Origin of the sequence: Amylibacter sp. IMCC11727 (assembly GCF_029854195.1) — a bacterium.
In the GTDB taxonomy this organism is placed as follows: domain Bacteria; phylum Pseudomonadota; class Alphaproteobacteria; order Rhodobacterales; family Rhodobacteraceae; genus Amylibacter.
On record NZ_CP122960.1, the window covers coordinates 1,428,376 to 1,543,718 of the forward strand.

Here is a 115,343-nt window from a genome sequence, read left to right on the forward strand (position 1 = left end):
TCCCTTTCCCGAACAAGTGTTTAAACCCATTGCTTTGGCGCAAATTCTGAAAGGTGGATTGACCGAACTGATGGCAAAAGTAGACCGATCTGTTTCGGATTTGTCAGGGGTCGGTATCGGTATTTCGGGTATTGTTGACGTGCAGCGGGGGCTTGTCCATTGGTCGCCATCTTTGTCTGAGCGTAATGTTCATCTGCGCACTGTGGTCGAAGACACGCTGAATGTGCCTGTGTTTTTAGACAATGACGCGAACTTGGTGGCCATGGCGGAAAAGCAGTTTGGCGTTGGACGGCAGGCCAAGGATTTCATCGTGGTCACTGTTGAAAGCGGCGTTGGCATGGGCATCGTCATTGATCACAATATCTATCGAGGCACGCGGGGGTGTGGGGCGGAATTTGGCCATACCAAAGTGCATTTGGACGGGGCGCTGTGTCGCTGTGGTCAGCGCGGCTGTCTCGAAGCCTATGTGGCCGATTATGCGTTGCTGCGCGAAGCTCAGCTTTTGGGGAATGGCGGAGAAGCTGGAACGCCCGAGCAAACAATCGAAACCCTTTTAAAACGGGCGCAAGACGGCGATCCGATTGCCACCAATATTGTGAACCGCGCTGGGCGTATGTTTGCCCTTGGGCTGGCCAATATCGTTAACATCTTCGATCCTCAGTTGATCATCCTTGCCGGTGAGCGCATGCAGTTCGATCATCTTTATGCCGAAGAGGTGTTGGACAGCATCAAGTCTTCTATCGTGCAGGTGGATCAATCGCCACCTGATGTGGTGATCCACAAATGGGACGCGTTGATGTGGGCAAAGGGAGCTGCGGCCTATGCGCTGGAAGGGGTGGAGGAAGCCGCTGTGGCGCAACTGACGGCTCAAGATGTTTAGGGTCGTTGCTGTTACGAGCTTGCTAGCTGCCCCGATCCATGCGCAAACGCCGAAGTTCGTTCCAGTGGACGTGCCCGTGCATGAATACAATGGCGGTTGGGAACATTTTGTGGGCGGCGGTGTCGCGGTGTTTGATTGCAATGACGACGATCTGCCCGATCTTTACGCCGCTGGGGGCGCAAATGCCGCGATGTTGCTGCGGAACATTTCGACGCCACAGGGGGATGTGGCGTTTGTAGATGCCACGCCTGATCTGCTTGCGCTAACTTCGGTAATTGGGGCCTATCCGATCAATCTGAACAATGATGCGCATATGGATTTGATCATCCTGCGCGTTGGCCCGAATATCGTGCGGCTGGGGCAGGGTGATTGCCAATTCGCGGCGACAGATGCTTTTGATGAAATGGCAGGCAGCGGTTGGACCACGGCATTTTCGGCCAGTTGGGAGCAAGGGCAAAGCCTGCCCACGCTGGCTTTTGGCAATTACGTGGATCGCGATGACCCTGATGGCCCGTTCGGGGCGTGTGATAGCAGTTATTTGTATCGCCCGACTGAAGGCGGCTATGGCAAAGCTCTGCCACTGACCCCCAGCTTTTGCCCGTTGTCGATGCTGTTTAGCGATTGGGGCAGGACAGGGCGCAGGGATTTACGGATCAGCAACGACCGACACTATTACGTGCAAGGGGGACAGGAACAGCTGTGGGCCATGGAACCAATACCACGTCTTTATGGCCCATCGGACGGTTGGGCCGACCATCAGCTTTGGGGCATGGGCATTGCCAGCCGAGATATCACAGGTGATGGCCTGCCAGAGGTGATGATGACCTCTATGGGGGATCAACGGTTACAAATGCGCGACATGGCGCAAAGCGGGCCAGCGTTTCTGGATGCGCCTTATGATCTTGGGACGACGGCGCATCGGCCTTACACAGGTGGGGATGGACGGCCGTCAACGGGGTGGCATGTTGAATTTGGGGACGTGAACAACGACGGGCGTGATGATATTTTCATCGCAAAAGGCAATGTGGAACAAATGCCAGGCTTGGCGATGAAGGACCCGAATAATCTGTTGGTGCAGAACAGTGATGGAACCTTTGTTGAAGGCGGTACACAGGCCGGTTTGGCCAGCTTGCATCGCGGTCGGGGGGCGGCCTTGGCGGATTTAAACGGCGATGGCCTGTTGGAGGTGGTGATTGTGAACCGTCGCGCACCGATGGAGGTGTTTCAAAACACAACGTCGGAGGCGGGCAATTGGGTTTCGTTTGACTTGCATCAAGGTGGGGCCAACCAGAATGCCATTGGGGCATGGATCGAAGTTGATATTGGCGGGCGCATTATGGCCCGAGAGGTGACTGTGGGCGGGGGACATGCAGGGGGGCAGATCGGGCCGCAGCATTTCGGCCTGGGGCAAGTTGAAAAAGCACGGGTGCGGGTGATTTGGCCAGATCAAACCGTCAGCGATTGGCGCGATGTGTCAGCAGGGCACGTGTTTGACGTGATCCGCACCGGAAACTCCATCGATTTTCGCAATTAGCGTTGCACGGGCAATCCGCTTGGCACCGTTTCAGGGATCCCCAATCGTCCTTTTAGGGCGGTTTCATCATCCAATGTTCTCAAAAACGCGATAAGGGATGTGATGTCGTTTTGGCTTAATGGTGTGCGGGGCAGGGTAATGGCTGTGGCAATTTCTGACATATGGCGTGCATCTTCTAAAGCAGCGAAATCGTTCTTGGCTTTGAAGTCGGGAAAAACCACCTGCGTGCGGTCATAGGTTTTCAGCGTCTGTGTCGCATCTGCATGATGGGTGATGACAGCTTCTAGCGTTTTGTATGCCCCTGAATGGCCATAAGGTGCGGTATGGGTAACATTGCGCAGGCTCGGTGTGCGAAAGGCAAAGGCGTCTTTTGATTGCCCTGTCACCCGAAGGCGACCTTCGTCTTTGGTGTGGCGTTCAAATCGCGCTGCTTTGCCGGGGCCAATTTGGGGTATGCCAATGGCGTGAAACTTGTGGTCGGTTTGGAACTGGCCGCTGTGACACACAGAACAGCCGGCGGAGCCATAGAACAGGTTGAGGCCCGTTTCTTCGTGGATAGACAGCGTTTCCTTGCCACGCAAGAACTGATCAAAACGGCTGTTGTCCGCGCGCCATTCGAAGGCCATGAACGCGGCGATTGCGTTTGAGATATCTGCGAAATGAAGTGGTTTTTCAGCGGGCAAAAACGCGCCAAACCTTTGTTCATACTCAGGAATATCCGCGACGCGTTGGGCCAGAATATCCCATGCGCCGCCAGGACCAGTGAAAAAGCCTTGGCGAATGGCCTGTGCCACATCGTTTTCTGAATAATGCCCTGCCATTTCATCTGGGGACAAAACGGGGAACATGGTTTGTGCCGACAAAACCCCGTCAAATCCGCCTTCCATGTCCGCGCCAAGTGGGGTGCGAAACCCGCTGGGTTCAGCTGTGTCGGCTTCTAACCTGCCATCGTGGAACAAAACCGAAAACTCTGCCGCGCCAAGATTGAACAGGGCAGGTGAGTTGCGCGGAATGCGCTGTTCTGGTTGGTTGTTCTGGTCGATCCGACGATCAGGACCGAGGCCAATCCCCCCATCCCCAAGCCCCAAAGAAACCCCATCTGACGTCGCAAATCGCGGATGATGACAGGTGGCACAGGACACGGTTTTGTTGCCGCTGAGGATCGGATCATAGAACAGCAATTGGCCCAAGCGCACTTGGTCCATGTTGGGTTCAGGAAACAGGGCATCGGGTTTGGGCATTGTGTCCGCAACCGCGCCCTGTGCGATCAGCGTCAGGAGGACGAAGACAATGCGTTTCATGCGCGATCCTCATCGCGCAAGGTAAGCGTGATTGTGTTGCGATAGGGCGCATCTGGCGTCACCACGATGGGCGGAAAGTCAGGGCGGTTCACTGCGTTGGGATAACCTTGGGGTTCGATGCAGATACCTGAAAACATATCGTGGACCTGTGAGCCAAAGGGCGGCGCATTGGGAGTGAGTTTTCCTGCCGTGTAGATTTGAGCCCCCACTTGATCGGTGGTCATATCCAAATGCGTTACATTGTTGCGCAGTGAAATGGTGCTGGTAGGGGCATCAAAGCAATAATGTGCATCAAGGGTTTGGTGCTGCGCTTTCTCCAGCTTGCGCGGCTTTGTGAAATCCAAAGGACCACCTGAAACAGAGTGCGATGCGGTTGGTATCCCGTGGGTATCGGCGTCCAAAATTTGGCTGGAGGGGATATGCACGTGATGCCCTTCGACTGTACCAGACCCTTGCAGGTTGTAATAATTGTGCTGGGTCATATTGATCGGAGTTGGGGCATCCACCTGGGCCGTCATGTCATAGGTCAATGTGTTTTTGTGTAGTGAAACCATGACGGTGAACCACACATTTGCAGGGAAGCCTTGATCGCCATCTTTTGAGTGTAACGTGAATTGCACTGCATCCGCACCGTCTTTTTCCATTGCCCAAATCTGGTGTGATATTCCGTTTTGGCCGCCATGCAGAGTATTGCCACTTTCATTCGCGCTTACATGATGCACTTTGCCATTCAACGTGAACCTTGCACCGGCAATGCGGTTTGCCACCCGTCCGACGATGGCACCGAAGTAAGGCGGGTTGTTCAGATAAGATTGCGCATCGCGGTAGCCCAACACCGCAGATCGGTCAGGACGCCACGGCGCCAAACGCCAGCTTTGCGTGATACAGCCAAGGTTCAACAGCGCCACTTGGGCATAAGTGTTTTCCAAAAGGGCCGTTTCAATTTGGGGCATGCGTCACAACTAAACGAATTTGTTTACAAGGTTTTCAAGGATTTCTTGGCGTCCAGATTTTGGCTTTGGCCCAGCATCCTGTGCCACAACATCGGCGAAAATCGCGTCAAAGTCACTGTTCAACATGGCCTGTGCTGCTGGTGTGTCCCAACCTGCATAGCGTGCGGTCAACGCATCATCCAAACCGCCGTCTTCGATCAAGGCTACCGCTGCCTTTAGGCCGCGGGCGCAAACGTCCATTGCCCCCACATGAGCGGCGACCAAGTCCTGTGGATCGAGGGATTGCCGGCGCAGTTTGGCATCAAAGTTCGTGCCACCTGTGCCCAAACCACCCGCTTTGAGGATGTGATAATAGGCCAGCGCCACTTCTGGGACAGAGTTCGGGAATTGATCCGTATCCCAACCTGATTGATAATCGTTGCGGTTCATGTCGATGGACCCCAGCACGCCTAGGGCTGCTGCTGTTGCAATTTCATGTTCAAAGCTGTGCCCTGCAAGGATCGCATGGCCCTGTTCAAGGTTCAGCTTTACCTCTTTTTCCAGTCCATATTTTTGCAAAAACCCATAACAGGTAGCGGCATCGTAATCGTATTGGTGCTTTGAAGGCTCTTGTGGTTTGGGTTCGACCAAAATCGTGCCTTTGAAACCGATCTTGTGTTTGTATTCCACCACCATATTCAAGAACCGTCCCATGTGATCCAACTCCCGGCTCATGTCGGTGTTGAGCAATGTTTCATAGCCTTCGCGCCCGCCCCACAGCACATAGTTTTCACCGTTTAACCGATGTGTGGCGTCCATGCAGGTTTTCACTGTGGCTGCGGAATAGGCAAACACATCAGGGTCGGGATTGGTTGATGCGCCTGACATCCAGCGCCGATGGCTGAACATATTGGCCGTGCCCCATAACAGGCCTAAATTGCGGTGTTCGAGCTTTTCTTCGAAATAGTCGATAATCTCTTCAAAATTGCGCAGGCTTTGGGCAAAGCTGTCGCCTTCGGGGCGGATATCTGCATCGTGCCAGCAAAAATAGGGCTGACCCAGCAGATCAAACAATTCAAATGCCACATCCGCTTTGAGCTTGGCGCGCTCCATCGTGCCATGGGGAAACCACGGGCGATCAAAGGTTGGGCCGCCAAAGGGATCGCCCCCTTCCCACGCCAGCGAATGCCAATAGGCCAGTGCAAAGCGCAGATGATCCTTCATCGGTTTGCCCATGATCTGTTCGTCAGGATTGTAATGGGCGAAATCAAATGGGCCTGCCTCCGCACCTTTAAAAGTGGCAGGGGACATGTCGCCGAAGAAACCTGTGGTCATTGGGAAAGCCTTTTTAACGTGGGATACAAAGAAGTGTAGTTGGCATAAGCCGCATCAAAAGCGGGTTTTAGGGAGAGATCGGGTTCGATTGTTCGATCAATTTGTGGGGGTGTCATAATGCTGTGCGGAGATGCGCCTGTTGCACCGCAAAGTGCTAGGCGGGCCGCACCCATGGCTGCGCCAAACTCTTGGCCTTTGGGCACATTGAGGCGGGTGTCCAAAACTGTGGCGACCACGCGCAACCAGTATTCAGACTGCGCGCCGCCGCCAATGGCAAACACTTCTTCCAATATGGTGCCTGTTTCGCGCAACGCTTCTTGGCAATCGCGCAGCGCAAAGGCGACCCCTTCGAACACTGCTTGCACCATTTGGGCTGGTGTGGTCGACGTGCTGAGGCCTGTGAAAGACCCGCGCACGGCACTGTCATTGTGGGGTGTGCGTTCGCCAGACAGATATGGTGTGAACATCGCCGAGGACGGCGCTTGCAAAGTGTCAGGCAGCAGTTCTGACAACTCTTCTGGCGTTCGCCTGAGGAGCGTTGCCAGCCAATTCAGGCTGTTGGTGGCCGACAGGATGACGCCCATCTGATACCAAGTGTCTGGAACTGCGTGACAAAATGTGTGAACGGCTGATGCTGGCAGGGGCGTGCAAGTGGATTGCCCCGCCAGTAAAACGCCCGATGTGCCAAGGGATACAAACCCTTGTCCATCTGACAGCGCCCCGATCCCGCAGGCCGCGGCAGCATTGTCCGCCGCCCCAGCAATGACCTTCGTGTTCGGGTTTATGCCGAGGTCTTTGGCAACCACTTTGCGCAGGTTGCCAACCACATCTGTGCCTTCCAGAACCTTTGGCATTTGATCCATGCGCATTCCAGATTGCTCTACAAGCGGAGCCGACCAATTTCGGGACCGCAAATCAAGCCAGCTGGTTCCCGCAGCATCAGACATGTCAGAAACCAATTGCCCCGTGAGCCAGAAGCTCAAATAGTCTTTGGGCAACAACACGGTGGCGGTTTTGGCGAAAATATCAGGTTCATTGTCTTTGACCCATGCCAATTTGGGCGCAGTAAAACCTGGAAACACGATATTGCCAGAGATTTCACGAAAGTCAGGGTGGTCGTCCAAAACGGCGGCTTGTTCGTGGCTGCGTGTGTCATTCCACAAAATGCAGGGGCGCAAGACATTGCCCCGATCGTCAAGTAGGGTTGCCCCGTGCATGTGACCCGCCGTTGCAATACCTGCAAGAGCAGACATTTCGGTTTTGTGTGTTTGTATCAAGCGAGCAAACACATATTTGCAGGCTTTGATCCAAGCTTCGGGGTTTTGCTCTGACCAGCCATCATGAGGGTGATCTGAGCCATAGTGTGCCTCTGCGCTCGTGATCGGATTGCCTTGGCTATCCACCAGCAAGGCGCGCAAACCCGATGTGCCGAGATCAAGTCCCAGAAATGTTGCGTTGGAATCTGTCATAGGCGTAATTAGGCAGTATTTAATTTAGTTGTCAAATTAAAACAAAATGGCCGAATGCGTTTCCCTGCAAATAGGGGTCGTAACATGACAGTAGAGAAGGTAAGCCTGTACCATGTTTGATCCAACCATATTGCTGGTGGCCAGTCTGGCGTTTCTTTTGGCAGGGGCTATCAAAGGTGTGGCTGGGCTTGGGTTGCCGACTGCCGCCATTGCGGGGATGACCTTGGTGCTGGAGCCGCGTGTGGCCATTGCCATTGTTTTGTTTCCTATGTTGGTTCTGAATTGTTGGCAATGGATCAGCACTGGGCAATTGCTGCGATCTGCACGGCAATATGCGCCTTTTGCGATAGTCCTGTTTGTCTGCGTTGCGGCGACAACTTTTTCAACAAAAGACGTTCCAGAACAAATGCTTATGATCCTACTTGGGGTCGTTATTGCCCTATTTGTCTTTGTCAGTTGGAGTGGACGCTTGCCCGAGCTGCCCTTGAAATATGATTTGTGGGGGCAGGTGGGCTTTGCTGTTGTTGCAGGTGTTATCGGGGGGATGACGTCGGCTTGGGCCGCGCCGATGGGCATGTATCTGAATATGCGCGACACACAGAAACAAGAATTCATTCGCGCGAGCGGTTTCCTGATTACTGTGGGCAGCTTGCCGTTGATTTTCGCATACGCACGGCTTGGGTTTATGACGGGGCCATTGGCGTTAACGTCATTGGTCATGATTGTACCAGCGATGGTTGGATTTGGTCTGGGGGCTTTGGTTCGCAATCGGTTGTCACAGGAAATTTTCAGAAATGTCGTGCTGGTTGTGTTCCTTTTGCTGGCCCTGAACCTGATCCGCCGCGCGGTTTTTGTGGGATGATGTCCAGCAACATTTGTTTGCCATAGTTGGCTGTCGGCGCTTACACTGCGGCCAATCCTGAAAACTCAGACGGAGCCTGAAATGACCGTTTCTATCGCGCCAAACATGTCCCAATCGCCCGAGGTTGAGGCGTTTTTTGAGCCGCAGACCAACACGATTTCTTATATCGTTACAGATCCAGACACCAAAGCCTGTGCGATTATCGACAGTGTGATGGACATCGACTATGCGGCGGGACGTTTGACCAGTGATAGCGCAGATGCTCTGATTTCATTTATTGAAAACAATGAATTAACGTTAGATTGGATTATCGAAACGCACGTTCATGCAGATCATTTATCCGCCGCGCCTTACATCCAAGAGCGTTTGGGCGGCAAAACGGGCATCGGCGCGCGGATTATGGAAGTGCAGGAAACATTCGGCAAAATCTTTAACGAAGGGACAGAGTTTCAGCGCGATGGGTCCCAATTTGATGCTTTGTTCGAGGATGGTGACACCTATCAGATCGGGTCGCTCGACGCCTTTGTGATGGCAACGCCGGGCCATACACCCGCGTGTATGGCGCATATCGTTGGAGATGCGGCCTTTACGGGCGATACATTGTTTATGCCAGACGGTGGTTCGGCGCGGGCGGATTTTCCAGGTGGGGATGCAGGCCAGCTTTATGACAGCATCCAACGCCTTTTGACCCTTCCAGATGACATGCGATTGTTCATTTGCCACGACTATGGTCCGAATGGCCGCGCGATTGCATGGGAAACAACGGTGCGGGAAGAAAAGACCACCAACATCCACCTGAAAGATGGTCAAACCCGTGAAGACTTCGTTGCATTGCGCGAAACCCGTGATGCCACATTGGCCATGCCAAAGCTGATTATTCCATCTTTGCAGGTGAATATGCGGGCAGGCGAAATGCCCACAGATGACAAGGGCAATGCGCAGCTAAAGGTGCCGATTAACGGGCTTTAATCCTTGGTGTAATTCGCAGGTGCAGGGCCGCGGTATTTTTCGGTGTATTCTTCGGGCATTTCGGTTCCGTCATACATGAAAGGTAAGATGCCACGGCGCAGAGATTTGCCGCGCATGTTCAAAATGTCATCGTCCGATTTCGTCACGCGCTGGGACATCCGTAGGCCCCATTCGTGCAAATGAGCATAAAGCTTATCGCGAATTTCGCTGTGGTCCGCGCTATCGCCCAGATCGTAAAACTCTTCAGGATCGCTGTGCAGATCAAACAACATGGGCGTAAAGCCTGCCGCGCAGTGCATGAGTTTGTATCGCCCATCAAACACCATAAACAGGCGGGCGTCTTTTGGCTCGAGCCCCAGTTTGGCTGCTTGAGGAGTCGCGGAAAAATCGAACTCGGAAATGGCATATTCGCGCCAATCAGGTGTTTCTGCATGCAGCCAAGGGATCAAGGAACGTCCTTCGATAATGTGGCTTGGCACTTTTCCCCCTGCGGCTTCTACAAAGGTGGCCGCAAGATCGATACTTTCAACGAGTGCATCACAGGTGGTGCCACGCGTTGCATCCGCTGCGGATCGCGGATCATAGATGATCATGGGCACTTTGACGGATTGTTCGTGGAACAGGTCTTTTTCCCCCAACCAGTGATCGCCTAAATAATCGCCGTGATCTGACGTTAGAACGATCATGGTGTCGTCGATTTTGCCTGTAGTTTCCAAATGATCGAGCAGGCGACCCAACTGATCATCGCACTGTTTGATCAATCCCATATAGGCGGGGATCACTTTGGCACGGACCTCATCGCGCTTAAACGCGCTGGCGATTTTGTTTTCCATATATGCGCCGAAAACGGGATGGGGGTTGTGCTGCTCTGCTTCGTGCCGCAAGGGCGCTGGTACATGATTGGCCCCGTACATGTTGTGATAGGGCGCTGGAACAATATAAGGCCAGTGGGGTTTGATGTAAGATACATGAGCCATCCACGGGCCATCTGCTTGGTCCACAAATCGGATGGTTTCAGATGTCAGCCACGGTGTTTCACTGTCTTCTTCGCGGATGTTTGCGGCCTTGTCGGCGTTGCGAAACATCCAGCCGCTGGCGATTTGTTCATCGGTAATACCCGCATTGGCGAAATCGGCCCAAGGGTTTTCACTCGGGTAGCCCTTTGACTTTAGGTATTCGTTGTAAGGTGATCTTTTTTCGTCATAAAACCCGTCCGGACCTTGGGCCCATAGCCCATCGTCACGGCACCAATCATCAAAGCCGCATTCGGCCTGACGGGCGCCAATCTGGGTATCTGGTGACAAGCCAAGGCGTGCCATGCCTTCGGCGTCGGCTTTCATATGAGTTTTGCCAATGATCCAACTGTTCATGCCCAATTTACGCAGGTGATCGCCCATAGTTTGTTCACCCACACGCAGTGGATATCCATTCCACTGCGCCCCATGAGACGCGGCATAACGGCCTGTGTAAAACGACATGCGGCTGGCTCCGCAAATCGGCGATTGCACATAGGCATTGGTGAACCGAACGCCCATATCCGCCACCCGATCAAAGTTTGGCGTGTGCAAATGGGGGTGTCCTGCGCAGCTGAGGTAATCGAACCGCAACTGATCGTACATGATGAATAGAATGTTCATGGGGCACCTCCGCTGGCGCACATCTAAAAGAGAACTCCGATTAGGGGCAAGCTGTTAATCTGTTAACGACGTAACGTGTGTGTCATTAAAATTATCATTGTATACAATTCGTATTTTTTCTAAAGCAGTGGTAATGGAGGAATCACAAATCATATGACAGAAGTCGTGAAGTCGAAGAAATCCACGCTTTATGATGCCTTGAAAGCAGCCGTTTTAACGCTGGAATTGCGTCCAGGCGAGGATTTGGACGAGGCGCGACTATCCGACGAGTTTCATCTGTCTCGCACACCCTTGCGCGAGGTGTTTCGTCAATTGGCAGGGGAAGGTTATCTCGATCTACGCGAAAATCGGGGTGCGCGGGTGTCCGAGATGACCCATACCACGTTACGCGATTTCTTTCTAACGGCCCCGATGATTTACGGTGCGGTTCTGCGGTTGGCTGCCAAAAACGCTACGCCAACACAGATCACGGACTTGGAGAACGCACAGGTGGCGTTTAAAGCGGCGTTGCGCAGTGGCACATCCGCAGATCGCGCCATTGCCAACAATCGGTTTCATGAAATCACGGGGGACATGGCGGACAATGTCTATCTGTTGCCGAGTTTTCACCGATTGTTAATTGATCATTCGCGTATTTCCATGACGTTTTATCGCCCACAAGACGCATCAATGGCGGACAATGTGGCGGCAGCATCTGATCAGCATGATCAGATTATCACAGCCATTAAGCAAGCAGATGAAGCCGCAGCGGCGCAGTTGGCCATTGATCACTGGAACCTATCGCGCGACCAGATCGAATTTTTTGTAATGCCTGCGGGCCTTGATGTGCCACTGGGTGCAGCGCCCAAAACCGCCATAGTATGAGGATAACATGACCCCTATATTCAAATTCGAAGGGATCTATACCCCCGTTGTAACCCCGTTCCACGAAGATCGGAGCATCAACTTTGAGGCGTTGGCCGACGTGGTGGAAAACCTGATCGACAAGGGTGTTCATGGGCTGATTTCTGGTGGGTCTACAGGGGAAAACTATGCCATGACCGTTGCAGAACGGATCGAGGTGGCAAAGTTCACTTATGATCAAACCAAAAGACGTGTGCCGCTGATCATAGGCACAGGTGCAATGCTGACGGCTGACAGTATGGCCCTTGCGATGGCTGGCAAAGATATGGGAGCGGAGGCATTGTTGGTGGCCACACCGCCATATGCCGTGCCAACGGAACGGGAAAACGCACTAAACGCGCTGGCGATTGATAAGGCGGCGGATTTGCCGATCATGCTTTACAACTATCCGGGCCGCATGGGCGTGAATATGGGCGAGGAATTCTTGGATCGCGTGGGACGATCCCGCAATTTTTGCGCCATCAAGGAAAGCTCGGGCGATATCAACCGTGTGCATCTGTTGGCACGGGATTACCCGCATATTCAGATGTCGTGCGGGATGGATGACCAAGCCTTGGAATTCTTTGCATGGGGCGCGCGCAGCTGGGTCTGTGGCGGGTCCAACTTTTTGCCCGAGGAGCATGTTGCGCTGTATAACGCCTGTGCCGTTGAAGGGGATTTTGACAAAGGGCGGCGCATTATGTCGGCCATGATGCCCCTGATGCGTGTGTTAGAGCAGGGGGGTAAGTTCGTTCAAACCATCAAATACGGCGTTACCCACGCAGGCATTAACACGGGCGCAATTCGCCCACCCCTGAAAGGGTTGAACAAAGACGACAAACGCGCGCTGGAACAGGTTGTTCGCGTTCTTAAATCCACAATCGCACAAATCCAAGCGGAGGGTTGATCCATGACCTTGCTCACCACCGAAGAATACACCGCCCTTGCCGCAGGCCTTGATCTGTCCACCAATGCCTATATCGACGGGGGATATCGTCCCGCAATTTCTGGTAAAACGTTTGAAACGGTAAACCCTGCCACGGGTGAAAAACTTGCGGATATTGCGGCTTGCGGGGTCGAAGACGTGGATTTCGCCGTGGCAAAGGCCCGCGAAGCATTTGATGATGGACGTTGGTCGCGGATGCACCCATCAGCACGCAAAGACATCTTGATCCGGTTTTGCAAATTGCTGACCCGCAATGCCCGTGAGCTTGCGGTAATGGAAAGCATCGACAGTGGCAAAACCATTCTGGATTGCGAAACCGTGGACATCCCTGAAACCATCCACTGTATCAAATGGCACGCAGAGGCGATTGACAAAATCTATGACCAAGTGGCCCCTGCGAGCGACGATCACATTGCGATGATTGTGCGCGAACCGATTGGGGTTGTGGGCCTTGTTCTGCCGTGGAATTTCCCGCTGTTGATGCTGGCGTGGAAGATTGGCCCTGCCTTGGCGGCGGGCTGTTCTGTGGTAGTGAAACCTGCGATGGAAACGTCGTTAACCGCCTTGCGCGTTGCTGAATTGGCGACGGAGGCTGGCCTCCCGCGCGGCGTTTTAAACGTGGTCCCAGGGGGCGGCGCAGACGTGGGCGAACCCATCGGGCGGCACATGGACATCGACATGGTGTCGTTCACGGGATCAACGGCAACGGGCAAGCGGTTCCTGACCTATGCCGCAGAAAGCAACGCCAAAGAAGTGGTGTTGGAAATGGGGGGCAAAAACCCTTGCGTCGTGTTGGATGATGCTGAAAACCTCGATCTGGTGGCGCAACATGTGGTGAATGGCGCGTTTTGGAATATGGGGGAAAATTGTTCCGCCGTGTCGCGATTGATTGTTCATAAAGATATCAAAGACGCGCTGTTGGATCGGATCAAAGATCACGCGAAACATTGGAATATTGGCAATCCGCTTGATCCTGAAATTCGTGTTGGCGCGTTGGTTTCGGCGGCACATTTTAACAAAGTTTGCGGATATTTAGACGGCGCGCCGACTCCCGTAATCGGCGGCAAATCCCATGACAGTGCGTTTGTGGAACCGACGATTTTTGAAGTGGACGCAACGGACAAACGCGCCACAGACGAAATCTTTGGTCCCGTGTTGTCTGTTATCACTGTGGACAGTTTTGATCAGGCCATCAGCATCGCCAATGACACGGATTATGGTCTGTGCGCGTCGATTTTCACCGCCAACACGAAACGCGCCATTCGTGGGGCGCGGATGTTGCGCGCGGGTACGGTAACAATCAACAGTTTTGGTGAAGGGGATATCGCCACGCCCTTTGGCGGGTACAAGCAATCGGGCTTTGGGGGGCGGGACAATTCCATCCACGCCCACGATCAATATACGCAGTTGAAAACCATCTGGATTGATCTGGCCGACGATATGGACGAGGCGGTGGATTGAGCGCGTATCAGGCCAAACGCACCCCACGTTTTAACAGCCCTGCCGCGTGGCGTGACATTCTGAACCCACCTGCGCCAAGCGAACCGTTGGCGGGTGATCATACCGCCGATTTTGTTGTTATCGGGGGCGGTTTTGCAGGATTGTCTGCAGCACGGCGGCTGCGCCAATTACAGCCGAGCAGCACGATTGTTGTGTTAGATGCGCTGGCGATTGCTGAAGGTAGCGCTGGGCGAAACTCTGGCTTTATGATTGATCTGCCCCATGATTTGGCGTCCGAAGATTACGCAGGGCAGGGCGCGGCGGCGGATCAGGTCTTAACTGGACTGAACCGCCACGCGATCCGTTTTGCACAGGATGCAGTTGCTGAGTTTGATATCAACCGTGCCTTTGCGGATCCCGTAGGCAAAGTGAATGGCGCAGCCAGCGAGGCAGGACATGCCCATAACGAAAGTTATGCCGCGCATCTGGCCAGTTTGGGCGAGGTGTTTGAAAAACTTGATGCCAAAGACATGCAGGCCATGACGGGCAGCGATTATTACACCTCTGGCCTCTACACCCCTGGCACACTGATGCTGCAACCTGCAGGTTATGTGCTTGGTGTGGCGGCTGGGTTGCGTGCGCAAGGGGTGCAGATTTGGGAAAACAGCGCCGTTGTGGGATTTCAAAAGCAAGGGCAGTCGTGGTGTGTTCAAACTGCGCACGGGCGTGTTTCAACACCGCAGATCATCCTTGCCAACAACGGGCATTTAGAAAGCTTCGGGGTGGCACGGGGCCATTTGATGCAGTTGTTTTTATACGCGTCCATGACGCCAGAATTATCTGCCGATGATCTGAAATCACTTGGCGGGCAGCCCCGTTGGGGGATCACGCCGTCTGATCCAATGGGCACTACGATGCGGCGCATTGATACCGCGCAAGGGGGCAATCGGATTGTCACCCGTACCTGCGCGACGGTACGTCAAACGATGGAGGTTTCGGCGAGCGATGTGCGCCGTGCGGCGCGCGTGCAACGCCGTAAATTTGATGCGCGATTCCCAAAACTGGCGGGCGTGCAAATGCAATACGAATGGGCGGGGCATTTATGTCTGTCTCTGAACGGCGTGTCTGTGACAGGTGTTATCGAAGACGGGGTGATTTCTGCTTGCGTCCAAAACGGCCTTGGCACTGCACGGGGCACATTAACAGGGATCGCAGCGGCAGAACTGGCCTGTGGGCAAAACAGCGACAGTACACGGTATTTCACTGAGGAAGATAAGCCAAAGAAACTGCCACCCCAACCCTTTGCGCAATTCGGCGCGAACGCCTATCTGCGCTGGAAAGAGCATCAGGCGCGCGCTGAATAGGCGTTTAGTAACCCTGATTTAACGCATCCGCTGCAGGAATTTCCCGCTCACGCCGCGCGATATAGTCTAGCAGTTCTTCGTTTTTGGCAGGGTCAAGCGTTGGTTCTTCATACTCTTTCAACAGCTTTTTGGCGTGGTTCAAGGCGCGTTCAGTGATTTCAACGCTGCCCTCGGCGGCCCATTGTTCGATTGAATTGTTGTCAAACATGTCAGGCATGAAAAACGCGTCTCGGAAATTGTCTTGCGTGTGCTGGTGTCCCAGATAATGCCCGCCCGGTCCGATGTCAGAAACGGCGGACAGCGCCGTGTCAAAGTCATCCCATTTCGGCCCTTCGGCCATGCGATAGGCCATGGCGCATTGTTCCGCATCGACAATAAATTTTGCAACAGAACAGTGCATTCCTGCTTCGTTCCAGCCCGCCGAATGCCAAATGTAATTTGCGCCCGCGTGCATGACCGCAGATAGGGTTGTCGCGCTTTCATATCCCGCCTGCGCGTCAAAGGTTTTTGCCCCGCCAAGCGTGTTTGAGGTGCGCCACGGCACGCCATAAAACCGCGCCATTTGGCCAATCATAAAGTTCATCAGCGAAATTTCGGGTGTGCCCGCCATAGGGGCCCCTGATTTCATTGAAACGGTAGACAGGTAATGCCCATAAATCGCGGGTGCGCCACGGCGGATCACTTGGGTATAGGCCAGCGCGGACAGGGCTTCGGCGTTTAATTGTGCCACTGTCGCGGGGACAGAAGCAGGGGTATTGGCCCCGCCCAAAACGAACGGCGAACACAAAACGGGTTGATTGCGTTTGCAAAACGCCCGCATGGCCCCCAGCATGGTTTCATCCCAGACCAGCGGTGAATTTCCGTTGCAATTGCCCGTTACAACGGGGTGCGTATCGATGAAATCATCCCCAAATAGGATACCGCACATGTCCATCACGTCTTCGGCGTTTTTTGGGCTGGTGGTCATACCCATGAATGTTTTGTCGGAATGTTTCATCGACGAATACGTGATGCGCAAATGCCGTTGACTGATCGGGTGATCGTAAGGTTCAACGATGTGATGGGCCGAAGAATGCAGGGATGGCATCATGTGGCTAAGTTTGTGGAACATCGACAGATCTTCCATCAATGGATTGCGCCGCACGTCATCCAAATCGCGCAGGTAAGGGGCGCCTGTCATAGGCACAAAAATTGCATTACGACCGCCAAGGGCCACATTCTTTTTGGGGTCCCTTGCATGATAGGTGAAGGTTTCGGGAATTGTTGAAATCAGATCGCGGACCAAGGCGCGATCAAGGTACACGGTGTCCTCAACGACTTTGGCCCCCGCTTTGCGCCAATCCTCAAGCGCGATATCATCGCGAAACACCACACCCACGTTTTCAAGGATATCCATCGACGCCGCGTCGATCTGTTCTACCTGTGCGCCGTCCATCACTTCGCACAAGGGTAAGGCGTTTCGAAGACCCTTGAGCATTTCGAAATCAGGTGCCGTGCGCAGGGCACGCCGCGCACTGCGGCCACCTGAACGGGTTCTTGGCGAGGCGTCGGACATGATGAAACTCCCGTGTATTTCCATCATCTTATGCGATTCTATCCCTGTCCGTTTTCCTAAAACCGAAGTACGGATGGAAACCCTTGTCGTTTACAGGCAAAGGTTGGCTTTTGGGCGCGGTGTTGTTACCAAACTGCATGATAAAAACCGCAAATATCGCTGGCGCTGGGCTTGGAGGATTAACCGCTGCCATTGCATTGGCACGGCGCGGTGTTCGCGTGCAAATCTATGAACAAAGCCCTGTTTTGGACGCGGTGGGTGCGGGCATTCAACTGAGCCCCAATGCAGTGAAAGTGTTGCGCGCGCTTGAGATCGAGCCATCTCTGCGCCCTTTCGCGTTCGAGCCTGAAAACGCGGTTATTCGCAACGGGGGCACAGGGGCGAAATATGTTTCACTCCCCTTAAAGGGCGCGGCAGAGCAAAAGTATGGTGCGCCCTATTTGCATATTCATCGCGCAGATTTGCATCGTGTTTTGGTGGAACATGCTGAAGATCTGGGTGTGAGTATCGCATTGAACCAGCGTATGACGGGATACAATGAAGCAGGTTTTCACGGTGTAGCAACGGCGGATATTTCCATTGCGGCGGATGGGGTGAAATCCCCACATGCAACGCAAATGAACGAGAACCAACCTGCCAGATTTACGGGCCAAGTGGCGTGGCGTGGTGTGATTGATGCCGCACAACTGCCCCCAAATACCATTCCACCAGACGCGACAGTTTGGACGGGATCGGGCCAGCATATTGTCACCTATTACCTGCGCGCTGGGTCTTTGGTGAATTTTGTCGCCGTTGAAGAACGCACGGACTGGCAAGACGCCAGTTGGACCACAGCGGGCGATGTCACCGAACTGCGCCGTGTGTTTTCAGGGTGGCATCCGCGTATTGAAACGCTGTTGAGGGCGGTGTCGGACGTGAATATTTGGGCGCTTTATGACAAACCCGAATTAACGCGTTGGTCCGATGGTCCCGTTGTTTTGCTGGGGGATTCCTGCCACCCAACACTGCCGTTTTTGGCACAAGGGGCCGCAATGGCGATGGAGGATGCGTTTGTTTTGTCAGACTGCCTTGCGCAGGCTTCTGATCCCCAAGCGGCCTTTCGAAGCTATGAAGCAGCACGCAAACCCCGCACAACGCTGTTGCAGCAAAAGGCGCGGGCCAATGCGGATTTGTTTCACAGAGGAGGGCCGTTTGGGGGGCAGTTGTCGCTGGCAAAACTGAACGTGGCTCGAATGTTGCCTGCGGGTTTGGCAGCACGGCCATTTGATGGGATTTACGCCTACGACGTGACGCAGATCAAAACCTAGGGTGTTTCAAACAGCTGAAACATTGCTTCGGCTGTTTTGTCAAAATCGTATTCAACCACCCAATCCCAATCCCGCGCAGCGCCATCACTGACAAGTGCGGACGGCCAACTGCCAATCAATGCGACCATTTTTTCATCGGGGGCAAAACTGCAATCAAAGGTTTGATAACGTTGGCGTAATTTTTCGACAATATCTGTCGCGCGAACGGTGTAGCCATGTAAATTGTAAACAGGCTGGGCCAAACGTTCAGCATCGGCCTGTGCAATTTCAACGATGCTGCGCGTCACATCGTCTAGGAATAAAGCGGACATGGCGGTGTCTGGTTCGATGGGAAAGGTAAAAGGCGCACCAGTCGCCGCAGCCTTAAACGCGTTGGATGCAAATGCGGTTAGCGCGGCATCTGGGGCGAAGGGTGACAGCACGAAAGGAAACCGCAAACAGCGAAAATCAAGGCCCTGTTTCTGTTTTAGATACACTCCCATACGTTCGACGGCGACTTTAGTGGCACCATAAATATTTTCAGGCCATTGTTCGGCGGCTTCGGGCAAGGGATCGGGCAGGTTCGGCCCATAGGTTGCCACGGTGGAGGCAAAGAAAAACGGTCCAACGCCAAATTCCAGCGCCAACCGCATCAAAGTGACGGAGCCCGTGGCGTTCACATCCCATGCAGCAATCGGGTCCGCTTCGCTGCTGCCTGACAGCATCGAAGCCAAGTGGAACACTGCTTGTGGTTTATGTTCTTCGAAAATACGGCGCAAAAGATCGTGATCCCGCATGTCGCCGAGTATTTCGGCATGGCGTTTGGCCGTGGCCTCGCTTTGGGTGTGAGGCAAGTCAAAGCTGATCACTTTTACCCCTTGGGATTCTAGGCGGGCGGCAACCAATTGGCCAAGATTTCCGTTCCCGCCAGTGATCAAAGCTGTGTTAAACGTCATGCCTGCGGCCCCTCTATCCAGATTCGTTACTAGGACAGTGTCGTCGCATTGCATTGGGAATGGCAATCACTTCAATTGTTCGGCCACTGCTTTGCAAATTGCGCCGTGTTGTAAGCGAAAGAATTTCTTCGCGGATCGTTTGTTTGGATGAAACGGGTCTTTGACTTTGCCCGACTTATGGCGGCGAAAATGCTGGCGTACCCCTTGGTTCAGTTTAATTGTTTCAGGGGTAAACCCATCGACAAAACTGCACCGATTGCCCGTTTCTGCAAAGGCTGCTTTCAGGTTTTCTTGCGCTTTGTGACGTTGTTTTACTGTCTTTTTGTAATAGGTCGGCGCAGTGGTCATATACACACACGGAATATGCGGCGGTAAGTGCGCGATTGCGGCTTTCACATCGGCAAGGGCTGCTTCTTTGTTGTTGGCCCATGTGCGCGATGAATTGCCAAGAAAGGTTAAAAACAGCAATTTGGGATCGTAATAGTCGGGGCGAAACATGGTTTCAAACGCGGACTGTTTTGCTTTGCAAAACTGATAGTTTTTCCCCTGACCAATTTGCGCATAAATATTATCACTGCGATTTATGATGCCAAAGGTGCCTGCGTTCACTTTCCATTTTGGGTCGACTGTGCAAATTGGGCGCTTGCCTGATCTTGTGCGTTTGGTCCATGTGCCAAGCGAGGTGGAGCGCACACCGATAATGGCAACGGATTGCCCGCCTAATTTGTCGGTCGTCTTATCCTTGAACCCGCACAGATCGCTGAGGTTTTCAAAGAAGTCGAGAAAGCTTGGCCCCGATCCGAACGGAATTTGGCTATCGCCCAGCACCAAAATATCTGGGGATTTGAAGCTGTTGCCGATTTTGTCTTCTTTTGCCGACCCCGTGGATAGGCTGAGGAACAACGCTATCACGGTTAGGGCGGTTTTGGGGAACAGGGTCACAATATATCTCGGTCGTAGGATTCCTTGTGCTGTTACAACCAACCGCGATCCGAAGCAAAATGATTATTTTGTGATCATCCTTTGATGTCAGAACGCTCAATTTCATGTGAGGCGGTCTAGGCGGTGCGCTGTCTTTCTGTATGAATGGTGTCGAACTCAACAACAGGATGATCCCATGAAACGCCTTCTTCCCCTTGCTTTTGCTGCTCTGACCCTTCCAACATTGGCTTTTGCTGGTCCGCAATACGTGGATGAAACGGGTTTCGCAGTATCTGGCCATGATGTTGTGGCGTATTTTACTTTGGAACAAAACGCAGTGGGCCAAGCTCAGCCAGCACCCGTGAAAGGAAAGTCATCTATCACGGCAGAATACAATGGTGCCACCTGGGCGTTTTCATCCGAAGCCAATCGCGATGCGTTTGTGGCCAATCCCGAAGCGTATATTCCCCAGTATAATGGCCATTGTGCGTACGGCGTATCCAAAGGGGGCAAAGTCCCTGCGAACCCCGAGTTGTGGCGTATTGTGGATGGTAAATTGTATTTGAACGTGACCAAAGATGTGGTGGGTTTCTGGGAAGAAGATATTTCAGGCAATCTGAAAATCTCTGAAGCCAAATGGCCAAAATTGGAGCCGCGCGATGCGTCCACACGGACCATTCCGTTTTATTCCTCAAATGCGCCTATCACGAACTAAGGGTTGAAAACCTGTGCCTTTTCAAAAAGTAACACGCCGTGTCGTCGTTTTGTCGTTGGCGGGTTTTGCTGCGACGCCGCTTATGGCGGAAACCACAGCGGAGCTAATCGCGCAAAAGAAGTTGTCCGTAGAAGACGCCCATGACCTCGCGCTCGAAGGGGCGATCACGCTGGTAGATATCCGTCGACCAGATGAATGGGCCCTTACAGGTGTGGGGGTCGGTGCCAAGCCTCTTGATATGCGGCGCAAAGATTTTGTGGCGCAACTCGATGGTTTGGTTGGTGGTGACAGGTCGCAGCCCATTGCCGTGATGTGCGCGCGAGGTGTCCGATCGAAATGGCTATCTCGGCAATTGGAAATCGCAGGTTTTACCCAAATCATTGACGTGCCCGAAGGTATGCTTGGCTCACGTGCGGGGCCTGGTTGGCTGCGCACTGGTCTGCCCGTAGTGAAATAAATGAGCGTGCGCGGTATTTTTGCAGCCATGGTGGGCTGTCTTGCGTCGGTTGTTCCACACATTGCCGTGGCCGATTGCGCAGGGCAGGCGGGGTCTTGCACCGTTGCGATGGGCAGTTACGAAATCGCGTTGCCTGAAACCCCTGAAAACGCGCCCGTTTTTGTGTATTTGCATGGCTATGGCGGCACCGGTATGGGGGCGTTGCGCCAATCTCATATCACGCGCGTTCTTGTAGATCGTGGCTATGCGGTTTTGGCCCCGAACGCTCTGAAACGCGGTGGCACGGGTCCCACAAGCTGGAGCTTTCATCCCGAACGGCCCAAGGCACGGGATGAAGGCGCTTTTTTCGCCCAAGCCATTGATGATGCGGTTGCACGGTTCGGTTTGGATCGGGATCGCGCAGTTTTGGCAGGCTTTTCCATCGGCGGTTCGATGACCCACTATGTGGCCTGCGAAACCCCTGATTTATTTGCCGCCTACGCCCCTGTTGCTGGCAGCTTTTGGCGACCTCACCCGATTGAATGCGCGGGGTCTGTGCGTCTGTTGCACACCCATGGGTGGCGCGATGGCACGTTTCCTCTTGAGGGGCGGATCGTGGGCAGCGGTTTCACGCAAGGGGACGCATTCGTCACCAACAGCATTTGGCGCGCGGCGAATGACTGCCCTCAGCCCCGTGCGCGTAAATTTGAAAATACTGGGCCATTCATGCGCCGCAGTTGGACAGAATGTGCCGCTGGAACGGCGCTCGAATTCGCGTTGTTTGATGGGGGGCATGTTGTCCCAAACGGTTGGGCTGATTTGGCGGCTGATTGGTTCGAAGCCTTGCCACGGCGCTGAAACACCCGTCACCTGTTTGTGAGGGCTCCCAAACGCGCATTGCTTGATGGTGACTTGCATGGCAGGAACGGATCAAAACAAATCCAAGCGCGGAATATCCTATGCCCAGCACAAAACGCACCGTTGATTACCTTGCCGAGCGCCTGTTCGAAGCAGGCTGCCGCCGCGCCTATGGCATGCCTGGGGGTGAAGTTTTGACCCTTGTGAATGCCTTAGCCAAAGCGGGCATCGAATTTGTTCTGGTCAAACACGAAAACAGCGCCGCGTTTATGGCCGAAGGAGATTATCACCGCACAGGGGCACCTGGAATTTTGGTGGCAACCCTTGGGCCTGGTGCGATGAATGGGGTGAATGCCATTGCCAACGCTTTGCAAGACCGCGTGCCGATGATTGTGCTCACGGGCTGTGTGGATGCAGACGAGGCGCAAACATACACCCACCAAGTGATGGACCACAGCGCCGTGTTTTCGGCCATCACCAAGCAAAGCTTTCGTCTGACAGTGGACAGCTGTGACATCATCGCGGATCGTGCGGTTAATTTGGCAACCGATCCCCGTCTTGGCCCTGTGCATATTGATGTGCCGATTGCCGTGGCCAATGCCACTGTGTCTTTGCCCAAATTGCGCCGCCGCAGCCGATCAACCATTGTTGTCCCAACAGTGGGTCCTGATCTGGATCAAGCCCGTGATTGGGTTGCCACGGCGAAACGCCCTGTAATGATTGTGGGCGTTGATGCAATGAACGACGGCGCGGGTGCGGATATTAAAACGTTTTGTGAAACCCATTCTGTACCCTTTATTACAACGTACAAGGCCAAGGGGATTGTGAAAGAAACACATCCTTTGTGTTTGGGTGGGGCAGGGCTGTCGCCTTTGGCTGATCAGCAATTGTTGCCGTTTGTGCGTGCGGCGGATTTGATCCTCCTTGCGGGCTATGATCCGATTGAAATGCGGCCCGGTTGGCGCGAAGTATGGGACCCAAACCAGACCAATGTGATTGATATATCTTCGGTAGCGAACGACCATTACATGCACCAATCGAGCCTGAGTTTCGTGGCAGATACAGGGGCAACGCTGAGCGCTTTGTTAGGGAATGCGGGGCAATCCACGTGGCCAGACGGGGAAATAGCTGCGGTAAAAGCGGCGCTTGCTGGGGCTTTTCCTGAAGACGAGGCATGGGGTCCAGCTGCGATTATTGACGAGTGCCGACAGGTGATGCCAGAAAACACGTTGGCGACGGCTGACAGTGGGGCGCATCGGATTTTACTGTCGCAAATGTGGCCTTGTTATGAGCCGCGTGGATTGATGCAATCCTCTGCATTTTGCACCATGGGGTGTGCGGTTCCTTTGGCCATGGGCGCGAAAATCGCGTCACCTGATCGCCCCGTTGTGTCCTTTTCAGGGGATGCAGGTTTTTTGATGGTGGCGGGGGAATTGGCCACGGCCAAGGAACTGGAGATTAAGCCGATTTTTGTGGTGTTTGTGGACGCAAGCCTTGCACTGATTGAATTGAAGCAACGTCAAAATCAGATGCAGAATCAGGGTGTTGATTTTGGGCACCATGACTTTGCGGCCATTGGGCAAGCCTTTGGCGGCGTTGGTGTTTCCGTTTCTTCTCGGGCTGCCTTGCGGGACGCGTTAAAAGCTGCGCAATCCGCCGATACATTTACGGTTATTGCTGCGCAGATTGACCGTGGTGCGTATGACGGCCGTATCTAACACGAATTTGGCAGCGTTTTTCGCGATTTAGGCTGTTTTTGAGACCACTTGAAACACGGGCGATCAAATGCGCGTTATCTCGTGCAACTGTGCATTTGTTCTGCGTGCGATCCAGTCTAACCACAACTGGAACATGCGAGGACGCACCATGCAAACTGATATCTTTGGCAATACCCTTTCTTTGACGAATGCCGCAACGCGGGATGAGTGGGATAAGATGCAGTTGGGGTTTTTGGCACATGCTGCAATTACGCCCATGCATCTGGCCGCCGTTCTTGAGGCAGAGCCAAACTTTGCCATGGGCCACGCCACCAAAGGGTTGTTTTATTTGATGCTGGGGCGTCGTGAACTGATCCAGACGGCACGCGAAGCTTACGCGGCGGCGCAAGCGGCGCTAAAATCTGTGCCAGCCACCACGCGCGAGCATAAATTTGTGTTTGCGCTGGGTCATTGGTTGCAAAAACGCCCCAAAGCGGCGCAGCAGTGTATGGAAGAGGTTCTCTTGCTGGCGCCTCAAGACGCACTGGCCATGAAAATCAGCCACGCCATTTCCTTTATCCTTGGCGACAGCCAGGCCATGCGTACCTCGATCGAAGCGGTGATGCCATCTTATGATGAAAGCCACGCGGCTTATGGATACATTCACGGCTGTCATGCTTTTGCGCTGGAAGAAACGGGCGAATACGCTTTGGCCGAAGCCGCTGGCATCAAAGGAATGGAATACGCTCCAGATGATGCGTGGGGTTTGCATGCTGTGGCGCATGTTTATGACATGACGGCGAATGCGAAAAGCGGGCTGGAATGGTTGTCTGGGCGCGAAAACGCATGGGCCCATTGCAACAACTTTCGCTACCACGTGTGGTGGCACAAAGCGCTGATGCACTTGGACCAAGGGCAGGTGGATCAGGTGTTTGCCTTGTATGACAATGAAATTCGCAAGGACAAAACAGACGATTACCGCGATATTTCAAATGCCACATCTTTGCTGAGCCGTATGGAACTCGAAGGCATTGATGTTGGGGATCGCTGGGAAGAACTGGCGGATATTTCTGAAAACCGCACCAAAGACGGCTGTCTGATTTTTGCCGATCTACACTATATGCTCGCCCTTGTGGGGGGGGACCGCGACAGCGCTATTCAATCCATGATGCAACGGTTGAACACAGACGCAAATGATACTTCAAACGAGATCAACCAAGCCATGGCCGATCCAGGCTTGGCCGCTGCTGCGGGATTAGAGGCCTTTGGTGAAGCCAACTACGAAGCTGCGTTTCAAAACCTCGCCAAAGCGCGCACAAACCTGCAAATGGCTGGAGGCAGCCACGCCCAGCGGGATGTGTTTGAACGCTTGACCATTGATGCGGGTATTCGTGGCGGGTTCCTGCGCGAAGCAAAAGACATTTTAAACGAACGTAAATCCCGTCGTGGCGGAACCGAAGATCAATACGCCGCAGCGCGGTTTAAGTTGATTTCCGCCAGTTTAAATGGGGGCGGCACTGGACAACACGTCGCTGCTGAATAAAACCGCAGCCTGCCCTTTTGATTTCGGAAGTCCCATTATGCCCTCGTCCACAGCATCTATCGCCACACCGACACAGCGCGACCCACGGCTTGATTTTTATCGCGGCATTGCGATGTTCATCATTCTTGTGGCCCACACGCCCGGTAACTTTTTGACCTTGTGGATTCCTGCGCGTTTTGGATTTTCTGATGCGACCGAAATTTTTGTGTTTTGTTCTGGCATGGCATCGGCCATCGCGTTTGGCAAAGCGTTTGAGCATCGAGGCTGGTTCTTAGGTACGGCGCGCGTCGCATTTCGAGTGTGGCAAGTGTACTGGGCGCACATCGCGGTGTTCTTTGTAATCGCGGTTTTAATGGCCACGCTGAACAGCACAGAATTGTTCAAAAAGGATTACATTGGTTCGTTGAACCTGTGGCCGTTTTTCAAAGACCCCGTACCACAGTTAATGGGTTTGATGACCCTGACGTATGTGCCGAATTATTTCGACATTCTGCCTATGTACATCGCCATTTTGGCCATGATGCCCATCGTAGTGGGCCTTAAGAACATGCACGGCGCCTTGGCCGTTGTGTTTGTGCTGGTTGTATGGCTCGGCGCGAATATGGGATATTTGGCTATGCCTGCCGAACCATGGAGCGAGCGCACGTGGTTCTTTAATCCTTTCGGCTGGCAGTTGGTATTTTTCACAGGCTTTGCCCTAATGTCTGGCTGGCTGCCACAACCGCCTTTGAACAAATGGTTGGTGGCCTTGGCCATTCTGGTCGTGCTGGCCACGGTGCCTTTTGCCTATTTCCGCATTTTGCGGGCCGTGCCAGATCTGAAAGCCATTGCGGGGGATATTCGTTTTCTGACCACAAAAACCGAATTTGGACTGTTCCGTTACCTGCACTTTTTGGCATTGGCTTATCTTGGTTGGGCTGCCGCTGGTGAGGGGGGTAAACGTTTGATCGCCACTGGTCACAGCATTTTTGCGAAAATCTGGCGTGTGGTGTTGAAGATCATCATGAAGGTTGGACAACAATCGCTGGCTGTTTTCGTATTTTCCATGGTTTTGGCGCGGCTGATCGGTTTTGCCTTTGATCAAACATCTCGGGGCACGTGGACGGTTGTTTTTGGCAATTTGATCGGCTTTGCCTTGATCACCGGCGTGGCCTACCTTGCCGCATGGTTCAAATCGCAGCCGTGGCGCGCGCGGCCTGCAAAATGAACTCATTCTCGCCCATCATACAAAGCATCGCATCACAGCGGATTGGGGATGAAACCCTTGGCATTACTGGGCATATGTGGATGCCTGATACTGCACCGCTCCATATGCCGACACAGAATTTTGCGCAGCCGTTTGCCGGGCCACGTGTGACGCCACCGCGCACACCTAAATCTGTATGGGTGCGGCGCGCTGCAACGCTAATTCCCGCTGTTGCCGCCACTTTTGCGGTAACGGGCTATCTGGCCAGTGTGTTGTCTGTGGGCGGGCTGAGTGTGCTGGAAATAATCTGGCTTGCACTGATCTTTTCCACGTTTATTTGGATCGCCTTTACATTTGTGTCGGCTCTTGCTGGCATGGCAGTGGCCCTTAAAAAGCCACAGGCTCACGACCAATCCTCCGACATTGGGTCAGCATTGCGCGTTGCTGTTCTGTCCCCGATTTATAACGAAAGCCCATCTCACGTGTTTGGCAATGTGGCGGCAATGATGGCCCAGCTGCGCAATACGGCGTCGCGACATTCCTATGCGTTCTTTTTGCTGAGCGACACAACAGACCCGGACATCGCCGCCCTAGAGGAAGAAGCAATGTTGCATCTGCGGGCGCAGATGTCTTTTGATGTGCCAATTTACTATCGTCGCCGCACAGAAAATCTGGATCGTAAAACGGGCAACCTGGCTCAGTGGATCACGCATTGGGGTGGGGCCTATGATGCGATGTTGGTTCTGGATGCCGATAGTGTCATGGATGCCAGCGCGGTTGTGTCGTTAAGCGATGATTTGGCCGCTGACCCAACGCTCGGCTTAGTGCAAACCTGCCCGCGACTATTTGGATCACACACGGTATTTGGGTGTATGCAGCAATTTTCAAGCGCCGCTTTTGGCCTGTTTCCAGCATTGGGAGAGGCTTTTTGGTCCCACCGCGAAGCAAATTATCACGGGCACAATGCTATCGTGCGAACCCGAGCTTTTGCGCAATGTGCTGGCTTGCCATACTTAAAGGATCGCAAGGGCAAAACCACGCTGATCTTTTCCCATGACTTTGTCGAAGCGGCCCTTTTGCGCCGTGCGGGATGGGGTGTGAAAATGCGTCCAACCCTTGATCCGACGTATGAGGAAACGCCAACTACGCTGATTGATTACATCTTGCGGGATCGGCGCTGGTGCCAAGGCAATATGCAGCATCTTCGCATTATGTGGGCCAAGGGCTTGCACCCCGTGTCGCGTTTTCATCTTGGGATTAATGCGCTGACCTACCTGATGTCACCTTTGTGGTTTGGGCTGATCACGATTGGCGCGTTGCTGGGCACATCTGCGGGTGGCGGCGTGTTGGCGTTTGTGACTGGGCGGTCAGCGGACAGCTATATCAACTTTGCCCTGTTCAATGGGTCTGGGCTTTGGGTGCTGGGGCTGGTGTATTTCATGTTGATCGCGCCAAAACTGGCTGGGGCCGCGGCCGTTTTGTGTGATACCGCCAAGGCAGACGTCTTTCAGGGGCGTGTCACCTTTTCCAAAGGTGCGTTGATGGAGCTTCTCGGTTCTATGGCGGTGGCGCCCGTTTTGATGGTGCAGCAAACCAAGGCGATTGTTGGGATTTTGACGGGGCGACATGAAAATTGGGGCCCGCAAAAACGCTATGGGGCGCGATATGATCTGCGTACGATCCTGCGATTCCATGTGGTTGAAACCGTTCTAGGTGCTGTTTTGATGGTTGGGATATTGGGCGGGGCTGTGTCCCTTTGGCTGTTGCCCATCGCGATCAGCCTTGTGGGCGCACCTGTGTTGTCCGCTGTGAGTGGGATGAACCTGCGGGGCACAAAAACAAAGCTGTTTTTCACCCCGTTCGAAGCGCAAGTTCCCCCCATCATTAGCGCCGCATCACATCACCAAAAGCAGATTGCGAACAATCCCTATCAGTTGGTGGTGCAGAAGGTTGCGGCTGAATAGAGCGGCTGCTTAACGTGTTAAGCAGTTTTTGATCTGTTCAGCCAAGCCCTTGATCACATTCAGATAAAGGGCTGATCCTGTTTCATAAGACGCGCCCAATGGGTCTAGTTCGGCACGTTTGACGTCCGTACCTTCCACGACTGTGTTGACCAGTTTTTCGCTAAATTGTGCTTCGGTGAAAACGCAAGCCACGTTATGTTCCTGTAACACGGCCTGGATTTGCGACAGACGCGCAGGGCTGGGTTGGCTCGCGTCATTCAGCACAATGGACCCGACAGCCGACAGATTAAAGCGGCTTTCAAAATACTGATAGGCATCATGAAAGACGACAAAGCTCTGATCGTGAAGCGGCTTTAAGTCATCTGCGATTTTTGCAGATGTTTGCAGAATCTGCGCACGGGTTGAATTGGCATTTGCTTTGTATCTTTCCGCATTTTCGGGGTCTTGGGCCGCCAAAGTGTCCGCAATCAGATCAACCCATGCCACCGCGTTTTGCGGGTCTAACCAAGCGTGTGGATCGACGCCATCATGGTCGTGCCCATCATGGCCGTGCTCGCCATGATCTGCATGATCGCTGTGATCTTCATGGTCTGCGTGGTCATCATGATTTTGATGCGTGCCATGGTCTGCGTGATCCTCATGATCATCGGCTTCGACCATGTCCTCTAATTCGCGAAATGCGCGGGTCGTGGTTGCTTTATGATCAAGCAACGCGATTTTTGTGGCGGAATTTGCTAAATTTTCAAGCGGTTGTTCTAACCAAGGGGTCAGCTCTGTCCCGATCCAAAACACAAGATCCGCACCCTGCAACGCGGCGGCCTGTGAAGGGCGCATGGAATAGCTGTGGGGTGATGCGCTGGCTGGGATTACCAGATCAGGCGTTCCAACACCCTCCATCACTTGGGCAACCAAAGAATGAACAGGCGGAATGTCTGTTACGACACGCGGTGTTTCTGCAAATGCAGGACTGGCGCACAATGCAACAGAGGCGAGGAGGCGGGCCATGGAAGGAGTGTAATAGTATAACATATCGACTTGTTAGATGTTATCTTATAACATATCAAGGTCTAAACGAAACGGACCTCACACAATGACCACGATCGGTTTTGAAACCCACGATCACACGGCATGTATCAAAGGCAATATTGCCAAAGTGGATGCGCAATGCGCCAAAGCAGGGTTGCAATTAACCCCCGTGCGCCGCCGTGTTTTGGAAATCTTGCTGCAAGAGCATCGTGCCATGGGGGCTTATGATCTGCTCGACTTGCTGCGCGACGAAGGGCTAGGCTCACAGCCGCCTGTGGTGTACCGCGCCCTTGATTTCTTGGTTAGCAACGGGTTCGCCCATAAAATTGAACGTCTGAATGCGTTTGTGGCCTGTACCGATCCCACGACGGATCATGCGCCAACTTTTCTGGTGTGTCGCAGTTGCGCCATCGTAGCTGAAACCCATACAGAGCTTGAAACTGGGTCTCTTGCACGCACGGCTGCGGCCGCAGGGTTCAAGGTGGAACGCACAGTCCTAGAAGCTGAAGGGCTCTGCCCAAATTGTCAGGACACATCCGCATGACCCCATTGATTACGGCCACGCATTTGTCCGTGGCGCTTGGCGGGGCAGAGGTTCTGCACGGTGTTGATCTTACTTTGTCGCCTGGTGAAATTGTAACTGTGGTGGGTCCGAATGGGTCTGGTAAATCCACACTTTTGCGCGCCATCATTGGGGCTGTTCCCCTGAGCCATGGCAGCATTGCGGTAAAACCAAACCTACGCGTTGGATATGTGCCACAAAAGCTGCATATCGACCCGACGCTGCCTTTAACCGTTGAACGGTTTCTAAGGCTGCCAAAGCCTGTGCCCAAAACAGACATCAAATCGGCCCTGCACACAGCAGGCGTTCAGGATTTACAGCACCGCCAAATGGCACGGCTGTCAGGGGGACAGTTTCAACGGGTGCTTTTGGCCCGCGCGTTGCTGACAAAACCTGAATTGTTGATCTTGGACGAGGCAACACAAGGACTCGATCAATCGGGATCAGCAGCGTTTTATGCCCAGATCGAAAGCATTCGAACGCAACTGGGGTGCGCCGTGCTGATGGTGAGCCATGAATTGCACGTTGTGATGGCAGCCTCTGATCGGGTGATTTGTTTAAACGGCCATGTGTGTTGCGAAGGGGCCCCAGAACATGTGGCGAGCGCCCCTGAGTATCGCGCATTGTTTGGGTCTGGCACGCAAGGGGCACTGGCGCTTTATCGTCATGAACACAATCACAGCCATGATCATGACCATCATCACGATCACGAGGCCGCAGAATGACCTTTTTTGATAGCTTTCTTGTGCGCGCCGCTCTTGCAGGATTGGGCGTGGCCTTGGCCGCCGCACCGCTTGGATGCTTTGTTGTCTGGCGGCGGATGGCGTATTTTGGCGATGCCACAGCCCATGCCGCAATCCTTGGCGTGGCGCTGGCCTTGGCGCTAAACCTGTCCGTAATGGTGGGTGTGTTGGTCGTGGTCTTGATCGCCGCAACCGTTGTTTCAACACTCAGCAACCGTGGGTATGCGCTCGACACTTTGCTTGGGGTAATGGCCCATTCCGCACTGGCCATTGGTTTGGTCGCAGTGTCGTTTTTGTCAGGCGTGCGCATTGATCTTATGGCGTATTTGTTCGGTGATATCCTTGCGGTGGGCAAGCTGGATTTGGTTGTAATTTGGGCGGGGGCAGCATTGGTTTTGGCGCTTGTAGCGTGGCGGTGGTCTGCACTTCTGACCACCACGTTGAACGCGGATTTAGCCCATGCCTCGGGTATTGACCCGAAACGCGAGCAGATCATCCTTACCATCGCACTTGCCATTGTGATTGCGGTCGCAATCAAGGTTGTTGGTGTGTTACTGATTGCATCTCTTTTGATTATTCCCGCCGCCGCAGCCCGCCCGTTTGCGCGAACACCCGAACATATGGCGATATTTGCGATGGCGGTCGGCGCGGTGTCCGCCCTTGGCGGGCTCTTCCTCGCCTTTCAGTTTGACACGCCCACAGGGCCAACGATTGTGTGTCTGGCAACAGCATGCTTTGCCGTTTCTGCGGTTTTAGGCGGCGCAAGAGCAAGATAAGGAACAGGGTCATGGCACATATTTGGGTTCGCGCGGAACAACGCGCGTTTGAACAACGGGTTGGGATCACGCCGGCAGGGGCGGCAAAGCTGCTGGCAGCAGGTCACACAGTGACAGTGGAACAATCTGATGCGCGGGCCATTCCTATTGCGGGCTACGCGGATGCTGGCTGTGAAATTGTACCTGAACATAGTTGGGTTGATGCGCCGTCTGGTGCAATTGTTTTCGGGTTGAAAGAGTTGGATGAGGCGGGTCCAGATCTGCGCCACCGCCACATTATGTTTGGCCATGCGTACAAAGGGCAGGCAGATGGGCCCACCTTGTTGGGGCGGTTCAAACGGGGCGGTGGCACGCTTTATGATTTGGAATATCTCACACTGGAAAATGGCCGCCGTATCGCCGCTTTTGGTTATTGGGCGGGGTTTGCTGGGGCGGCTGTTGGGGTGATGGCATGGCAGGCGCAGCAAGAGGATGCAAATCTCGGCTCCGTTGGGGTGTTTCATTCCAAAGATGCCTTGATCGCAGACCTGCAATCCCGCCTTAAATCCTGTGACACGGGTGAGTTATCTGCAATTATCATTGGGGCCAAAGGCCGTGTTGGGTCGGGTGCAACGGCGCTTTTGCACGCCCTTGGTGTCACGCCAACAGAGTGGGATATGGATGAAACCGCACATGGCGGACCATTCCCTGAAATTCTGAACCACACGCTGTTTGTAAATTGCATCCTCGCAGGGCCAAGCGTGCCCGTTTTTGTACCAAAATCAGCGGTTCCTGAACCCAAATCACTGCGGGTCATTGCGGATGTGTCTTGCGATCCAAACAGCAGCTACAATCCCATCCCGATCTATGATCGCTCCACCACATTTGCCGATCCTTTGGTGCGCGTGGCGGATACGCCAACCCTTTTGGATGTTATGGCTATCGACAACCTGCCATCCATGCTGCCCGTTGAAAGCAGCGAAGACTACGCCGATCAATTGCTGCCCTATCTAATGACCCTTGATGATATTGACGTTGGCGTCTGGGGCAGGGCAGCGGCTATCTTTACGGATCACGTAAATCGATTGTGAAACGGGCTGGCCTTTGGGTCATATCCCTGCCTAAACTGCCTCAACCGTTTACAAAAGGCAGAGGTCCCATGCGTAATCTTGAACGTCCCGGTCGCTCCCCCGTCCATACGCCAAACGGCATGGCGGCAACGTCGCATCCGCTGGCCAGTCAAACCGCGATTGAGGTGCTGAAATCAGGGGGCAACGCCATGGATGCCGCCGTTGCAGCCTGTGCTGTTCAGTGTGTGGTGGAGCCCGGCTCCACAGGCATTGGCGGGGATAATTTCTGCCTTTATGCGCCAAACGGAACAGATCAGGTTGTGGGCTTCAACGGCTCTGGCAAAGCACCTGCCGCCGCCACGATTGATTACTTTGAATCTCAAGGAATTAGTGAATTCGACCGCCGTTCACCCCATTCCGTCACAATTCCAGGGGCGGTGGATGCGTGGTCGCAATTGCTGTCCGATCATGGGCGCATGACCTTGGGCGAGGTGTTGCAACCTGCCATCGCCTATGCCCGCGATGGGTATCCGATTTCATCGCGTGTGCATGCGGATTGGACAGCGAGCAAAGCTCTGTTGGCCGCAGAGGATAGCACCGCAGCGATTTTCTTGCCAAATGGTGAAGTCCCCAAGGTAGGGCAAATGCACCATCAAAAGGCGCTGGCAGAAACGATGCAATCTATTGCAGACAATGGCCGCGATGCGTTTTACCGCGGCAAAGTTGCCAACGATATTGTGGAATACTTACAGGGCAAAGGCGGCCTACATACCGTCGATGATTTTGCCGCAACCAAAGGCGAATATGTAACGCCAATCACCACTGAATACCACGGCCATACGGTGCATGAATGCCCGCCAAACGGGCAAGGCTTGTTTGCACTGTTGCTGTTAAATGTGATGAGCGGCTTTGATGCAGGGGCAGATGGGCCAATCACCACCAAACGCCTGCATCAAGAGCTGGAAGCCTGTCGTTTGGCCTATCGCGCCCGCAATGCCTATCTGGCTGATCCTGCGTTTTCGGATGTTCCGATTGATGAAATCCTGTCCGCCGACTACGCCGCTGCGATGCGTGCGCAGATCAACATGGCCAAGGCAACGATACCGCCTGCGGATATTCCGCTGACCCGTCACGAAGACACGGTTTACCTGACCGTTGTGGACAAAGATCGCAACGCGGTCAGCTTTATCAATACATTGTTCCACGGCTGGGGGTCTGGGCTGACGGAACCCAATTCGGGCGTTGTGCTGCAAAACCGTGGCCATGGGTTTTCGTTGGAACGCGGCCACCCTAACTGCATTGATGGGGGCAAGCGCCCGCTGCACACGATTATTCCGGGTATGGTTACGAAAGGGGGCAAGGCGGTGATGCCGTTTGGTGTGATGGGCGGCGAATATCAGGCCTTTGGCCATATGCAGTTCTTGAGCCGATATTTTGATTATGGCTTGGACATCCAAGAGGCGATGGACGCACCGCGCATGATGGTTGACCCTGACACGGGTGAAGTGGAAATTGAGACAGCCGTGCCCCAAGAAATGCGGGCTGAATTGGCTGCAATGGGACATTCCATCGTCGAACCAGCCCGTCCCGTTGGTGGATCACAGGCCATCTGGATCGACTGGGAGCAAGGCGTGCTGACAGGCGGCTCTGATCCCCGTAAAGATGGCTGTGCAATCGGCTACTAATAATTAAAAATTATCACATCTATCGCTTATTCTAACTTAAACTAATGGCGAAGATTTGGTATTCAAACCCCAACCGAGGGTCACTGCGGCCTTCGCGACAATCAAACTCAAGACAGGAGAGTTCCATGGACGGATCACCCATCGAAGGCGGCAAATGCCCCGTAATGCACGGCGCACAAAACGCAACAGGCAGCACAGCCAACCAACATTGGTGGCCAAACGCGCTGAACCTTAAGCCATTGCACCAAAATTCGGAAAAATCCGATCCGTTGAACCCCGATTTTGACTATGCAGAGGCGCTGAAATCGCTCGATGTTGAAGCATTGCGCAAAGACCTGACAGACGTGATGACCGACAGCCAGCCGTGGTGGCCTGCCGATTATGGTCACTATGGCCCGTTCTTCATCCGCATGTCATGGCACGCAGCTGGCACATACCGTGTGGGCGATGGCCGCGGTGGTGCGGGCACAGGTGCGCAACGGTTCGCGCCGCTCAACAGCTGGCCAGACAACGTGAACCTCGACAAAGCACGCCTTTTGCTGTGGCCGATCAAAAAGAAATATGGCCAAGCGCTGTCTTGGGCTGATTTGCTGGTCTACACAGGCACAGTTGCACTGGAATCCATGGGGTTCAAAACCGCTGGCTTTGCATTTGGCCGCCCAGACATTTGGGAGCCAGAAGAAGACATCTATTGGGGTCCAGAAGGTGTTTGGCTGGAAGACGAGCGATACTCTGGTGATCGCGAGTTGGAAGGCAACCTTGGCGCAGTTCAAATGGGTCTGATCTATGTGAACCCAGAAGGGCCAAACGGCAATCCTGATCCAATGGCCTCTGCCCGTGATATCCGCGAAACATTTGGCCGTATGGCGATGAACGACGAAGAAACAGTCGCGCTCGTTGCAGGTGGTCATACATTCGGCAAGGCACACGGCGCAGGCGACCCTGACAAATACGTTGGTCCAGAGCCAGAAGGGGCTGACATCACGGCTCAGGGTCTGGGCTGGCAGTCTACATTTGGTCCAGGTCACGGTGAACATACGATCTCCTCCGGCATCGAAGGCGCATGGTCACAAACACCAACCACATGGGACAACAACTATTTTGACGTTCTGTTCGGGTTCGAATGGGAACTGACGAAATCCCCAGCTGGTGCAAACCAGTGGATTCCGGCAAATGGTGCAGGCGCAGGCTCTGTTCCAGATGCACACAACCCAGAAAAATCATGGGCGCCGATGATGACAACCGCCGATTTGGCCCTGCGCGTTGATCCTGCGTATGAAAAAATCTCGCGTCGGTTCCACGAAAACCCAGACCAATTCGCCGAGGCATTTGCCAAAGCGTGGTACAAGCTGACCCACCGCGATATGGGGCCAAAAGCCCGCTATCACGGGCCACTGGTCCCAGCGACCGAAGAGCTGTGGCAAGACCCACTGCCAGCTTCAAACGGTGCGCCATCTGACGCGGATGTGGCTGCGGCTAAGGCGGCGATTGCAGGCTCTGGCCTGTCTGTTTCTCAACTGGTGTCCACCGCTTGGGCCTCTGCTGCGTCTTATCGCGGATCAGACATGCGCGGTGGTGCAAACGGCGCGCGGGTGCGTCTTGATCCTGCCAAAAACTGGGAGGTGAACAACCCTGCGGAACTGGCCAAAGTGCTTGGCGTTTTGGAAGGGCTCGACACCAATCTGTCTTTGGCCGATCTGATCGTGCTGGCGGGTAACGTTGGTGTTGAAATGGCGGCGAAAAACGCAGGCGCATCGGTTGATGTCCCATTTGCGGGTGGTCGGACAGATGCCACGCAGGACCAAACGGATGTAGAAAGCTACAGCCATCTGGAGCCACGTGCAGACGGTTTCCGCAACTACTACTCCAGCCGTGCCATTGGTAAGCCTGCTGAAATGCTGGTTGATAAGGCACAGTTGTTGGGTCTGACAGCGCCTGAAATGACCGTTCTTGTGGGTGGTTTGCGCATGCTTGGCACCAACACAGATGGATCAGATCATGGCGTTTTCTCCAAACAGTCTGATACTCTCAGCAATGATTTCTTTGTAAATCTGCTCGACCTGATGACCGAATGGAAACCAGCGGACGGTTCTGACAACCTGTTCGAAGGGCGCGATCGTGCAACGGGTGATCTGAAATGGACAGCCACAACCGTGGATCTCGTGTTCGGCTCTAACTCGCAACTGCGTGCCTTGTCCGAAGTCTATGCGTCTGACGATGCAAAAGACGCGTTCATTGCCGATTTCGTAGCGGCTTGGACCAAGGTTATGAACAACGATCGTTTCGATCTGGCCTGAACCATAATCACTTAAATTCGAAAAGCGCCTCAATCCTTGGGGCGCTTTTTGCGTTTCTGGGGCTTATAAACCCAGCATGTCCTTTGTCATCAGCGCAGACATGCCCCCATCAATGGTAATGTCATTGCCTTTGATCCAATTGCTTTCGGGTGAGGCAAGAAACACGATTACATCTGCCACTTCTTCGGGCAAACCCGCACGGCCAACGCGGGCGATATTAGCGGCCACTTTATCGCCAAAGGCGGTTTTGAAATCATCGAGGATACCCGTGCTGACCGCAGCAGGACTCACGCTGTTGATCCGCAATCCCTTTTCCAACAAGGCTTCGGTTTGTGCCATGGACCAAACAATCGCCGCCTCTTTTGAAAGGTTATAGGCCCGTGTCGCATCCATATTCTGATCGGCCACAAAGGCCGCCAAACTGTCACGGTCGGTGGACATCAGGGCTTTGACCTGATCCATATTATCCCGCCAAAATTGGCCAGCACGCGATGCCGTTGTCACCAGTGATCCGCCCGATTTGATGTGGGGTAAAACAGCATTGGTAAAGGTCACCATGCCCGTGAAATTAACCGCCAGCACCTTTTCCGCCATGCCATCGCGGGGCGGGATGCCGGCATTGTTAATCAGGCAGTCAAACTCGCCCGACAGTTCAGAAACCGCGTTTGAAATTGACGCCAAATCGCTCATGTCGATCTTGATCCATTGATCCACGCCGCGTGGTTCCGCGATATCGACAGCCACAATTTCATCCCCGCGGGATTTGAGCTTTTGCACCACTGCGGCCCCTATTCCTGTGGCTGCACCGCTGATTAAAACTCTCATGGGTTTTCCTTTGTCGCTGACACGACCCCGCCGATCAGGTTCGTATTTAACAGTTTTTCGCCCAATGTGGCACGAGGTTCCGCAATTTGTGCCAAAGCCTCTTGATCCCGTTCCGATTGATCCCGCGCGTACTGAACCGCTTCTGTGGCGGAAATTGCCCGAAATCGCAGGGCATCCCCTGCGCGAAGCTGCGTCAGGCGATCCACATCTCGCGACACCACCGTCGCAATCTTTGGATACCCGCCCGTGGTTTGATGATCTGCCAATAAAACCGTTGGAACTCCGTCTCCCGACACTTGCACAGACCCGCGCACGATTGGTTCTGACGGGATCGACAGTGCGTTCAGCAGCGACAGTGTTGGCCCAGTCAGGCGAACGCCCATCCGATCATAAGCATCCGTCAGGGCGTAAGACTGCGATGTGAATAATTGCACAGATGCAGGGTCAAAGTGTTGATCCTGTGGGCCAATCACCACATGCACGTCTGATGCGGGTTTCGCGCAGGCAGGGCACGTGTATTGCCCCTCGCGTCGTTCCCGTGCCTCCGCATCTTTGACAGAAAACTCCATACCTGCCTGCAACGCACCTGCGCCAAACCCAGACATGGAATGGGTGGCCGTGGCCCCAAGCCAGGTATCCACTTCGATTTGCCCAGCAAACGCGACATAGGCCCAACTGCCCCATGATCCTGCGCGCAGGGTGATTTTATCTCCGCGTAGCACCCGCTGCGCGATCCAGCCTTCGTTTTGCGCCGCGCCGCAAATCACGGAAAACCCGCCACCTGCCGCTGCAAAGGTGGTTTCGCCTTCGATACATTCAAGGATTAGGCCGCCAAGTGACACTTCAATCGCGGTTTCATTTGTCCGATTGCCCACCATCGTTTGCGCCGCGCCATGCGCAAACCGATCCATAGGCCCAGAGGGGGACACACCAAAGCGCAGATGCCCAATGCGACCTGAATCTTGGAATGACACCAATGGCCCCGCAAAAACAACTTTGAACCGCGCCTGTGTCATGGGTGCTGCATCTCGGTTGGTAAGGCATCGCGCGCGATGCGCTCAAACACCACACTGTCGCCCACATTGAACAGAAAGGGATTGTCAGGATCGTCTTTCATAATCTCAATCGGGGAGCGACCGATGATAGACCAGCCCGTGGGCATGACCACAGTTGTAATCAAACATTGCGGCCCTGCGATCATCACACGTCCCGTTGGAACACCGCGTGTGGCGGATGGTTTGCGCGGCACTTGGATCATGTCAGGCAGGCCCGAAAGATACGCATACCCAGGCGCAAATCCATACATAGAAACGCGGAGCTTGGCCCCCAGATGGGCCGCAATCACCGCGTCAATGGAGTGCCCCGTAGCCTTTGCAACAGCAATCAGATCGGGGCAAAGCTCTGTATCGTAACACACGGGTACGACATGTGTTTTCGCATTTCCGTCATCCTGTTCAGGAATCGGAAATAACCTGCGAATGGCCGTTTCCACTTGCCCGTGATCGGTGATCAATGGATCAAACATCACCAGCAGGTTCACCAGTGCGGGCACGGTTTCAACAACCCCCGAAATCCCCGCCGCTGCAATGCTATGATCGAGCGCAACAACCTGACGGTTCAGCGCATCATCAACTTCGGTGCCAAATTCAATAAGCACCGCGCGATCTGCAACGGGTTTGAACGTGGGGTGTCCCATTATTTGTCCAAAAAACTGCGGATTGATATGCCCGCCGCTGTCAGGCGTTCGCGTATTTCTGCCGCCATGGCCACCGCGCTTGGGCTGTCGCCGTGAACGCAAATGGAATGGGCATCAAGGTGGATGGGATCCCCGTCAATGACAGGCATCAAGCCTGTTTCTAACATCGCCAGCAACCGTTCTGCGGCCTCGGTAGGATCATGGATCATGGCGCCGTCTTGGCCACGCGGAACCAGTTGCCCGTTCGATAAATACCCCCGATCTGCGAATATTTCCGAATAAACAGGATGGTTAGTTTCCTTGGCCACCCGTTCTACTTGCGTGCCAGAAATTGCCAAGATCGGTAAAGTAGGATCAAGCGTGTGAATGGCCTCGACCATCGCCCGCGCCACCGTTTCATCCGCCGCTGCCAAATTTGCCAGCGCCCCATGCGCCTTTACATAGGCAACATCTGTACCAGCCAGTTTTGACATGGCCTGCAACGCCCCGATCTGCGCCACCACCATATTGGCGATTTGTGCAGGGTCCATCGGAATAACACGACGTCCAAACCCTTCGCGATCATTATAGCCTGGGTGCGCACCAACGCTGACACCGTTTTCCTTGGCCAATGTCAGAGTTTTGAACATGGTTTCAGGATCGCTGGCATGGCCGCCACAGGCAATGTTTGCACTTGTGACAAGGGACAGCATTTTGTCATCTGCCCCCATGGTCCACGGACCAAAACTCTCTCCAAGGTCGGAATTCAAATCAATGCGTTTGATGGGTGCGTTCATAGGATTGGCCGATCACGTGGGACTGTTGTTTGTGTATTTGTGAAAGATGCACGCCCCCTTGCCAAGGGCGAATGCAACTTTTGCACGGACTCTCGACTTGTTTGCGCATATGGCTTCTGGCTAGATGTCGGGGTCCCATGCGAAAGACAACCAATGCCTGAAGATTATTCCGATTTACGTGATGCCGTTGCCAAACTTTGTGCCAAATACGACGGCACGTATTGGCGCGACTTGGATCGCACCATGACCTATCCCACCGCGTTTGTGGATGATTTGACGAAATCGGGATGGTTGTCTGTGTTGATTCCTGAAGAATACGGCGGTGCTGGGCTGCCCTTATCTGCCGCCGCCGCCGTGTTAGAAGAAATGCAGGCCCAAGGCTGCAATGGCGGGGCCTGTCATGCGCAGATGTACACAATGGGCACGTTGTTGCGGCACGGATCGGCGGAGCAAAAACGAACCTACCTGCCCGATATTGCATCAGGGGCGTTGCGTTTACAGGCCTTTGGCGTGACCGAACCCACATCGGGAACAGATACAGGGGCCCTTAAAACCACAGCGGTGCGTGATGGGGATGACTATGTGATTAACGGCCAGAAAATCTGGACCAGCCGTGCGGAACATTCCGATTTGATGCTTTTGCTGGCGCGTACAACGCCGCTATCGGATGGTATGAAAAAAACCGCAGGCCTATCGGTGATCCTTGTGGATATGCGCAGTGCAAAAGGCAACGGCCTGACCATTCGCCCAATCCGCACTATGATGAACCACGCCACCACCGAAGTGTTTTTTGACAATCTGCGTGTGCCTGCGACCAATCTGATCGGGGAAGAGGGCAAAGGGTTTAAATACATCCTTACGGGCATGAACGCGGAACGGATTTTGATCGCGGCGGAATGTGTGGGGGACGCGAAATGGTTTATCGAAAAGGCCAAGTCTTATGCAATTGAACGCGAAGTGTTCGGGCGACCTATTGGTCAGAACCAAGGCATCCAATTCCCTATCGCCAAAGCCTACGCCAATATGCGCGCGGCAGAGTTGATGGTGAAAGAAGCGTTGCGTCTGTATGAAAGCGGCGAAAACCCGGGGGCAGAGGCAAACATGGCCAAAATGCTCGCGGCAGACGCGTCTTTTGAAGCGGCAAACATGTGCATCCAAACGCACGGCGGTTTTGGCTTTGCCGAAGAATACGACATCGAACGCAAATTCCGTGAGACGCGGCTTTATCAAACCGCACCAATTTCAACGAATCTGATTCTGTCTTATTTGGCCGAACACATCTTGGGATTGCCCCGTTCTTATTAGGAAATTTTATTTCCACCTAAAAAAGTCGGAAATATTTAGCCGATAAATTCACTCAGGTATTGTCAGGGGAAAATTCCTCTGCTACTCGCAATACATCGGGATCAAAGGAGACACCCAATGTATCGCTCATTTATTGCTGCCGTAAGCGCAGTCACAATGCTTGGCACCACCGCACAAGCTGATGAAATCACAGTATATTCTTACCGTCAGCCAGAGCTGATTAAGCCGTTGTTTGACGCATTCACTGCTGAAACTGGCATTGATGTAAACGTGTCCTTCCTGAAAAAGGGCATGATTGAAAAGCTGCAAGCCGAAGGGGATCGTTCCCCCGCTGACCTGATCATGACCGTCGATATTTCCCGCCTGAACGGTGTGGTCGAAGCAGGCGTGACACAGCCCGTGTTCTCTGACGTGATCAACGCCAACATCCCTGCGGAATTCCGTGACCCTGATGGCCAGTGGTTTGGCCTGACGTCCCGCGCACGCATTGTTTACGCCTCCAAAGACCGCGTGGCAGATGGCGAAGTCACCACATACGAAGACCTCGCATCCGACAAATGGAAAGGGCGCATTTGTATCCGCTCTGGCACAAACGCTTACAACCTCGCGCTCACATCTGCGGTGATCGCGCATCACGGCGAAGAAGATGCCAAAGCATGGTTGAATGGCGTCAAAGGTAACTTGGCCCGCAAACCATCTGGCAACGACCGTGGCCAGGTTAAAGCGATCCACGCTGGCGAATGCGATATCTCTGTGGGCAACACCTATTACATGAAAAAGATGCTCGAAAACGAAGAGCAGGTTGCATGGGCCGACAGCGTGCGCATCGTGTTCCCGAAATTTGAAAACGGCGGCACACACGTAAACCTGTCTGGCATGGCGCTGACCAAAGCAGCCCCAAACAAAGACGATGCGATTAAGCTGATGGAATGGCTGACAGGGGATGCAGCTCAAGCCATCTATGCCGAGCAAAACGGTGAATACCCGCTGAAAGATGGGGCCGAAACTTCCGAATTGGTGGCCAGCTGGGGTGCGTTCACTCCAGATGACAAGGCTTTGATTGATCTGGCAAAACTGCGCCCAACAGCGTTGAAAATCACCGAACAAGTTGCATTCGACGAATAATCCCAAAGTCGAATGTTACGCCCCCGAAATCCATAGGGTTTCGGGGGCTTTTTTGTTGTGGCATCGCGTTTGTAAACACCAACCGCTGGCTTGGGACGCCCCGTGATAGCTTTGGTTTACAACTTGCGCATAGTGTTCGTCGTCACATGCGGGAACACAACTTGACCCACGCCTTGCAAGTTGAACAGCATCAAAATCGTCTGACTGTATTGCAGTTGCGTATACGTTCGCCCTGCATCAAAACTTTCCAACCAATAATTGGCAAAATACCGATCGACGGCGGCGTGTTTCTGTTCAAACGGGATGTTCGTCACCGCATATCCTGGCAGATTGGTATCAACGGCCAGTTCGATATAGCTAGATGGTGGGTCTGCCAAAATTGCTTCCACCAAGGGGGCATTTGGATTTTTGGTATAGGCCACATTTGGGTTTTGATAATCAGATGGGTTGTCCAGTTTTGTGAGGTATGGCGAAGTGTTCACACCTGATGGGAACGTATAGGGTGCAGGCGGAATTGTTGGTGCGCCATAAGCCGGGCCAGGGGCCACATACCGCCCGCCCGCAAGGATCGAGTTGCCATGGGGAACAGAGATTTGTTTGACCAAATTGTACACGGTTTGCGGCGCACGGGATGACGGTTCTACAGCAGGGCCATAAGGGCCGATGTTTTGCTGTTTGCCGGTCATGTAAAGCCATGATCCGTTTTCAGCATGAACCAATTTGTCCTTGTCTGGGCCTTCTGCAAAATAGACGCGCTGTTCATAAAACAGGGTATTGGCCACCTGCGTTCCCAAACCACCACGGTTTGGTGCAGTGCCGTGAATAGCCGTAAATGTGATCTCTTCGTAATAGCTGAAATTCTTTAGAATGTAGCCGTACGGGGAATACGGCTGGCTCTGGGGTAGGGGCATCAAGTTGTAAGAATAGGGGTTGTCTGGTCCACCTTTTCCCCCTCTGCTCAACGATTGGTTGGTCCATGTGCCAACCAAATGTTCAAGCGGTCCAAGCGAAGTAGTTGGCTCTGGTGGGTTTGCTTGTGGTGGCTCGTGAACCAATGGGTGGGACAGATCAGGGGGTGTTACTTTTGCTGCCATTTTGCATCTTCCTCATTGAAATTAAACATTTAAATCGAAACCTTCGCCAAGCTTAAATCTATCTTGGATCGAATCACTTTTAACGTGATCATCTTATGCGAAAGTCAAAAAATGAAAGTGATATTTTTTGAAAACCCAAAATAGAGCAATCATTCTTCAAAGTAATTCGGATCAAATTTATTGACAGATAGGTCTTTGTTCTGCCTATAGTTGAGTCGCTGCACCTTTTACTTGACAGCAACTTTACCAACACTGCCGGTTTGGGCAGATTTTTGTCTTTTATTGAGAGGAATATTTGATGGCTGATACCAAAGAACTTGAAATTGCAATTGAGGAGGTGAATTCGGCGGTAACGCGTCTGAAGGCAGAAGCTGCCAATCACGGCGTTCCCGTCTGTTTTTGCCAACCTTGTGTGGGGCCGCAACCCTTGTGTGTTCCATGTAACTACTGCGTGCAGTGCGTCCAATGTGCTGGGCCACAACCGCTTTGTGTGCCGTGCACCAACTGCACACCATGTCAACTTTGCGTTCAGTGCTCTCCTTGCACGCCTTGTTCGCCATGCACCCCATGTACGCCGTGCAGCTCTGGCCCTGGTCCAGTTGCGTTCTGCGAACAGTGCAGCACAGGTCCAGCGTGGCCGTGCATCATTACGCTTTGTGTGATGTGTGAACCACCGTCTGTAAAATGCGCAGAATGCGTGTCCTGTCTCTATTGCGAGCAGTGCGCGAACTGTTTGCATTGCGACAAGTGCGAGAAATGTTTGCATTGCGCTAAGTGCAAGTAGCGAACATACTAAGTTGAGAAACGACCCAGCCAATCAACCTGATTGGCTGGGTCACCGATCCGCCCTTCGATATTGCCGAAGGGATTTTTATGAAAGAAATTGAATGTCTCGAATACGGCTCAGCCCTGCGGCCAGCATTTCCCCAACTGGGACGGGGGTTATCCTCAACTCTGATCTTGGAACCTTCCAGTTAAAAGGCGCAGATCTAAGCGTTTTCATTGAAAAAATGATCCCCCTTTTGGATGGGTCCAAATCCCGTGAGGATATCGCCGCCAGTATTGAAGGCTATTCAGATGCGAGCGTTTTACAATTGCTGGCCATGCTCGAAGAACGCGGTTTGCTGGAACCCGCCCCTGACGATGCCACAGAATTCGGGCCACAGGAACGTATGGCCAAAGTCCTGCCAGATGGGTTTATGGGCAAACTAGCTGATGCCAAGGTGCTGATTGTGGGGCTTGAGCCTTGGGGGGCCATCGCCGCCATTGAACTGGCCGCAACTGGCGTTGGTGCGCTGCATATGCTTGATGATCGCACCGTCACAGCCGAAGATTTACTGTGCATTCATGATCTAAAAAAAGACCATGTCGGCCAAGCGCGAAAGGATGCCTTGGCCAATTTGTTACAATCGGGAACATCGCAGATCACTGCTGCGGATATTGTCCTTGGTGAAGATGGCGCCTTGATCCTTGATGACGCGCAGTATGATTTGATTATTACAGGTTTAAACGCCGATGATCACCGTGTTTTGCGGGCGGTCACCGCCTATGCAGATAAGAACAATATCACCACACTGCACGGTCATCTTGATGGGCAAGAAGCATGGATTGGCCCTGTCATTACGCCAGGCAACTCAGGATGTTGGGAATGCTATCGTTTGCGCAAATTGGCCCATGCACAAAACACGCAAGCCAGCCATGATTTTGATAACTCCCGTTTGGCGCAACGCCCCGATGCACGGGGCCGCGCGATGCTGGCCCCAATGGCGCCAATGGTTGGGCAGTTGCTTGCCGTTGATGCGCTGCGTCTTTTGGGATTGAACGAAGGCTCACATCCTGCGGGCAGTTTCCGTGTCCATGACATGTTCACGGGCAAGGCGGAAACACACAGCTTTGTCCCCATGCCGTGGTGCGATGTCTGCGGCGGCGCGGCCAAAGCGGTCGACGCCGTAGAACCAGATTTACGCGACCCACAGGTCCATGCCTTAAGCCTTGTTCACGATGGCGACGCGTTGCGAGATCTGTTGAAAGGTTGGATTGATCCAAGGGCAGGTGTGCTCAAGGATCTTACCCTTTACGCTTCTGGCCAAGATACCAAGCAACCCCGCACGGCTGGGGCCAATCTGGTTGGGTTTACAACAGGCAATCCTCAAACGGCAGCTGGTCCGATGGTAGGCTCTGGCAAAGCATTAACGGACATGAGCGCACAAATTGGCGCGGTGGGCGAAGCAATTGAACGCTATTCTGCGTCTCGCTATGTCAAAGACGCGCTGCGCTATGCTCCGATTGATGAACTGGATGGGGATGTTGTCGATCCTGCAAACCTGCCGCTTTACAACAAAAAACAATACCAATCCGATCACTTTCCCTGCACGCCATGGGACCCGAAACAACCCATTCACTGGGCAAAAGGTGAATGGATAGGTGGGGGTGAAGTTTGGGTTCCAGCATTGCCCACTTATTTCAACTTTTTCGTCCCGCATAATGAACATTTCTGTCAGGTGTCTTCCAATGGATTGGCTGCAGGGGGCGATAAACGGGATGCTGCTGTGCGGGCCTGTTATGAACTTTTGGAACGCGACAGCTTTATGCTCAGTTGGTTTGCGCAATTGCCCGCCCGCCGCTTGATTGTCGATCAGGATCTTGATCCCGAATTGCAGAAAGTCAAAGCGCAGATCGAAGCCAAAGGCGTCGAGATCGAGTTTTGGGTTATGAACGACATGGGAACTGGCATTCCGACAGTTGTCTGTCTTGGTCTCGGGGACGGAGACACATGGGGCGGCACAACGCTTGGTTTGTCTTGCCATGCCGATATCCGCGTTGCCGCCCAAAAAGCACTGTTGGAACAAGCGCACTTTGGGCCGTATTTGGCTCGGATCATGAAAGAAGAGAAAATTCCACGTAAACCCGAAGACGTGCGCAGTTTAGAAGATCATGCGCTTTACTACGTACCAAAAAGCAAGCGCAAAGCTTTTGAATTTATGCGCTCGGACGATGATCCAATTCTCTACAGCGAAACCGCAGACTTTGGCCCCGCCGAAGGCGAAGACGCCTATGATTACCTTGCAAAACAGCTGAAGGCGGCAGATTTGAAAATTGCTGCCGTTGACGTTACTTCGCCAGACGTGATGCTCAGCCCGTTTCGCGTGGCCCGCGCGGTTGGGGAATACGTGCAGCCAATCCACTTTGGCTATCACATGCGCCCGATGGTTAATCCGCGTCTGCAAAAACTGCTCGAAGGGCGCGAAATCAACCCTAATCCGCACCCAATCGCATGAAGTACGCAATCCTTTGCGGCACAGTTTATGGTGCCAATTACGTCCCCGCACTTCAGGCCGAGGACTCGCCGATCCGATTGGGTGGCATCGTCTCGCGTGGCAGTGAACGGTCTGTTCAAATGGCCCGTGCGCTGGGCGTTCCCCATTCCACCTCCCTGTCTGAAGTCAGCGATAAGCAGGCGGATGTGGTTATCGTCGCGGTATCAGGTGATGCTGGTGTTTCGCTCAGCAAAGAAGCGTTGCGCCGTGGATTTGATGTTTTGGCTGAACACCCTTGGGAGCCAGAACATGTCAGCGAACTGACCGCATTGGCACAAGAAACAGGGCGTGCGTTTCACATCAACGGACATTGGGCCGATCAGGAAAACGCGCTGGCCTTTATTCACGGATGTCACGCTGCGGCACAATCCTCTTCCGCGGTTTTTGCCAACCTTATTACCAACCCGCGCACGCTGTATTCTGGGCTTGATCTGTTGCACCGCGCCATTGGGGCAACGGATTTGGACAGCTTTGTTCGGATTGACCCCATAACTGACAATCCACCGTTTGTTTTGATGCAAGGCGTGGCGGGCTCGACGCAAGTCACCATTCAATACCAAACCTACACCAGTCTGGTTGACGATGGCACGGCGGCACTTGCCAACCACCATTTTGTGATCGGTTATCCACACGGACATCTGACTTTGGCCGAAACCAGTTCACCAGCGCTCTGGGTTCCAGATATGACGCAGCTTTATACTGCTGGTTCACAAGGGCAGGCACAGCCATCTGCCACGTTCTTTCCGCAAGATACTGCGCCAACGGTTGGTGCGTTCAATCACGAACATCGCGTGGCGGCTAATCGCTTTGCTTTGGAACGGATTTTGGGCCACGCCGCAACGGGTGATTGCCCCCCAGAACAAAGTGCAGAACATCATCAATCGGTTGCAAACACGTGGCGTCGCCTGATGAATTTGGGTGGTGAAATTTCTTACGTGGGTGGATGATTTTCTGTGCTGCAAAGTAAATCGAAATAAAAAAATTATAAATTTGATTCATTTTGTTGATCTACGACTTAAACGATGTAAGATCGAACGCGACTCCACCAATGGCTGTGTATTTTGGCCGAAGTGAATTATTGTATTCAACCCATTCAAAAGGACCCTAATAAATGGATTTGTCGTCGCTTGATCACATCGCCAAAGAATTTAAACTGTCCCACGCGGAAAAGGTTATGGTGCATTTCATCAATCATACCATGACGCGAGACGCGGCCCTAACGCGATTGAAAGCAGACCTTCAGGCGGCAATTTCTGTCGAATTGGCAACGATCCCGATCTACCTTTACACGTATTATTCGCTGCAGCGGACCAATAAGTCGGGCGAAAACATGGACGAAGCACAAATCTTCGCCAACAAAGCCGCAGGGGTGATCATGTCAGTGGCCGTCGAGGAAATGCTGCACATGTCCTTGTCGAGCAATATTTTTTATGCGCTCACGGGCACACCGCCACAGTTGTATATGAATGCGCCACAAACCTATCCTGCGATGCTGCCGCACCATAATCCTGTGGGGCCTCCGGGGCCGAATGGCGGAACAGATACACATATTCCGCTTGGTGGGTTTGGATTTGAAACCATGTGGCATTTCCTTCAAATTGAATATCCAGAATTTCCAACCAACGACACGCCTTGGGAGCCGAGTTCTTGTGCGGTGGAAAACGAGGTCGCAAAAGCGCGTAGTTATTTGCATGAACACGGCTGGCCTGCGGACGAAAACTGGAATTCTATTGGGCAATTCTACAGTTTTATCCGCTGTCTGATCGCATCTGATCATGTCACGGATGAGGATTTCTTAAACGGGGACAACGCCCAACAAATTCAGCATTACAACTATGCGCCCAATAACATTGATACGCTGAACCCCAGCGGTGTTTTCAATCCATGGAAACCCGCCCCCAAAGCCGAATGGACCAAAGCTGATGCCGAAGCGACAGGTCAGGCCGAGCCTAGCTTTATGGGGGATGATGTGACGGGTGCGGCGAACGTGGCCGAATATTCTAACGCTCCTGACAGCCATGAGGGCGAATTTGAACTGATCACAGTTCACAGCCGCAAGGATGCCATCACAGCGCTTGAAACCATTTGCGAGCAGGGCGAAGGCTATTCCGATCCTGGTGGCGCAGAAGGCGCAACGGATGATCCCAGCAAAGACGAGGACAGTCACTTTTTTAAATTTCTGACCCTGCAAGCTCAGCTTAAGGAGTTTGAGGACACCAAAGAACAGCTTCCAGAATGGATGGAAAGCAGTATCGCCGCCATGGAGGCACTGGAAAAAGAACAGGGTGCCTTTTCGAAATGGGAACGCAGCGACCTGATCAAGAAAGGCGTGTTGGTTGATTATCCCAACAACCCAGTCAGCGCGCAGTATCCCAAGCATCTGGCCGCACTGAATGATTTCAATTCTGGTCTGTTCCAATACATGCTTATTATGTCTGAAACCCTGTATTTGGTGCCTGCCGGTGCCAATTCTGGGTCGTCAGGGCTGGTCGAAAATCAAAAGTGGTTTTTCAACGTTGGCCTGCATCGTTCCATGATTTGGGTCATGGATAAATGGGTCAAATTCATGCGTGGGTTTGAAATCTCTCAAGGCCCGCACAAGGGAAAATACCTTGCCCCATCGTTTGAAAATCTAAGCCTTGGAAACCGCGAAACTGCGTTTGAAGCGCTAAAAGCGCTGGGTGAAAAAGCCCGTGTTGCATCCAAGGAACTTGGCAATACGGACGGTGATTACATCATCACGCAGGCACTGTCTTTGATGGATGGAGCAGAGTCTATGCACCTGCCCGATGTTGCACCATACTGGCAAAAGAAGAAGGGAAACTAAGATGGCAAACTGGTCCACACCCAAACCCGCAGAGGAACCTGGTCAACCCGTTCCTGCGGACAGCCCGTACACAAAGGCCAACGGCGTGCCGCCTTTTGAATGGAAATCCACCCAAGCGTCCAAAACCACCGGGGACGCCGCGCCAACGCTTCCAGCGCATTTGCCGCTTCACGCCTGTATGGGTTTGAACCACTGCGCAGGATCAGATCGCTATGGCTTAACAGGGCCAAATGGCGATGATCCAAATAGCTGCGCAGGGCAGGGGTATTGCGCCACTACAGCGGATCACACGTGTCACACCAAAAACAATTGTGCCAATCAGGGGGGCTGCGGTCTGTATGGCTGGGGGCCCGATATGAACCATCCGGGCGTGAACGAATGTCGCTCGATGGGGTCCTGTGCCACGCCAATCAATGCTGAACGGTTCACCACATCAGGAGCAAACAAAGGCCAAAGCGTTTGGGTCCGTGCCCGTGAAGTCTTTGAAAAAGCATGGCAGGAAAAACATCGGGCCGAGGTTGCCGCGAAAGTGGAATCTGGCGCTGTGGAAACGCCGTCTGGCACCGTTCCAGAAAAACTCGGCCCTGTTCCTGCACCGTTTTCTGGCACAGGTCCAAGTTACCTTTGGATTTCGGATGACAACAAAAACCGCCCTGCAATGACCTCTTGTGGGTCCAGCGGTTTGTCTGGCGCAGGCGGCTGCGGATGACGCCACACACTGGCATCCGCGATTTGCCGCGCCTTGGCCTCGGTCTTGGGCTGCGCAACACGCATTTTGAACACATCGTTTCGGATTGGCCCGCTGTGGATTGGTTCGAAGCGATTTCAGAAAACTTCATGGATTCAGGTGGCAGGCCACGCGATATCATTCGCAAAGTCGCAAATCGCTATCCCGTGGTGTTGCATGGCGTGTCTATGTCCATCGGCAGCACAGACCCATTGGACATGACCTATTTGTCTCGCCTGCGCGATCTCGCAGGCGAGGTGCAGCCACAATGGATATCAGATCATCTGTGCTGGACAGGGGTTATGGGGTTGAACAGTCATGATTTGTTACCTGTTCCGCTCAATGACGACACGCTCAAACACATCGCTGCGCGGGTTCACAAGGTACAGGATTTTTTGGATCGTCCTTTGATCCTTGAAAACCCATCCACCTATGTCGGTTTTCAAAACTCCACGTTGGAAGAACCTGATTTCCTCAGAGAATTGGCACATCAAACTGGGTGCGGCTTGCTGCTAGATGTGAACAACGTATACGTCAGTTGTTTTAACGCAGACACGGACCCGCATGAATACTTGGCCCGTTTTCCCTGCGAACACGTTGTGCAAATGCACCTTGCAGGTCATTCTCACTGTGGCACGCATATCATCGACACCCACGATCAACCTGTCCGACCCGAGGTGTGGGATCTCTATTCCATCGCCTACCAAAAAACCAACGGCGCATCGACCCTGCTGGAATGGGATGGCAACATTCCAAGCTTTGAAGAGTGCCACGCTGAACTGCTGAAGTCGAAGGCATATATGGACGGACATGTGCCCGCAATTGCAGACGGGCCCGCACCCGCCACCCCGCAATCCGTATCCAACCCTGTCGATTTCCTCGTGCACTCCGTAATGGCGCACACCGATGGGCAGCGATGACGGGGTTTGCGCTCAATGATATCCAAAAATGGATGCAAGCGGCGTTGCTGTCGCCTGAAACCACATCTAGAAGCGAGGCAAGCACACGCCTTACAACCTCTGCCAGATTGTCCCCCGCCGAAGGTTTGGCGATTTATCAACGCAGTTATGCCCTGCGTATCGCGGCCTGTATGCGAGAACAATTTCCGGCCCTGTGCCACGCTTTGGGTGCGGAATTGTTCAACGATTTTGTCGCCGAGTACATTTGCGCGGCCCCACCAGAAAGCTACACGCTGTATGATCTAGGGCGCCGCTTTCCTGCTTTTTTACAAAGCAACCGCCCTGATGCGTCGGGGGGTACTGTCGAACCATGGTTCGATTTCATGGTGGATTTGGCCGCGTTTGAACGTTTGGTGTTTACGGTGTTTGATTGCGATGGCGTTGAAGATGCGGTTTTGGCCACAGTTGATACGCCGCTGGAAAATTTGCGCATTCAGCCGAGCCTGCGCATCGGGCAATATCGGTATCCTGTGGCGTGGTACTATCATCAAATTCGCGACGAGGCCGACCCGCAAATCCCAAATGCAGAACACAGCAGTGTCGCAATTTTGCGTAAAGATTATCAAACCACCACATTTCCAATTGCCCCGGCCCATGCGATTTTTCTGCAATCTATGTGCGATGGCGCGTCCATAGACCAAAGCTTGGACACAGTGGCGCACGCGTTAAATATAGATCCCAAACAAGTGAAAACCTCTTGGGACGAAACACCCGAAGTTTTGCTCGGCTGGATCAAAATGGGTGTTTTCGTAGACAGACCCTAGGTCTTGGCCACCGCTATAATCCAGTCACGCACCAGTTTCGCGTTGTCTGACAAAGGTTTCCCCTGCGACCACACCAGATAAATCCCGTTTCCCGTTGTCCACGCCCAATCCTTTCGCGCAACCAGCAACTCTCGGTCCAATAGGTTGCGCACGATGTGATCCCAGCCAAAGGCAAAACCTTCACCCGCCACCGCCGCCTGTAACACCAACGCATAATCATTTAACCGCAACCCTGCCCGAATATCACGATCATGAATGCCGTGATGGGAAAACCACTGTGCCCAGGTAGGCCGTTCACGCACAGGTTCTTCCAGATGGATCAGCCGTTCGTTCATCAGATTGGGAATGGATCGCAAGTTCTTTGCCGCTGCCATGACACGCGGATTGGCCACGGGATAAATGATTTCTTCGGCAATCATAACGCTGTGGTATCCAGGCCAGTTTCCATTGCCCAGACGTATGGCAAGGCTGATGTTTTCTGCATCCAAATCGGGTTCGCGATCACTGCTTTGCAGACGCAGATCAATTTCGGGATGCGTTGCATGTAAATCCGCCATACGCGGCATCATCCAGTAATAGGAAAAAGCGGAAGACGTGCTGAGTGTCACATGTTCACTCAACCCCATATGCCGCACTTCTTGCGCGGTTGTGCGAATATCTGACAGGCCACGTGAAACCCCTGCAAACATACGCTCCCCAGCCGCTGTCAATGTAACACGCCGATGGGACCGTTGAAACAACTGCACTCCCAACGCTTGTTCCAATTGCTTGATTGCCGCGCTAACGGATGGTTGTTGCATGTTCATTTCATCTGCAGCTTTGGTAAACGACCCAAGACGTGCCGCCGCTTCAAACACAATCAGGTTGCGGGGAGAGTGGATAAGAGACCAAATATCTTGCATAGCCCATGTCTATCCAAAGCATAGATTTTTTCAAGGGTTACGAAGGGCTGCGTCTCGGTTATGGCTCGACCCGTAAGCGAAAGGGTTAAATATGGTCAGACGCGCACGCACCGCCCGCAGATCGGCAAATGACACTACGGGTGTTCCGCCATCCCCCTACATCAAACGGGTGCTGCCTCACTTCGATCCGCTGAACGAAGACCAGTTGGTGAAGATCGAAGCCCAAGTTGATTGGCTGTTGGAAAACATCGGAATTGCCTTTCGGGACGACCCTGTTGCACTAGATATCTGGCGCAAGGCGGGCGTCACGCCCACTGGCCCACATGGAGACCTGATCAAGGCCGATGCCAAATGGATCCGCGAATTGGTGGCCTTGGCCCCAAGTGAGTTCACTCAGCTGGCCCGCAATCCTGAACGTTCGGTTGTGATTGGTGGGGACAATCAAGTGTTTGCCCCAATCTATGGCGCGCCGTTTGTGCGGGACCTTGAAGGGGGACGCCGATACGGAACCATGGCGGATTTCGAAAAACTGGTGCAACTGACCTATATGCACCCAAATCTGCATCACGGTGGTTTTGTGGTGACCGAACCCACCGACGTACCCGTTTCCAAACGTCACCTTGATATGGTGTACGCCCATATGACCCTATCCGACAAACCCCACCTTGGGGCCATCACCGAGAAAAGTCGCGCCCAAGACAGCGTGGATATGGTGGAAATCCTGTTTGGGGCAGACACGCTCGACAACAATGTTTGCATTATGGCCAACGTCAATTCCAATTCACCTTTGTTGGTGGATCGCGTGGTGACAGAAGCGATCCAAGTCTATTCGTCGCGTGGCCAAGCGATGGTGGTGACACCGTTTATCCTAACGGGGGCTATGGGCCCTGTGTCCACGGCGGCCAGCGTGGCCCAAGCCATTGCCGAAGCCATGATGACCTGCGCCTTTGCCCAATTGGTACGCCCCGGTGCGCCGTTTGTGATGGGGAATTTCTTGTCGTCCATGTCGTTAAAATCGGGCGCGCCCACGTTTGGCATGCCTGAACCCGTTATGTCGAATTACGCAATTGGCCAATTGGCAAGGCGTTTGGGCCTGCCATTGCGTTGTGGCGGCTCGCTCACAGCGTCCAAGGTCGAAGATGCCCAAGCCGCCTATGAAAGCGCGGACAGCATGCACTCCACCATGTTGGCAGGTTCGAATTACACGCTGCATTCTGCAGGTTGGCTTGAAGGGGGATTGGCTACGGGTTTTGAGAAATTGATCATGGATGCAGATCGTTTGGGCAGTTATCAAAAATTGCTCGGCGTGGGGCTTGAAACCGATGAAAACGCCTTTGCCCGTGACGCCTATGAAGAAGTCGAACCTGGAGGGCACTTTTTGGGCTCTGGCCATACCATGCGCAACTATCAAGATGCGTTTTATGACGCCACGCTCAGCGACAGTGAAAACGTTGAAAGCTGGGAAGAGGGTGGGTCCAAAGACATGCGGATGCGCGCGCATGCCAAGTGGAATGACATGCTAAACCAGTACACACCGCCCCCCATAGACGCCGCCAAGAAAGACGAACTCGCCGCTTATGTGGCAAAGCGCAAAGAACAACTGCCAGACGCGTGGTACTAACCACACGCGCTGCCCGAACTCTATCACAAAGGACGCATCATGACCGATACTTTGGCCCAATCCACGCTCAACATACAGACCGATACATCAGGGCAGGGCAAACCACTGCCCAGCCACGTTAAATGTGCCATCATCGGCGGTGGGGTCGTTGGGTGTTCAATTCTATTCCACCTTGCAAAATTTGGTTGGAAAGACACGATCCTGCTGGAACGGGATGAATTGACCAGCGGCTCCAGTTGGCACGCAGCGGGACAAATTCACACCATTTCATCTGACCCGAACATCAGTCGTCTGCAATCCTATACCATTGGTTTGTATAAAGAAATCGAAGAGCTGTCTGGCCAATCCGTAGGTTTGCACATGACGGGTGGCTTTTACCTCGCCTCCAATAAAACTTGGCATGACTATCTGAAACGGGAACGATCCAAAGCACGTTATATGGGGCTGCACCAAGAATGGATCGACCTTAAGGAACTGGCTGAAAAGCACCCGCTGATTGATCCAAAACACTATTATGCGGCGTTGTGGGATGACCAAGACGGCGATTTGGATCCCTCTGGCACGACCTATGCGTTTGCTAAGGCTGCCCGCACGTTTGGGGCGCAGTATTTCACGCACACACCTGTCACCGCCACTACACAACGCCCCGATGGCCTGTGGGAGGTCACAACCAGCCGTGGCACAGTGATTGCCGAACATGTTGTCAACTGCGGTGGTCTGTGGGCGCGTGAAGTGGGGCATATGGCGGGGCTGAACATCCCCGTGCAACCCATGGAACACCACTATCTGTTGACCGAGCGTATTGATGCGGTGGCCAATCACCCCGAACGCCTGCCCGCGGGTATTGATTACGAGGCAAACATTTATTTCCGTCAAGAACGCGATGGTCTGTTGCTCGGCACATACGAGGCAAAGGGCACAGCTTGGAAAGTAGGTGGAACGCCGATGGATTTCGGGCACGAACTGTTGCAACCGAACCTCGATCAAATCGCAGATCGGCTGGAATTTGCATTCGAACGGGTTCCAGTGCTGGGCGAAGTTGGCATTCGCCAAACCATCAACGGCCCGTTCACTTTTGGTCCTGATGGCAACCCAATGATCGGCCCTGTTCCAGGGATGCACAATTATTGGTGCGCAGTTGGGGTTATGGCGGGGTTCTGTCAGGGGGGCGGTGTTGGCCTTACCATGGCGGAATGGATGATCGACGGGGAACCGAGCATTGATGTCTGGGCTATGGATGTTGCACGATTTGGCGATTGGGCGACCCCTGATTGGGGCACAGTGAAATCTACCGAAAACTACGAACGTCGCTTCGTGATGACCTTCCCGAATGAAACCTTGCCAAAAGGGCGCAAACAACAAACAACTGCCCTTTATGATCGCTTAACGGCAAAAGGTGCCCGCATGGGTCAAGCCTTTGGTTTGGAACATGTTTTGTGGTTTGGCGACAATCCCGATGACGCATGGGAAGACCCCACATTTGAACGCAACCGCAGCCATGATTACGTGGCCCGTGAATGCGATGCCGTGCGCAATGGCGTGGCAGGGATCGAGGTGGCGAATTTCGCAAAACACGTGATCAAAGGCGCAGGTGCGCGCGCATGGCTCGATCAAACCATGGCGGGATATGTGCCAAAACCGGGCCGTATGACCCTGTCACCGATGCTTACTGAAAAGGGGCGTCTGTATGGGGATTTAACCATCGCCTGTCTGGCAGACGATCACTTTATGCTGTTCGGGTCAGGGTCCATGCAAGATGCACACACGCGGTTCTGGGCCAAAACATTGCCCGCCGACGTGACCCATGAAAACCAAACTGCCGATTGGCACGGCATTGCCATTTCAGGCCCAAAATCACGGGAACTGTTATCCCGTATCACCCGCGATGACGTAAGTGCCGAAGCCTTCAAATTCCGCGACACACGCCAGACTTTTGTCGGTGGGGTGCCAGTGATCCTCAATCGGATCAGTTTCTCTGGTGAATTGGGATATGAGATTTATTGCCGCCCGCAATACCTACTGAAACTCAGCGAAGCCATCGAAGAAGCGGGGGCAGACCTTGATTATCGCTGGTACGGCAACCGTGCGCTCATGTCCCTGCGCCTTGAAAAAGGTTGGGGCGCTTGGGGGCTCGAATTCCGTCCAGATTTCAACGCGCTTGAATCGGGCATGGACGTGTTCATAAACTGGAAGAAAGATTTCGTCGGCAAGGCGGCAACCGAAGCCGCAAAAGACGCAGGCATAACCCGCAAACTGGTGACATTGACCATCGACACTCCCATTGACGTCACACTAGACGAAGCGGTGCTGAAAGACGGCGCAGCCGTGGGCTATATCACGTCAGGCGGCTACGCGCACAGCGTGCAAAAATCCATGGCCATGGCCTATGTCAGCGCAGAAAACAGTGCGGCAGGCACACTGCTCGACGTGGAAATCTTAGGCGAGATGTACAAAGCCGAGGTCCAAGGCCAACCGCTTTATGATCCAACAGGGGCAAAAATGCGGGGATGATTGTCCACAGGCCCTAAATGTCGAGGGTGATTTCTTGCACTGCAACGTCACCCGTTTCCCCATCCAAAACCCGCTGAATCAATGGGTAAAGTAAATCCAGCGGTCCTTGCGCGTGCGGCGGGCGACCCGCCGCATCCCAGTTTGCCGTGGCATCCGCCATTATCTTCAAATCCTGTTTAATCACAATCCGCATCAAGGGGACAAACAGCGCCGCCTTGAGCCAGCCCAAGCCGCCTTGCCGTGGCCCCGTCATCACCGCAAACCCACGCAAATGCGTGTCGTCTTCACGCGTGAAGTATAATGTGGTGACAAGGTTCAAACCGTTTTTGCCCCAATATTCCAAACTCACCACGCCAGGGCGGTAAAATCGGCTGATTGCGTAACTGCGCTGGCGTTCCAACAAGCGTGATAACAGCCCGTTTGATTGTTCCTCTCCACTGTAACGCAACACCAATTCGCCTGACTCAATACCTGCAATCAGCGTCACGCGGTTGGTTGGCCCGCCACCGCCACGAATAATACCCTTATGGACAAACAACGTGTGGATGGGGTCGAGTACATTTTCAACGGCATCGGCCACAGTTGCATGCGCGTGGCTTTGCAAAATGCGGCTGACTTTTGGCTGATCGTCCCAAACAGGCCCGCGAATGTCGCCTGCGGCTTGCGCATCGTGAGTGATAAAGATCAACCCATGCGCTTCACGGGCGCTCCATGCCCGCACGCGCCGATTGCTGGGGGCACCCTCTGCTAAGGGAATATGGGTGCAAATACCTGTGCCATCAAACCGCCACCCGTGATAGGGGCATTCAATGGAACCTCCAACCACGCGCCCACCTGATAGAGATGCCGACCGATGGGGGCAGCGATCCTGAATGGCAGCAATGCCATCTTTGGTGCGAAAAACCGCTAGCTTTTCACCCTCAAACATCACCTGAACAGGTTTTTTGCGCAGCTTTTTTGCACGCAACACAGGATGCCAATGAACGTTCGTCATGTCGCAATCCGCCCCGCACGAATGTCATAAATGATGGCCCGATCCGCTGCGGTAAGACGGCTCGACATATCCTCATCCAGTTGCAGCGCATCAAAGGGCAGGGGCAGGGGGTTCATGAACACTCGTTCTACAAATCTCGCGTTTGGCCGTGCTGCTTTCATCACACCGCGCCACGCATCGGCATAGGTGTCAGGAGTGGTGTAAGACCCAAAATCGGACAAAGAAAACCCGTCCGCCTCAACCGTTTCATCCAATTCATGCAGGCCCGCCAATCGGATGTCCAACCGATCCAACCGCGCGCGCACCGTGTCGTAATTCTCTGCCAACAAATGCAAAGGCAATGCAGACGGTAAGGCCGAAGTGCCCCGCAAGATCAGCGAAGCAAAATCGCTCTCGCGAAACAGAAACGTGTTTGACGCGCGGTTGAACGCCCCCGCCAACCTCTGTTCTACTTGATCTGGGCTTGGTAAAAACGCTCCACCTGGTTCGCCAATCACCCGTGTCCAAACCCATGGTCGCCCCAGCATCCGAATAGACGAGCGCCATATCCAATCATCAAACTTTTGCGCCCAAATGCGTCCCTGTGTTTCCACATCAGGTGCGTCGAAAAGGGCTTCAATCTGTCGCCCACGGATCAGCCGCGTGCCTTTGGCCCCGAAGCGCAACACCCGTTCCCACAGGCCAGCATACCAAACGCCACGCTTGATCATCTTCAGCCGTGCATCCCAATACTGGGCGTCTTCAACGCTTAGCGCCGTGCGTACCCTTTGCCACAATGCCATACGATCCCCGGATGTGATCCCAAGAAAGGCCAGCAATTCCCCATGATCCAATTGGCCAATGGCCGCAATTTTCAAACGCAACAATGCGTTTTGCGCGGGGTTCATATCAATCGCCACTACAGTTTTGGCATCTGACAATAGCATATCAAGGGGGCGTGTGCCCGATCCTGTTATGCACACCAGCCGTCCGCTTGTGCCTGCCAACCCCGCCAATTCGCTGCGCCCATCTTCGTTGGATGACGCGAAGTTTAAGTTTTCGAAAAAGCTCATGATTGCTCGCTCCAGCGGTTTTCTACTCGGCGTAATTTGCGCCCAAGGTCGAGGGTAAGTGGATCCCGTTTAACACGCACATCCACATTAAGCCCTCGCTTGTAAAATACATTTTGTAATGCAGTTTGCGCGGCATCCACATCTTGGGGCGAACAGTCTGGTTTTAACACCAAAGTCACGCCAGATTTGGCGTCTCGTACCACTCGAAAATCATCAATGGCGCGCGCAGCATCCAGCACAGCATTGCGCAAGATATCAGGTGTAATCAGCGTGGTATCAAACAAAAACACATCATCCATACGCCCCACGACCTCATCCACCACCTGCAAAGGGGAGCCGCAGGTACAGGGTGTATCCGACAGGCGCAACAGATCATTCATCCGATAGCGCGCCATGATTTGAAACGATCTGCGAAACCCCGTAATTATGGGCGAAACCAGCCCATGGCCCACATCTTCAAACTCGAAATACGTGGCATCCTCAGCCAGATGCAGTGACCCATGCGCACAGCTCACGCCCAGCAACCCTTCGGTGGCCATATAAATCTGACCAAGCGGGTGATTGAAAAAGCCTTCAATCACGGTTTTGTCCATCGGGTCGAGCGTCTCTGCCCCCGCGTAAATCCTGCGTGGCGACAGCTTCGCCGATATATCCGCGAAGTGGCGCAGCACCCGTGGCGGTGCGATGATTGTGGTAGGCGCGAACGCCTCTAATGCCTTCAACCAAACCTCGGGCCCTTCGCGCAAATCAAAGAACTTCAATTGCATCCGCCCCGCCTTATTTGCCCCGTCATACAAAGCAGAGGATTGGGGCAGGATCACAGCAACCCGTTCGGAGCGCAGTAAAAAAGCGGGGATAGTTTTGGCCAAAATGGACCCAAGCCAGCGATATCGTTCTTCTGCGGTCACTGCATAAAGCGCGCGGTTGCCCGATGTTCCTGTTGATGCGCCAATGCTGACCCCATCAACGTCTCCACCCCCAGCAAAGGCGTCCCATCCCTGCGCAGCGGTGATCCTGCTCAGATTAAAGTCTTCAAACCGGTCCATAACTGTGGCTTTGTCGATCACTGGCAGGGCATCCAATCGAGGTGTTTCAGTCGCGTAAAACGCCACACGACCCAAATCGTTCTGCAACCAATGGTCCAGTTTGCGCTGCTGCCATTTCGCAAATGCAGGGCGCGACATGCGCGCCACCCGCAAAGCAGAGACATAGGCGCCAAGAGCCGACATAATTTGCTTCATTTGGGGTATTCCAAATCATATCGGGTCACATCAGGATCATGGCACAGCAGAACCGTACCACCCGCATCGGCAAAGGCTGCGACCCGTGCCGTGCTTTCCATGTGGGCTGCGCGATCCTCAGCCACCAAACTGGCGGGAAAGCGGGGTGACCTGCTATGCAGCGCCGATGTCACCCATTGTGTATCCGTGGCATATAGTAAGGGGCGATCTTCGCCATTAAAGCACAGGCCGAAATGCCCCTCCGCGTGGCCTGGCAATTCAACAGCCAAAACGCTTTGATCCCCGAAAATATCCCGCGCTGGGCCCAACCCAAGGGGCGCATCCACCGTCGGCTTTTGCGCTGTATCGTCCAACCGTTCCGTCATATCTGCTGGCAGCAATTCAGGGAAAATGCCTCGGTGCATGTTGGCCCAATGGCTCCGCCCCATCACAGTGGCATAGGTGGCCGCATCCGCAATCAACCGCGCCTGTGGAAATCGCGCTAGACAAGACACGTGATCCACATGGAAATGCGTTATGATCACCGCCGTTACATCATCAGGTGTATACCCCAAACGTGCCAGCGCGGTGGTCGGGTTACCCTCTGGCAATAATTCGGGTTTAAGCGCCCAAGCATAGGCGCGCAAACTGCGTGAGCGCCCAAGCGCAGTGATGGATTCCGCACTATAGCCCGCATCAATCAACACAATGCCTTCGGGCCGTTCAAGGATACCAACCCGCACGCGCAAAGGCAGAAACTCCTGCCAGCGACCGCCGCGCAGAACCAATCGCTCCCGTGTTGAAACGGTTGCCGTATTCGTAAACTTCGGCGTCATGTGGCCCATCCTGCAAAAGTTTCATCCAGCCCCTGATCGAACCGTATCTGCGGTGACCAGCCCAGCCTGTCACGCGCCTTTTCAATGTTGAGGCTTTGACGATAGGCAAATAGCCCAAGCGCATAGGGCGTAACACGGGGCTCGCGCCCCCACGGGGTCATACGACTGGCCACATCCAATACATGCGCAGCCACTTTGGCAGGGCTCAGTGGAACAGCACGCCAGCGGATGGAAATACCAGCACGCACCGCTGCTCGTTCCACAATGTCGCGCACGGGCAATTGTTCGCCCCCTGATATATTGAACACTTCGCCTTGCACGTCAGAACCTGCTTGTAATGCCGCCTCAATCGCGCGAACAACATCGCTGACATGGGTCAAATCAATCGCCGCCACACCGCCGCGTAAAATTGGCAACGGCCCTCGTTTTGCCGCCGCCAGTAAACGCGGCAACAGGGCTGTATCCCCAGCTCCATAAATCCCACGCGGGCGCAGGCTTACAGGCCCCACGTCAGGCTGACGTAACACCATCGTTTCCGCAATTGCCTTTGTCGCACCATACGCATTGATCGGGCGGGGCAGGGGCATGGTTTCGGCCACATTTTCCTGATCCCGCATGGCAAAATACACGGTGGGTGATGCAATATTTACAAATCGGCGAACACCCAACGCCTGCGCCAATCGCAACGCGGACTCTGTGCCGATCACATTGGCCCGATGAAACGCGGCATATGCACCCCAAGGGGAAGACAAGGCTGCGCAATGCACCATCGCATCCACGCGACCAATATCGCGCGGCAACGGCAGATGCAGCTGGCTCAAATCCATTGCCAAAGTTGAAGCACCCATGTCGGCCAATGCCGCCAGCTGCGCCGTATTCCGGCCAAGGCCAACCACGTCATACCCCTTTGTCAAAAGGACGCGGCACAGCTCTCCCCCAAGAAATCCCGTGGCTCCAGTTACCAAAACACGCATATCACACCACAATCGCCATGCCGCCAAAGCTCACGCCAGCAGAGGTTCCAAGCAGTAAAACACGCATTCCATCGCTGATCCGCCCGTCGCGGCGCGCAATATCAAGCGCAGTCGGGATCGAGGCGGCAACTTGGTTGCCAAAATCAGCGGCGATATTCACCACTTTGTCCGATGCCAATCCTGTGGCTTTCACCATATGTTCGAGCGCAAGAGGGCTGGCCTGGTGGGGCACAATCAGATCAACATCCTTTTCGGACCAGCCAGACATCTGCAACAAATCTTGGACAAATGCAGGGAAATGGCGGTGGGTCAGTTTAAACAACGCTGCGCCATCCATGCGAAAATACGCGTTTTCCGCAAAGGCTTTGGGATCCGAATGATAATTGATGCGCGTCCCTCCCGCCACAATACTGCTGGCTTCATAGCCAGAAGGATAGGTGCGCATCAACCGACCACAGATCGCCGCGCTTTGGGGCTCAGACGCGGTTACAACCGCCGCTGCAGCCCCATCACCGAACAAAGCAGCCACATCGGGTTGATTGGCCCACGGCAAAGCACGAGACGCCACTTCGGAAGACACGATCAACACCGTATTCGCATGGCCAAGCGCGATACGCGCCGCCGCAATATCCAATGCAGTCACAAAACTCAGGCAGGTCGAATTGATATCATGAGCCTCTGCCGACCCTTCTATCAGGTCCAAACCACGCATGATCAAAGGGGCTGTGGTGGGTAATGCCTGATACGGCAATCCGGATGCCCCCAAAACCAAATCAATCTCGTCTTTATCAATGCCAGCATCCGAGATTGCTCGGGTGGCGGCCTCAACGGCCAAATCAATTTGCGTTTCATCTTTGCAAACCCATCGTGCGCCGACACCTGACATGGATTCAATCTGCCCCAACTCAAAGCCAAGGTCGCGATCAATATCTTCGGACAATAGGCGTGTTTTAGGCAGCGCATGGCCCGTGCCTAAAATGCGAATGGATAGGGGGGAAATCGCCAAAACTGAGACTCCAAATTAATAACTTGAACAATGTTCATAATAAAGGATCACGAAACCGTCAAGTCAAAGTTTGACTGTCATATGAATAAGCAACGGGAGCGTTGACACATTTGTTGTTTAAAGGGGGCCACACACAGCCTGAGGCAAGCCGACCTTACGGAGCGAAAAGTTGAGTGAACTGCGAGCAGTTAACGCAAATGCAGCCGAACAAATTCTTCCGCATCTGCATCCAACAACGCATCGCGAATTTCTTCGGGTTTGGGCTCGTTTTCCAGCCAATCCAACGCGATTTCATCTGTAAATTCGCTGTTGCGCGTGTAGCGAATTTCTTTGCTTTTGTCCTGCTCGACAGGGGGCACAGACAAAAGACTGCCATCTTGGATTTTCTCGAAAATTACTTCGTGCGCACTGCGAACGGACGCCATGGTGAACTCAAAACTGTCACTGTACAGTTTGGGCTCAGGCCGCACATGGTACAGCATTCCGCCCGTATCCAAACCCTTCGCCAGCAAATGCAAGGTTGCGCCAACATACTGTGGATTGCCGTCTTTACAGGCCCAAAAGTTACAGGCTGCACCGCGATACCACGGGGACATGCCCATATGAATGTTGACTGTGCGTTTCGACATCAGGAAATCAATAAGCCAGCCTCTGATCCAGCTGCCGCCAAACACAATATACAGGTCAGCATCAAGTGCCGTGCCAAACTGTTCCTTAGACATGTGGTTCAGGTCGCCAGATCGCAACGGGATCAAGTTGATATTGCTCAGGCTGTGATCTTTGGTGGCAAACACCTTTTCTTCCGCTTCCAAAACCCGCGAGAAATACCTCTGCATTGGCTCGGATTTGTTGTAAAAATCCTGAACCTTTCCTGGAAAGACGGACAAGGTTTCCATTACCACATGCAGATCGTTTGTGACCTCTTGCAACCGCTTAATGAAATGCAAATGGCGTGTTTGGTTCGATGTAAAAACGGTTACCTTCACAGGATGTTCCTTACTAAATTGGCGTGATCTTCGCGTGGAATTTCCAGCGGGGATTTGATTTCACGTTGTGTGATCGTGGATCGAAACCCAACAGTGACCCCAAGCTCGCGTAAAACTGCCAGCGTTGTCGCGTCATAATGGCCGCAAGGGTGCGACATAGTTATCGGTGCTTGGCCCGTAATATTTTGCAAAATCTCATGGTTGGTTCCATATTCTTCGGCCTGCTTTTCTTTGGTTAAATGGGTCATAACCATGGGATGCGTATGGCTGTGCAACCCGATGGCATTGCCTTGGTCGCTCAAATCACGGATCATTGCAGAAGACATCAAAAGCAATTCTGTACGCTCGGCAAACGGATAGTTTGCAGCGGCCATCATGCGATCCATAATCACATCGTATTTTTTGGGCCCAAGAACGTAATCCCGTACATAACGATAAACTTTGTCGTTATAGGTAAAGAAAGCGCAATCGCCCAAGAAACCCTTTTCAATGGCAGCATGTGCCGGATCAAACGCCTGTTCATTGTCGGCTTTGACCGCCTCAAAAAACGACGCGTAAAAGGCTTCCATGTCGTCGAAAAACACATTGCGAAAATCGCGGTAAAATTCGAGCTTTGTGACATCTGGCAAATGCAAATTCGTATAACAAAAGAAAAAACCACGCAAATCATGAGCCTGCATCACAGGCCATGCAACGTCATATTGGCACCGCAGGCTGTCATCGAAAGTCAGCGCCGTTTCTGTATCCTTCAACGTGCCATTTAACGCTTTTTCAATGTAATCATTGGGCTCAAGGAAGGTCTTCCCTTGGCGTTTGGTGGCGTTAATCAAATCATCAAAGACCTCAGCAGAAATTGACCCCTGACCCACAGGATGAATTTCGTCGTGAAAATGATGATACATTTGTGCGAAATGCATATTTTTTCCTTCTTTGTCGGGCAAACTGATCACTGCCCAGAACGAAACCAAAGCCGTTTAATGCTGTTCTCTTGGCTTCGTATACGTTCTGATCTGCGAAGGCCAACCGTTAATTAACGGATAAGACACACGGGCGGTCCAGAAAATACTCGGATGTAAAAGGGTCATTGGGTGTCGCGTGAAAACTAAAAAAGGTCTACCCGATCCTGCTGCGGTGCCATTCTTTAACGCGTTTAAGTGCCCCAACCACCAAATCCGCCCATTATTCGGCGATGTCTTCTGCCCATAATTCAGGTTTCTCGGTAATGAAACGCTGCATCAAATCCACGCAATCCGCATCATTGGCGACAATGACTTCCACCCCTTTGGAACGCAGGAAATCCTCGTTTCCGCCAAAGTTGGTGTTTTCGCCAATTACAACCCGAGGAATGCCGAATTGCAGAATTGTGCCCGTACACATCATGCAAGGACTGAGCGAAGTATATAGCGTAGTATCGCGATACGTCTTTTGACGCCCGGCCTTGCGCAGTGCGTCCATTTCACCATGCGCAATCGGATCGCCTTTTTGAACGCGTTGATTGCGCCCTTGAGACACGACCGCGCCGCCTCGCGCCAATACGGATCCGATTGGGCAGCCCCCTTCGTTATACCCTGCAAGCGCCTCTTCGTAGGCCACGCGCAGCAACTTGGTGTCTTCTGAGGTCATCATGTCAGGGTCCTTTCGTCAGGATCGGCGCATCATAGTAAGGCAGGTGTTCCACACTCGGATGCCACATTCCTTCTTTTTGCAGCTTGTCCATATGATCGGCAATTTCGTCCAACGTTGCAAACCAAACATCTTTTTCCAGCTTGGTTTTTTCGATCCAAGCTTCCACCTGTTTCCAGCGTGCCAGTCGTCCCGTCAAAAACGGATGGATAATCAGCATAAAGAACCCGCCAGCATCATACTGGGCGTCGAATTCTTCCCAAAAACCCGCCAAACCTTGGGACGGGCCGCGCACTGGCATCATATATCCGATTTCATCGTAATGGGCGAACTGTGGCCAATCATCGGTGCCCCAATGGACCGGCATTTCGTAAAGCGCGCCTTTGGCCGTTTGTACCTGATAGGGGATATCATCTGCCATCATCGAACTGTCGTATCGCATGTTGTGCTCGATCATCAGATCAACCACCTCATCCGTGATGTTATAAACGGGCGCACGATATCCCCGTGGCGCTTGCCCGCAAATCCGCTGATGCACATCTAATGTGCGTTCAAACCACTCTCGCTGGCTGCCACGGGTTTTTATTGGGTCTTCGTGTAAATATCCGTGATGCCCTATCTCATGACCCGCTTTTAGTATTGAGTCCGCCACATCGGGATAGGTTTCCAAGCACCAGCCAGGGATGAAAAATGATTGTTTCAGCTCTAACCGTTTGTATGTGTCGAGTATGCGCGGCAAGGCAACCAATGGCCCATATCGCCCCATAGAAATGGGATACAACCGGTCTCTGCTGTCTTCTGGCTTTGCGATATGGATCAGGCTATCCGCATCCATATCAAACGTGATTGCAACCGCACATTTGGCGCCATTGGGCCAAGGGATTGGGTTTCGGATCACGAGGCCACCTTACATTTCCGCCAGCAAATGGGCGCTTTTTGCATCCCAGCTTAGCCAGATGTCTTGGCTTGGCTGCAAATCAAACTTGGAAAGTTCGCGTTCTTGCATCTGCACTTTAAACTCGTGTCCGCTTTCGTCTTCTAAAAACAGGGTAACCATGGAGCCGACGAATTCTTCGGAAATCAGCTTACACCGCACGATGTTTTCGGCTGTTGGTTTATCCCACGACAAATGCACCAAGTCCGCAGAAATCACAAAGGTCGCATCTTGACCTTGGCTCAGACTCTTCCCTTCAGAATCCAGTGTGAAAACACCAGATGGCGTTTCAATATGCGCGGTTGTATCTGCGATCTTAGACACCGTGCCTGACAGGATGTTATTGCGCCCGACGAACTCTGCGACGAATTGGTTCTGCGGTGCGCGGTAGATGTCTTTGGGAGTTCCAACTTGCGCAATCTCGCCGTTGCCCATGATGACAACACGATCCGCCATTGCAAAAGCCTCTGACTGGGAGTGGGTGACATACACAAAGGTAATGCCCAACTCTTTTTGCAGCTGCACCAATACCGCCTGCATACGAATTACCAAATGCGCATCAAGCGCGGACAAAGGTTCGTCCAACAACAGGATTTTGGGTTCCAGCACCAAAGAGCGAGCCAAGGCCACCCGTTGTTTCTGTCCACCAGACAACGTTGATACGTTGCGATTTTCAAATTCCAAGATGCCAAGCTTTTCTAGCCAGACAAGCGCACGTTTCTTACGCTCTTCTTTGTCGACCCCGCGCATTTTGAGCCCGAACTCAACGTTTTCGCGCGCGGTCAAAAAAGGGAATAGGGCCAAGGACTGCCATACAAGGGGCGTGTCGCGTTTATGCGGCTCCACATCGTTCATGACTTGGCCGTTCATGCGAATTTCACCGATTGATGGTGCTTCTAGCCCCGCCAGCATCCGCAGCGTCGTGGTTTTGCCACAGCCAGATGGGCCCATGATTGCCAGAAACTCACCCTCATAAATATCGAGGTTGATTTCTTTAACCGCCACAAAAGTCCCAAAGTGCTTTTGGACTTTATCAATGACAACAAGAGGTTCGGACATGTTTAGGTGCCTTTCATTTGGCGGCTAACAAAAAAGACTTGCGCCAAGATAACGAGGGTCATGGAGATCAAGAATACAAACGTACCGATGGCGTTGACTTGAGGGTCGATGTTGCCCTGAACAATTTCAAGAATTGCCACTGGCAGCGTTTTGTTCAGCCCTGAGACAAACCACGACACGGCAAATTCATCGAACGATACCGCCGCGGACAAACACAGCGCAGAGATGATCGACGGTTTGCAAAACGGAATAATGACATAACGCATTGTGGCCCATTCGGTCCCGCCAAGATTCCAGGACGCAGATTCAAGATCAGGGTCCATCTGGTTCAAACGCAACCGAATGACCGCCATCGCAAAGGGGGCGCACAAAACGCTATGGGCAAGGATGATGGACCACAGCTGTCCTGACATCCCGATTTTTGACAACCACGCCAGCATGGCCAGCGCCATGATGATCAATGGAATGGTCGGGGGCAACAGGATCAGAGCAAGGTAAGGCCCTTTGAATTTGAAATTATACCGATAATCGGAATAGGCCGTACAAAACCCCAAAATAGTTGCAATCACAGCGGTGGAGCTGGACACGATCAAACTGTTCAATGCCGCCTGCCAGATGTCAGGGTCGTTTAGAACCTTCACGTACCACTGTGTCGAAAACTCACCCAAAGGAATGGTCGGAAACCGCTGCGAGTTGAACGAAAAGACAACGCTAAAGAAGATCGGCGCGAATACGAATACGAAAATCAGTATTACGTAAATCGACAAAGAGAAATTTAAGGCGCGATTGGATTTCATCTGCTTGCTTTCTTACGATAGGCCAGCGCAATGCCTGCGAATGCGACAGCAAACAGCGTTACCATCATCATAATCGCAACCACCGCGGCGCGTGGCCACTGCTGGCCAGATTTCGTTGTGTCCAAGATCAGGATCGGCAGCGTCGGTTCCTGTGATCCACCCAGATAGAAGGGGGCCACAAAGTCGCCGAACGACAGGATAAAGCAAAAGATGGCCGCTACGATCAAACCAGTTTTTGACAGCGGAATAATGACACGCCAGATGGTGGCCAGCGGTTTACACCCAAGGTTCCGCGCAGCCTCGATCAAGGTTTTGTCGATGTTCGCCATGGTCACGGTTTGCAAAATTACAACCAAGGGCAAAGTCAGCGTCATATACCCGACCAGCGTCCCAAAGTTTGTGTTCAACATAGTGTATGGACCAAGCCCGAGGTACGACAACAGCGCATTCACAACGCCTTGTTCAGACAGAATAACGAACCACGAAAATGTTCTGACCAGATAGCTGGTAAAAAAGGGAATAATCAAAAGAAAAATGGCCCAGCGGCGTGTGGTTTCACTGGCTTTAAAGGCAAGCGTGAACGCGGCAGGGAAGGCCAGACACATGGCCAGAATCGTCGAAAATGTCGCGATCATAACCGTGTAGAAGTAACTGTCCCAAAAGTAGTTTCGCGACAGCATCTTTGACCAATTCACGAATTCAAACGCTTCGGTCATACGATAGTTCTTCACAAGGAAAAACGACATCGCGATCATGAAAACTACGGGGCCAACAAAGAACAGCATCTGCCAGATAATGATCGGCAAACGCCACGTCAGCGCGTAAATGTTTATCTTTCGGGCAGGTTTAGTGGACATTCAACTATTGGCTCCAAAAAAGGTGGGCGGCAAAACATCCGCCCACCTGTGTTAGGTTTTTACATCAGGAGTTTTTGTACTCTGACCAATAGTCGTTCCAATCTTCCAAAGACTGCTGCTTTGGAATGTCGCGGTAGTGGATGCGACCTTCGTTGATCAACGCGATTGGATCATTGGACATGCCGTCCATCTGATGAGACCGCTTCGCCTCTTTCGGATCCGCTTCGATCAATGCGGCACGACCGCCTTTGGTCACACAGAAACCAGGGTAGGCTGCCATTTGCGCAGACTTCACCTGACCTGCTGGAGACAGCATGTACTGGATGAATTTGTTCACGATGTCAGCTTTGTCGCTGCCTTTGCCGATGGAATAGCTTTCAGTGAACTGAATGCCGCCTTCTTTCGGGATAACAGAACCAACAGGCGCGCCATCTTTTTCCAGAACACCTGTGATCCAGTCACCAATGCCGCACATAGCGAGCATTTCACCGTTTTTCAGGCCGTTGAATGTGCCGCCGTAGTCAAAGAAACCACCAACTTGCGGGCGCAAGCTCGATGTTGTTTCCTGAACCGCAGACCATGCTGCGTCGTCCAAATCCCACAGACCTGCACCATTGCCGTTATAAAGGCTCATCATGCCCAAAGTGGGCAAGTGCCAGTCAAAGTGACCAACTTTACCCGCAATTTCGGGCTTCCAGAAGCAAGAGTAGCTTTGTGCTTCTTCTTCGGAAATCGCGTTCTTGTTGTAGGATACGCCCAAGTGCCCACCACGAACCATCATGGAGTACAGTTTGTCATCGGCCCAGTGACCTGGGAACTTTGTAAAGTCTTCGTGCAGCATATCGTCAAACGGATAATCCGCAGGGTTCAGCTCTTCGATGTAACCCGCTGCGTTCAACTGCTGAACGAATTCGCCATCAGACAGAATGACGTCATATGTGCCAGGAGGCGACTGCGCGATCAGCGCCATCATGTTGTCGCCGCCCGCGTAATATTTCGGTACAAACTTAACGTTGTTTGCCGCTTCAAACTCCCCAACGACATCCTGTTCACCATGCCCGTACCATGCCAGCATGTTAATCTCGGTGGTTGACGCCCATGCGCGACCCACAAATGGGGCGGTCAGCGCAACCGCACTCGCACCCGTCAACACCTGACGGCGCGTTGGCACACCAAGCACTTTGGTTTTTACATCTTTTGTCATTCTTAATCTCCCTGTTGCAGCGCGGCCCTTAGCAACGAAACAATCGTTTTACGTATGCGAACGCTGGCCAAGCGCCCTGAGTGAAAGAATGCTATTGGAAGAAAATCACGATTGGAAATTTATGGTTTATATGGCGGCATTAAGAATCTTAATGCTATTTTGCAGGGGTGGCAGATCGCTTCACAAATGTCTGTTCAATCTGGTCAATGATCGTATAACCAGCCGAGCCAATCTGCGCCTGACGCGCGAATAGTCCAATGTGCAAAGGCTCTAACGTCGGCAATCCATCTGCGGCGGATAAACTGCGAATGCCTTGTTTTAGCGTGGGTTCTGTGAGGCAGGAAAATCCCAATCCGTCATTAATCGCTTTTTGCAGCGCGCCAATCCCGGGACTAGAAAATGCAATGCGCCATTGTAACCCCGCCAGCTTCAGCGCGGTGGTCATTCGGTCCCGATAAACACAGCCATGCGGGTGTACCACCAAAGGAATCGCAGTGTTTTTTGGCAGATCAAAACCTGCGGGCCCAACCCATGTGGGTTCTTCCTGCCAGTGTTGGAACAAAAACTGCTGATCGTCCCCTTCAAACAAGGCAACAGCAATATCGATTTCGTTTTTATGCAACAATTCCAAAAGGTTCTTGGACAGATCACATCGGATTTCAATATGCAGGGTCGGGTTGTCTTTGATGACTTTGGTCAACTTGGATTGCAGCAGATCAACCGCATAATCCACGGGCAGCCCAATGCGGACCAGAGTGCCTTTGGTCGGTGGTTCAAAATGTGCAATCGCCAGATCATTCAATCGCAATATCTGCCGCGCATATACCGCCAGTGACTCACCTTGTTCTGTCAGCGATACTTCTTTGCCCACCCGCACAATCAACTTGTGGCCAACAAGCCGTTCCAAACGCTGTACCTGCAATGTGATCGCCGGCTGCGTGCGCCCCAAAATATCGGCCGCGCGGGTAAAGCCCTCAACCTCTACAACGGTCACAAAGGTGCGCAAAAGATCAGTGGGAAGGTTCGTAATTCTCATCAGAACACTATAAATAAATGATATGACAAAGGAAGCATGATTTAGATTTAATATCAAATGGCCTAAAACTCAAACGAGCGGCCGCTGAACAATTCAGGGCCGCTCGTAAAACGCGTAAGTGACGTAATTTACACTTACTTTGGAAACGCCATTTCTGGCTTATAGGTCTTAAAGCTCTCTAGGTATTGAGCATTAGCCTGATCTTGCCATTTGGTGTTCTGTTGAATGGCTGTAACGCATTTGTATTTCTTGCGATACTCAGCCGTGTTTTCATTGTCTTCCATGACAACCGCAACCATGCCTGCAACAATGCCGCCTTGCTGTTCAACCAACTGAACAGCGCCGTGCATTGTGCCGCCGGTTTCGACCCACTGATCCACCAAAAGGACCCGTGTGCCGGGGGCATAGGCAGGATAACGCATTTCCATGCTTTGAGTCTGACCAGAATAGTTTGTCATCGCTGCGCTGTCTGTATCAACGCACAGTTTGCCCGCTTTGCGGATAGGCAGGAACCCACAGCCGATCCGCGTGGCAATGCCAGACGCCAATACGAAACCCATAGCATCCAAACCTGCGACCACGTCCACCTCGTCTGGGTTAATTTCTGCGCACAAATCATCCAACAGATCGTGGAACGCATCGCCGTTGATGTAGATTGATGTTGGGTCCAACCACGCGAACTTATCGCCCTTCGTGTTTGGGGCCATAATCGAAAAGTACCAGCGATCGTCTCTTGGGCCTTTATCAATAGTCATAATTTCCGCTCCTTAGCTTTGAATTACAGTCATAAGTTTTTGCAGGCGGGCAGGGTCGATATTGTAGAAATCCCCATCAAAATTAATCCCTGTTGCCACCATGAATAGGTCAACATCCGCTGCATAATCGTGTGCGTTTTCTGGCGTAATACCAGATGCGAGCCCCAAGGCGGTATCGCCGCAGTTTTCACGAAATGTCTTGATCTTGCCCACATCTGCTGCATGCCCCGTTGCCACGCCAGACGTGACAACGATGTCCATATGATCGCAGGCCAACTGGGCGCTATATCCATAAGTGCTCGGATCAGTTTCGCGCTGCTTTTTAAAAGCCGTCCCACCAATATAAAGCCCGTTCCACCCGCTGGCATCCCGTGCGGCCGTAATGCGCTGTGCATCCTCTTGGTCGTCTTCGGCGCGCCGCTCGTCTATACAGGCATCATCCGCCCAATAGCCGTCCACCTGCACGCCATCCGCTTGCAACTCTCCCAAAATTGGAAAAGCGAACTCGCCAGTCACTGCAAGAAAATTCACGCCAATCCAATAGTCAGGATAAGCGGCGCGAATGCTACGAATGATCGGAACCAGTTTTTCTTTTTCAAAATCGTGGTTGATCAAAAAGACGCCAGGGCAACCACCGGCGATGGCCGCATCAATGTTCCGCGCGGCTTGATCGTGATCCAAAACGTGAATAACGGGCAGGACGATTGGGTCTTTGCTTCCAAATTTCGTGTGAAATTCGTCTCGTTTCATCTCGTGTCTTTCCTGCACTTCAAGGTCTGCGTATAGCCTAGAGACAATCCCAACATGAGAAAAATTTATTATTCTAATAAACGCATAAGTGCGAAAAATAGCTTTCAAAACTAAAACGCCACTGCTTCAGCAATGCGCCCTATAAGGGGCAAGGCATCAACAGTGGCGTAAAACTGAATGACGTTGATTTAGCTTTCGGGCGCTAACACGAAATCATGAACCACCTCGTAATACGGACCCGTCTGATTTGCTGCTTTGATTTGTTCGGCATCTTCGATCAACTCGAATTTGGCGAGCAAGCTTTCTTTCACCCCGAACACAGCATCTGATCCGATATATTCGTCATCAGGATCAAAGATATGCGTCACCAGTTCTTCGTACCCGTCGGCACTTACGATGTAATGCAAATGCGCAGGGCGGAAGGGGTGGCGGCCCATATTGCCCAACAGTTTCCCAACAGGCCCATCATCAGGGATTGGATAAAACCGTGGTTTCGCACCCCAAAAGGTGTAGGTGCCATCCGATCCTGTGCGAAACACACCGCGCAGATTGAAATCAGGCTGAATGCCTTTTTGCTGCACGTCATAGAACCCATCATCATTGGTTTGCCAAACATCAATCTTGGCCCCAGAAATCGGTTCGCCTTTGGTGTTCAAAATGCGGCCCTTGATCAACATCGGCGCACCTTTGCCATCCAAACAGATATTGGCTCCCATGGGCAACTCTGGCGCGTCTGGAATGTGAAACGGCCCCAAAACTGTGGATTCTGATGCGCCGCTTGGTTTGCGATTGTTGATTGCATCTACCAGCATCGACACGCCCAGAATGTCGCTCAGCAGAATGTATTCCTGGCGCCAGTCATCCGATTTGTGGCCTGTTTCGGTCAAAAATTTAATCGCCGTCAGCCATTCTTCTTGTGTGGGTTCAATTTCCTTCACCGCTGCGTGCATGTGTTTGACGATCGCCGCCATAACTTCTGCCAGACGTGGATCGGTGTCAGGGCCAATTTGCCCCGTCACAACCTCTGCGGAGTTTTCTTCGGTGAAATACCCTTGATTTCGCGTGGTCATATCCATCTCCTATCGCGACAAAACGGCTGTCAGTACGCGGGTTAATTCTGCGGTGGCATCCTCGGCCATTGTATCTGTGCGCCAACACACATGCTGGTCAGGACGGGTAAGAATGCAACCAGAGTCTCCGATCTCATTGGCACGGGACCAATCGCCCGTGTGATCCACATACTGTTGTCTTGGACCAATGATATGGGCTTGCAAATTGATCCCCAGCTGTTCGGCCACGCTTTGGGCCGCTTCTGCCCAGGCTTTGCCACCCAGCCCAGTAAAGAGCGTAAACGCACCACCGCCTGCTAAATCAAGTGTGGAGTGTTTACCACCCTGCGCATCAAAGAGCCACGCATGGGGCAGGCGCGCGCCTGGCCACGTTGTCGGCTGGTAATGCAAATCAGAATCGAGCGTGAAATCAGGCTCGATCTGACCATCTGTCACAGCAGCGCTCGATGAATAGCGTTGGTTCATTTCAACACCGTGCGCGTCGAATTCGTATTTCTTAAACGCAATGGCCGCGTTTAACGCATCGCGCTGAGCCTCAGCCTCTTGTGAGGAGCCACAGCGGGCATCCATGTTGGCCTTAATGGCTTCGATGTCCGTTCCCCCCGTCATGCCAAGTGCTTCGAAAATGGGGCCAAATTCGCCAATGGATTGGTTTGCGCGGGTAACGATCTGTTTTGCCACAGGGGCGCGTTCTTCGCTATAGGTGTCAAGCAGCGCTTCACCCGCTTGCCCCCGACACACAGCCGCCAGTTTCCACGCAAGGTTATAGGCATCCTGAATGGATGTATTAGACCCCAAACCATTTGACGGCGGATGACGGTGCGCCGCATCACCCATGATGAACACACGGCCTTTGGACAATTGCGTGGCATAGCTGTCGTTCACCGTCCAGGTGTTTGCGTTGATCAGCTCAATTTCCAACTCTGGATCACCCACCAATTGACGTGCCACATCTGTGGCCATGGCTTCGTCTACCACAGGGGCAGGTTCGTTGATATCATATCCCCAAACGATCAGCCATTCATTCCAAGGGCGGATCATGCGCACCAACCCCATGCCAATCCCGCCAACGTTTGCGCCGGGCTGCATCACCCAATACAAAACAGATGGGCGATGCGCTACATATTGGGACAGGTCCGCGCGGAAATAGATGTTCATGGACCCGCCCACGCCCATTTTCCCTTCAAAAGGCAGGTTTTCATTCTCTGCAACCATTGAATTGCCACCATCCGCACCAATCAGATATTTGGAACGAATGGTCAGTTCTTGCCCCGTCATGCGGTCCAAACAAGTGGTCGTCACGCCATCTGCATCTTGCACATGGCTTTTGTATTCTGTGCTCATCCGCGCCCGCGTGCCACGCTTACAGGCGGTTTTGAACAGGATCGGCTCCATAAAAGTCTGCGGCAAATCATTCATGAACGATGGCGAAGACAGTAAATGCTCCGCTTTCGAAAGCGGATGCGTCCCCCAAGATTTCATCCGCCCGATTTCTTCTCCAGCCAGGCTTTCGCAAAAGACGTTTTCGCCCATCAAATCCTGTTCTGTGGCGTTCAGATAAACCTCGTCTTCCACGTCACGGCCCAAATCACGCAGCACTTCCATTGTGCGTTGATTGGTGATGTGTGCCCGCGGTGTGTTGGCCAACCAGTGATAGCGGTTGATGACGACATTCTCGATGCCATAGGTCGAAAGCAGTGCTGCACAGGCAGAGCCCGCTGGACCCGTCCCAATGATCAAAACTTCGGTTGTGATATCTGCCATGTTCATTCCTTTGTAGATGGTGTTTTGCCGCCCACCAAAGTGCGGCGAATAGGGAAAAGTTGAATGCCCGTGCGTTCTGAAAACAGCCCCCAAAGACCACGAGGGGCCACAAGCATTATTAGAATGGCGAGCACGCCCAGTGTCAGCAAATACCAGCTGCCAAAATCGGCGAGCATGGATTGCAATGCAAAGAAGATAAGCACGCCGATGATTGGGCCTTCAATTGTGCCGATCCCACCGATCACCACAATGAAAATCACATAGGCCGTCCAATCGGTTACGCTAAAGGCTGCATCAGGGCTGATCCGCGCTTTTTGCATGTAAATCAGGCCCCCAGCGACCCCTGTGCCAAAGGCGGATGTCAGAAACACAATCCATTTCATGCGGCTAGCATCCACACCCACAGATTGCGCCGCATCCACGTTGTCACGCACCGCCGCCAACGCAAGACCACGTCGCGTGCGCAGCAGCCAGTAAATTCCGCCAATCGTCGCCAATGTCAGCACCAACGCCAGCCAATAGGCCAAAACATCACGCGATGCAGCAGATCGCAGGCCCAGACCATCCTGAATCAGGTCAACAAACCACATGTCTTTCGTGGCTGAACGGGGCAGGGAGGTCCCCGTGCCACCGCCCAGCGTTTTCCACTGAGCGACCAGCAAACGCACCACTTCTGCGATGACCCATGTGCCAATGGCGAAATAGGCTCCATTCAGACGAAACGCAAAAAACGCGGTGGGCACGGCAATGATTAATGCCGCCACGCCCGCCAGCAGGATGGAGGGAACGGGGTCAAGCCCCCAAAGGATCACCGCCCCAAACAGCGCATAAGCCCCCATCCCCACGAATGCTTGCTGCCCGATGCTCACCAATCCGCCATAACCAGCCAACAGGTTCCAAAACTGCGCCAGAATCAACATTGTCAGGATAAAGAACATGTCTTGAATGGTTCCTCGTCCCGCGAACAAGGGCAGGGCAAACAGCACAAGGATCATGCCGATGCCAAAAAACGCAGCAATCCGCGACGCGGGTGTTTGTGTCGTTACACGATAGGCCATCAGTCATTCGCCCTTGGAAACAGGCCACGTGGGCGCACCAGAAGCACCAATAAAAACGCAATATGGCCGGACAGGATTTGCCATTCAGGATTGATCGCAGCCCCCATCGTTTGCGCCACACCGATAATGATCCCCCCCAGCAAAGTGCCCCATAACGACCCAAGGCCGCCAATAATCACCGCCTGAAACGCGTAAATCAAACGCGCTGGGCCGATGTTTGGATCAAAGTTCGCCCGCAATCCCAGATACAGGGCCGCAATTGTGACAATGACCAGCGCGATACCCGTGGCCGTGGCAAAGATGTTCGCAGGCTTGATGCCCATCAAACTGGCCGTCGTCGGGTCATCAGATGTGGCGCGAAATGCACGGCCAAGTTCGGTGCGGTAAAACAACTGGTTCAACGCCACAATGACCAAAATCGCAGAACCGAACGTTAACAACGGCATCGCCCCAAGGGAAATAGGTCCAGCCTGTATAGATGCAGTGGTGAGCGCACTAGTGGGCAATCGTTGGCTGTCTGCCGAAAACGTTTCCAGCAGCGCGTTTTGCAAGGCAATGGACAGGCCAAACGTCACCAAAAGGGGCGGCAGAATGTCATCGCCCAACGTGCGGTTCAGCAGAAATTTCTGCAACGCCCATCCGATAAAAAACATCACAGGCATGGCCACCACAGCGGCTACAAAAGGTGGCAAGCCAAGCAGCGTGACAAGCAGCAAAATCAGATAAGCCCCCATCACAATCAAATCCCCATGGGCAAGGTTTACCAGCCGCATGATCCCAAACACAAGGCTCAGCCCCGCTGCGAACAAAGCATAAAGCCCACCAAGCAAAATGCCTTGGATAATTGTATCAACCCAAATCAATGTCCCGCTCCGAAATAGGCATCATGAATGGCGTCACGGCTCAGTTCGTTGGGCGTGCCCGAAAGGGTGACGCGGCCCTCCATCATGCAATACACCCGATCTGCAACCGCCATTGCCTGCGCAATATCTTGCTCCACAACGATCAACGAAGCACCCGCCGCTTTGATCGCTGGCACGGCTTTGTAGATATCTTTGATCACGACAGGGGCCAGCCCAAGACTGATTTCATCGCACAACAAAACGCGCGGATTGCTCATCAAGGCGCGCCCAATCGCAACCATTTGTTGTTGTCCGCCAGACAAGGCCGTTCCTGCCGAATGCCGCCGCTCTCGCAGGATCGGGAACAGGTCATAAACCGTGTCGAGCGTCCAATGCCCTGCAATCTTGCGCCCGTAGGTTCCGATCAACAGATTTTCTTCTACGCTCAGGGACGGGAACAATTTACGCCCCTCTGGCACCATGGCCACGCCGTGCGCCATGATTTCGTCAGATGGCGTTGCGCCAATTGCCTTGCCGTCAAACTGGATCGCCTCTGCGCCATTGCTCAAAACACCCGCGATGGATCGCATCAGTGTGGTTTTCCCCGCGCCATTTGCGCCAATGATTGCAATGGTTTCCGCTTCGGCCAATTCAATATCCACGCCGAACAAGGCTTGGAAATCCCCGTAATACGCCGTCAAATCATGTGTTTGTAACAGGGCCATCAGACATCGATTCCCAAATAGATTTCACGCACTTCTTTACTGGCCATAATCTCTTCTGGATCGCCAAGTCCAATGACCTTGCCAAAATCCAAAACCAACAAACGTTCAACCACAGAGGTCAGCGCATGCAACACATGTTCAATCCAAATGATCGTCACACCCTGCGCATGAATATCTTTTATTGTTCCAATCAACGCCTGACATTCGCCTTCTGTCAGCCCTCCCGCAATTTCGTCAAGCAGCAGCAATTTGGGCTGCGTTGCCATAGCGCGGGCCAATTCTAACCGTTTGCGCTCCAACAGCGAAAGCTGCCCCGCAACAGTATTTGCACGTTTGATCAGCTCGGTACGCTCCAGCACATCGACGCAATCTTCGTGAACTGCCGCTTCGGACATATTGCGCCCGTGTGTCGCCGCCACCAAAAGGTTTTCATATACCGTGAGTTTTTCAAAAGGTTGCGGGATCTGAAAAGACCGCCCAATACCCGTCAGGCATCGCTCCATCGCAGACACTTTGGTCACGTCGCGCCCTTCAAAATGGATGCTGCCACTGTCCGCCTTTAGGTTGCCCGTAATCAAGTTGAACAACGTGGATTTCCCAGCACCGTTTGGCCCGATAATCCCGAGCGCCTGGCCCTGAGGCACGTCAAAACTGGCTTCATCAGCCACTTTGAGCGCTCCAAAGCTTTTGGACACAGAATTAAGAGACAGAATAGGCATTCGGTTTCCAGCGGTTAAACGGGGTAAAGTGCGCAAGGTTCCCCCTGCGCACCGATTTATTTAGGAAATAACTTCCATTTTACCGCCAGTCGGAATGTTCGGATGATCGCTGTTTTCAACGATCACCAGATCATAACCGCCACCGTCTTTCAGGCGCCATTGCCCGCCAACCAACGGCGTTTTGGCCACGTTTTGGGTGGCAAACGGTGGCAACCCTGCGCCATCGAACGCGATGCGACCGACCATGGATGATAGTTGCGTCGCGGCAATGGCTGATGTCACGGCATCAACATCACGGCTGTCTTCCACGCGGCCCATCACATCCGCAGCCATTTCAAACAACGCATGCACAAAGCCAATGGGCTGGGTCCACTGCTTGCTGGTCGCCGCTGTGTACGCATTTGCCAAAACCCCTGCGGATTGGCCTGTCAGCGAAGACTTGAATGGATGGGACGGGGACCACCAAACCTCGGAACTGAGGTTGTGGCCTTGATCCCCTAATACTTCCACCGCTTGCGGAAACAGGATCGCTTTGCCAATGCTGGCCGCTTTTGGAGTGAATCCTTGCTGTTTGGCCTGCGTCCAGAAGGTTGTGAAATCAGGCGGGATCGGAACGCCTGTCACAATATCACAATTCGCCGCTTTGAACGCGTTGATCTGGGCGCTGAAGTCATCAGTCAGGTTCTGATATCGCCCCGTATCTGTCAGCGTGTACCCTTGCGCGGCCAACACTGGCGGAAAGCCAACATTTGGATCGCCCCAGGCATTGCCATCCCCATCATTCGGGAAAATCGCACCAACCGATTTATTGGTCTCCAACTGGTTCCACATGGCGGTGAACACGGAAATCACATCCTCCAACCCCCAAAAGAAATGAAAGCTGAAATCAAACGGTTGCCAGCTGCTCGGATCGCCAGGGTTGCCTTGCTGGCCAATGAAATAGGGTTGCCACGGGGCCACTGTCGAAATCACAGGGATTTCCTCGGCTTCACAGGTTGTCGCCACAGGGTTTGTTGTTTCGGGGGTGGAAGCCACCAACATCATGTCGATCTCATCGTCGATAATCAGCTCTTTTGCCACCTCTGCCGCGCGGTTTGGGTTGGATTGGCTGTCTTTGACGATAACCTCGAAATTTGCACCCGCTTCAGATTTCAGAAACCCATCAATGATGAAATTGTCTGCCTCTGAAAACGCTGCCAAGGGCCCAGATTGCGGGCTAACATAGCCCAAACGAATTTTCGCACCTTGTGCAAGGGCAGGGGCTGCAAGCGAACCTGCGGCAAGGGTTAAGCCCGATGCAGCACTGGTTTGGAGTAGTTTGCGGCGTGTAATCATGATGTCCTCCCTGACGTCAATTTGATTTATGGTATCGGTTGGTCGCCAGACCACGCCGCCTGCAACAGCAAACGGATGTCTGAACGGGTGACTGGATGTGGGTTTGGATAAGGTTTGGTCGTGGCAAGTTCCGCCGCACGATTCAGATCGCTTTCTTTCAGACCCAATTCTTTCAACGCCAATGGCGCGTTTAGCTTTTGGGCAAAGGCGTGCAGGGCCAAACCGGCATTCTCGCCGCCCAAAAGATCACAAATCGGCTGCAATTCGTCGCGTGCAGACCGCGCGTTATAGGCAATGGCATGCGGCAAAATAATCGCATGAGTTTGCGCATGGGGCAGATCAAACGACCCGCCCAAAGTATGGCACAGCTTGTGGTGCAACGACATGCCAACTTGCCCCAAAACCGTCCCACAGGCCCAAGCGCCACGTTGCGTTGCTTCGCGCGCGGCTAAATCTGTTGGGTTGACCAAAACCTCTGGCAGTTCTTCACTGAATGCGCGCAACCCATCAATGGCCATGGCTGTGGTTTCGCCCGTGCGGTTTGTTGCATAAAGAGCCTCCGCCGCATGGGCCATGGCATTCAACGCAGACGTAACTGTCATTGGTAAGGGCAGGGACGTCACCAGCTCTGGATCATATAAAATGACCTCTGGCAGAACACTTGGATGAGACAGCGTCGTCTTCTCGCCGTTCTCCGTTTGGCCAAGGATTGGCGTGGCTTCGCTGCCTGCATAGGTGGTTGGAATGGTGATTTGGGGCAGGTCACTGCGATACGCAATCGCTTTGCCAAGCCCAATGGTTGATCCGCCACCAATGGCCACCACACAGTCGGCTTTGGTTTCGTTTACATGGGCCATGGCTGCTTCGGTCACGCGCACAGGGGTGTGCATTTCGGCCTTGCAAAACACACCAGCAGCCAACGGTCCGAGCAATTCTGCCATTTCAAACGCTGCATCATTCTGCTCTGGCGTTGACAAAACCAGCGCCTGTGACGCGCCAAGACGGCGCACTTCGTCGGCGATGGTTTTTCTAATCGATGATCCAAACTGAACGCGAACAGCGGGCGTTGTTTGGGCGTTTGGATGGGGCATCCGGTTCCTCAGCGGCAGCTTCCAGATCAACTTACATCACTAAAAATGAACGGTTGATCCAAATATACGCATTTAATATAACATTAAGTTATGAAAATAGACCCCAATCACCTCCAAATTCTGTCAGCAATCATTGAATCAGGCGGTTTGAGCGAAGGAGCCGCCGCCCTTAACAAATCGCAACCCAGCGTATCGCGCACGGTTGCAGCACTAGAGGCACGGTTAGGGTTTCGCCTGTTTGAAAAGGGTAAACGGCCCTTGCGCCCCACCGAACTGTGCCTGTCATTGGCGGAACAAGGCCGCATCATCGCCCAAGCGGGGGAACGGGCAGGGCAGGCAGTCAACCAGTATTCAGGGGGTAAATCGGGCATGGCGCGCATCGCAGGCACGCCGATCTTTATGGATGGTGTGATTGCCAATATGATTGCGTCGTTTCAGGGGGCCTTTCCTCAAGTTACATTCCAACAGAGCTATGGATATCTTGATGATCTTGCAGAACAACTGAACGCGGGCCGTATCGACCTTGCCATTTGTCCTGTGCGCCCTGATGCCGTGCCTGAAAACCTAACATTTAAACCTTTGCTACGGGGACGAAATGTTATTGCCTGTTCGCCAGCGCACCCTTTGGCGCGCAAGTCTGCATTTAACCTCGAAGACATTTCCACTTTTCCGTGGATCGCGCCGCCCGCAGGCAGCCCGCTCTACGCTGATTTGCGTGCCGCGCTCGACACCATCGGCATTTCCGATTTCCGAGTGAGTTTTACCGGCGGTTCTCTTGCCTCAATCCTCAGCATCATTGCTGGCTCAGATTCCCTAACCGTTTTGCCCTATTCGGTTGTGTTCATGCAAAGTCACACCAACCTTGTCACGACGCTTCCGGTCAAACTGGAACATCCTGAACGCGCGCTCGGCCTTGTTTGGCACAAGGATCGCCCCATGCGCCCTGCGGTATCGCGGTTCCGTCGTTATCTTGAACACGAGTTTCAGGGCCTCGCCAACCAAATTGAACAAAAGGGCCGTGCCGCCGTTTGGCGGTCTTAAATCGTGATTCCGCCATCCACGCCAATGATTTGGCCTGTAATGTTGGACGCAAACGGGGAACACAAAAACACTGCCAGCGCTGCAATATCCTCTGGGCTTTGTGGTCGACCCATGGGCACAAGGTCGCGAATGCGCCCATCAAACACCTCTTGTGCTGTGCCCCCTTGCGCCCCGTCGGACGCAATAGCCATCACTTCGCCCAAATCCTCCCACAAAGGGGACCAAACGAAGCCTGGGGCAATAGCATTGACGCTGACCTTATCCTTAGCAAATTGCCGCGCCAGCACGCGGGTCAATCCATTGGCTGCAGATTTGGATACGGAGTAGGGCGGCATAAACGGGGCCGCGATAACGCCCGTGATCGACGTTACATTCACAATGTGGCCCTCACGTGCAATCAACCCATCGCGCAAAGCGCCCGCCCAAAAGGCGGCCCCTTTCACATTGGTTGCAAAGGTGCGATCCCAATCTTCTTCTGTATTGTCTGTAAACGGCTGGCCCGGACGTGACACCACTCCAGCATTGTTTACCAAATATCGCGGTGCGCCCATTTCGGTCGAAATGCGCTTGGCCGTTTCCACAACGCCTGCCTCATCCGCCACATCACAGGCGTATCCAGTGCCGCCAACTGCCTGCGCAACCCGCTGCGCCGCAGTGCCATCGATATCAACCACAGCCACCTGCGCCCCTGCTTGCGACAGCATCTCTGTCATGGCTGCGCCAATCCCGTTTCCGCCACCCGTCACAACGGCGACACCGTCCAAGGTTACACGCATCAGAAAAAGATCCCCAACGATTTCTGCGTCAAAACCGCATGATCCAGAATGATGGTCCGATCCACAATCTTCCAATCCGTGTCTTCATCGGCCCGCAACACATCCTTGCGTGTACCTGAAAACACCTCTTGATCCGTTTCCATGTGGGATCGGTAAATCAAAAACTTGGACGTCACGTGGGTAAGCCCGTCCTCTTGCCCGTCAACTTCAACGTTCGACACCATATGGTTCGTTCGCCCTGGTGGCGTTTCCGCCCATGCCCGCCCCGTAGCAAGGCGTTTCACACGGTTGCGCATGCTTTCAAAATCATCTTCAAAATGCGCAAGATGCCCACGTTCGGTCAGTTCAGACCCGATGCCCCGCCCAATACGATTAGACACAATCGGCATCCAATAACGCAAATCAGGAGCCATTAACCCGATCCATTTGTCAAACTCCAGATCGTCCAAATACCGTGCTTCGCGGCTGTAAAACTGGGTTATCGAAAACCAGATGTCTATGTTTCGGCTCATGCTGTTGCCCCCTGTACAACGGGTGCATCCCCGTCCATCAAGTGCGCCCACCGCGCATACAACTGGCGCTGGTTAATTTCGTTCTGAAATCCAGCCACGCGGCCCCGCATATCGGGGTGAATGGATGTCGGGTCTTCGATTTCATGGTCCATACCCATGGATAAGTTTTGCGTGAACTGTCGCCCCACATATCCACGGCTCGACAACGTCGATTGCACCCAGTTGTCCACATCGTCCTGTTCCCATGTACCCGACGTGCCGTGCCGTTGCAGATCATGAATGCGCACCATGTCACGGTGATCCTGGTCTGCCTTTTTGTCCACAAAACACCACGACCAGCCCTCGGTTTCATTCACACCACGTGGGTGCCAGACCCGCATATTCCCAGATTGCCAAAGCATCGAAAAATTCGGGAAAATGGACGCGTGCATCGGGCTGAGGTGCATACCGCGCAAATCCCCTAAACGCGCGTGTGTTTCAGGAAAACGATCCTGTTCATAGGCCAAAAACTCTGGCAGGGCCATTTCATAAACCTGTTCTTCGTTTTCTGCCCAGCGGGCCCCAAACCCATGTCCGTTGCCTGCATTGATCTGAAATCCCTCATAGCCATAGCCCTTTTTGCGCCGTGGCATGCCTTCAAATCCGCTCTCCCACGCAGAACCGTGGCTGACAGGGCCGTGGTAGCTGTCGCCGATAAAGTTATCGACGGGGAACTTCCAATTGCATTTGATCCGCCACTTATGGGTTCCGGGCAAAAACACGATTCCGCCTTCCCGCCGATCCACCGCCATATCCAAATACCACGCCATATCGCCAAGGTAATCCTCAAGCGATGGGGCAGAGGCATCAAACGTGGCAAAAATCATGCCCTTATAGCTGTCGATCTGGGCCACAGGAACCAACCCGTGGCTCTCCATATCCAGCTTTTCATGATAGACTTGTTTGTATCCAGGCACAGTTTTCAAATTGCCATTGTTGGCAAAGGTCCAACCGTGAAACGGACAGGTGAACATGCGTTGATTGCCACTGTCCGCACGGCACACCCGATTGCCACGATGTCGGCACATATTCAAAAACGCCCCGATCTGGCCACCCGAATGGCGCGTCACAATCACGGGGTCCTCGCCCATGTAAGCTGTGAAGAAATCATTTTCCTCTGGCAGTTGAGTTTCATGCCCAAGAAACAGCCAGCACCGCGCAAAAATCTGTTTCAACTCCTGCTGGTAAATCGCAGGGTCAGAAAAAATGCTCCGATTGATTTCACCCTTTGTCAGATCAATCAAATGATCAAAATGCGGATGTGCGCCCTGTTCCAAATCTTGGCTCCTTCGCTCTGGTGACGTGCTTTTTGCCAGTATGTCTTGTCTCAAGGACACGTGCCAAGCGGAAATTTGTCCCAATAATTTGTGATATTCCTCGCGCCCGTGGCACGATCAAATGAAATCGGTTCTTGCATCTCTACAGACACATTGGTTCAAAAGGCTATTCCAGCGACGGCTGAAGCAATGGATCACTGTGCGAAATTCTTGTGTGGCACATCCACACAACGCGCTTTGCTCCAAAGACGGGGAAGAATGCGATGAACGTATTATGGATTATGTGTGACCAACTGCGGTGGGATTATCTCAGCTGTTATGGGCATCCGCGTTTGCATACGCCCAACATTGATGCGCTTGCCAAGCGGGGCGTTCGATATGATCGTGCCTATGTACAATCCCCCGTGTGCGGTGCGTCACGTATGTCGAGCTATACGGGGCGCTATGTTCATGCCCATGGGGCCAGCTGGAACTTTGTGCCTATCAAAGCAGGGGAAATGACCATTGGCGATTATTTGCGCCCAATGGGGGTACGCTCCGTTCTGATCGGCAAAACCCATATGCGGGCTGATGCGATGGGCATGTCTCGGCTGGGCATTGATCCAACCAGCCCAATCGGTGTGCGCATTTCTGAATGCGGTTTTGACCCGTTTGAACGGGATGATGGTATCCACCCCTATTCGGGGCACGAACCCAATCCCCGCTACAATGATTATGCGCGCGAACAGGGCTTGGACGCCAAAAATCCGTGGGAAGAATATGCAAACGCGGCAGAAGGCGATGATGGCGATCTTTTATCTGGGTGGTTCCTGAAATACGCCGACCGCCCTGCGCGTGTTCCCGACCCATTGTCAGAAACACCCTACATCACCACACGCGCGATGGATTTTATCGACGATGCGATTGAAAATCACTCAGACCAGCCATGGGTGGCCCATGTCAGTTACATCAAACCACACTGGCCCTATATCGTTCCTGAACCTTACGCCAGCATGTATGGCCCCGATGACGTGCCACCCGCCAATCGGAGCGAAGCAGAACGCGAAGACGCGCACCCGATTTTTGAAGCTTTCATGGACCGCCGCGTCAGCAAATCTTTCTCGCGCGATGACGTGCGTGAAAGGGTCATTCCCGCTTATATGGGCCTGATCAAACAGATCGACGATCAAATGGGTCGCTTGTTTAAACACCTCGAAGATCGCGGCATTGCGGACGACACTATGATCGTGTTCACGTCTGATCACGGGGATTATCTGGGCGATCACTGGATGGGCGAAAAAGACCTGTTCCACGAAGAATCTCTGCGCATCCCCTTAATCATCTATGACCCCTCGTCAAAGGCGGATGCAACGCGCGGAACTCTAAATACGGATTTGGTCGAAGCAATTGATCTGGCGCCAACATTTCTGGAACTGTTCGACGGCACGCCCGTTCCACACATCATGGATGGGCATTCCCTCATGGATACGCTGCATGGCACGCGCAAAAAAGACCCGCGCCGCTATGTGATTTCGGAATACGACTACTCGTTTATTGAACCGCGCATTTCGCTGGATATGTCCGCTCGGGACTGCTGGTTGCGGATGATTTTTGATGGACGATACAAATATATCCATGCGGAAAAATTCCGCCCCATGCTTTATGATTTACAAGAAGACCCAAATGAACTGATCGATCTGGGCGATGATCCTGCCTACAGCGACATTCGCGCAGACCTGCACGAAGCCCTTTTTGAATGGGCCCGCAAACCCCGGCAACGCAACACGATTGCGGATGGCGCCATTGAAGGAACCGATATTCAAGATCGTATCGGGGAAAACGGTATCCTTATTGGGTATTGGGACGAAGAAGAGCTGAAAGACGCGATCAAAAATAAGTGGGGCAAACGACTGGCCAATGCCAATCCGCTGCTTGCCCCAACCCTAAATAAACTGCTGCGGCGCAACCAAGATAAGGAAAAGACATGAGCCTTAAACCCGGTATCCAACGCAAAGGCGAAGGCATTGATGGTGTCCATTGGAACATCATGGGACAAGTCTACACACCCAAATCCGTCACCGAAGATTGCTTCAGCTGGCACGCACTGCTGCCCCCTGAAACCTTTGTCCCCCCACATATCCATCCCACACAAGACGAATACATCCATGTGCTGTCTGGTGAACTAGATCTGGTTCTGGATGGCGAACACGTACACGCAAACACTGGGGATTTGGTCTGTATGCCCCGCGGCATCCCGCATGGTATTTTTAACAACACAGGCCACAACGTGAACTGCGTGTTCTGGGTGACGCCAACTGGTAAGTTGGTTGATCTGTTTCGCAAACTGCACAACATGTCTCGCCCAGACGAGGTCGTCGCCGTATCGCCAAATTACGAAGTGAATTTTTTGCCACCTCAACGGGCTGCTGACATCTTGGGGATGAAGTAACTCCTAACGAGGATGCACCATTTAACCGAGCCACTGTATCTACCTTGGCTTCCATCTATTGCCCTAAAACCGTGATCGGTTTTTCGGGACTGCGTTAGGAAACACTATGCTCGACCCTATCCAAGACTGGGATGACGCCTTTGCCAACATGGCGCATATTGCTGGATCAGAAAAACTGCCTCAAATGTGGACAGATCGCGCCGCCGCGTATCGCAGCGGAGGGGTGAAGATTGATGAAGATGTGCCTTATGGCGAACATCCCCGCGAAAAATTTGATCTGATCTGGCCAGACGGCACGCCAAAAGGATTGGTTGTGTTTATCCATGGCGGTTTTTGGATGCGCCTCGACAAATCCTTCTGGACCGACTTTGCCGAAGGCGCTCGCGCCAATGGCTGGGCGGTCTGTATGCCAAGCTACACCTTGGCCCCAGATGCCCGCATCAGCCATATGACAACCCAAATCGCCCGTGCGATTTCATGCGCCGCCGCCCAAGTTGCGGGCCCAATCCGGATCACAGGCCATTCCGCAGGGGGCCACCTGGCCAGCAGAATGATCTGCGATGACACGCCCTTGGACGCAGATGTTTTATCGCGGATCCAAGCCGTGCAATCCATCAGCGGCCTGCACGACCTCCGCCCATTGATGCACACGGCTATGAATGACGTGCTGCATCTGGACGAGGAGGAGGCCAAACTTGAAAGCGCAGCCTTGCATCGCCCTGTACGCGCCGTTCCTTATTGCTGTTATGTTGGGGGCGGGGAACGTCCAGAATTCATCCGACAATCAAAACTAATGGCGCAGATGTGGCAGGGGTTGGATATGCCAGCCCGCTGTGTCATCGACGGGGATCACAACCACTTCACGGTGATCGAAGGGCTCTGCCAGCCAGACAGCGCTATTACATTGAATTTGCTTGGAAAAGACTAGCTCCGGTGGATAATCACTTCGCCCTCGCAGCGCGAGATGATTGCCCATAGGCCCTAGGCAATATCGTCATTTTCATGCAGCGTGAACACCCGGTCAGGGTTTAACAGGTTCTTTGGGTCGAGCGCCCGTTTCATCCTACGCATTAACGCCATCTCTGCATCCGTGCGGTTTTGCCCGAGGTAACCCTTTTTCAACAGGCCAATTCCATGCTCCGCAGAAATGGACCCGCCAACCTCTGCCACATATCCATAAACGATGTCTTGAATTTGGTCGCGAGGTTGGGGGCCGTCATCGGTGGTTTTGGCAACCAGATGCAGATTCCCATCCGCCAAATGCCCCCCGATATACAGACGCACATTCCCTAATGCGGCTTGCAATCGCCTCAGCAATTCGTCTTCTAGGGTCTTCATATCATCCACGGCCAAACTGATATCAAATCCAACCGCTGGCTGTTGTTTGCCCATGGCTTCGGCCATGCCATCACGCACATCCCACAGCGCTGCAATTTCTGCATGTGATCGGGACACAACCGCATCCACGATCAAACCCCGCTCCATCGCCTGCTCCAAACAGGTTTCAAACTTGTCGTTATCCGTGGTCGGGTCCGACCCCATCATTTCCACCAACACATAAAACCCATGGCCCGCAGGGACGGGAGCTTTGACGCTCGCAACTTCGCGCAGGATCGCGTCATAGGTTTTCGACCAAACCACCTCAAACGCGCTCAAATCCGCACCAAGCCCCGCACGCATGTGAATCATCAAATCGGAGACGGCATCAAAACGATCCACCGCGCAAAACGCCACAACCTGCGTTTTTGGCTTTGGATACAGTCTCAAGGTTGCACGGGTGATCAGGCCAAGCGTGCCCTCACTGCCGATAAACATCTGCTTTAGGTCATAGCCCGTGTTGTTTTTTAAATACCCGTTTAAACTGTTGATCACCGTGCCATCGGCCAAAACAGCCTCCAACCCAAGGGTAAGGTCTCGTGTCATCCCGTAACGGATCACCCGATTTCCCCCCGCATTGGTGGACAGGTTGCCTCCAATTGTGGCCGACCCACGCGCTCCCAAATCCAGCGGATACACCATGTCCACAGCGTCCGCAGCCTCTTGAATGGTTTGTAACGCCACACCTGCCTGAACGGTGATCGTGCCTGCCTTGGGATCAATCTGCTCAATCTGGTTCATCCGCTCCAGCGAAACGGCAAATTCACCGTGCTGTGGCCGCGCACCCACCACTAAACCAGTCAGTCCTCCTTGCACCACAATCGGTTGCGTAGCGGCAAAACACTGGGACATCGCGCGTGACAATTCATCCGTAGAGGCTGGACGCATCACCACAGCGGGGCGCACATCACCAACACCGCGCGGATCGGTGTGATAGCGCGGATCAACATTCTCACCGATCAACAGCCCCGCATCCCCCAGAACGCTGCGCAGCTTTGAAATGAGTTGTGTGTCCAAGGGCTGCATCAAATCAATCCGCCTTGCGATAGATTGCGCCGCGCGCCCGCACGGGATCAAGCAGTGACAGATCGTTTGGTTCCTGTTCGTAACCATGAGGAAACGGCGCGCGCACCTCAATATCCAGCGCCCTCATAACCCGATCATCTCGGTAATAGCATTGTGCCACCAGAACCTGAATCATCTCGGCTTCGGTAGGGAAGGCATCCCGAAACGCCAATGCCCTTTGCAAGGTCACATCATGACCGCTGGTTAACGACGCCAATGCACCTGCCAATCTATCCCGCAAAGCGGCACCACTCGTCAAAATATCGCGAAAAATTACAGGATCGCTCGCACTTGGTTGATTATAATCTTTGCTGGCAGGGATGATATGGCCCACCAACGCCCGCAACGCGTTTTGCTCCTCAACGGAAAAGATGTTCATTTCTTCGGTGCTCATCTCGATCTCTCTCAATCAAACAAATTGGCAAGACGCTGTTTCATTTGATCTGCAATATACAGCGCCAGCGCCTGCAAGGTGCTCGTCGGGTTTACCCCGCCGCTGGTCACAAAAATACTGCCATCAACGATAAACAGATTGCGCACATCATGGGATCGCCCCCACGGATTCACAACTGATTGGGCGGGGTCCTTGCCCATCCGCGCTGTACCCAATTGATGCCACCCTGCCAGTTCAATTGGTGCTGCGGTTTCCACATGCCGCGCACCCGCGCTTTGCATCACCTCTGTCCCGCGCTCAATCGCATGGGCCATCATGGCTTTGCTGTTCTCGCTCAACGTATAGGAAATGCGCGGGGCAGGGATGCCGTTGCTGTCGGTCAGTTCAGGGTCGAGCGTGACGCAATTATGTTCTTCTGGCAGGTCTTCACAGATGGCAAACAGGCTTGTGACCCGATCTTGTAAACTGCGAAATGCGGCGTGGTGATCCGCGCCCCAAGGGATCACTCCCCACCCCATGCCCGCCATTGCCGTTCCTACAGGCCCCATGCCGCGCGATGTTTCAAACGTATAGCCGCGTACAAACCCACGGGTAGAATCGGTTTCGTAAAACTGCTGGCTCAGAATGCTTTTGTGTGGTCCGTTGTGCCCGTCTAGAGGGTCGTCGAACACGCCCTGAATACTGGCATAAGGATGAAACATCAGGTTCTTTCCCACCAAACCACTGCTGTTGGCCAGTCCATCAGGAAACAGTTTCGATGTGGAGTTTAACAGCAACCGTGGCGTGCCAATCCCATTGCTGGCTATCACCACCACATGAGCCGCCTGAAATTGTTCCACCCCGTTTTCATCAAAATACACCACGCCCGTCGCCATGCCGTCATCGCCAACCGACACTTCACGCACGCGGCATCCTGTGCGCAATTCCACACCCTTGCGCTGCGCCTCTGGCCAATAGGTGATATCCACAGACCCTTTCGCCCCCTGCGCACAGCCGCTGATACAGGCGCCCAGATTGATGCACTTGGCCCGACCCTCGTACTCTTTTGTGGCAATCGCCAAATCACAAGGCCACCAATGCCAGCCCCGCGCGTTGAACGCTTCACCGAGCTTGCGTCCAGATCGCCCCATCGGGGCTGGGGGCATCGGGGGTGACTTACCTTCTGGATAGGCAGGATCACCCGCCAAACCCGACACCCCCATCATGGTGTCATTCTCTGCGAAGAACGGTTCTAGAGTGGCGTAATCCACAGGCCAATCATCCGCGACCCCGTCCAAGCTGCGCAGTTTAAAATCCGATGGATGAAAACGCGGGAAATGCGCCGCGTATAAAACCGTACCACCTCCCACGCCGTTGAAATTGCTCACCTTGATTGGGGAAGCATCATCATTGATCGGGTAATCCGCGGCCGAATTGCGCTGGTTTGGACTCAACGCGAAATCTCCTAATCGGCGAGCTTCCCAATCTCGACCCGTGGTTGGAAACTGTTCAGGGTTCGGCGTTCCCCCTTGTTCAAAGCACACAATCCGCATCCGCGTATCGGCAAGGCTCCAGGCCACCGCCGCGCCCGACGCCCCTGCGCCGATAATCAAAACGTCCACTGAATCTTGTGCCATACTGGTCCCTCACGGCCCTTTAGCCACCCCCATCATGACGGCACTTAGACTGCACTGTCAAAATAAATGCCCCAGATAGATCCGCAAAATACGTAAGGTTCATTACCTGAACTTTGAACATTTGAATTGATGTTGCGATACCGACTTTGATAGTGTCCAATAGGATTTCCGCACAAAAACAAGACGAAAGACCCAACATTGGCCAACCAAGACACCGATACAGGCTGGAAGCTCAACTCTGAAACAGTTGCCGGCGTTTTTAAAGCAACTGTGCAAAACGCCCCCAACGCGCCTTATTGCAAAAGCACTGATTGCGCACTGACCTATGGACAGGCGGCAGGGGCGATACAAACGCTGGCGGATGAATTGCGCCCAAATGTGCAAGGTCGGCCTGTTGCTATTATTCTCCCGAATTCCAGCGCGTTCTTCATTGCCTATTTTGCGATCCTTTTTGCAGGGGGAAAACCCGCTTTGATCAATCACGGGCATCCCGAAGCCACGTTGACGAAACTGCTCAGCGATTTGAACGCTGCCGTAGTGATATCAGATCGCAACCTCGGCGGAACGCGCACACGAATTTTGCAAGATGCGGACCTTCAGGGCATGATTAAACCTGTTGATCTCGACGCGCTTGTTGATGAAGGCACGGCACAAGACATCGCCGCCATTCTGTATTCAGGCGGCACGACTGGTTTGCCAAAACAGGTGCCCCATACCAATGCGTCGATTGTGGCAACAATGGAACTCGGCGATTGGGGCTGGCGCACTGCAGAGGCGGAAATCTGGCTCCCTGTGGCTCCGTTTACGCATATTTATGGCTTTCTGATGGGCCTGACCAATCCGATCATCAATGCAGGCGCAGTTGTGATCCCTGAACGGTTTCAACCAGATTTGATCGTAGACATGTTGCTCGAAGAAAACGTTACGATTTTTGGTGGCGGCCCCCCAGCAATTTACCAAGGGATTATGGCGTCGACCAAATTCGCATCAACAAAGTTCCCGAATTTGCGCATCTGCCCAGGGGGTGGGGCGCCGTTCCCGCTGGATGTCCATCGCCGCTGGGAAGCCGCCACAGGCCTGAAAATCTACGAAGGCTATGGCATGACCGAAATCGCACCAATTTCGATCAATACTGAAGCCTACGGTGTAAAGCCCGGCTCGGCTGGCAAAGCCGTGCCTGGCTCCGTGATCGAAATCGTTGATCTGGAAACAGGCGACACGGTTTTGCCCACGGGGGAAGCGGGGGAAATCCGCACCAAAGGGCCACATATGATGACAGGCTATACGGGCAACCCCGAAGAAACGGCAATCGCTCTACGCCACGGCTATGTCTACACGGGTGATATCGGCACGCTCGATGACGAAGGCTTCCTCACGATCACGGATCGCAAAAAGAACGTCATTTTTGTGGGTGGTTTCAATGTCTTCCCCCGCGAAGTGGAAGAGTTGTTGCTCACCCATCCCGCCATTTCAGGGGCCTGCGTTGTTGCAAAAGCAGACGAGCGCAAAGGCGAATTGCCCGTAGCCTTTGTCACGCTGCGCTCGGACGCAAACCCTAGCGAAATCGCCGCGTTCTGCGACGAGAATCTCATCGCCTACAAACGTCCGACGGCAGTCAATATCCTGCCCGAAATGCCGCTGACCGCGGCAGGCAAGGTGGATCGCGCAAAACTGCAAAACAGCCTCAAGGTCGAAGGGTAACACGCAATGGAACCCAGAATCGAAAAGATCAAAAACGGTCTTGCGCTACCTGCTATTTGTGCGCCTATGTTTCTTGTGTCCAACCCAGAAACCGTGATCGCTGCGTGCAAAGCAGGTGTTATGGGCTCTTTCCCAGGTCCCAATGCCCGCACCAGCGATGATCTGCGCAATTGGTTGACCCAAATCACTCAAAACATCGGCCCTGATGATGCGCCTTGGGCGTTTAATATGATCACCCACACCAGCTATGGCCGCTTTGACGAAGAGATCGCGCTGGTTGAAGAATTCAAACCTGACTTGGTTATCACGGCATTGGGTGGCCCACACCGCGTAACGCAACAGGTTCACAATTACGGCGGTCTGGTTTTTGCCGATGTAACATCCCCAAAATTCGCCCGCAAAGCGCTCGACAAAGGGGCAGATGGTTTGGTTTTGGTCTGTTCAGGGGCAGGGGGGCACACAGGCGAATACGCCATGTTGCCTTTTGTCGAAGAAGTCCGCAGCTTTTTCGATGGACCATTGATCGTTGGTGGTGGCATCGGCACAGGCCGCGCCATTCGCGCGGTTGAAAACCTTGGCGTGGATTTCGCCTATCTCGGCACACGGTTTCTGGCCACACAGGAAACCATGATCAATCAAGCCTACCGCGAAATGGTTTGGAACAGCACGATGGAAGACCTTATCGCATCCCGCGCGATAACAGGAGCGCTTGGAAATTGGATGCGCGGCAGCATCGAAGCCGCGGGGATTTCGATTGAAGATATGCAAAACGCTGCCAAATTGGATTTCTCGGGCGACATGCACGAAGGATCAAAAGCATGGAAACATGTCTGGAGCGCGGGACAAGGGGTTGGCGCAATCACCCAGCCTGAAACCATCGCAGACGTTGTCGCCACTCTCATCGCAGAGTACACTCAAGCCGTTGCGGATCAACGCAATGGCAGTCGCTATCTGTAAAATTAGCCAAAGACGGATCGAAGAAAATGAGCATCAGCACCGAAGAAACGGCCATCATCACATCCATTTTGCAACATACTGAAGATGGTACGACGGATATGCAGCCCGAACTGATGCGCAATCCTGTCACCACCTACACAGACCCTGATGTGCTGGCCCGCGAGGTTGAAACGCTGTTTCGCAAGTTTCCGATTATTCTGGGCCACAGCGAACAACTGCCCGAAGCAGGTTCCTATTTCACCAACGATGATCTTGGCCTGCCCATTCTGGTCACGCGCAACAACGAAGGCGAGGTCAAAGCCTTCATGAACGTCTGCCGCCATCGCGGCGCCCGCCTCACAGACAGCGAATGCGGGAAATCCAGAACCTTTTCTTGCCCCTATCACAAATGGACATACGATCTGAACGGCAACCTGCGCGGCTTGCCACAGGCTGCAGGGTTTGGCGATATCGACAAAAAGGCGCTGGGCCTTGTGGCACTTCCTGCTTTTGAACGATTTGGCCTGATCTGGGTGCGTCCTTCTGTTGGCGATGCCCCACTGGATCTGGATGCTTGGATCGCCCCAATGGCCGAACAGTTGTCCTCACTCGGCCTTGAAAACCACACGATTTTCAAATCTTGGTCGTTGGACCGCAAAATGAACTGGCATTTGGCGCTCGAAGGGTTCCAAGAATCCTACCATTTCTGCGGCGCGCACGAACACACCGCCTGTTCCGCTTACCTCGACAATCAAAGTGTGTGGACAGATAAATACCCCCACGTGCGCCATTCTGTGCCTTTGCCAACAGTTGTGGAACTGAAAGACAAAGCGCCCGAAGACTGGGTGCATCGCCCCTATTTCATGACGCAAAATTACGTGTTTCCCTGTAATTACGTGCAGGTCATGACGGATCATGTCTACATTCACACGATCATCCCAACGGGCGTGGATACCTGTATCTTCAAATGTATGATGCTGATCCCCGAAGCCCCGCAAACTGAAAAAGCGCAGAACTATTGGGAAAAGAATTACAACGTTATTCGCACCGTCTTTAACGAAGATTTTGAAATCGGCGAGAACATCCAAAAGGGGTTAAGCACAGGGGCAAACACTGAATTCCTGTTTGGTCGCTATGAAATTGGCCTGCACCTTGGAACCAAAGCCATTCATGATGCTCTGGAAGGGCGATTAACAGCCTAACCCATGCCTTAAAACGCCTCTGCCGCCGTGCGCAATGCCTCTAAAAAGGCGGCACTGGCGGGGGACAGGGATTCAGCCCCTCGATGGGACACACCAACCGATCCCGCTCCAAACGGCACGTCCCAATCAATCCGCGTTAACAACCCGTTCTCCAGATCAAGCGATGGCACATGTTCTGGCATCAGGCCGATAAATTCATGCGCGCGCAGCAATGCGCGATTGGTCAGAAACGAAACGGATTCTATCGCGATGGCGGGGGCATATTGATCCTGCTTGATGAAATACTGATCCACTTGCCGCCGCAAGGTGGTTTCAACAGGGGGCAAAATCCAAGTTGATGGCTTCAAATCATCAAAGGTTACACCCGTTTTTCCCGCCAAAGGATGCTGCGGACCAGCGACCGCTAGCACCTTTTCACTAAACAGCTTTTCCTGCACGATTTTTGACCGGTGCCGCAGGTTTGGCAGTCGGCCCAACACCATGTCGATCTCCCCTGACAGCAAGGCAGGCATCAACGCATCATTTGTGCCTTCGATCACCTTGACCATCACATTGGGTCGTGTGCGCAACACTGTTTCAATCGCTTGTGGCAACAATGACGAAGACGCCGCCAGCAACGTGCCAATCACCACCCGCCCACTGTTGCCTTGGTTCAGATCATCCAATTCCTGCGCCGCGTGGGACACTTGCGCAAAGATCAGCTTTCCATGACGAATAAGGGATTCTCCAAAAACCGTGGGAATCGCGCCGCGGTTGGTGCGGCGAAACAATTTAACCTCAAAATCTAGCTCCAGCTCTTGGATCATCTTTGTCGCCGCTGGCTGTGAAATCCCCAAATCTGCCGCCGCACTCTGGATATTGCCGTGTTGCCCAACTGCGATCAGCAATCGTAACTGACGCAGCTTCAGCCGTGTTAACGCGCGTTCGACAATGCGGGAATGTTGGTTTGCCATCCGTTAATCCTAAACTGAAATCGCCGCACGTTCGCGCAGAACACTGGCAACCACGCTCATCGCCGCCAGCGCCGAACTGCGCGGATTGTCGGGCAGGGGGTTGCCTTGGATTTGAAAGCTAAAGCTGCCAAAAGCACCCCTTGCATGGATTTCGTGAATATTGGCCGTGACCGCTGGGTCCGCCAACAGCCGAACTTTGGTTTGATCAAATCCCGTGCCTGCCATCGCCACCGCCGCTGCCACATTGGCGTTCTTTGGGTATTCCAGCGCTGCCTGTCGGGCGGTTCCTGAAAAATGCTCTGTGGCCGTTGTCAGCGCGGCAAGGTCCAACTTGCCCTCAGCAGGGGACCCTTTCCACCCCATCGGCGGTTTGCGCCCCACATATGTGACCTCATCCAGCCCGCCGACCCGCGCACTTTGCAAACAATCGAGCGCCCCAATAGCACCACTTGCCAGCACCAAACGCGCACCACTCGACTGGGCCGCGCGTTCTAGGGTATCCAGTAAATCAGGATCCGCCAACGCCCCCACAGACACAGTAACCAAATCAAATCCACGCTGCAAAACAGCGGGCCCATGTTCGACCAATGCCGAGTGCCCCGCACAATCAATCACCAAATCCAGATCAGATGGCAAATCATTCACCGATGCTACTTTTTGTGCCGCCGCCCCTTCATTCAGTCGCGCCGCGCGAACCAGCGTCACCACAGGTGCCAATCCTAGCCCAGACAAGGTTTCGCGGACATATTGCCCAATTGCGCCTTCGCCGATCAGTCCAATTTTCATTCACAGAGTCCTTTTTTCGTCATCATTATCTGAATTGGTTTCCATTGGATATACCATTTACGAATATCCAAATTGGCACGATTGCGCTGGATTTTATGCCCGCACTTTGGTGTTAACCACGCAAAGTCCGCGATATTTGCGGCCCATCAGGGGAAACGCCATGAAATACGAAAAACACCAAGCCAAAGAATATTCACGTGACACAATGCGCGGAATTTGGGCCGCTGCGTTGAACCCCTTTGACGATCAGCACAATTTTGACGAGGCAGGCTTGCGCAAAAACATCCGCCACTGGATTGATGATCTGGGCATTCAAGGATTGTTTGTTGCGGGCAAACAGGGCGAATTCTGGTCCATGTCTTTGCAGGAGCGCAAAAACAACATGACCATCGCCGCCAATGAATGCGGCGACAAAGCGGGCACGATCATGTCCATCTCGGATCAAAACGTAGAAACCGTTCTGGAATTGGGTCGCCACGCACAGGACTGCGGCGCGGACTATGTTGTTGTCCATGCACCCATGCTCAGCTTTTGTCATGACCGCGATGAGGTTTTGTACAACTATTACAAATACCTATGTGATCGTTTGGACATCGGTATCGCCATGTGGAGCCACCCCGACAGTGGTTACTTGATGGAGCCTGAAACTTGCGCACGGATCGCAGAACTGCCAAACATCATGGCCGTGAAATACTCCGTACCGCGCGACATGTACAAACGCTTGACCGAAATGGCAGGGGACAAAATTCTGGTCTCCACATCCGCTGAACCCGATTGGCTGGACAATATAGAAGAGCTGGGATGGCAGTTGTACCTGTGTTCTTCGCCGCCCTATCAAATTCAAACCGCAAATGATTTGCGCATGCACGAATACACTGAATTGGCTTTTGCTGGGAAATTCGATCAAGCGCGTAAGGTTCGCGACAGCCTTGACCCCGTACGAGACGCCATTTTGCGCTCAAAACCAGCGGGTAAACCAACGGCTCACGGCAAATACTGGCAAACGCTGCTGGGGCAGGTGGGCGGCACAGTGCGCCATCCAATGCTAGAACTGACAGAGGCCGAAAAATCCGACGTGCGCGCCGCCTTTGAAACCTGTGGACTAAAGCTTTGATCGCTGATTTGGCTATTCACTTTCCAAATAGCCAAATTTAGCAATATTGTTTGCAATTATAACCATTGCTGGCGACACTTTGGATAAAACGGAGGTTTCCATGTCACGACTCGCAGCATTCAATTTTCAAAAGTGGATTGATGAGCATCGCCACTTGCTCAAGCCACCTGTTGGCAATCAGCAAATCTGGGAAGATGCGGATTTGATGGTTACAGTTGTGGGCGGGCCGAACAAACGCACCGATTACCACGACGACCCTGTTGAAGAGTTCTTTTACCAACTCGAAGGCGACATGGTGCTGAAGCTCTATGACGGGAAAGAGTTTTATGATGTGCCGATCCGCGAAGGCGAGATCTTTTTGCTGCCGCCGCACGTGCGTCATTCCCCGCAGCGCCCCCAAGAAGGCTCTATCGGTCTGGTGATCGAACCCAAACGCCAAAAAGGCGAATTTGACGCCATCGAATGGTATTGCTTTGAGTGCAGCTCGTTGGTGTACCGAGCTGAAATGCAATTGACCTCTATCGTCAAAGACCTCCCGCCCGTGTACGAAAAATTCTACGCCTCCGAAGAAGATCGTACATGCCCAAATTGCGGCGTTGTCCATCCTGGCAAAGAACCCCCAGAAGGCTGGGTCACGCTTTAACGACGCCCGCGGCGGCACCACAGCAGAACAACAGTTAACACAGACAAGAATTGAGCGACCCGATGACAGATTTCAACAAAACCCGCGCCATGTTCGATCTGCCAGAAGGGCTGATCTACTTGAATGGCAACTCGCTTGGCCCCATGCCCAAAGCGGCCCCTGATGCGATGAATTCCTTTTTGATGGATGAATGGCGCACGGAGCTGATCCGCGGCTGGAACACCAAAGATTGGTTCATGCAAACCAACACCTTGGGGGATCGGGTCGGCAAATTGATCGGCGCACCTGCTGGCACAACGGTGGTCAGCGACACACTTTCAATTAAAGTGTTTCAAGCGGTGTCTTCGGCCCTGTCGATGGTGCCAGACCGCAAGGTGATCCTGTCTGATAACGGCAACTTCCCCACAGACCTCTACATGGTCCAAGGGCTGATGAAGCTTAAAGACAAGGGCTATTCCCTGCAAATTCCAGAACCAGAACAGGTGATGGACGCGATCAACGATCAGGTCGCCGTGGTCATGCTGACCGAAGTGGATTACCGCACAGGCCGCAAACACGACATGAAAGCCATCATCGACAAAGCGCATTCCGTCGGCGCGGTGGTTGTTTGGGACCTAGCCCATTCCATCGGTGCTGTTCCTGTAGACGTTGGCGGCACGAACGTCGATTTCGCGGTTGGCTGTACTTATAAATACCTCAATGCAGGTCCAGGGGCACCCGCCTTTATCTATGTGGCAGAACGTCTGCTGGCTGATGTGGAACCTGCCTTGTCTGGTTGGTACGGCCACGAAGCACCTTTTGCTTTTGACACAGAGTTCCGCCCCATGCCGAACAAGATCGACCGTATGCGCATCGGCACACCATCCATTGCGGCGTTTTCATTGTTGGCAGCTGCGCTCGACGTTTGGGATCATGTGGACATGAATGACATGCGCGCAAAATCCATCGAACTCTCCGAACTGATGATCGCCGAGGTTGAAAAACGCTGCAAAGGCGTAACCTTCGCAGGCCCACGCAATGCAGAACAACGTGGCGCGCACGTGGCTTTCCGCTTTGAACACAGCTATCCGCTGATGCAGGCCATGATCGCCAATGGTGTGATCGGCGATTACCGCGAACCAGACGTCATGCGCTTTGGCATCACGCCGCTGTTCATCGGCCGCGATGATATCCTCAAGGCCGTGGATACAATGGAAAAAATCTTGAACGGAGGCATCTGGAAACAGGATAAGTTCCAGCACCGGTCCCGCGTCACCTAAACCAACGCCAGCAGCCCAAACAGAAAGACCACAGCGTGACCAAGCAAAAGCCAAACATCTTGTTCATCATGTGCGATCAACTTCGGTTTGATTATCTGGGGTGCTATGGGCACCCCACGCTGCGCACGCCGAACATCGACGCTTTGGCAGGGCAGGGCGTTCGCTTCACCAACGCCTATGTGCAATCTCCCGTCTGTGGCCCCAGCCGGATGAGCGCCTACACAGGCCGCTATTCCCGCAGTCACGGCTCCACTTGGAATTCCTTTCCCTTGCGTCTTGGGGAAATGGGCATCGGCGATCATCTGCGCCCCTTGGGTATTCGAACCGCGCTTTGTGGCAAAAGCCACGTAGTGGCAGATACCGCTGGCATGGCCCGCGCGGGCATTGATCCTAATTCTGAAACGGGCAAACTGGTGGCTCAGGGTGGCTTTGAATTGTGGGATCGGCTCGACGGGGTTCACCCCGCCAAGGGGCGCGCACCGTCCCATTACAATGATTACCTGCGCAACAAAGGCATGAATGGCGACAGCCCATGGGAAAGCTGGGCAAATGCCCCCGAAGGCGACGATGGCGAGGCTTTGTCCGCATGGCACATGACCCATGCAAACCGCCCCGCCAAATGCCCCGAAGAAGACAGCGAAACTGCTTATACCACCGACCGCGCCATCGAATTTATTGATGATGCGGGGGATGATCCGTGGTGCCTGCACCTCAGCTACATCAAACCTCATTGGCCCTATGTGGCCTCCGCGCCGTATCACGATATGTACAGCGCAGATGACATTCTGCCTGTCAAGCGATCCGAACAGGAACGCACGGATGCCCACCCATTCATGGCGGCCATCCAAAACTCCCGCGTTTGCACCGTGTTCAACAAATCCGAAGTGCGCGAGCGGGTTATCCCCGTTTACATGGGCTTAATCTCCCAAATCGACGATCATATCGGCCGCCTGCGCGATCACTTGCAGGCCATTGGGCAGGACAAAAACACTCTTATCGTGTTCACATCGGATCATGGGGACTATTTGGGCGATCATTGGCTCGGCGAAAAGGACCTCTACCACGACTGTTCCGTCAAAGTCCCACTGATTGTCATGGACCCGTCAGACCAAAGCGATGCAACACGCGGCACAGTCAATGACACGCTGGTCGAAGCCATCGACCTGCTGCCAACTTTTATCGAATATTGCGGTGGCGAGGTTCCAAACCACATCGTCGAAGGCCACTCCCTCATGCCAATTTTGCAAGGCGAGGACCACCCCTTACGCGATTACATCATATCCGAATACGATTTTTCCACCCGCATGGCTCGGCTTGATCTTGATCTGCCTGTATCCGATTGCCGCACACAAATGGTGTATGATGGCCGATACAAGCTGATCCATATCGAAGGCATGCGTCCCATACTCTATGATCTGAAATCCGACCCCGACGAATTCAACGATATCGGCGCGGATCCCGCATCAGAACCCATCATCGCTCGCCTCAAAGCTCACCTTTTGGACTGGGCTTTAAAGCACCACACACGCGTAACCATGTCAGATACGGCTATCAAAGCAGAGTTCGGCTCAGAAGCCCGCGCAGGTATCTATATCGGCGTCTGGGACGACGCGGACGAGGCTGAAATCCACCAAGTTGGCCACCTGAATTACTAACAAAAAAGACACCCAAACCACAGATATCCAAGTTTGCGATAGCTGTATTTGCCCATTCTGGTTGAACGCACTGTACGGCGAATGCCACATTCAGCCAACCACAAAACTGCGAGGACTCACATGCACGCTTATCCTGATCTACACCTGTATATTGATGGCAAATGGCGCAAAACAGCGGAAGATATGCCCGTTGTGAACCCCGCCACAGAACAAGAAATCGGGCGTTTGCCCGTTGCTGGATTGTCCGACCTGCAAGATGCGGTTGCAGCGGCGGAAAAGGGATTTGAAATCTGGCGCAACACAGCCCCTCGGGATCGTGCAGATGTGTTGATGCGTGCAGCGGCATTGTTACGGGAACGCCAAGAAGAAATCGCACAATCCATAACCGCAGAACACGGCAAACCGCTCACTCAAGCCCGCCTAGAAGTCATTCGCGGATGCGAGTTCTTTGAATGGGACGCAGGCGAAGCCACGCGTCTTTATGGGCGTGTTATCCCATCTGCAACGGGCACAAAATACACAGTTCATCATCGTCCCCTTGGCGTTGTTGCTGGATTGTCCCCGTGGAATTTCCCCATGAGCCAACCCGCCCGTAAAATCGCAGGGGCCATTGCCTCAGGCTGCTCTATTATTCTCAAAGCCGCCGAAGAAACACCTGCAGGGGCCATGCACATTGTCAAAGCCTTCCACGATGCTGGTCTGCCCGATGGTGTGTTGAATCTCGTGTTCGGCAAACCCGCCATGATCTCGGATTATCTGATCCGCCAAGAATCCGTGCGTCTTGTGGCCTTTACAGGCTCCACCGCCATTGGCCGACAACTTACAACGCTGGCTTCTGAACATATGACACCCGTTCTGATGGAACTCGGCGGGCACGCACCCGTTATTGTCTGCGAAGACACCGATGTCCAAAAGGCCGCGATCAGTGGTGCAGTACGCAAAATGCGCAACGCAGGGCAGGTGTGTACCTCACCAACACGGTTCTTTGTGCATGAAAACATCTTTGATGAATACGTCAAAACCTTCGTCGAACGGGCCGCCGCCACCGTGGTTGGGGATGGCACAACAGAGGGTACTGAAATGGGCCCGCTCGCCAATGATCGCCGCGTCCCAATGCTCACCGAATTGGTTGAGGACGCCCGCAGCAAAGGCGCCACTGTTGCAACGGGTGGGGCAGGGATGGACGGTGCGGGCTACTTCTTCCAGCCCACAGTGCTGACAAATGTTCCAGACAACGCCCGCGTGATGCAGGAAGAACCCTTTGGCCCACTCGCTGTGATAAACCCCGTGTCCTCACTGGAAGAAGCCATCGAAAAAGCCAACTCCGTGCCGTTCGGCCTCGCGGCCTACGGGTTCACCAATCGCGCCGATTACATTGATCAAATGTCTGAAGGTATCGAAGCGGGTAACGTGTCCTTCAACACACTCGAAGCCTCTTTGCCTGAAACACCTTTTGGCGGGGTAAAGTCCAGTGGCTATGGCCGCGAAGGCGGAACCGAAGGGCTGCACAACTATACCTACGTGAAGAATATCTCTCACAGCATGGACATCGTGTAAGGGCCAAAGCGTCACAGAATTGCGGCTGTTCTTAGGGCGCAGAGTTTGCGAAACTCTTCGCAAAGGAATCGCATCATTATGGGTCAGCCCGAAATCACAATCATCGGCGGTGGGGTCGTAGGCCTGTCCGTTGCACTGGGCTTGCTCCAAGCGGGCCATCGTGTGCGCGTTCTTGATGGTGCCGACAGCGATGCGCGCGCCTCCCAAGGCAATTTCGGTCTGGTCTGGGGACAGGGCAAAGGTTGGGATTTTGCCCCATACGCAAATTGGACAGTCGACGCATTGGCCGCTTGGCCCGCCTTTTCCAAAACTCTGAAAGAGCTTTCAGGTCTGGATGTGGCGCTTGATCAATCCGGCGGGTTCGAATTTTTCACCGATCAGCGTGAAATGGACGAATTCTCTGCGATGCTGAACACACAACAGGCCCATGTGGGCGAACGTTTCAGCCACGAAGTCTTGGATGGTGATGATCTGCGCAGCCAAATGTCTGGAATTGGTCCAAATGTGGTTGGGGCCACGTTTTCCCGTATGGATGGTCATGTGAACCCACTGCGGTTCTTGCGCGCCTTGCGCGTGGCAGTCACCAAACTTGGCGGGCAGATCACCTCTGATGCGCATGTGGCCAAGATTGCGGCGCACCAGCAAGGTGGGTTTGATCTTACTTTGACGAACGATGATAAGTTGGGCGCGGACAAAGTATTGCTTTGTGCGGGGTTAGGAGCAATGACCCTTGCCAGCGATCTGGGCTTTCGCACAAAAATCCGCCCACAACGGGGTGAATTGCTAATCACAGAAAAACTCGGTGAACGCTTGCCTTTTATTTCCAGCACCGTTCGGCAAGTGGACGAAGGCGGAGTCCAAATCGGCGGAACCAAAGCGGACGCGGGCATGGATGACAGTGAAACACTGGATGTTATGGCAGGTTTGGCCCGCCATGCGGTTGATGTGTTTCCCGCCTTGGCATCTGTTCGTGTGATCCGCGCGTGGGGCGCGCTGCGTGTGATGTCACCCGATGGATACCCCGTTTATGCCCAATCGACACAGCACCCTGGTGCCTATCTTATCACCTGTCACAGCGGCGTAACGCTTGCGTCCATGCACGCATCACGCTTGGTCGATTGGATCGACGAAACATCCTCTGCCCCCAATCTGGAGCCATTCGATGAACATCGCTTCGCGCTTTAATGTTCTGCCCGACGATAGGCAAACTGTGCAATTCACCCTTGATGGCGAAATCGTCACGGCAAAACAGGGCATATCACTGGCCGCCGCTTTGCTGGCGCAATCGGGAACGGCCAGCCGCCAAACGGTCAACGGGGCAGGGCGCACGGCGTTCTGCATGATGGGCGTATGTTTTGATTGCATGGTGAACGTTGATGGCGTGCCTAACACGCAGGCCTGCATGGTCACCGTGCGCGACGGAATGCGTGTGACCCGCCAGATTGGGTTGCGCCCCCTAGAAGGGTCCAACGATGTCTGAATGTGATCTTGTTATCATTGGCGCTGGACCCGCTGGTATGGCCGCCGCACAAACTGCCGCCCAAGGGGGGCTGTCGGTGGTCGTTCTTGATGAACAACCGCGTGCTGGGGGGCAAATCTATCGTAATGTCGGTGAAAATCGATCGAAGCACGCTTGGCTTGGCAAAGACTATTCTGCGGGCGCGCATATGGTGGATGGATTGGATCATCCCAAGATCACAACCCATTTTGGGGCAACTGTTTGGCGACTGGAACAGGGGCATCGTGTGGTTTGGTCCCAAAACGGGATCAGTCATATCACATCTACTCCGCACGTTTTTTTGGCAGGGGGCGCACAAGAACGCCCCCTGCCATTTCCGGGCTGGACCTTGCCAGGCGTGATGCCCGCAGGGGCGGCGCAAATCCTGATGAAAACCGCAGGTATGTTGCCAAAAGATGCGGTTCTGGCGGGCTCCGGCCCGCTGTTGTATCTGATCGCGGCCCAGATGATCGACGCAGGAACCCCGCCCAAAGCCTTGGTTGAAACGCAAACCCCGCGCATGATGCTCAACGCCATCCCACATCTGCCACGCGCAGTGTTTGGCCTTTCCATCATGATCAAAGGGCTCGGATTGATCCGCAAAATTCAACGCGCAGGCGTGCCACGATACAAATCCGCGTCAGGGTTCAACGCAGCGGCCAATACCGATGGATCAATCGCGTTCTCATTCACACACAAAGGCCGCAACAAAACCCTAAACACCGACCTCGTTTTGACACACCAAGGGGTCATTCCGTCTACCCATATAAGTCGATCCACAGGCGTAACGCACCGTTGGAATGCGGCTCAAGTTGCGTTTGAACCAACCACGGATATCTGGGGGGAAACCAACGTGTCTGGCCTACATGTTGCAGGGGATGGCGCAGGTATCGGCGGCGCGCAGGCGGCCGCTGCCGCAGGACAGCTTGCGGCTTTGAACATTCTGCACAAACACGGTCGACTCAGCGCCGATGCCCGTACGCAAAAAGCCACATCTGCGCGCGCTACGTTGTTTCGTGCGCGCGCGATCCGCCCCTTTTTGGATGCGGCCTACGCCCCCCCAGCCGAGGTCCTTTCTCCGCCAGATGAAACCATCGTCTGCCGTTGCGAAGAAAAAACTGCAGGTGAAATCCGCCAAGGTATTGATGAAGGCGTGACGGGCCACCGCCAAATCAAAACGTCATTGCGCACGGGGATGGGCCCCTGCCAAGGACGCATGTGCGATGCCACCGTCCGCGGTATCTTAATCGCCAGCGCAGGTCCGAACGCCGATCCTATCGCCCCACCCAGAGCTCGCACGCCAATTAAACCCGTCACCCTTGGTGAACTCGCCGCAATGGCTGCAGGGCCAGATCAATCCAGCTAAACCGCGCCCTTTTCCTCGGTTTCGATCAATCCGTCTGATGTGGCTTAAAGAGTCGTGAAAAAATCGGTGCACCAAGGATCACCACAAAAATCCGCAGCAGGTGATGGGCCACAACAAAGGTCATATCCGCCCCAACGATCAGTGCCAAAACCACCAACTCCGCTTGCCCACCGGGTGCTAAGGCCAAAACGCTCTCCATCGGTGGTGCGAGGTCAAAATAATGGACAAATTCCACAAAAATCAGCGTCAGAATGATTAAGATGACGCAAAACCCAAGGCCTGCCAGCACATCTTTGCGGATTTCCGCACCCGTAATGTTAACGTATTTAACACCAATGGTGATGGCGATGAAAAACTGTGCCATCCACACAGCTTCGGCCGGGGGACGGTGATCCAAAACACCGCTCAACGCGGCCATGGCCGTCAAAACCAGCGGACCCAGAATAGATGCCCCAAACATGCCGACCCGTTTTGCGACCTGCCACCCCACCAGCCCACACACAATCATGATCCCAACCTGATCAATCGGGATAGACCCAGCCGCAGCCCCGGGTGGCTTGGATAAATCCGCCTGCCACACCACCCGCAGCAGAACAGGCAGGGCGATGATGATTACCAACACCCGCGTTGCATGGATCAATGACATGGCACGAACATTTCCACCCGCTTCTTCGCCAAACGTCAGCATATCCTGCAACCCACCTGGCATGGCGGCGTAATAACTCGTGGCCCAGTCATAGCCCCAAAGGCGCTGGAAATAGGGCACGCCAATCAATCCAATCAGAAAAACCATCATCGGGACCAAAATAAGCGTCGACCACAGCCCGACTATGTCCTGCAAAAACGCAACCGTCACTGTTGCCCCAACTGCAACGCCCAGAATGGTGCGCATCGCCTCGTTTAAGGGCTTTACCGCACGCAGTTGAACACCAAGCAACGCCGCAATCAGACACGACACCATCGGCCCGAATAGCCAAGGCAAAGGCGCGTTAACGAATAGGAAAACCAACGCACCAACCAAACCAATAACAAAGGTTGCCAAGTGATATCGCGCCATCACAAATTTCCCGATTGATCCATCCCATCTTCGATAGGCGTGCTGGCAAAAGGAAACAAGGCGCACCCAAGCCAAATATGCAGCGCACAAACAGTCGGTCGTGTTCAGCGGCAACCGATGTGACCCTTACAGGTCAGCCGCACAAAAAACGCGTCCGCCCTGAACCGTTCCCCATACGCGAACATCTTTCAGGTTCTCACCGCCAATTTCGGTGGGATCATCTTCCAACACCGCAAAATCGGCGTTTTTACCCACTTCAATCGACCCGACCTCATGATCCATATGCAAGGTGTAAGCCGCGCCGATTGTAATGGCATAGAGCGCCTCGTTGACATCAATCTTTTCATGGTCCCCTTGGACCCGACCCGATGCGGTTCTCCGATTGACCGCACACCATGCGGTAAACAACGGACCAAGCGGGGTGATTGGCGCGTCTGAATGGATCGACATAGGAACATTGGAATTGAGCGCGGTGCGACACGCGTTCATGCGCATGGCGCGTTCTGGTCCCACAGTCAGACGGTAATGTTCATCTCCCCAATAAAAATGGTGATTGGCAAACAGGTTCACGCACATGCCCAGCGTGTTCATGCGCCGAAACTGTGCTGCATCTGCCAATTGGCAGTGTTGCAAGGTAAAGCGATGATCAGGGTGTGGGGTGTCTCTCAGGGCAGGGGCAATCGTATCCAGCACCATTTCGGTGGCTTCATCGCCATTGGTATGCGTATGCACCTGAATATCCGCCGCTAAAGCCAGTCGATACAGCTCCGCCAACTGCTCTGGCGCGGTATACCACAGCCCGTTTGGTGCACCGTTGTGATACCCTGGCCAACGCATCCGCGCTGAAAACCCTTGGATCGAGCCATCGGCAAACGCTTTGATACGCCCCAACCGCAACCGATCAGATGACATATCACGCAGTTCCACCGCGCGGGCCACGGTGTCCTTCGCTGTGGCCCCCATAAACGCTTTTAACGGAACAACACAGGCGGGGAATTTATCGTCGTTCGTGACCCTAAGCATCGCCGCAACCCCATCGGGTTCCAGACGGGCCGCCAAATCCGTAACGGTCGTCACCCCAGTGCGCACACACAGTCTCGCAAAATCCCACAATCCGTCTTCATCGCCGTCCGCTTTGGTGCGATCATACCCAACCAGCGCCGCAACGGGAGTCATCACCTCTGGGCTGAACAATTCACCCGTTGGCAACCCATCGTCCCCCAACGGAATGCCAGGATGATTTAGCCCTGTCTTTAAATAACCGCCCAGTTCTAACGCACGGGTATTTGCGTTCATGATATGGCCTGACGCATGTAAAACCCCAATGGGCCGCGTGGTTGAAACCCGATCCAGATCAGCCCGCGTAACGCGCACATTGTCCATATAAATCGGATCAAGTGACCAGCCAAACAAAGGGGCTTCTGGATCATCTAGTTTGGCATCGGCCTCTTTGAGGCGGTCCAAGACAACATCCATTGTCTGCGCACCAGCCCATGTTTTGCCACTTGGATCCGTGCGATCAAAATAACCGCAATACACATGCCGCCAAAACGTTCCCTCGGCTTTGTGGGCGTGGCCTTCCACCAATCCAGGCATCAGGATTTTATCTGCAAAGGTCTCATCCAGCCGATAATTCCCCCATGTTTCCAATTCAGCCAGATCACCAACAGCCAGGATTTTCCCATCCCGAACCGCAACATGGCTCGCGGTTGGGCGGCTCGGGTTCATCGTGATAATCTTACGGGCGGAATAAATTGTTGTGTCAGTCATGGGGTAACTCTCATTTAAAGACGTCAATTCAAAGCAGGTTAAGGCAGGCTAAGCTGCCGCGCGTGTTTCGTAAAACAGTTTTAACTGTTCTGTATGTACTTTGACGCTGGGGCTGAATTTGAGAACAGCGCACGCGCCAGTTCGCACTGCGCGTCAGTTCATCCCACTGGTTTATATGAATCCCTTACCCAACCCGCGCCTTACGTCCACAAGCCGCTTTATTATTCCGCATGTGGATTTTAAAACACGTCCATGTCCGCAAGTTCACACCGCACCAGCAACGACAAGGAACGCGCATGCTTCGCCCTCAAAACGGTTTTGAAACACTGACCACACCCGCCCTTGTGCTAGATGCTGCCAAGATGGAGCGTAACATCAACCGTCTCAACGCACATGCCACTAACTTGGGCGTCACACTGCGGCCTCATCTTAAAACCGCCAAATCTGTGGAAATCGCAAAACAGCTCACAGGGGGCATTAACGGCCCCATCACTGTGTCCACCTTGGCCGAGGCCGAAACGTTTCATCGCGCAGGACACACCGATATCTTATATGCCGTGGGTATCGCCCCGCAAAAATTGCCCCGTGTACAGGCATTGCGAGCGCAGGGCTGTGACCTCGTGGTGATCCTAGACAATACTGCCCAAGCCACTGCGGTTGCGGATGCGGGTGTCCCTGCATTGATCGAAATCGACTGCGATGGTCATCGTGGCGGAGTGCTTTGTGATGATCCAACATTGATCGACATAGGCAACATCTTGGCGGCCAAAGGCGTCTTGCGCGGTGTCATGACCCATGCAGGCGAAAGCTATACGGTACGCGGCAATGATGCCCATGCCAAATTTGCCGAACTGGAACGCAGTGCAACAGTACGCGCCGCAGAAAACCTGCGGGCTGCAGGATTGCCTTGTCCAGTTGTCAGCGTTGGCTCCACGCCCACGGCCCACGCCGCGCAGGATCTGACAGGGGTGACCGAATTGCGCGCAGGCGTTTATATGTTCTTCGATCTTGTTATGGCGGGTATTGATGTCTGCCAGATCGACGATATCGCGCTTAGCGTCTTAACCACCGTTATTGGGCATCAGCCTGCCAAGGGTTGGGTGATGGTGGATGCTGGCTGGATGGCAACCTCGCGGGATCGGGGCACGGCGCATCAAGACGTGGATCAAGGGTATGGCATTGTCTGTTATGCCCAAGGGCAGGTGATACCGGATTTGATTGTCAGCAGCGCCAATCAGGAACATGGTATTCTTTCGCTTCGGCCTCAGTCCGACAAACCCATGCCGGACCTTCCTGTTGGCACACTTTTGCGCATCCTGCCCAACCACGCCTGCGCAACAGCGGCCCAGCACGACAGATATTCCGTTGTTCCCGCCGATGGGGGGGCGCTGCAAACTTGGCATCGGTTTGGCGGCTGGTAAGGGTACACCAAACTGCAATCATGAAAATCATTCCCAAACCGCATTAGAATGGACCAAACATTGGAAATCTCAGGCGACCAACTCGAAAGCGTAGCATGTGTTCGGTACGGCGCTTAAAACATCCCAAGACCGCTTTGAAAGCTCAAGGTGGACACATGTTTTGAGTTTAATAGGTTAAAAATCTGCGATAAGAATTCCTAAAGCTGGAAGTTTACCTAAGGATACTCACAATGTTTCTGAAAAACGCATGGTATGTTGCCGCTTGGGACCATGAAATCACCCGCGATTTGCAGCAAATCGTTGTTTTGGGTGAAAAAATCTGCGTTTTTCGAACAGAAGAAGGCGAATTGGTCGGGCTCGAAGACGCCTGTCCCCATCGCAAACTGCCGCTATCCAAAGGTCGCATCAAAGGGGACACGGTGGAATGTGGCTACCACGGGCTGACGTTTGATTGCGCGGGTCAATGTGTTTGGTCCCCTGGCAATGGGCGCATCCCGTCAAATGCCAAGGTGCACGCTTATCCGCTGCATGAAAAATACGGTCTCGTCTGGATTTGGATGGGCAATCCAGCGCTGGCCGACCCGTCTGAGATTTTCGAAATTGAAAACTTCGACAATCCCGAATGGGGCATCAATCGCGGTGACGCGATGGAGCTGAATTGCAATTATTTGCTCATGTGTGACAATCTTTTGGACCCAACCCACGTTGCTTGGGTCCACCAAAGCAGCTTTGCCGCAGACGCCACCAAAGACACACCGCTGCGCATTTCAAAAACTGACGAAGGCATCATCGTCCATCGTTGGATGATGGATCATGAGCCTGCTCCGTTTTACAAAAAAATTGTCGAATTTGAAGGCAACTGTGATCGGCTCCAACACTACGAAGTGCGCTATCCTTCCCACGCGCTGATCAAAGCAGTCTTTACCCCAGCAGGGACGGGCGGCCCCGAAGGACCACTGCACGAAAAGACCTTCATTATGGACAGCTACAACTTTATGACGCCCACCAACGAAGGCCAAACGCGGTACTATTGGTTCCAGCTGCGCAATATACGCCCAGATGATGAAGCCTTGTCCAAAATGATGACCGAAGACGTTCAGCACGCCTTTGAAGAAGATCGCGCCGTTCTGAACGAAGTGCAAAAAGGCATGACAGAAAAGCGCACGCCTCACATTGATTTGCCTATCGACGGCGGCCAACTTCGCTTTCGGCGTCAATTGCAGGCCATGATCAACGAAGAACAACAAGTCGATCAACAAATGGCCGAATAAGCGTTCCCTCGGATCAGATTTGCTCTTGGTGCCGCACTGCCAATTTCGAACATCACAGAGAGCATACACTGGAATTGCGCCTGCCCATTGTCGTGCAGGCGCTCAACGCACACCACACAACGCACTGAAAACACACAGTTAAGCATGGCGAACACGCCATCAATTCAGTCTCTGAAAAAGGAGTTGGCTGTGCACACGCGTCACAAAACGCCGCTATGCTTTCTGCTTCATTCAGTTCAGCGCCCGAACGATCCCATTCATTGCAGCCTTGCTGAGAAAACAAATAGGTGACGCGTACTTTGGCATGCGACAGTATTTCAACCTGTGTCTTGTCACTGGCTTATCTCATTCAATTGCGTTCGAAAAATGTAACGATCTGCTGCGTTGCTTCATGGCGATCAGCGCGGCGCACAAGCGATGCGCGGGCTCTATCAATGATGTCGCGTGGCATGTCTTTTTCCATTTCATCAACCAAGGCCGCAATGAAACCATCTGTCATTTCGGGATGGTACTGTGTGGTTAAGACATGGCCTCCAATCGTGAACCCCGCGATAGGGCAACCTGGCGTTGTCGCGGAGACCTCCGCCCCTTTTGGCAAGGTCATCACCTGTTCTTTGTGCGCCCCATAGATCAGTAAAGATGTGTCTGCATTAATTGTGGTCTCCACAGTTCCCAACACCCAACCGCCAGGATTGTAGCCAATCGTCCCACCCAAGGCTGCAGCAATCGCCTGATGGCCAAAACACGCGCCGTACATTGGTTTCTTTTTCGCGGCGATATCGCGAATCAATTCCGCCAGCTGATCAATCCAACCGTCGCCGTCGCGCACTGACGCAGGGCTGCCTGTGATAATAAAGCCATCAAAGCCACTGATGTCGTTTGGGAAAACGCCGTCCTTCACCGTGAAAATCTCAAACGTCCAGTCTGGGCGGGCTTCGTTGAGCAATATCTGGAATTTTTCGCCGTCTCGCGGATGATCGTCAGCGAAAGGTGTTTCGTCGGTATTTGTCATCAAGATGGCGAGGTGCATGAGAAATTCCTTTACACATTTGCGATACTCTATAAATATATTTATAAGCATAGCAACTATATGGTGCGGCAGACATGACGATTTGGATTCCCACTGATGACGGGCACGCAGACCTGACCGACCACGACGCATTCACCAACGGCGCGCCGCACAACACGTTTGCGCGTCTGCGGCGCGATGACCCGATGCATTGGACGGAATGGGATGGCGGCAAGGGGTTTTGGTCCGTAACGCGCCACGCTGATATTCTTGAGTTGAATCGCCAAAGCGACTTGCTGTCATCAGCGCAGGGAATTCGGATCGAAGACCAATCACAAGAAGAATATATGGCGCGCCGCACGTTCCAGGAAACCGACCCACCCGAACATATGTCCACGCGGGTCAAAGTTGCCAAAGCGTTCTCCAAACAAGTTATCTCAGGCTTCGAGGATGATATCCGCAACCTTTGCGCTGATATCTTAGACAGCGCGCTTCAGGCGGGCACGTTTGACGCCACCAAAATGATCGCACGCGAATTGCCCATGCGGATGTTGGGCCGTATTCTAGGGACACCCGAAGAAGACCTGTCGTGGCTTGTCGACAAGGGTGACGCTCTCATGGCCAACACGGACCCCGATTTCACCGATCACGTGATGGATAAGCTTGAAACAGATGAATACCGCCTGATGCCGTTCAACTCCCCCGCAGGCGCCGAACTGTATGAATACGCAGACACCTTGATGGAACGCAAAGCGGCGGCTGGTGATACCAGCGGCATTTTACACATGATGCGCCAGCCCGGGCCTGATGGGAAATGCATCAACGAGCGTGAGTTCAAGAACTTCTTCTGTCTGCTCGTTGCCGCAGGCAATGACACAACGCGCTATTCGCTCGCCGCTGGCATTCACGCACTTTGCCAACAGCCCGAACTTTTGGGACAAATCAAAGAGGGTTCGGTTCTTGATACGGCACCCGATGAAATCATCCGTTGGGCGTCGCCTGCCTCGTATTTCCGACGCACCGCGACCCGTGATTTCAACATGCACGGAAAGACAATCAAAGCAGGCGACAAGGTTGTCTATTGGTTTATCTCTGCCAACCGTGACGAAGCCGCGTTCGATGATCCGTTTCGCGTAGATCTTGCGCGAACACCGAACAAGCATCTGGCGTTTGGACAAGGTGGTCCCCATGTTTGTCTCGGCATGTGGCTTGCGCGCCTCGAAGTGCGCATTTTGTTTCAAGAACTTGCCAAGCGCATCAAATCTATCGAACCGGCTGGAAAAGCAAAGTTTTTGCGGTCCAATTTCGTGGGCGGGATCAAAAACCTGCCAGTCACAGTCCAACTTACGTAAGGAAAACCAAATGACCGATCGCCTGCGCGCAGTTTTTTGCGACCATCTTAGCCTGATCCGTGGAAAATATTTGCCTGCTTCAAAAATTGGGAACAACGAAACGAATTTTTGCCGTTCGACTTACGGTGTCCACTTCGACAAGGATTTGTTGCCGTCGCCAGGTTCAATGATGATGGAAGGGCTGCCCGATATGGAACTGCGCTGGAACGCGAATGACATTCGTGACAGCTGGCAGGACGGCACCAAAATTGTTATCGGCGATCTGTACGGCATGGATGGCACGCCGCTACCGATGTGCGGACGTGGCGCATTAAAACGTGCGGTCG

General features: G+C 53.4%; 102 protein-coding genes (2 of these 102 only partly in view). 51 read left to right on the plus strand and 51 right to left on the minus strand.

Features of this window, described 5'->3' with window-relative positions; genetic code table 11:
* A protein-coding gene (locus tag QBD29_RS07325; protein ID WP_280100645.1) for an ROK family transcriptional regulator crosses the window boundary here: on the plus strand, positions 1–880 show its 3' portion. 320 nt of this gene lie to the left of the window's left edge; the window shows 880 of its 1,200 coding nt (coding positions 321–1,200); its start codon lies off the left edge, out of view; it ends in the stop codon at positions 878–880.
* Positions 881–899: 19 nt separating this feature from the next.
* A complete protein-coding gene (locus QBD29_RS07330; protein ID WP_347936392.1) occupies positions 900–2,414 on the plus strand; it encodes a CRTAC1 family protein in 1,515 nt (504 codons plus the stop codon).
* Here QBD29_RS07330 and QBD29_RS07335 read toward each other — a convergent pair.
* From QBD29_RS07335 to xylB, 4 genes are read right to left on the minus strand one after another with little or no spacing between them, the layout of a single operon-like run.
* Positions 2,411–3,715, minus strand: coding sequence for a cytochrome c peroxidase (locus QBD29_RS07335; RefSeq protein ID WP_280100647.1), 1,305 nt, complete (start codon positions 3,713–3,715; stop codon positions 2,411–2,413). The genes QBD29_RS07330 and QBD29_RS07335 overlap by 4 nt on opposite strands.
* The gene (locus QBD29_RS07340) at positions 3,712–4,668 is read right to left on the minus strand and encodes an aldose epimerase family protein (protein ID WP_280100648.1); all 957 of its coding nucleotides are present in this window, start codon (positions 4,666–4,668) and stop codon (positions 3,712–3,714) included. Before QBD29_RS07340 ends, QBD29_RS07335 begins: the two co-directional genes overlap by 4 nt.
* 9 nt (positions 4,669–4,677) lie before the next feature.
* On the minus strand, positions 4,678–5,982 hold the full coding sequence (xylA, locus tag QBD29_RS07345; protein ID WP_280100649.1) for a xylose isomerase: 1,305 nt from the start codon (positions 5,980–5,982) through the stop codon (positions 4,678–4,680).
* On the minus strand, positions 5,979–7,451 hold the full coding sequence (gene xylB, locus QBD29_RS07350; protein ID WP_280100650.1) for a xylulokinase: 1,473 nt from the start codon (positions 7,449–7,451) through the stop codon (positions 5,979–5,981). Before xylB ends, xylA begins: the two co-directional genes overlap by 4 nt.
* Before the next feature lie 112 nt (positions 7,452–7,563).
* Here xylB and QBD29_RS07355 point away from each other — a divergent pair, with 112 nt between their 5' ends.
* Together QBD29_RS07355 and QBD29_RS07360 are read left to right on the plus strand one after the other, a co-directional pair.
* Positions 7,564–8,313 (plus strand): sulfite exporter TauE/SafE family protein, encoded by a 750-nt coding sequence (locus tag QBD29_RS07355; RefSeq protein WP_280100651.1) that lies wholly within the window; start codon positions 7,564–7,566, stop codon positions 8,311–8,313.
* 81 nt (positions 8,314–8,394) lie between these two features.
* Entirely contained in the window at positions 8,395–9,282 is an 888-nt protein-coding gene (locus tag QBD29_RS07360; protein ID WP_280100652.1) for an MBL fold metallo-hydrolase, read from the plus strand.
* Here the strand turns inward: QBD29_RS07360 and QBD29_RS07365 are convergent.
* Positions 9,279–10,919 (minus strand): sulfatase-like hydrolase/transferase, encoded by a 1,641-nt coding sequence (locus QBD29_RS07365; RefSeq protein WP_280100653.1) that lies wholly within the window; start codon positions 10,917–10,919, stop codon positions 9,279–9,281. The genes QBD29_RS07360 and QBD29_RS07365 overlap by 4 nt on opposite strands.
* 153 nt (positions 10,920–11,072) lie before the next feature.
* On the opposite strand from QBD29_RS07365, the gene QBD29_RS07370 reads away from it, so the two are divergent.
* Genes QBD29_RS07370 through QBD29_RS07385 form a run of 4 tightly spaced genes read left to right on the plus strand, consistent with a single transcriptional unit; the run spans position 11,073 to position 15,551 of the window.
* Positions 11,073–11,783, plus strand: coding sequence for a GntR family transcriptional regulator (locus QBD29_RS07370; RefSeq protein ID WP_280100654.1), 711 nt, complete (start codon positions 11,073–11,075; stop codon positions 11,781–11,783).
* Positions 11,784–11,790: 7 nt separating this feature from the next.
* Entirely contained in the window at positions 11,791–12,708 is a 918-nt protein-coding gene (locus tag QBD29_RS07375; protein ID WP_280100655.1) for a dihydrodipicolinate synthase family protein, read from the plus strand.
* A gap of 3 nt (positions 12,709–12,711) precedes the next feature.
* Complete coding sequence (locus QBD29_RS07380; protein ID WP_280100656.1) at positions 12,712–14,208, plus strand: aldehyde dehydrogenase; 1,497 nt, start codon at positions 12,712–12,714, stop codon at positions 14,206–14,208.
* Positions 14,205–15,551, plus strand: a complete 1,347-nt coding sequence (locus tag QBD29_RS07385) for an FAD-binding oxidoreductase (protein ID WP_280100657.1) — start codon at positions 14,205–14,207, stop codon at positions 15,549–15,551. The genes QBD29_RS07380 and QBD29_RS07385 overlap by 4 nt, the downstream gene beginning before the upstream one ends.
* 4 nt (positions 15,552–15,555) lie before the next feature.
* Here the strand turns inward: QBD29_RS07385 and QBD29_RS07390 are convergent, their stop codons facing one another.
* Complete coding sequence (locus tag QBD29_RS07390) at positions 15,556–17,106, minus strand: trimethylamine methyltransferase family protein (protein WP_280100658.1); 1,551 nt, start codon at positions 17,104–17,106, stop codon at positions 15,556–15,558.
* A gap of 83 nt (positions 17,107–17,189) precedes the next feature.
* Here QBD29_RS07390 and QBD29_RS07395 point away from each other — a divergent pair, with 83 nt between their 5' ends.
* Entirely contained in the window at positions 17,190–18,413 is a 1,224-nt protein-coding gene (locus QBD29_RS07395; protein ID WP_280100659.1) for an FAD-dependent monooxygenase, read from the plus strand.
* On the opposite strand, the gene QBD29_RS07400 is transcribed toward QBD29_RS07395, so the two are convergent.
* Complete coding sequence (locus tag QBD29_RS07400; protein ID WP_280100660.1) at positions 18,410–19,348, minus strand: NAD-dependent epimerase/dehydratase family protein; 939 nt, start codon at positions 19,346–19,348, stop codon at positions 18,410–18,412. The two genes, QBD29_RS07395 and QBD29_RS07400, sit on opposite strands and share 4 nt — an antisense overlap.
* 66 nt (positions 19,349–19,414) lie before the next feature.
* Positions 19,415–20,290 carry an SGNH/GDSL hydrolase family protein gene (locus tag QBD29_RS07405; RefSeq protein ID WP_280100661.1) on the minus strand — a complete coding sequence of 292 codons (876 nt, stop codon included), beginning with the start codon at positions 20,288–20,290 and terminating at the stop codon, positions 19,415–19,417.
* Between the two features lie 175 nt (positions 20,291–20,465).
* Here QBD29_RS07405 and QBD29_RS07410 point away from each other — a divergent pair, with 175 nt between their 5' ends.
* The 7 genes from QBD29_RS07410 to mdoH all read left to right on the plus strand — a co-directional run bounded on the left by QBD29_RS07410 (position 20,466) and on the right by mdoH (position 28,668).
* Positions 20,466–20,984: a YHS domain-containing (seleno)protein gene (locus tag QBD29_RS07410; protein WP_280100662.1), complete on the plus strand. Its 519-nt coding sequence runs from the start codon at positions 20,466–20,468 to the stop codon at positions 20,982–20,984.
* A 13-nt stretch (positions 20,985–20,997) separates the two neighbouring features.
* Positions 20,998–21,441 carry a rhodanese-like domain-containing protein gene (locus QBD29_RS07415; protein ID WP_280100663.1) on the plus strand — a complete coding sequence of 148 codons (444 nt, stop codon included), beginning with the start codon at positions 20,998–21,000 and terminating at the stop codon, positions 21,439–21,441.
* The gene (locus QBD29_RS07420; protein ID WP_280100664.1) at positions 21,442–22,278 is read left to right on the plus strand and encodes an alpha/beta fold hydrolase; all 837 of its coding nucleotides are present in this window, start codon (positions 21,442–21,444) and stop codon (positions 22,276–22,278) included.
* Between the two features lie 101 nt (positions 22,279–22,379).
* A complete protein-coding gene (locus QBD29_RS07425) occupies positions 22,380–23,996 on the plus strand; it encodes a thiamine pyrophosphate-binding protein (RefSeq protein WP_280100665.1) in 1,617 nt (538 codons plus the stop codon).
* Positions 23,997–24,144: 148 nt separating this feature from the next.
* The gene (locus QBD29_RS07430) at positions 24,145–25,518 is read left to right on the plus strand and encodes a tetratricopeptide repeat protein (RefSeq protein WP_280100666.1); all 1,374 of its coding nucleotides are present in this window, start codon (positions 24,145–24,147) and stop codon (positions 25,516–25,518) included.
* A gap of 37 nt (positions 25,519–25,555) precedes the next feature.
* Positions 25,556–26,725: an OpgC domain-containing protein gene (locus QBD29_RS07435; RefSeq protein ID WP_280100667.1), complete on the plus strand. Its 1,170-nt coding sequence runs from the start codon at positions 25,556–25,558 to the stop codon at positions 26,723–26,725.
* Positions 26,722–28,668 (plus strand): glucans biosynthesis glucosyltransferase MdoH, encoded by a 1,947-nt coding sequence (gene mdoH, locus QBD29_RS07440; protein WP_280100668.1) that lies wholly within the window; start codon positions 26,722–26,724, stop codon positions 28,666–28,668. The genes QBD29_RS07435 and mdoH overlap by 4 nt, the downstream gene beginning before the upstream one ends.
* A gap of 9 nt (positions 28,669–28,677) precedes the next feature.
* Here mdoH and QBD29_RS07445 read toward each other — a convergent pair whose 3' ends face one another.
* On the minus strand, positions 28,678–29,697 hold the full coding sequence (locus tag QBD29_RS07445; RefSeq protein ID WP_280100669.1) for a zinc ABC transporter substrate-binding protein: 1,020 nt from the start codon (positions 29,695–29,697) through the stop codon (positions 28,678–28,680).
* A gap of 61 nt (positions 29,698–29,758) precedes the next feature.
* Between QBD29_RS07445 and QBD29_RS07450 the strand changes: the two genes are divergently transcribed.
* The 6 genes from QBD29_RS07450 (at position 29,759) to katG (ending at position 36,806) form a co-directional block, all read left to right on the plus strand.
* Positions 29,759–30,238 carry a transcriptional repressor gene (locus QBD29_RS07450; RefSeq protein ID WP_280100670.1) on the plus strand — a complete coding sequence of 160 codons (480 nt, stop codon included), beginning with the start codon at positions 29,759–29,761 and terminating at the stop codon, positions 30,236–30,238.
* Positions 30,235–30,981 carry a metal ABC transporter ATP-binding protein gene (locus QBD29_RS07455; protein ID WP_280100671.1) on the plus strand — a complete coding sequence of 249 codons (747 nt, stop codon included), beginning with the start codon at positions 30,235–30,237 and terminating at the stop codon, positions 30,979–30,981. Before QBD29_RS07450 ends, QBD29_RS07455 begins: the two co-directional genes overlap by 4 nt.
* Complete coding sequence (locus tag QBD29_RS07460) at positions 30,978–31,775, plus strand: metal ABC transporter permease (RefSeq protein WP_280100672.1); 798 nt, start codon at positions 30,978–30,980, stop codon at positions 31,773–31,775. The genes QBD29_RS07455 and QBD29_RS07460 overlap by 4 nt, the downstream gene beginning before the upstream one ends.
* Before the next feature lie 11 nt (positions 31,776–31,786).
* Positions 31,787–32,845, plus strand: coding sequence for a saccharopine dehydrogenase (locus QBD29_RS07465; protein WP_280100673.1), 1,059 nt, complete (start codon positions 31,787–31,789; stop codon positions 32,843–32,845).
* Positions 32,846–32,913: 68 nt separating this feature from the next.
* Complete coding sequence (gene ggt, locus QBD29_RS07470; protein WP_280100674.1) at positions 32,914–34,509, plus strand: gamma-glutamyltransferase; 1,596 nt, start codon at positions 32,914–32,916, stop codon at positions 34,507–34,509.
* A gap of 125 nt (positions 34,510–34,634) precedes the next feature.
* Entirely contained in the window at positions 34,635–36,806 is a 2,172-nt protein-coding gene (katG, locus tag QBD29_RS07475) for a catalase/peroxidase HPI (protein WP_280100675.1), read from the plus strand.
* A 63-nt stretch (positions 36,807–36,869) separates the two neighbouring features.
* Here the strand turns inward: katG and QBD29_RS07480 are convergent, their stop codons facing one another.
* The 4 genes from QBD29_RS07480 to QBD29_RS07495 are packed head-to-tail and all read right to left on the minus strand — an operon-like array spanning position 36,870 to position 40,103.
* Entirely contained in the window at positions 36,870–37,631 is a 762-nt protein-coding gene (locus QBD29_RS07480) for an SDR family oxidoreductase (protein ID WP_280100676.1), read from the minus strand.
* A complete protein-coding gene (locus QBD29_RS07485) occupies positions 37,628–38,647 on the minus strand; it encodes a biotin-dependent carboxyltransferase family protein (RefSeq protein WP_280100677.1) in 1,020 nt (339 codons plus the stop codon). The genes QBD29_RS07480 and QBD29_RS07485 overlap by 4 nt, the downstream gene beginning before the upstream one ends.
* Entirely contained in the window at positions 38,644–39,327 is a 684-nt protein-coding gene (locus QBD29_RS07490; protein WP_280100678.1) for an allophanate hydrolase subunit 1, read from the minus strand. Before QBD29_RS07490 ends, QBD29_RS07485 begins: the two co-directional genes overlap by 4 nt.
* A complete protein-coding gene (locus QBD29_RS07495) occupies positions 39,327–40,103 on the minus strand; it encodes a 5-oxoprolinase subunit PxpA (protein WP_280100679.1) in 777 nt (258 codons plus the stop codon). Before QBD29_RS07495 ends, QBD29_RS07490 begins: the two co-directional genes overlap by 1 nt.
* Before the next feature lie 153 nt (positions 40,104–40,256).
* Between QBD29_RS07495 and QBD29_RS07500 the strand changes: the two genes are divergently transcribed.
* On the plus strand, positions 40,257–41,408 hold the full coding sequence (locus tag QBD29_RS07500; protein WP_280100680.1) for an acyl-CoA dehydrogenase family protein: 1,152 nt from the start codon (positions 40,257–40,259) through the stop codon (positions 41,406–41,408).
* Positions 41,409–41,525: 117 nt separating this feature from the next.
* The gene (locus QBD29_RS07505; protein ID WP_280100681.1) at positions 41,526–42,533 is read left to right on the plus strand and encodes a Fe(3+) ABC transporter substrate-binding protein; all 1,008 of its coding nucleotides are present in this window, start codon (positions 41,526–41,528) and stop codon (positions 42,531–42,533) included.
* A gap of 116 nt (positions 42,534–42,649) precedes the next feature.
* Here QBD29_RS07505 and QBD29_RS07510 read toward each other — a convergent pair whose 3' ends face one another.
* Complete coding sequence (locus tag QBD29_RS07510) at positions 42,650–43,627, minus strand: heme-binding protein (RefSeq protein WP_280100682.1); 978 nt, start codon at positions 43,625–43,627, stop codon at positions 42,650–42,652.
* Positions 43,628–44,514: 887 nt separating this feature from the next.
* On the opposite strand from QBD29_RS07510, the gene QBD29_RS07515 reads away from it, so the two are divergent.
* The 6 genes from QBD29_RS07515 to QBD29_RS07540 all read left to right on the plus strand — a co-directional run bounded on the left by QBD29_RS07515 (position 44,515) and on the right by QBD29_RS07540 (position 52,221).
* Complete coding sequence (locus QBD29_RS07515) at positions 44,515–46,905, plus strand: TOMM precursor leader peptide-binding protein (protein ID WP_280100683.1); 2,391 nt, start codon at positions 44,515–44,517, stop codon at positions 46,903–46,905.
* Entirely contained in the window at positions 46,902–47,891 is a 990-nt protein-coding gene (locus QBD29_RS07520) for a Gfo/Idh/MocA family oxidoreductase (protein WP_280100684.1), read from the plus strand. Before QBD29_RS07515 ends, QBD29_RS07520 begins: the two co-directional genes overlap by 4 nt.
* 164 nt (positions 47,892–48,055) lie before the next feature.
* Positions 48,056–49,771 carry a ferritin-like domain-containing protein gene (locus QBD29_RS07525; RefSeq protein ID WP_280100685.1) on the plus strand — a complete coding sequence of 572 codons (1,716 nt, stop codon included), beginning with the start codon at positions 48,056–48,058 and terminating at the stop codon, positions 49,769–49,771.
* 1 nt (position 49,772) lies between these two features.
* Positions 49,773–50,480, plus strand: a complete 708-nt coding sequence (locus QBD29_RS07530; protein ID WP_280100686.1) for a hypothetical protein — start codon at positions 49,773–49,775, stop codon at positions 50,478–50,480.
* Positions 50,477–51,418: a DUF692 domain-containing protein gene (locus tag QBD29_RS07535; RefSeq protein ID WP_280100687.1), complete on the plus strand. Its 942-nt coding sequence runs from the start codon at positions 50,477–50,479 to the stop codon at positions 51,416–51,418. Before QBD29_RS07530 ends, QBD29_RS07535 begins: the two co-directional genes overlap by 4 nt.
* Entirely contained in the window at positions 51,415–52,221 is an 807-nt protein-coding gene (locus QBD29_RS07540; protein ID WP_280100688.1) for a DNA-binding domain-containing protein, read from the plus strand. The genes QBD29_RS07535 and QBD29_RS07540 overlap by 4 nt, the downstream gene beginning before the upstream one ends.
* Here the strand turns inward: QBD29_RS07540 and QBD29_RS07545 are convergent.
* Positions 52,218–53,123, minus strand: a complete 906-nt coding sequence (locus tag QBD29_RS07545; protein WP_280100689.1) for a LysR substrate-binding domain-containing protein — start codon at positions 53,121–53,123, stop codon at positions 52,218–52,220. The genes QBD29_RS07540 and QBD29_RS07545 overlap by 4 nt on opposite strands.
* Positions 53,124–53,214: 91 nt before the next feature.
* Between QBD29_RS07545 and QBD29_RS07550 the strand changes: the two genes are divergently transcribed.
* Complete coding sequence (locus QBD29_RS07550; RefSeq protein WP_280100690.1) at positions 53,215–54,744, plus strand: trimethylamine methyltransferase family protein; 1,530 nt, start codon at positions 53,215–53,217, stop codon at positions 54,742–54,744.
* Between the two features lie 39 nt (positions 54,745–54,783).
* The gene (locus QBD29_RS07555; protein WP_280100691.1) at positions 54,784–57,255 is read left to right on the plus strand and encodes an FAD-dependent oxidoreductase; all 2,472 of its coding nucleotides are present in this window, start codon (positions 54,784–54,786) and stop codon (positions 57,253–57,255) included.
* Between the two features lie 13 nt (positions 57,256–57,268).
* On the opposite strand, the gene QBD29_RS07560 is transcribed toward QBD29_RS07555, so the two are convergent.
* From QBD29_RS07560 to QBD29_RS07680, 25 genes are all read right to left on the minus strand, one after another.
* Complete coding sequence (locus tag QBD29_RS07560) at positions 57,269–58,249, minus strand: Rieske 2Fe-2S domain-containing protein (RefSeq protein WP_280100692.1); 981 nt, start codon at positions 58,247–58,249, stop codon at positions 57,269–57,271.
* Positions 58,246–59,301, minus strand: a complete 1,056-nt coding sequence (locus QBD29_RS07565; protein WP_280100693.1) for a DUF3419 family protein — start codon at positions 59,299–59,301, stop codon at positions 58,246–58,248. The genes QBD29_RS07560 and QBD29_RS07565 overlap by 4 nt, the downstream gene beginning before the upstream one ends.
* Positions 59,298–60,530 (minus strand): CoF synthetase, encoded by a 1,233-nt coding sequence (locus QBD29_RS07570; protein WP_280100694.1) that lies wholly within the window; start codon positions 60,528–60,530, stop codon positions 59,298–59,300. Before QBD29_RS07570 ends, QBD29_RS07565 begins: the two co-directional genes overlap by 4 nt.
* Before the next feature lie 8 nt (positions 60,531–60,538).
* Positions 60,539–61,357 (minus strand): MBL fold metallo-hydrolase, encoded by an 819-nt coding sequence (locus QBD29_RS07575; protein WP_280100695.1) that lies wholly within the window; start codon positions 61,355–61,357, stop codon positions 60,539–60,541.
* A complete protein-coding gene (locus tag QBD29_RS07580) occupies positions 61,354–62,331 on the minus strand; it encodes an NAD(P)-dependent oxidoreductase (protein ID WP_280100696.1) in 978 nt (325 codons plus the stop codon). Before QBD29_RS07580 ends, QBD29_RS07575 begins: the two co-directional genes overlap by 4 nt.
* A gap of 1 nt (position 62,332) precedes the next feature.
* Positions 62,333–63,337: a 3-oxoacyl-[acyl-carrier-protein] synthase III C-terminal domain-containing protein gene (locus tag QBD29_RS07585; protein WP_280100697.1), complete on the minus strand. Its 1,005-nt coding sequence runs from the start codon at positions 63,335–63,337 to the stop codon at positions 62,333–62,335.
* A gap of 188 nt (positions 63,338–63,525) precedes the next feature.
* Positions 63,526–64,323 carry a formyltransferase family protein gene (locus tag QBD29_RS07590; protein WP_280100698.1) on the minus strand — a complete coding sequence of 266 codons (798 nt, stop codon included), beginning with the start codon at positions 64,321–64,323 and terminating at the stop codon, positions 63,526–63,528.
* Positions 64,320–65,240, minus strand: a complete 921-nt coding sequence (locus QBD29_RS07595) for a polysaccharide deacetylase family protein (RefSeq protein WP_280100699.1) — start codon at positions 65,238–65,240, stop codon at positions 64,320–64,322. The genes QBD29_RS07590 and QBD29_RS07595 overlap by 4 nt, the downstream gene beginning before the upstream one ends.
* 262 nt (positions 65,241–65,502) lie before the next feature.
* Complete coding sequence (locus QBD29_RS07600) at positions 65,503–65,946, minus strand: nucleoside deaminase (RefSeq protein WP_347936462.1); 444 nt, start codon at positions 65,944–65,946, stop codon at positions 65,503–65,505.
* A 4-nt stretch (positions 65,947–65,950) separates the two neighbouring features.
* Positions 65,951–66,844, minus strand: a complete 894-nt coding sequence (locus QBD29_RS07605; RefSeq protein WP_280100701.1) for a polysaccharide deacetylase — start codon at positions 66,842–66,844, stop codon at positions 65,951–65,953.
* Positions 66,845–66,853: 9 nt separating this feature from the next.
* Positions 66,854–67,939 carry an ABC transporter ATP-binding protein gene (locus QBD29_RS07610; protein ID WP_280100702.1) on the minus strand — a complete coding sequence of 362 codons (1,086 nt, stop codon included), beginning with the start codon at positions 67,937–67,939 and terminating at the stop codon, positions 66,854–66,856.
* A gap of 2 nt (positions 67,940–67,941) precedes the next feature.
* Positions 67,942–68,736 carry an ABC transporter permease gene (locus tag QBD29_RS07615; protein WP_280100703.1) on the minus strand — a complete coding sequence of 265 codons (795 nt, stop codon included), beginning with the start codon at positions 68,734–68,736 and terminating at the stop codon, positions 67,942–67,944.
* A complete protein-coding gene (locus tag QBD29_RS07620) occupies positions 68,733–69,593 on the minus strand; it encodes an ABC transporter permease (RefSeq protein ID WP_280100704.1) in 861 nt (286 codons plus the stop codon). The genes QBD29_RS07615 and QBD29_RS07620 overlap by 4 nt, the downstream gene beginning before the upstream one ends.
* A 64-nt stretch (positions 69,594–69,657) precedes the next feature.
* Positions 69,658–70,797: a spermidine/putrescine ABC transporter substrate-binding protein gene (locus tag QBD29_RS07625; RefSeq protein ID WP_280100705.1), complete on the minus strand. Its 1,140-nt coding sequence runs from the start codon at positions 70,795–70,797 to the stop codon at positions 69,658–69,660.
* A gap of 154 nt (positions 70,798–70,951) precedes the next feature.
* Positions 70,952–71,833 (minus strand): LysR substrate-binding domain-containing protein, encoded by an 882-nt coding sequence (locus QBD29_RS07630; RefSeq protein ID WP_280100706.1) that lies wholly within the window; start codon positions 71,831–71,833, stop codon positions 70,952–70,954.
* A gap of 134 nt (positions 71,834–71,967) precedes the next feature.
* The gene (locus QBD29_RS07635; protein WP_280100707.1) at positions 71,968–72,588 is read right to left on the minus strand and encodes a phosphoribosyltransferase family protein; all 621 of its coding nucleotides are present in this window, start codon (positions 72,586–72,588) and stop codon (positions 71,968–71,970) included.
* 12 nt (positions 72,589–72,600) lie between these two features.
* Entirely contained in the window at positions 72,601–73,338 is a 738-nt protein-coding gene (locus QBD29_RS07640) for a BtpA/SgcQ family protein (protein WP_280100708.1), read from the minus strand.
* A 188-nt stretch (positions 73,339–73,526) separates the two neighbouring features.
* Positions 73,527–74,408 carry an intradiol ring-cleavage dioxygenase gene (locus QBD29_RS07645; RefSeq protein ID WP_280100709.1) on the minus strand — a complete coding sequence of 294 codons (882 nt, stop codon included), beginning with the start codon at positions 74,406–74,408 and terminating at the stop codon, positions 73,527–73,529.
* A 9-nt stretch (positions 74,409–74,417) separates the two neighbouring features.
* Positions 74,418–76,172 carry an FAD-dependent monooxygenase gene (locus QBD29_RS07650; RefSeq protein WP_280100710.1) on the minus strand — a complete coding sequence of 585 codons (1,755 nt, stop codon included), beginning with the start codon at positions 76,170–76,172 and terminating at the stop codon, positions 74,418–74,420.
* A gap of 2 nt (positions 76,173–76,174) precedes the next feature.
* Positions 76,175–77,230 carry a branched-chain amino acid ABC transporter permease gene (locus tag QBD29_RS07655; protein ID WP_280100711.1) on the minus strand — a complete coding sequence of 352 codons (1,056 nt, stop codon included), beginning with the start codon at positions 77,228–77,230 and terminating at the stop codon, positions 76,175–76,177.
* The gene (locus QBD29_RS07660; RefSeq protein ID WP_280100712.1) at positions 77,230–78,093 is read right to left on the minus strand and encodes a branched-chain amino acid ABC transporter permease; all 864 of its coding nucleotides are present in this window, start codon (positions 78,091–78,093) and stop codon (positions 77,230–77,232) included. Before QBD29_RS07660 ends, QBD29_RS07655 begins: the two co-directional genes overlap by 1 nt.
* A complete protein-coding gene (locus tag QBD29_RS07665) occupies positions 78,090–78,797 on the minus strand; it encodes an ABC transporter ATP-binding protein (protein ID WP_280100713.1) in 708 nt (235 codons plus the stop codon). The genes QBD29_RS07660 and QBD29_RS07665 overlap by 4 nt, the downstream gene beginning before the upstream one ends.
* Positions 78,797–79,516: an ABC transporter ATP-binding protein gene (locus QBD29_RS07670; RefSeq protein ID WP_280100714.1), complete on the minus strand. Its 720-nt coding sequence runs from the start codon at positions 79,514–79,516 to the stop codon at positions 78,797–78,799. The genes QBD29_RS07665 and QBD29_RS07670 overlap by 1 nt, the downstream gene beginning before the upstream one ends.
* A 60-nt stretch (positions 79,517–79,576) precedes the next feature.
* Entirely contained in the window at positions 79,577–80,851 is a 1,275-nt protein-coding gene (locus QBD29_RS07675) for an ABC transporter substrate-binding protein (protein ID WP_280100715.1), read from the minus strand.
* Positions 80,852–80,877: 26 nt separating this feature from the next.
* A complete protein-coding gene (locus QBD29_RS07680; protein ID WP_280100716.1) occupies positions 80,878–81,942 on the minus strand; it encodes a maleylacetate reductase in 1,065 nt (354 codons plus the stop codon).
* A 90-nt stretch (positions 81,943–82,032) separates the two neighbouring features.
* Here QBD29_RS07680 and QBD29_RS07685 point away from each other — a divergent pair, with 90 nt between their 5' ends.
* Positions 82,033–82,983 (plus strand): LysR family transcriptional regulator, encoded by a 951-nt coding sequence (locus QBD29_RS07685; RefSeq protein WP_280100717.1) that lies wholly within the window; start codon positions 82,033–82,035, stop codon positions 82,981–82,983.
* On the opposite strand, the gene QBD29_RS07690 is transcribed toward QBD29_RS07685, so the two are convergent.
* The 3 genes from QBD29_RS07690 to QBD29_RS07700 are packed head-to-tail and all read right to left on the minus strand — an operon-like array spanning position 82,980 to position 85,587.
* Positions 82,980–83,759, minus strand: a complete 780-nt coding sequence (locus QBD29_RS07690; RefSeq protein WP_280100718.1) for an SDR family oxidoreductase — start codon at positions 83,757–83,759, stop codon at positions 82,980–82,982. The two genes, QBD29_RS07685 and QBD29_RS07690, sit on opposite strands and share 4 nt — an antisense overlap.
* Entirely contained in the window at positions 83,759–84,271 is a 513-nt protein-coding gene (locus QBD29_RS07695; protein WP_280100719.1) for an aromatic-ring-hydroxylating dioxygenase subunit beta, read from the minus strand. The genes QBD29_RS07690 and QBD29_RS07695 overlap by 1 nt, the downstream gene beginning before the upstream one ends.
* Positions 84,268–85,587: an SRPBCC family protein gene (locus tag QBD29_RS07700; protein ID WP_280100720.1), complete on the minus strand. Its 1,320-nt coding sequence runs from the start codon at positions 85,585–85,587 to the stop codon at positions 84,268–84,270. The genes QBD29_RS07695 and QBD29_RS07700 overlap by 4 nt, the downstream gene beginning before the upstream one ends.
* A 263-nt stretch (positions 85,588–85,850) precedes the next feature.
* On the opposite strand from QBD29_RS07700, the gene QBD29_RS07705 reads away from it, so the two are divergent.
* From QBD29_RS07705 to QBD29_RS07715, 3 genes are all read left to right on the plus strand, one after another.
* Positions 85,851–87,554 carry an alkaline phosphatase family protein gene (locus QBD29_RS07705; protein WP_280100721.1) on the plus strand — a complete coding sequence of 568 codons (1,704 nt, stop codon included), beginning with the start codon at positions 85,851–85,853 and terminating at the stop codon, positions 87,552–87,554.
* Positions 87,551–88,015 (plus strand): cupin domain-containing protein, encoded by a 465-nt coding sequence (locus QBD29_RS07710; RefSeq protein ID WP_280100722.1) that lies wholly within the window; start codon positions 87,551–87,553, stop codon positions 88,013–88,015. The genes QBD29_RS07705 and QBD29_RS07710 overlap by 4 nt, the downstream gene beginning before the upstream one ends.
* Before the next feature lie 106 nt (positions 88,016–88,121).
* Complete coding sequence (locus QBD29_RS07715) at positions 88,122–88,943, plus strand: alpha/beta hydrolase (RefSeq protein WP_280100723.1); 822 nt, start codon at positions 88,122–88,124, stop codon at positions 88,941–88,943.
* A 53-nt stretch (positions 88,944–88,996) separates the two neighbouring features.
* Here QBD29_RS07715 and QBD29_RS07720 read toward each other — a convergent pair whose 3' ends face one another.
* The 3 genes from QBD29_RS07720 to QBD29_RS07730 are packed head-to-tail and all read right to left on the minus strand — an operon-like array spanning position 88,997 to position 92,467.
* Positions 88,997–90,418: an FAD-binding oxidoreductase gene (locus tag QBD29_RS07720; RefSeq protein ID WP_280100938.1), complete on the minus strand. Its 1,422-nt coding sequence runs from the start codon at positions 90,416–90,418 to the stop codon at positions 88,997–88,999.
* Between the two features lie 4 nt (positions 90,419–90,422).
* Positions 90,423–90,851, minus strand: a complete 429-nt coding sequence (locus QBD29_RS07725) for a hypothetical protein (RefSeq protein ID WP_280100724.1) — start codon at positions 90,849–90,851, stop codon at positions 90,423–90,425.
* 11 nt (positions 90,852–90,862) lie between these two features.
* Positions 90,863–92,467 (minus strand): GMC family oxidoreductase, encoded by a 1,605-nt coding sequence (locus QBD29_RS07730; protein WP_280100725.1) that lies wholly within the window; start codon positions 92,465–92,467, stop codon positions 90,863–90,865.
* 198 nt (positions 92,468–92,665) lie between these two features.
* On the opposite strand from QBD29_RS07730, the gene QBD29_RS07735 reads away from it, so the two are divergent.
* The 3 genes from QBD29_RS07735 to QBD29_RS07745 are packed head-to-tail and all read left to right on the plus strand — an operon-like array spanning position 92,666 to position 96,306.
* The gene (locus tag QBD29_RS07735; RefSeq protein WP_280100726.1) at positions 92,666–94,168 is read left to right on the plus strand and encodes an AMP-binding protein; all 1,503 of its coding nucleotides are present in this window, start codon (positions 92,666–92,668) and stop codon (positions 94,166–94,168) included.
* A gap of 6 nt (positions 94,169–94,174) precedes the next feature.
* A complete protein-coding gene (locus QBD29_RS07740) occupies positions 94,175–95,125 on the plus strand; it encodes a nitronate monooxygenase (protein WP_280100727.1) in 951 nt (316 codons plus the stop codon).
* Positions 95,126–95,151: 26 nt separating this feature from the next.
* The gene (locus tag QBD29_RS07745) at positions 95,152–96,306 is read left to right on the plus strand and encodes an SRPBCC family protein (protein WP_280100728.1); all 1,155 of its coding nucleotides are present in this window, start codon (positions 95,152–95,154) and stop codon (positions 96,304–96,306) included.
* A gap of 8 nt (positions 96,307–96,314) precedes the next feature.
* On the opposite strand, the gene QBD29_RS07750 is transcribed toward QBD29_RS07745, so the two are convergent.
* On the minus strand, positions 96,315–97,259 hold the full coding sequence (locus QBD29_RS07750; protein ID WP_280100729.1) for a LysR substrate-binding domain-containing protein: 945 nt from the start codon (positions 97,257–97,259) through the stop codon (positions 96,315–96,317).
* Positions 97,260–97,268: 9 nt separating this feature from the next.
* Positions 97,269–98,045 (minus strand): aspartate dehydrogenase, encoded by a 777-nt coding sequence (locus QBD29_RS07755; RefSeq protein WP_280100730.1) that lies wholly within the window; start codon positions 98,043–98,045, stop codon positions 97,269–97,271.
* A gap of 160 nt (positions 98,046–98,205) precedes the next feature.
* On the opposite strand from QBD29_RS07755, the gene QBD29_RS07760 reads away from it, so the two are divergent.
* The 8 genes from QBD29_RS07760 to QBD29_RS07795 all read left to right on the plus strand — a co-directional run bounded on the left by QBD29_RS07760 (position 98,206) and on the right by QBD29_RS07795 (position 107,137).
* Positions 98,206–99,159, plus strand: coding sequence for a dihydrodipicolinate synthase family protein (locus QBD29_RS07760; RefSeq protein ID WP_280100731.1), 954 nt, complete (start codon positions 98,206–98,208; stop codon positions 99,157–99,159).
* A 100-nt stretch (positions 99,160–99,259) separates the two neighbouring features.
* On the plus strand, positions 99,260–99,802 hold the full coding sequence (locus QBD29_RS07765; protein WP_280100732.1) for a 3-hydroxyanthranilate 3,4-dioxygenase: 543 nt from the start codon (positions 99,260–99,262) through the stop codon (positions 99,800–99,802).
* 62 nt (positions 99,803–99,864) lie between these two features.
* Complete coding sequence (gene kynU, locus QBD29_RS07770) at positions 99,865–101,061, plus strand: kynureninase (RefSeq protein WP_280100733.1); 1,197 nt, start codon at positions 99,865–99,867, stop codon at positions 101,059–101,061.
* A 35-nt stretch (positions 101,062–101,096) separates the two neighbouring features.
* Positions 101,097–102,716 (plus strand): alkaline phosphatase family protein, encoded by a 1,620-nt coding sequence (locus tag QBD29_RS07775; protein ID WP_280100734.1) that lies wholly within the window; start codon positions 101,097–101,099, stop codon positions 102,714–102,716.
* 120 nt (positions 102,717–102,836) lie between these two features.
* Complete coding sequence (locus QBD29_RS07780) at positions 102,837–104,273, plus strand: NAD-dependent succinate-semialdehyde dehydrogenase (RefSeq protein ID WP_280100735.1); 1,437 nt, start codon at positions 102,837–102,839, stop codon at positions 104,271–104,273.
* Positions 104,274–104,351: 78 nt separating this feature from the next.
* Entirely contained in the window at positions 104,352–105,458 is a 1,107-nt protein-coding gene (locus QBD29_RS07785; RefSeq protein WP_280100736.1) for an FAD-dependent oxidoreductase, read from the plus strand.
* Positions 105,436–105,753, plus strand: coding sequence for a (2Fe-2S)-binding protein (locus QBD29_RS07790; protein WP_280100737.1), 318 nt, complete (start codon positions 105,436–105,438; stop codon positions 105,751–105,753). The genes QBD29_RS07785 and QBD29_RS07790 overlap by 23 nt, the downstream gene beginning before the upstream one ends.
* Positions 105,746–107,137: a (2Fe-2S)-binding protein gene (locus QBD29_RS07795; RefSeq protein ID WP_280100738.1), complete on the plus strand. Its 1,392-nt coding sequence runs from the start codon at positions 105,746–105,748 to the stop codon at positions 107,135–107,137. The genes QBD29_RS07790 and QBD29_RS07795 overlap by 8 nt, the downstream gene beginning before the upstream one ends.
* A 25-nt stretch (positions 107,138–107,162) precedes the next feature.
* Here the strand turns inward: QBD29_RS07795 and QBD29_RS07800 are convergent, their stop codons facing one another.
* Both QBD29_RS07800 and QBD29_RS07805 read right to left on the minus strand, forming a co-directional pair.
* A complete protein-coding gene (locus QBD29_RS07800) occupies positions 107,163–108,194 on the minus strand; it encodes an AbrB family transcriptional regulator (RefSeq protein WP_280100739.1) in 1,032 nt (343 codons plus the stop codon).
* 126 nt (positions 108,195–108,320) lie between these two features.
* Complete coding sequence (locus tag QBD29_RS07805; RefSeq protein WP_280100740.1) at positions 108,321–109,964, minus strand: amidohydrolase; 1,644 nt, start codon at positions 109,962–109,964, stop codon at positions 108,321–108,323.
* A 296-nt stretch (positions 109,965–110,260) separates the two neighbouring features.
* Here QBD29_RS07805 and QBD29_RS07810 point away from each other — a divergent pair, with 296 nt between their 5' ends.
* Positions 110,261–111,385 carry a DSD1 family PLP-dependent enzyme gene (locus QBD29_RS07810; protein WP_280100741.1) on the plus strand — a complete coding sequence of 375 codons (1,125 nt, stop codon included), beginning with the start codon at positions 110,261–110,263 and terminating at the stop codon, positions 111,383–111,385.
* A gap of 230 nt (positions 111,386–111,615) precedes the next feature.
* Positions 111,616–112,656: an aromatic ring-hydroxylating dioxygenase subunit alpha gene (locus QBD29_RS07815; protein ID WP_280100742.1), complete on the plus strand. Its 1,041-nt coding sequence runs from the start codon at positions 111,616–111,618 to the stop codon at positions 112,654–112,656.
* Between the two features lie 349 nt (positions 112,657–113,005).
* Here the strand turns inward: QBD29_RS07815 and QBD29_RS07820 are convergent, their stop codons facing one another.
* The gene (locus QBD29_RS07820; RefSeq protein ID WP_280100743.1) at positions 113,006–113,686 is read right to left on the minus strand and encodes a type 1 glutamine amidotransferase; all 681 of its coding nucleotides are present in this window, start codon (positions 113,684–113,686) and stop codon (positions 113,006–113,008) included.
* A gap of 74 nt (positions 113,687–113,760) precedes the next feature.
* Between QBD29_RS07820 and QBD29_RS07825 the strand changes: the two genes are divergently transcribed.
* Entirely contained in the window at positions 113,761–115,017 is a 1,257-nt protein-coding gene (locus tag QBD29_RS07825; RefSeq protein ID WP_280100744.1) for a cytochrome P450, read from the plus strand.
* Positions 115,018–115,027: 10 nt separating this feature from the next.
* A protein-coding gene (locus QBD29_RS07830) for a glutamine synthetase family protein (protein WP_280100745.1) crosses the window boundary here: on the plus strand, positions 115,028–115,343 show its 5' portion. 974 nt of this gene lie beyond the right edge of the window; the window shows 316 of its 1,290 coding nt (coding positions 1–316); it begins with the start codon at positions 115,028–115,030; its stop codon lies beyond the right edge, outside the window.

Coding starts and splice junctions, on each gene's coding strand:
- QBD29_RS07335 (WP_280100647.1), bottom strand. CDS start 3,715: ATGAAACGCATTGTCTTCGTCCTCCTGACGCTGATCGCACAGGGCGCG.
- QBD29_RS07340 (WP_280100648.1), bottom strand. CDS start 4,668: ATGCCCCAAATTGAAACGGCCCTTTTGGAAAACACTTATGCCCAAGTG.
- xylA (WP_280100649.1), bottom strand. CDS start 5,982: ATGACCACAGGTTTCTTCGGCGACATGTCCCCTGCCACTTTTAAAGGT.
- xylB (WP_280100650.1), bottom strand. CDS start 7,451: ATGACAGATTCCAACGCAACATTTCTGGGACTTGATCTCGGCACATCG.
- QBD29_RS07355 (WP_280100651.1), top strand. CDS start 7,564: ATGTTTGATCCAACCATATTGCTGGTGGCCAGTCTGGCGTTTCTTTTG.
- QBD29_RS07360 (WP_280100652.1), top strand. CDS start 8,395: ATGACCGTTTCTATCGCGCCAAACATGTCCCAATCGCCCGAGGTTGAG.
- QBD29_RS07365 (WP_280100653.1), bottom strand. CDS start 10,919: ATGAACATTCTATTCATCATGTACGATCAGTTGCGGTTCGATTACCTC.
- QBD29_RS07370 (WP_280100654.1), top strand. CDS start 11,073: ATGACAGAAGTCGTGAAGTCGAAGAAATCCACGCTTTATGATGCCTTG.
- QBD29_RS07375 (WP_280100655.1), top strand. CDS start 11,791: ATGACCCCTATATTCAAATTCGAAGGGATCTATACCCCCGTTGTAACC.
- QBD29_RS07380 (WP_280100656.1), top strand. CDS start 12,712: ATGACCTTGCTCACCACCGAAGAATACACCGCCCTTGCCGCAGGCCTT.
- QBD29_RS07390 (WP_280100658.1), bottom strand. CDS start 17,106: ATGTCCGACGCCTCGCCAAGAACCCGTTCAGGTGGCCGCAGTGCGCGG.
- QBD29_RS07400 (WP_280100660.1), bottom strand. CDS start 19,348: ATGACGTTTAACACAGCTTTGATCACTGGCGGGAACGGAAATCTTGGC.
- QBD29_RS07410 (WP_280100662.1), top strand. CDS start 20,466: ATGAAACGCCTTCTTCCCCTTGCTTTTGCTGCTCTGACCCTTCCAACA.
- QBD29_RS07420 (WP_280100664.1), top strand. CDS start 21,442: ATGAGCGTGCGCGGTATTTTTGCAGCCATGGTGGGCTGTCTTGCGTCG.
- QBD29_RS07425 (WP_280100665.1), top strand. CDS start 22,380: ATGCCCAGCACAAAACGCACCGTTGATTACCTTGCCGAGCGCCTGTTC.
- QBD29_RS07430 (WP_280100666.1), top strand. CDS start 24,145: ATGCAAACTGATATCTTTGGCAATACCCTTTCTTTGACGAATGCCGCA.
- QBD29_RS07435 (WP_280100667.1), top strand. CDS start 25,556: ATGCCCTCGTCCACAGCATCTATCGCCACACCGACACAGCGCGACCCA.
- mdoH (WP_280100668.1), top strand. CDS start 26,722: ATGAACTCATTCTCGCCCATCATACAAAGCATCGCATCACAGCGGATT.
- QBD29_RS07445 (WP_280100669.1), bottom strand. CDS start 29,697: ATGTTATACTATTACACTCCTTCCATGGCCCGCCTCCTCGCCTCTGTT.
- QBD29_RS07450 (WP_280100670.1), top strand. CDS start 29,759: ATGACCACGATCGGTTTTGAAACCCACGATCACACGGCATGTATCAAA.
- QBD29_RS07455 (WP_280100671.1), top strand. CDS start 30,235: ATGACCCCATTGATTACGGCCACGCATTTGTCCGTGGCGCTTGGCGGG.
- QBD29_RS07460 (WP_280100672.1), top strand. CDS start 30,978: ATGACCTTTTTTGATAGCTTTCTTGTGCGCGCCGCTCTTGCAGGATTG.
- QBD29_RS07465 (WP_280100673.1), top strand. CDS start 31,787: ATGGCACATATTTGGGTTCGCGCGGAACAACGCGCGTTTGAACAACGG.
- ggt (WP_280100674.1), top strand. CDS start 32,914: ATGCGTAATCTTGAACGTCCCGGTCGCTCCCCCGTCCATACGCCAAAC.
- katG (WP_280100675.1), top strand. CDS start 34,635: ATGGACGGATCACCCATCGAAGGCGGCAAATGCCCCGTAATGCACGGC.
- QBD29_RS07480 (WP_280100676.1), bottom strand. CDS start 37,631: ATGAGAGTTTTAATCAGCGGTGCAGCCACAGGAATAGGGGCCGCAGTG.
- QBD29_RS07485 (WP_280100677.1), bottom strand. CDS start 38,647: ATGACACAGGCGCGGTTCAAAGTTGTTTTTGCGGGGCCATTGGTGTCA.
- QBD29_RS07490 (WP_280100678.1), bottom strand. CDS start 39,327: ATGGGACACCCCACGTTCAAACCCGTTGCAGATCGCGCGGTGCTTATT.
- QBD29_RS07495 (WP_280100679.1), bottom strand. CDS start 40,103: ATGAACGCACCCATCAAACGCATTGATTTGAATTCCGACCTTGGAGAG.
- QBD29_RS07500 (WP_280100680.1), top strand. CDS start 40,257: ATGCCTGAAGATTATTCCGATTTACGTGATGCCGTTGCCAAACTTTGT.
- QBD29_RS07505 (WP_280100681.1), top strand. CDS start 41,526: ATGTATCGCTCATTTATTGCTGCCGTAAGCGCAGTCACAATGCTTGGC.
- QBD29_RS07510 (WP_280100682.1), bottom strand. CDS start 43,627: ATGGCAGCAAAAGTAACACCCCCTGATCTGTCCCACCCATTGGTTCAC.
- QBD29_RS07515 (WP_280100683.1), top strand. CDS start 44,515: ATGTCTCGAATACGGCTCAGCCCTGCGGCCAGCATTTCCCCAACTGGG.
- QBD29_RS07520 (WP_280100684.1), top strand. CDS start 46,902: ATGAAGTACGCAATCCTTTGCGGCACAGTTTATGGTGCCAATTACGTC.
- QBD29_RS07525 (WP_280100685.1), top strand. CDS start 48,056: ATGGATTTGTCGTCGCTTGATCACATCGCCAAAGAATTTAAACTGTCC.
- QBD29_RS07530 (WP_280100686.1), top strand. CDS start 49,773: ATGGCAAACTGGTCCACACCCAAACCCGCAGAGGAACCTGGTCAACCC.
- QBD29_RS07535 (WP_280100687.1), top strand. CDS start 50,477: ATGACGCCACACACTGGCATCCGCGATTTGCCGCGCCTTGGCCTCGGT.
- QBD29_RS07540 (WP_280100688.1), top strand. CDS start 51,415: ATGACGGGGTTTGCGCTCAATGATATCCAAAAATGGATGCAAGCGGCG.
- QBD29_RS07545 (WP_280100689.1), bottom strand. CDS start 53,123: ATGCAAGATATTTGGTCTCTTATCCACTCTCCCCGCAACCTGATTGTG.
- QBD29_RS07550 (WP_280100690.1), top strand. CDS start 53,215: ATGGTCAGACGCGCACGCACCGCCCGCAGATCGGCAAATGACACTACG.
- QBD29_RS07555 (WP_280100691.1), top strand. CDS start 54,784: ATGACCGATACTTTGGCCCAATCCACGCTCAACATACAGACCGATACA.
- QBD29_RS07560 (WP_280100692.1), bottom strand. CDS start 58,249: ATGACGAACGTTCATTGGCATCCTGTGTTGCGTGCAAAAAAGCTGCGC.
- QBD29_RS07565 (WP_280100693.1), bottom strand. CDS start 59,301: ATGAGCTTTTTCGAAAACTTAAACTTCGCGTCATCCAACGAAGATGGG.
- QBD29_RS07570 (WP_280100694.1), bottom strand. CDS start 60,530: ATGTCGGCTCTTGGCGCCTATGTCTCTGCTTTGCGGGTGGCGCGCATG.
- QBD29_RS07575 (WP_280100695.1), bottom strand. CDS start 61,357: ATGACGCCGAAGTTTACGAATACGGCAACCGTTTCAACACGGGAGCGA.
- QBD29_RS07580 (WP_280100696.1), bottom strand. CDS start 62,331: ATGCGTGTTTTGGTAACTGGAGCCACGGGATTTCTTGGGGGAGAGCTG.
- QBD29_RS07595 (WP_280100699.1), bottom strand. CDS start 65,240: ATGCATTTCGCACAAATGTATCATCATTTTCACGACGAAATTCATCCT.
- QBD29_RS07600 (WP_347936462.1), bottom strand. CDS start 65,946: ATGACCTCAGAAGACACCAAGTTGCTGCGCGTGGCCTACGAAGAGGCG.
- QBD29_RS07610 (WP_280100702.1), bottom strand. CDS start 67,939: ATGTCCGAACCTCTTGTTGTCATTGATAAAGTCCAAAAGCACTTTGGG.
- QBD29_RS07615 (WP_280100703.1), bottom strand. CDS start 68,736: ATGAAATCCAATCGCGCCTTAAATTTCTCTTTGTCGATTTACGTAATA.
- QBD29_RS07620 (WP_280100704.1), bottom strand. CDS start 69,593: ATGTCCACTAAACCTGCCCGAAAGATAAACATTTACGCGCTGACGTGG.
- QBD29_RS07625 (WP_280100705.1), bottom strand. CDS start 70,797: ATGACAAAAGATGTAAAAACCAAAGTGCTTGGTGTGCCAACGCGCCGT.
- QBD29_RS07630 (WP_280100706.1), bottom strand. CDS start 71,833: ATGAGAATTACGAACCTTCCCACTGATCTTTTGCGCACCTTTGTGACC.
- QBD29_RS07635 (WP_280100707.1), bottom strand. CDS start 72,588: ATGACTATTGATAAAGGCCCAAGAGACGATCGCTGGTACTTTTCGATT.
- QBD29_RS07640 (WP_280100708.1), bottom strand. CDS start 73,338: ATGAAACGAGACGAATTTCACACGAAATTTGGAAGCAAAGACCCAATC.
- QBD29_RS07645 (WP_280100709.1), bottom strand. CDS start 74,408: ATGACCACGCGAAATCAAGGGTATTTCACCGAAGAAAACTCCGCAGAG.
- QBD29_RS07650 (WP_280100710.1), bottom strand. CDS start 76,172: ATGGCAGATATCACAACCGAAGTTTTGATCATTGGGACGGGTCCAGCG.
- QBD29_RS07655 (WP_280100711.1), bottom strand. CDS start 77,230: ATGGCCTATCGTGTAACGACACAAACACCCGCGTCGCGGATTGCTGCG.
- QBD29_RS07665 (WP_280100713.1), bottom strand. CDS start 78,797: ATGGCCCTGTTACAAACACATGATTTGACGGCGTATTACGGGGATTTC.
- QBD29_RS07670 (WP_280100714.1), bottom strand. CDS start 79,516: ATGCCTATTCTGTCTCTTAATTCTGTGTCCAAAAGCTTTGGAGCGCTC.
- QBD29_RS07675 (WP_280100715.1), bottom strand. CDS start 80,851: ATGATTACACGCCGCAAACTACTCCAAACCAGTGCTGCATCGGGCTTA.
- QBD29_RS07680 (WP_280100716.1), bottom strand. CDS start 81,942: ATGCCCCATCCAAACGCCCAAACAACGCCCGCTGTTCGCGTTCAGTTT.
- QBD29_RS07685 (WP_280100717.1), top strand. CDS start 82,033: ATGAAAATAGACCCCAATCACCTCCAAATTCTGTCAGCAATCATTGAA.
- QBD29_RS07690 (WP_280100718.1), bottom strand. CDS start 83,759: ATGCGTGTAACCTTGGACGGTGTCGCCGTTGTGACGGGTGGCGGAAAC.
- QBD29_RS07695 (WP_280100719.1), bottom strand. CDS start 84,271: ATGAGCCGAAACATAGACATCTGGTTTTCGATAACCCAGTTTTACAGC.
- QBD29_RS07705 (WP_280100721.1), top strand. CDS start 85,851: ATGAACGTATTATGGATTATGTGTGACCAACTGCGGTGGGATTATCTC.
- QBD29_RS07710 (WP_280100722.1), top strand. CDS start 87,551: ATGAGCCTTAAACCCGGTATCCAACGCAAAGGCGAAGGCATTGATGGT.
- QBD29_RS07715 (WP_280100723.1), top strand. CDS start 88,122: ATGCTCGACCCTATCCAAGACTGGGATGACGCCTTTGCCAACATGGCG.
- QBD29_RS07720 (WP_280100938.1), bottom strand. CDS start 90,418: ATGCAGCCCTTGGACACACAACTCATTTCAAAGCTGCGCAGCGTTCTG.
- QBD29_RS07725 (WP_280100724.1), bottom strand. CDS start 90,851: ATGAGCACCGAAGAAATGAACATCTTTTCCGTTGAGGAGCAAAACGCG.
- QBD29_RS07730 (WP_280100725.1), bottom strand. CDS start 92,467: ATGGCACAAGATTCAGTGGACGTTTTGATTATCGGCGCAGGGGCGTCG.
- QBD29_RS07740 (WP_280100727.1), top strand. CDS start 94,175: ATGGAACCCAGAATCGAAAAGATCAAAAACGGTCTTGCGCTACCTGCT.
- QBD29_RS07745 (WP_280100728.1), top strand. CDS start 95,152: ATGAGCATCAGCACCGAAGAAACGGCCATCATCACATCCATTTTGCAA.
- QBD29_RS07750 (WP_280100729.1), bottom strand. CDS start 97,259: ATGGCAAACCAACATTCCCGCATTGTCGAACGCGCGTTAACACGGCTG.
- QBD29_RS07755 (WP_280100730.1), bottom strand. CDS start 98,045: ATGAAAATTGGACTGATCGGCGAAGGCGCAATTGGGCAATATGTCCGC.
- QBD29_RS07760 (WP_280100731.1), top strand. CDS start 98,206: ATGAAATACGAAAAACACCAAGCCAAAGAATATTCACGTGACACAATG.
- QBD29_RS07765 (WP_280100732.1), top strand. CDS start 99,260: ATGTCACGACTCGCAGCATTCAATTTTCAAAAGTGGATTGATGAGCAT.
- kynU (WP_280100733.1), top strand. CDS start 99,865: ATGACAGATTTCAACAAAACCCGCGCCATGTTCGATCTGCCAGAAGGG.
- QBD29_RS07780 (WP_280100735.1), top strand. CDS start 102,837: ATGCACGCTTATCCTGATCTACACCTGTATATTGATGGCAAATGGCGC.
- QBD29_RS07785 (WP_280100736.1), top strand. CDS start 104,352: ATGGGTCAGCCCGAAATCACAATCATCGGCGGTGGGGTCGTAGGCCTG.
- QBD29_RS07790 (WP_280100737.1), top strand. CDS start 105,436: ATGAACATCGCTTCGCGCTTTAATGTTCTGCCCGACGATAGGCAAACT.
- QBD29_RS07795 (WP_280100738.1), top strand. CDS start 105,746: ATGTCTGAATGTGATCTTGTTATCATTGGCGCTGGACCCGCTGGTATG.
- QBD29_RS07800 (WP_280100739.1), bottom strand. CDS start 108,194: ATGGCGCGATATCACTTGGCAACCTTTGTTATTGGTTTGGTTGGTGCG.
- QBD29_RS07805 (WP_280100740.1), bottom strand. CDS start 109,964: ATGACTGACACAACAATTTATTCCGCCCGTAAGATTATCACGATGAAC.
- QBD29_RS07810 (WP_280100741.1), top strand. CDS start 110,261: ATGCTTCGCCCTCAAAACGGTTTTGAAACACTGACCACACCCGCCCTT.
- QBD29_RS07815 (WP_280100742.1), top strand. CDS start 111,616: ATGTTTCTGAAAAACGCATGGTATGTTGCCGCTTGGGACCATGAAATC.
- QBD29_RS07820 (WP_280100743.1), bottom strand. CDS start 113,686: ATGCACCTCGCCATCTTGATGACAAATACCGACGAAACACCTTTCGCT.
- QBD29_RS07825 (WP_280100744.1), top strand. CDS start 113,761: ATGACGATTTGGATTCCCACTGATGACGGGCACGCAGACCTGACCGAC.